The following is a 115343-nucleotide window of genomic DNA, read 5'->3' on the forward strand; positions in this document are numbered from 1 at the left end:
CCGAGACCTGGGACGGGTACACGGTGTTCCAGGCCAAGCACAAGGACCGGTTGGAGGCCAAGCCGGCCGACAACGCTGCATGGCTGTGGACCCAGGTCCGCAAGGAGTTGGATGCCTGGGGCAACCCCGGGTCCGATCGTGACCCGGTGCCGAACTATCTGGTGATCGTGACCAATGTGCCGTTGACTCCCACACCGGGGTCCGGCGGGTTCGACACGGTGAACGCCTCCATCCAGACCTACCTGGACCTTCTGGCCGACGGCACCCGTGATGCCAATGATCGCGCTACCGCCGCCCGCAAGCGCAGACAACGGCGGATGAGCCGGCTACGCGCATGGCGGATCTGGGACGGTAACCAGGTCGATGGGCTGATCACCAAGCATCAGAGTGTGCGGCGGGCTTTCGGCGCGTTCCTGACAGTCCCCGACGTGTTCGCGCACCTGGCCGAGTTCACCGACAAACTCCCGCTCCACGAGCTGGAGGGCGGACTGCGTCGCCACGCTCGGGCGGCGTTGATCGGTGATCGGTCGATCTACTTCGACGAGGCCGGTTCCGGTGGCGGTGAGGGCACCCCCATCGACCAGGTCGCGATCGACCTGCCGATCACGATCGGCCCAGGGGGTGAGCGCCGTACCGTCTTCGGGCACATCCTCGACCGCGCAGACCAGGTCCTCAAACCGCGCATGAGCTCGTGCGAGGGCCCGAAGCATGTGGTGGTGGCCGGTAGCGCGGGCAACGGCAAGACCACGATGTCGCGGTTTCTGGTGCAGGCCTACCGGGCTGCGCTGCTCGACGGCGCCACCGACCTGGGTCCCGAGCACGAGAGGGTCATCACCGCGACAGAGCGCGCGCTGCGTGATCTGGGCCGCGACGGGCTGCCGAGGTTCCGGCGCTGGCCCATGCGGATCGATCTCGCCGAATACGCCGAGGAGAAAGGGCTCAGCGAGGACTCGACCCTGCTGCGATGGATCGCCCACAAGGTGTCCGAGCGCTCCAACGTCGGCACCGTCACCCCCAGTGCGCTGGATTCGTGGATGAAGCAGTGGCCGTGGTTGCTGGTGCTCGACGGTCTCGACGAGGTCACCGAGCCACGTATCCGCAAGCGCCTCATCCGGCAGATCACCGAATTCGTCAGCGAAGCCGAAGGCGACAACTGCGACCTGCTGGTGGTGGTCACCACACGCCCCACCGGTTATGTGGAGAACATCGCGCCCACACAGTTCGAACGCATCGACCTGGCCCGCCTCGACATCGACGAAGCCCTCCGGTACGGAATCCACACGACCAAGGTCCGTCTCAAGGACGATGACGAGAAGATCGAACGCATCGCCAAACAGTTGCGTCGCGCCGCCGACGACGAGTCGCTGCGCCATCTGATGCAGACCCCGCTGCAGGTGTTGATCATGACGATCATCGTCGAGGGAGCCGGGCAGCTGGCACCGGACCGCTACAGCCTGTTCTGGGGCTACTACGACACCGTGTTCAAACGCGAACGGCTCAAGCAGACCACGCTCGCGCTGCTGCTGCAGGAGCATGCCTCCACCATTCTGACCCTGCACCAGCGTGTCGGGTTCGAGTTGCAGGTCCGCAGCGAGTCCGACGGTTCGATGGCGTTGATGCGGCCCGAGGAACTCCGCGCTGTCGCCTGGCAGGTGCTCCACGACAGTGGCTTCCGCCCCTCCGATGTCGACGCCGATCTGCTGGAGCGGATCGTGACGGCCGCGACCGACCGGCTGGTGCTGCTCACGCCGATGTCGCGTGGGCAAGACGGTCTGGGCTTCGATGTGCGGTCGCTGCAGGAACTGATGGCGGCACGATTCCTGACCACCGGCCCCCTCGACCAGGTCATCGCCCGCCTCGAGGTGACCGCGGCCAACCCGCACTGGCGCAACACCTGGATCTTCGCCGCGGGCCACCAATTCGCCGAGCCACAACCCCACCAGCACGAGGCGATCGTCGCACTGGTCGAACGGATCGATCGAGACGCCGCCTACCGGCTCGGCCGGATCTGCCCGATCGCTCCCGGCCTGGCGTTGGACCTCATCGACGACGGCATGGCCCGATCCCACCCCAAATTCCACAACCGGCTGCTGACCGTCGCGTTCGGTATCTTCGGCATACCGCGCCTGCCCGACCCGCTCGCCGTGGCCAGGGTCTTGGTCCGCGCAGCCGCCGCCAACGACGACGTACGCACCGTGATCGCCGACGCGCTGCGCGACGGTCTCAGCGGCACATCACTCGTGCGTGAGACTACTCTGGCCGTACAGGACCAGATCGCAGCCGCCACCAAGGAATCGGCCTCCACCCACAACGTCCAAGGGTTGGCCGCCGTCCGCGGCCGGCCCGTCCGAAAATCACTGGAATCGACCCGCGATCAGGCCTGGCAGCAGTACCGCCAAACGCTGGCCGACCTCGCCGACTCCCTGCCACACAACGATGTGGTCCAACGAGCCGACCTCGCGATCCGCACCATCGCACAGTCCGGCTCCAACGGCGTCGACATCTCACCGGTGATCGAGGCGTTGTGCGATTCCGACACCGCCGAACTGCTCGAGATGGCCCTGGAGAACCTTCTCGGCCACGAACCGGAACTGATGGCGCTACTGGCGAACTTCGTGCTGCCGATGATCCATCGCGGGCCGGTCGCCGAACTCATCCGCCCCACATCCTGAACAGCCCGCAACACGAACGTCAGCGCCGCGCGCAGGCGTGCGCGCTGCGCAACGCCCAGCCCGTCGACCCGGTAGAAGCGCGCCCACCGGGTGGGAATGGCCCGTGCCGTCGGATCAGCGGCGGCGCGGGCGTGTCTCGCGGATCGGTGTGCACTTGCGCCTGACCGTGCTGGTGTCGTATCGGCCGGTGGCCGCGATCACTGAATCGTGGAGGTGTAGCCCCAGCGCTCGGCAAGCCAGCTCGGCTCGACCCGTTCGAGTTCGGCCGACACCGCCGACAACGGCGACCACCCGTTGGGGCGAGCCGTCGCGGCCACCGACTCCCCCAGCGCCAGCATCAGCTTGCTCGGCGGCCACCAGCTCGGCGGCATTGCGGCGCCCCACCGTCTGGAACCTGCTCACCACCGGCGAGCACCGGCACGAAACCGGCGCCACACGCGAGCGGTGAATCCCTGCCCGGCGACATCGCGGAAGCAGATGCATTGCCGGGATGGTTTCGGGGAAGATGGGCGGTCGCATCCCGCGCGTCCGGGTCCCGGTCTGCCCGCGGCGGTACCCGCGGAAGATCGAAGCGGCGCACGGGCCCTTCGGTTCTGCGGGGTCTCAGTGAAGTCGCCGTGGCGGGCGGGCCTGCGGCGGTAGGCTTTTCGTGGAGTGTCAGGACGCGCACGCGCTCCACCTGTTCTCGCCCGAGTCACCTCGCCCACGCCGGATCGGTGACGCCGGAGGGCGCAAGGTCCTGCCCGGGGCCCGCGTTGGCTGGTTCGTGTCCGCATGCTTGCGTCACACGGCCCGGGTGGCGTGGGTGCCTGAGCCGGGAATTCAGGACGAGACATGCCGAAGAACAGCAGCGCCCGGCGCCGCCGCCGCGCCCGCCACATCGCCACCACCGAAGGTGTGCCCTACCGCGAGGCGTTGCGGCGCGGCGAGCAACGCGCCACCCACGCGAGGGAAATCGCGCGCAGGAGTGCGGTGGTGCGGCCGGAGAAGATCACCGTCGACGGGATCGAGAAATATCCGCGCCCCGCCGACGCCGAACACCCCGACCCCACCGGCTTGGCCGACCCCACCGTGGTCGACGTCCTCGCCGCCGCCGAGGCAGTCCTGCCCGGCGTTCAGGTGCTGGCCTGTGCGGTGTTGACCCCGGCCACGGTCGTCGTGCCCGACTACGAAGCCACCCGCACCAGCCACGACGAGATCGCACAGCGGATCCGGGCCACTGTCGGGCAAGCGCTCGAGGACCTGCAGCGGGTGCGTGGTGACGCCGCGTCCTGCCGCATCGACTGGCGCACCGTCGCCGTCGCCTTCTACCACGTGGAGGTGAAACTCCGCGGCCTCGAACGCCTCACCGGCGGCCGTCTGCGCGAGCAACTGGACGAGGTGGTGGAAGCGGCGGCGGTGCTGTCGATGACCGCCGAAGCCGCCCACACCCGCGGATGCCGGCTCGGCGCCCACCGGTGCCGCCACCTCGCCACCGCCTACACCCCGTGTCAGGGGGAGGTGCGGGTGCGGCTGCGCATCTACGACGACACCACCACCGTCACCGTGCCCGGCTGCGTGCGGCACGCGGCCGAACACCTCGTCGACCACGACTACGACATCGAGGAGGGCCTGGTCGAGATCGAGGCCATGGGCGGCACCACCCGCGACCTCGATGCCATCTACGACCTCACCGAACAGATCCGCCACGAACGCGCCCACCTCCACCACCAACGCGCCCGCAACGTCTCGGGAAGCTGGGACCTGCCTCAACCACCCTGGCATCACGGGCAAGACCCCGACTGACACACCATCACTCAGCACACGCCCCGGCAGCTAACTCTCCGCTAAATGGGTCGTATGGTGTAGCCGCCCCGGCGTCGGTTCGTCGGGGCGCTCGATGTGAAGGAGTGTCCATGTTGCGCATGCTCGGATCCGCCACGGCGCATTCGGTGCCGCTGTCCGTGCTCACCGCGGCCGCCGCTGTCGTCCTGACCGGCTGCGGCGAGAGCGAGTCCACGGCGACCTCGCCCGGTAGCGGGGCGGCCGGAGACGGCAAGCCGTCGGTGGAGTTGGTGGCTTCCGGGTTCGGGCAGTCGGGCAACTACGCGCAGGGTGTCGTTGTGGTCACCACCGACAGCGAGGCATCCGTCGGCGAGCATGTCACCGCGTCGGTAAACTTCCTCGACTCCGCCGGGGCGATCATCAAGACCGAAAGCCAGGTCGAGTCCTTCTCCTGGATCGGTCAGCAACTGGTCCTGCCGGTGTGGTTGGACCTGTCGTCCACTCCGGGGGTGGGCGTGGCCGCGATCGAGCCGTCGGTGGCGATCAGCGAGTACGGCTTCCCCAAGGAGACTCGGCAGCCGTTGCCGTCGGTGGAATCGGAGTCGATCGGCCAAGTCCAATTCCAGGGCACCGTCGCATCCTTCACCTTCACCAACCCGACCAGCGAGGACTTGCCCTCACCGCGAGTCGGGGTCGCCTGCTACGACACTGCGGGCGCCATCATCGGCGGCGGATACGACTACCCCGACCTCGCCCCCGCCGGCAAAGCCATTCGGATCGACGCCAGCGTGAAGACCTCCGGCGATCCGGCCAGGTGCACGGCATTCCCGAACTACGGCTGATCTCCCAGCCACAGCGTCCAGTCCCCGCTGCCACCCGGGCCTCGATCGGCGACGGTGGCCCACCCGGAATACAGGGCCCACAAAGATCGCCGGGGACCGGCGCGACGAGCTCACCGCGCATGCATCCGGGCGGCACCGAGAAAGGGTTCCGGTGCCGCCCCGAGCACCGGGTGCGGTCAGGGCCGCGAGCCACCGTGCGGCCGCAGACCGCGGGATGCCGAGGACGGTGTTGAGCAGGCCGCACGCCGATCGCAGTGACGCGGGCGGCCACCGCGAACGGTTGGTGGTCGGTCACCTCCAGGACGAAGGCGGCGACATTCAGTACCGCCGCCGCAGCGTCGAGAAGCCGCTGGCGTGGCGGGGTCGGCTGCGACGCATGAGCGTCGGCAGTGGCTGGGCGGCCAGCTTGTCCCGGTACTGCCGGTACTGCCGGTAGCTCAGGTTGAGCTGGCCGATGGTGGCGGCCAGTGGACACCCCACGCGGTTGTCTGGTCTCCGGTCTGGGCGCCTTACCGGAGGTCACTCCTAGAGTGATGACACGACCCGAACCCCGGCGTATCGGCCGCTGAGGGCCACAGGTTTCAGGCGGTGCGGCGGGGTGGGATGGAGGCCAGGGCGCGCATGGCGTCGGCGCGTGAGATGGGCTGGTCGTCGGACAGGGCGGCCAGTTCGATAGCAGCCCAGTCCCGTAGGAGTTCCGACCAGGTGACGCCGCGGGCTTCGGCTTCGGCGCGGATTCGTCGATCCAGTTCCAGCGGCATGCGCAGGGACCGGACCACCATCACCTCTTCAGCGTCGGTTTCGGTCAGCACGGGCGGTGCTTCGGCTGCGGGTACGTCTTCCCAGACCAGGTCCGGGTTGTCCATGAGGGCTTCGACCTGGTCGGGTGTCGGTACCGGGTAGTGCTGCTGTTCGGTCATCGGCGGGTCTCCTCCCACTGCTGAAACTCGGCCAACTCGACCGCGGTCATGTCCCGCGCCGAGGCGATATGCCACTGCCAGGCCGACACCTGGTAGACGCCCACTTTCAACGCTCTACCGGAGTTCGTGCGGCCCCATATGGTCAGGATGGACGCGCCGGTGCTGTCACGGCCGCGGCGCGGCCAACGTGGACGTTTCCCGGTCAGCACCTGCATCACCTCCCACGGCTCGATGCCGCGCAGACGATCCAGAGCCCATTCCGGCCAGTCGTAACCCACACCACGCATAATACGCGCGTCATACGCACTCGTCGTGCATGGGAGGCCACCTCACAGTCCGGGGCGCGGGCAGTGCCTACGGGCTAGAGGCCCGCGGCGCGGAGCTGGCGGCGGGCTTCAGGTGGAACCGGGGGCGCCCGCCACGGGTGGTGGCGAGCTGCTGGTCGGGTGTGGTCATCGGTTCGTGCTGATCCGCGCAACGGTGTGGTCGAACGAGCCGACCGGACGATCCGCACCATCGCACAATCCGGCTCCAACGGTGTCGACGTCTCACCGGTGATCGAGGCGTTGTGCGGTTCCGATACCGCCGAACTGCTCGAACTGGCCCTGGAGAACCTCATCGGCCACGAACCGGAACTGACGGCGCTACTGGCGAACTTCGTGCTGCCGGTGACCCAGCGCGGGCCGGTCGCCGAACTCATCCGCCCCGCGTCCTGAACAGGCCAGCGACACGGCGTTGACACCGCTGCGTCGCCGCATGGAGGACATACGGCCGATCGCCGTGTAGGAACCACTCCCCTTTCGTGTCGCCGAGCGTGTGGCCGGCTGGATTGAGTGCTGAGCCTTGCAAACATTCTGGTTTGCATACAGCAAGGGCGGGAGTTCGCGTAGTCGTCTGCCAACTAATCATGCACGCCGTGCCCGGTCGTCGAGGGTGTGCCATCCGGCCCGACGAAATTGGTGGGTGGCCAGGCCTGCATGAGCACCCATACGAGGCGTGTCATTGACCTATAGTGGGGAGGTCTCGACTTCTGCGCGCCAGCCCCTCGCTGAGTACGGCAATCGTGTGCATGCTTTACCCATACTGCCGGAAGATTCACGACAGCTAATTGTGATGAGGTGAAGTTCTGCGATGCAACATATCCTGTCTGCGGACGGATCATTGTTCACTGTCGAAGGAGCCTCCTTTGACAATATATGGACGCCTGTTGCTTTCGGCGGCTTCGTGGCGGGAACAGTGATCGCCGTTATATTCGGTTACCTTGCCCACAAGCTATCAACTGAGGACAGGAAGACGATCGACGTCTACCCTTTCATAGCTGGCGGGGCACTGCTGGGCGTCGCGACGGTATGCCTGTTTGCGACCATGCGGGCAGATATCCACTGGGACGATGTCGGAATACACAAAGCGGCGTACTGCGGATCGGTCGTCAATTCTGCAGAAGTGGGATATCAGAATCCTAAATCCTCCACAGACGTGATGGTAGGCGATGCTTTGAATAGTATCTGCCACGAAGCGAAGGATGAGAATAAGAAGAATGCAATGATAACCGGCATAGTAGGGGCCGTTCTCCTAGCGGTGACAGCATACCAGTACAGGAGAGTCGTCATCCGGGGCAACAATGAGTCGAACTGATGCTGTCATGTCGGCGCCGAAGCGTCTGCGCCTCAAGCGGCTGGACCGCCGCCGAACCGGTCTGGTCGGAGGTAAAGTCGTCGAGACCGCCCAGAGGGATGTCGGCGCGGTCTCGACGGCTCCGGCGACTAGCCCTTCCCGTATCCAGCGGCCAGCACACGTTCGGCCGCGGCTTGGGAGCTCATCCGCCGCGTCGTGTACTCTCACCGCGACCCGATCGTGCGCTGATCCTCTTTCCGCGCGATCCACGCGTCGGGGTCGATCACCTGCGCTAACGCCAGTACATCGTCGTCACTCATGCTGTTTCTCCCTTGTCTCGTCCGACAGGCCGCGTGCCCGGAGCCGCCGTCCGATCCAGCGAAGAGACCGCCGACTGATCCGGCGGCCGCGGACGAGTGCTCGCAACGTGTGAAGACACTGTAGGCGTTCAGTTTTCGGTGTAGGTGAGGACGCCGACCAGGCCGACGACATATCGCCTACTCCCCCACCGGCTCGGCACGGCCTCGAGCGGCACCGCCTCGGCGCCGGATTCGAGGCGTCGGCGGGAAACACGCGACGCTTCGGGGTCAGGGCATTCCGGTGCGGCCGGGTGGCGGCACCACAGGCATCGGTTCGGTGACCGTCCATTCCAGCAACCGTGCTGATTGCCGTTGGTAGTGAGCACGTTTCGCCGACTTCCGCCGCTCGTAGAGCTCCTGCCCGGGGAGACCCCAAACTTCGACATAGGTCGGTGGAGTTTCGTCGGTCAGGATGAAATCGGGGAACACCGCCGAGGTCACCTCGTCGGTGACATCGGCGTCGTAGACCAGGGGTTTGACGAAGCTGCGTCCGGCGGCGATCAACGCATCCGCCATCCGAGCCTCATAGGACGAATCAGCCGGGATGTAGGTGGTGTTGGTCAGCATCACCGCCGCATCCACCGCCCGCGCGAACCCGCCCGGACTGCGCTCGACGTAGAACAGCATGATCCGGCGCCCACCCGCACGGGCGGCGGCCTCCGACATCGCGTTGCGGTAGGAGCGACGCAGCCGCGCATCGAGCCTGTCACTGACGAACACCTGCCGTCCAGGGCTCTGCTGCGCCAGCTGATACCGCCACCCGGTCTTGCGGGCCTCGTGCACCGCTTTGAGCTCACCGAGGATGAACCCCCGCCGAATCCGATCCGGGTGGTCGGGGCGCAGCGAGTCCATGAATGCATCGAACGATGCCAGGTTCGCCTGCGCCCGGTCCGGCCGATACGGCGGCACCACATACACCACCGACCGCGCTGGTTGCCCGTTGATCGTGGTCCCCTCGAGCGCAGACGCCATCGCGGCCGTGACATGCCGCCAACCGCGGCTACGCGTGCTCGCAGTCCAGGACGCCAAACCGGCTGTTTCCCAGCAGTAGTGGACCAGCCCCAGCAGCCCGAGGGAGCGGCGTCCCAGCCCCGGGTAGGTCGCCGCGTCCACCCGCTCCCCGTGCTCGCCCGGTTGGCTGACCAGTGGGGCCGCGAACCGGATCGACGTCCCGGTCTCGGTTTCGGTGATCGCCGACGCGCACCTGCCGCGTCCGCTCATCTGCGGGTCGATCCTGAAGAACGCGCACTCCGGATGGTGGGCGGGACCACCGCCTGGCCAGCAGGCAAGAAAATGGCGCCCCGCTTGCGTGGAGCGGGTCACCAACGCCAACCCCGGCTGCCGACACAAACACCGCGCCGATTTGTTCGCCCGGGCGTCGGCCAGCAACCGCACGTGCCCGTCTGGGTCGGCACGCACCTCGCTCAGCCGCACCGTCTTCCCGTCCAACCGCACCCAATCGACGTACTCGGCCACGACATCCTCTCCCCCCAGGCGGCCGCCGCGAACACGCACCGCCCTGCCTCCCACGGTAGCGCCGGGCGGCGACATCTCACCCGAGATCCAGCGGCCTCGTCGGGTACGGGCGGTCGCGCACGCACCTCCGGTAGCCCACGGGTGGGTGCGCATCCGTCGGGATGGCATCGAGAGTGGCTCTCGGCGCCGCCCCGAGAAGCGGACGCGGCTATTGGCCGCGGGTTCGACCATCAGCCGCTCGCCACGGCCGCTCGCGCCATCGCGGCGGGCTGCGGTTGCTCAGCGCCGTCGTCGCGAGCCCACCGCGAATACCCGGAAGGAACTGCCCCCACGCGACAGCGGGCCGGAAAGGGTGTCCCGGCCCGTCGTCGCGTGTCGCGCTGCTATGTCACACGCCGACCGGCAGCTCGGACTCGGCGAGGTCGGTCAGGATGGCCGTGGCCGTGGCCATCTTCTCTTCGCGGCCCTCCACGCCGAAGTAGGTCATCACCTCGTTGTTGGACTTGACGTAGCCGGAAGCGGCCGCGACGAGGACAGCCGTCAAGGCCTGCGGCGTGATAGGGCGCACGTCGGTCGCGCCGCGGCTGGAGCCACTGGTAGGCAGCGGCCGGATCGACTCGATGTGTGGCTGATTGTGGACCGCAGCCGAGCACAGCCGGTAAGCGAAGATGCCGTAGTCGGAGTTGTTGCTGCCGCCGAACAGAGTGTTGACCAGGTCGGTCTCGCTCGGCATCGCATCGCCGAAGTGGTGCGGCAGACGCGACCGGCTCCCGCCCTGCATCGTGACGGAGAACTCGTGCTGCTGTGCGGTGGTGTGCAAGTCCTGGATCCAGGTCTCCACCTTGGCGAGTTCGGTCGCGTCCGAGTCGATGCTCGGGGCCTGGATCAGCCGAAGCTGCGCGAGGTGGGAGACGAGCACGACGTTCATCACGCGACAGATCCGTTCGCGGACCTCGATGTCGGAGTTGAGCAGGTAATAGGTATAGCTGCTCGCCGACATGGTGATCCGGGCGAGGCTGAGCACGCTGTAGGCGATGCCGGGCGCGGAAATCGCGAGCGCGAGGGTGCGCAGATGATCGGTGGCGCGGTCCATGAAGCCCTGGACATGCATGTGCAGGGTGTCCACCGGCTGCTGGGTCCACGGCCCAACGAAGTGGTGCTGGGCGTGTCCGTCCTTGCGCGCCAGGCTGCCGGGCTTGTAAGGCTTGCGCAAGCCCAGCTCGCTCACGGTGAACATGTCCGCGAGCGAGTCCAGCTGCCCGACCATCCGCTGCAAGGCAGCGTCGTTGATGTCGTTCAAATTCGGCATCTTTTGTGTCCCACGCCCGTCGGCTGCCCCGGTGGGCGACCAACGTCTCGATCGCCGGACCGTGAACCACAGGACGTACCCGACACCAGGTTCGGCGCGCCACGTCCTACCGGGTGTCGTAGCATCAGGGTGTCCTACCACAGACAAACCCGAGGCTCATGTCCTGGAGCGCACGCTCCGGCGTGAGCCTCGGCGTTCTTCCAGTGTGTGCGACCGCATCTGCTATCGCACTCGAAAATCATAGATGTAGTGGCGGACAAGTCCTGGCAACACAATAAGTTGTGTAGCGCAGTGGTTCAGCCCCGCGCTCACCGAACGAGCTGGCGCTGAGGGCTGCTGAAGGACCGATCCGATCACCTGCGGCTTGCGCAGACGGTCGCCCGATGCTCAGTCACGCAACCGCCAATCAGCGCCTGGCGAAATGATCATGCCACCCGCGCTTTCGGTGCCTCCCCGAGAAGCGAGTGCAGTCAGGGCCGCGGGCCGTCGTGCGGCGGGAGACCGCGGGTGTCGAGGACGGTGTTGAGCAGCCGCACACCGAGCGCGGTGGCGCGGGCGGCCACCGCGAGTGGCTGGTGGTCGGCCAGGTCCAGCGCCTGCCCAGCATCGACTGTGTGCGGCGACCACCTTCTCCGCCGAGCGGACCAGTCCATGCCACAGATGCCAGCGGTCGCTGACCTGCATCGAGCTGGGCAGGGCCCGGCGGATGGCTTCGGCGTAGGTGGGGTGATCCATCGCGGACAACGATCTCGATACCGGGCCGGTCACGCAACCACGCCTCGAGGGTCTCGGTCTTCCGGTCACCGAGGACGTCGATTCGCTCGTGGGTGACCGCATCGATCAGGACTGTGCCGTAGCGGTGGCTGCGACGCAGCGCGAAGTCGTCCACGCTCACCACACGAGGAACCGGTCGGACCGGAAGCGGGATTCGTAGCAGCATGCGCACCGCAGTGTGGCGGGACATCGTCACGGGCAGTGCGGCCAGCAGCCGGACCGCAGCCCGCCCTGCCAACTCCCGGGTCACCGCCTGCACCTGGTTGGTCAGCCGGATGGTGCGTCGCTGGTAGCGTGCGAGCACACCGGGGACCTGCTCACGGAACGTCTTGCAGCACCATGGTGTGGCGCAGGTGAGCCGCCGGACCCGCACCCCGACGACGACCAGGCGGCCGTCGATCGGCAGGTCCGCAACCCTCCGATAGTGATAGCTGTGGACCCTCACCGACCCGGCCCCACACCGCGGGCATCCGGCCGGGCCAGGAGCCGTCCGAGCCGACACCACAATCCGCCCGCCCTCATCTGCTACGCCTTCGACGACCAGCGGCGATAGCCCCGAAAACATGAGTCCAGCAGCATCATTCACCTCGACCACCGAGGTATCGTGCCGTCACCCCCGCATACCCCACCACCGGAAGTGAGACAGAGCCGTTAATTGGACACTCCCCGCCGTGCCGGCAGCATGACGGCATTCACCCGACACGTGTGCCGGAGTACTTGCCTCGTTCGCATTAATGCGACTAAAGTGCGATTTGCGCCCTCCTGCTTTGGGAGGTCTTCCCGGGTTGTGGGGTCATTGACCAATATCCGATCCGGATGAGGCGCTGTAGTGCTCGCTGAGTTCCCGTGGATTGGCATAGAGATGGCGTACGCCGTCTGCTGCCTCTCAGGGGACGGAAGCGACTACGCCCATCCGGATATGCGTGGTCAGCTTCCTATGGACGCCCAGTCGGCGTCCACCGCCTACACGGCGGTGTATGCGGACTGGCCTGCGAGCAACGCCCACACGCGAAATGGAGTGACCACATTGGGTGTTGAGTACTCGGGTTCGCGCATCGAGATCGGTGCGGACACGCAGTTTGAGAGCGGCGACGGCATCCCGTTCCACGACAGGGAGCCAAGAAGCTCAAGCGCGAGTGCGCTCTTCGGTGGCCTCTACAACCGCGCCACCGCCAAACCTCCGGCTCGCCGCATACTGGCACCGATCTTCGACTTCCCTGTCGACCTTGACCTACCTGGCAGCGCCACCGAACTGCACTGCACGTCGAGCACTGTCGACGAGCGCGGCCGAGTATCAGCGGGACGCCTTCTGCCACACCTCAATTGGGTCCCTGGCCAGCGCTGCGCATTCGCGATACACGAGCGCTCAGTGATCAAAGTCTCCACATCACACAAAGGTCGCTCCATCAAGGTCGGCGGACATATTCACCTCCCTCGCAGCATCCGAAACCACTGCCGAATTAGCTCCGGCGACCGTGTGCTGCTGGCTGCCTCATCGGCACACGCACACCTCGTCGTCTATCCGCCGCACACCCTGTCAGCGATCCTCACCAACCACCGCCCCGAACTCTGGAGCCTTACGCGATGACCAGCCCCGAAGCCGCCGAGGAACTCGCGCAGGCACTCTCCGCGGTCGGTCTCACGGTCATCCGCATGGGCTCGACACAAGCACCGCCCGCCATACCGACCTTCAGCGAATACATCGCCAAAGCGTCAACCGCGGCAACGCCAGTCCAACGCGAGTCCTACCGCACGTACTGGAGAGTCACCGAACAGGCCTGGGCCGCTCGACGCCTCAACGAGGTGACCCCCATCGAGATCAGCGGCCTGATGAACGACCACAAACAACGAGCGGTCAGGCGGTCCAACTGGCGCGAGGGCTGCGGAGCCGCCAGAAACCTGCTCCACGCCATTCGATGCCTCTACAGCTACGCCGAACAGGATGGTCTCATCCGACCATCAGCCAACCCTGCACGCAAAGTCAAGATGCCGCGCCGACTCGAGAGTCCACGGCATGCGCTCACCCCTGAGCAGATCAGCGACCTCGGACGCGTTGCCTGCGAGACCGGCGACGACGTCGAGCTTGATGCGCTCATCGTACGTCTACACATCGAAACCGCATGCCGCCGTGGCGCAGTACTGCGATTGAGCATCAACGACCTGAGCACCGACGACAGCACTGTCCGCCTCCACCACAAAGGAGACGTGATCACCTGGCATCCCATCACCCCCATGCTGATGCGTCGGCTTCACAAACACTTCGAGCACCGAGGCGGCACATCCGCCGAAGCCGGCGACCAGGTATTGCGCACTCGCAGGGGCAACCCGATCGGCGACCGACGCTACGACAATCTTCACGAACGTTTCCACACCTACCTCCCATGGGCGGCAGCCAAACAAGTGACATCCCACTGGCTGCGTCACACGACCTTGACCTTTGTGGAACGGGAGTTCGGAGAGGCGGTTGCGCGTCGCTACGCCGCCCACCGCGATCCAGGAACGACAGCGACCCCGACATACACGAAAGCATCACTTCCGGAGTGCGCCCTCGCCCTCGAGGCAGTCACGGGGCAACCGCATCCACTCGCCCGCAGGGATGTCTGGAATGCCGCCGGATCCCTGGAATGATGGCGACATGGAGAGGAGGGTATGGTGAGCGCATGCACACGAAAAATGTTGCAGTTCATGGTAATTCGGGTGTCCAAGTCCCCCTCCGGACACAAGAACTGCGCATATCCGCATCAGATCCGGTGTCCGGACGCTGTCCTGACATCCATTTTTTTCTCCGGTCGTCGCGACCTGCGGTTTTTCCTCCGAAATCGGACTCGCCTGCCTGCCCCCCGGCAACAGGCTCGGTGGTGGCGACCGATCCCTGCCCCGGATTCCCGGTGGCGCCATAGTCCTTACGCGGCATAAGATCTCGCCGTCTACGAACATCTCCGTACACCGGGGGAACCAGTTGGATTCGCACATCGTCCGACGGATGCTCACGGCCCTGTGCGCCGCGGCCGTCCTGACCGCCTGTACCGGCACATCCGAGGACCCCGAGACCGGCCCGCCTCCGCTGCAGCCGGGCCAGGTGCCCGCACTCGTCCCGGTCGCCTATCCCGACGCACCCCGCGAACTCGACACGACCGAGAAGCTGATGATGTACGAGCCCGGCCCGTACGCGGGAGAGGCCTTCGACCAGGAGGCGGTCCTCGACCGGGTACGCGTCATGGCGCCCGAGAGTGCGAAGGAGTGGCAGCAGGCGATCCTGTCCCAGATCCACGGCGACTACGCCGAGGCGGTGCGCGGGACCATCGAGTTCGACGCGAGCGTCGGCGAGATCGCGCCCGGCCCGGAGGACGAGGTGTCCGGCGAGCAGGAGGCGGTCGGCACCAACCACTTCGCCCTGGTCCTCGATGCCAGCGGGTCCATGGCCGAGACATCGGAGTCGGGAACCCGGCTCGACGAGGCGAAGCACGCCCTCGCGAACTTCGTCGACGACCTTCCCGACAACGCGACGGTGAGTCTGCGTGTCTACGGCCACCGCGGCGCCGACGACGAGGCGGGCAAGGCGGAATCGTGCGCGGCCACCGAGGTCGTCTACAGCGACAAGGCCGACTCCGCGCGATTCGCCGCCGCGCTGGCCCCGATCCAGCCTGTCGGCTGGACTCCGCTGGCCTCCTCGATCACCGCCGTGGCCACCGATATTCCGGCGAACGCCACCGACAGCATCGCCTACATCGTCACCGACGGCCTCGAGACCTGCGACGGCGACCCCGTGCGCGCCGCGGAGGAACTCGCCGTGACCGGGGTGCGGCCGATCGTGAACGTGATCGGCTTCCATGTCGGCGACGCCGATCGCACCGCACTCGAGGCCATCGCCCGGGCGGGCAACGGTACCTACACCGCGGCATCCGATGCCGGGGCACTCGACGATCATCTCGAGGCGGAGTACCGGCGGCTGATGGACGCCTGGTCCCGATGGCAGCGCGCCGAACTGGACCGGATCAGCGCCGAGGGGCGGGAGAACATGGATGAGGCCACCGCGCTCGGCCGGACCATCATGGACACCGCCGTGCAGGAGCGCGGCCACGCCGCGACGGTGTTCGACGCCCTGCACGAGGCGGGCGACGTCGACCGCGAGACCAAGGACGCCCTGTGGTCGTTCTTCTACGACCGCGAATCCACGCTCTGGAGTTACGGTTACACCACTCAGACGTTCAACTGGGGCAACGCCTACGCCGAGCAGACTACGAACTGGAGCGAGGTCTACGCGACCGGAACCAGCCGGTGGTCGGAGTACTACTCCAAGAGCCTCAACTGAGATCAGGCACGCCGGCGGGCCCCCGACCACGAAGATCGGGGGTCCGCATCCGGCACGCCGCTCACGCCGCACCGTTCACCACGCGGCGCACACGCTCACGACATCACATCGCCGGGCTCTCGTGAGCAGAGAGGTATTGGTCTGCCGCGGTCACGGCGCGGCGACGGTGTAGTGCTCGACGAAGAATCCCTTCCAGGGCTCGGGCGACAGACCCGGGCAGTCGAGCACACAGGTCCGGGACTGGGGTGTCACTCGCAAGGTGCAGGTCTTCATGGGCTGCCGGCAGTCGTAGAGGAAGAAGTCGGTCGCCCCTGGGGCGGCGGCTGGTGCGTCGTCGAATCCGGTGGCGACGACGACGTGCGAGCTGAGGACCGAGGTGGCGTCGACCAGCCCGAACGCTGTCGGTCTGCCGGCTCGCAGTGCCGTGGTCGCCGCGGTGATCTGGTGCGTCAGTTCGGTGCTCGTCCAGAAGCTGTCGGGTTTGAGGAATTGCAGCGCGTTGTGTGTGTCGGCCGGGATGGGGAGCACCGCGACCGGGATCGGTAGTCCCAGGAGCGGGATGGCCAGCGGCGTGAACGGCGGGACCACGCGCAATCCGAGCGAGGCGATGTGCCGCTCGAGGATCTGCCGATACAGCGGTGTGCTCGTAGGCGGCAGGCCGCCCACGGCGGCGAAGTCGTCGGTCGGGATCGGTTTGCCGGCGTGGAAGTAGTCGAGCGCGGCCCACGACATCCCTCCGCACAGTCCGTTGAGCGTCGGCGGGTTGATGATGTTGCCGGGGATCGTGATCGGCGTGACGAAGCTGTTGGCGAATCGGAATCCGTTGTTGTCGGCGGTGAACGCGGTGAATTCGAGGGTCATGATCGTCTCCTTTCGAGTCGGCGCGGTGCGGCGTCAGAGGGGTGAGGTGAAGCTTGCCGGTGTCGTTCACGGCCAGGCTTCCGACGGGCGCACGATGTCGAAGGCCAGGCCGCTGGAGCTCTCGCCGCGGCCGGGATTCTTCTCGCGCCGGGTCCAGGTGTGCCAGGTGCCGTCGAACCAGCGCGCCAGCACGGGCCTGCGGACGACGACCGCGCCTTCGCGTGGCACCTCCTCCTCGTGCACCCAGGTCTCGGAGGTCAACAGCCGCCCCAGCGGCTTCGACGTCACGCCCGGCTGTGCGAGTTCGACGAGTGCGAACCGGATCGAGGCGGGCGAGAGTGCGTGCGGGACGAGCGGGAGCCAGTAGTCGGGGACGATGGTCTGCACGGCGTAGGAGCCCGTCGGGTTCGCTGGGGGCGGGGTGGGTTTGGTGCGTTCCCAGGATGCGCTGCGGTCGATCTGTTGGCCGCGGGCGCCGGTTACGGATCGTTCGATCGCCCACGCCGAGTTGGCGAGTTCGTCGCGGGCCAGCGACACCACTTCGGCGGGTTCGCCGACGGCGCCGCGTTCGGAGGGCATCATCAACAGGCCGTCGTCGGTTCCGTTGACGGTGAACAGGTTCCAGTGCTCGTCTGCTGATCCGGCACGCTCGACGACGTGCCTGCCACCGAAGGTGTCGGTGACGATGAGCGTGTCGAGGGTGGTCAGCGATCCGGTGGGCACCTCGACCGGCACCATGAACCAGTCGTTGCCGTAGACGGTACTGAACCCGATCAGCAGCAGACGCCCGGTGTCGAGGGTGCCGACCTCGGCCGAGCCGAAATCGATCTGCGCGTCTTCCATCTCCCAGAATCGGTCCGCCGGGATGCCGCCGAAGCGGACGGTCGAGGCCAGTGCCTCGTGGCGGAAGACGAACGGGTCCGCGGCGGCTGCCGGTTGGGCTGCGCTGTCACGATCGACGGTGAACCAGTCGAGGCCGTCGCCGAGGTACTCGTCGGCGTGGAAGACGTGCTCGCCGATCGAGAAGTCCGCGCGGTGCTCGAAGCGGTGCGGGTCGAAGGTGTCAGGGGCGTCCACCGGCAGGATCTCGTGCCACCACGCCAGCCACGCCGCGCCGACCTCGTCCAGTCCGGCGACCCGGAGTCCGGCGCCGGACAGGTCGTCGGCGAGCCGGGCGGCGTCGGGGACTCTGCGCTCGAGCACGGTCACCACGTCGGTGATCGGATCCTGGTCGGCGGGGAATCCGTACTCGGCGAGCACGGTCGGCAGCCTCGCGGTGAGTCCGGCCTCGTCGAGTAGGCGCACGAAGTGCACGCCGCCTTCGACCCGTAGGCGACGGTCCGGTTCGGTGGCGTCCTCGGATTCGATCAACGCGTCGAGGGGTCCCGATGCGGAGGTGTAGGGCACCCAGTGCCCGTCGATGTCGAGTTCGTCGGCCGGGCCGGCCGGGCGCCACGCGCTGATCGGGACGCTGTGGCCGGCCAGTTCGACCAGCACGGGTGAGGCGGCGTCCTGGGCCGCGAACTCGCCGAGTTGCCACTGGCGGGTCAACGACCATGCCGGATCGTGGATCCGGGCCGACAGGCCGGTCTGGACCTCGTTGGTCCGCGGCAGGGGTTCCACGCGGAAGGTGTCGTCGCCGCGGAAGAGGAAGTTGCCGAGAATATCGTGGGTTCGCCGCATGATCTCACTCCGCCAGTTCGAGCCAGAAGTCGCGCAATATCGAATGGGGTCCGGTGAACACCGGGGGCCGCACGACGGGCAGGATGTCGTCGAGCAGCGGTAGGTCGCCGAGGTCGACCGCGCGCAGTTTGGCCAGTTCCAGGGTGTCGCGCACCACCATGGCGAGTACGTCGGCAGTCCAGCCGCGTCCGGGGTCCGGCGGCACCGCGAGCAGTATCGCCTGGGGCGCCTTGGCGTCGGGCCGGTCGAAGTGGAACGACACACCGGTCAGCTCGGACTCCACGGGAACGGCGTCCGGGCCGGATTTGGTGGACGACAGGCCGTAGGAGCCGGGGAGCACTTCGACCCACTCGTCGAACACGATCCCGGCGACGCGTCCGTTGTCGGGCACCGGGAACGGCCGATGGGCCACGAGATGTTCCCGCGCCGCGGGTCGTTCGGTGGGTGCGAAGGGCGCCCCGATCCACGGCCCACCGGTGGGGAATTGTGTGACCGACAGCGGGCACGGGCGCCCGGATCGGGCGCCGGCCAGCATGAGGGTCTCGTGCCAGGCGCAGGTGACCGGACGGATGGTGGCGAAGCGACGGGTCCAGTCCGCGATCGCGGATTCGCGGACACCGGGTGGGCCGGGCGGGATCGTGGCGGCGTCGAGCAGGGTGGCGATAGGCAGGCCGGTGCCGAGGAAGTCGCCGAGCGCCAGGGTGACCGCACCGAGCCAGCCCGCATCGTCGGTTCGGGCGACGGCTCGGGCTAGCCGTTGCGGGTCGGCGTCGATGCCCAGTGCCATCCGGTTCTGCGCCGAGGTGACGGTAGCGACGAAGGCGCTCAGTCGTCCGCGCGCTTCGGCCATGTCCGGGGCGGGGTTGTCGGTGCTCTCCCCGGTCAGGTGCGCGAGTGTCAGCGCCCGAGCGCCGGCGAGCAACCGCTGCACGCGCCGGGTGATCTCGCGCAGTTCGAGCCAGTCGCCGTCGTAGTCGATCGTGTCGGCGTCGAACCCGGCGAGTTGCGCGACCCGGAGGTCGAGTCGGCGGTGGGTGTCGGTCGCAGCGTCCAGCGCGAAACCCAAAGCACTGAACTCCAGGTCGTCGGCGGTGAAGGTGAACGTCGTCGCACTACCGGCCGGGCGGGCGGACAGCCGCCAGGTGGCTGCCGGTCCGAGGACTGCGGCGACCCAGGCGTCGACGCGTGGTTCGAGGTCGGCGAAGGCGTCGCGTGCCCAGCCCGCGGGCAGTGCCGGGTCGGCGGGCAGGATCGCCGCGGCCCGGTGGGTGATGGCGTTGCCCCGGTGCGGAGTGCGCAGGACGTCGAAGCGGTCCGGTACGTCGGTTCCGCGGCCGAGAGTGTCCGCGGCGATACCCGCGCGCATCGGGTTGCCGCCTACCAGTTGGTGCACGCTTTCAGCCAGCAGGAGATCGCCGACGGCGTCGAGTGCGTCGACGAGGTCGTCGAGCATGGGACGCGCCCGCTCGTCCGGGATCGCCAGGCCGGCTGCGGCGCGGGCGAGGGCCATGCCGTCGACGACGTTGGCCGGGGCGATCGCTTCGGCGCTGCGTCCCCACAGCTCGGAATTCTCCTGCCCGTCGGCGGGCTCGGGGACGACCGGCGTGGGGAAGGTCCGGCGGTAGAAGTCCTTCAGCGGGTCGAGGCCGGCGTCGCGGAGTGCGCGCTCGAAGCGGTAGCCCAGCAGCGCGCCCAGGTTCTGGCCGCGCCGGACCCCGGCGAGCAGCCATCGCGCTGTGCGGGCCCGTCGTGAGGTCAGGTCGACGGCCAGTGCGCCGCCGCGATCGTGGGCCAGGAAGCCCGAGCGCAGCACCGCGGCGGTCGCGGCGTGGTGTTGTGAGGGGGCGTGGATGTAGCCGTCGCTGACGGTGTGTGTGGACGGGTTGCGGTGCAGGTTCTCGACCCACCCGTACCCGCCGATCCGGACGCCGGTCACGCCCGCCGCACGGGTGTCGGCGAGTCGTCTGGTGGCCAGCGAGGTCGCCCAGGCGTCCCAGCGGTGCGAGTAGACGTCGAGAATTTCCATCAACAGTGGCAGGTACCGGTCGGCGGGGAGTTGTTCCAGCGCCGCCAAGGCGGCCAGCACGGCGGGTGCACCGGCCCGTTTGCCGCGGGCATGGTCGCGTTTGGTGGCCAGGTCCTGCGGTGGCGTGTCGGGAAAGGACACCTTCTGGATGATGAGGTCGTCGATCAGTCCCGGGATGTCGAGCGCGTCGCGCAACGGTTCGCCGGCCTCGTCGAACAGGTCGGTGCGTGGATTGTCCTTCGAGGTCGTCGCGGGGATGAAGTCTTCCTCGCCGGAGGTGCCGAACAGGTCGGGTTCGCGCTGGTTCTGTTCACCGTGCAGGACCGGGATCGGCCAGTTCTGGTCGTAGGCGGTGAGGCGCTGCTCGAATTCGGCGTCGGTGATGCCTTCTTCGAGGACGGCGAGGGCGTCGGTGAGATGTCGACGGCTGCGACCGAAGAACTGCGGGTAGCTCGCGGCGTTGGGGGTCAGGCGTCGAGCGACTTCGGAGAAGTCGGCCGGGGTGCTGTCGGAGGTCCATGCCAGGTGGCTGATCAGTGGTGTCGGCATCGACCAGCGCAGGCCGGAGCGGAAGTCGATGCCGCCGAGGGAGAGCACCGGTCCCGGTGCGCGGCGGGTGAGCTCGAGTCCGTCGAGGGTCTCGGTCATCTTGTCGAATTTCTCCAGTGCTCCGGCGGGTGAGAGCACCCGGCGGATGACGAGGTTGTTCGACACGGGCAGTCGGGTCATGACGTCGACGGCGAGCCGGTCGGCGGGTCGGCCGTCGGTCACCCGCGGGATCCATCCCGAGATGAGCGCGGCCCGCCAGTGATCACGCAGCCGCAGCAGCCACGGCGCCAGCAGCGCGTCGGCGGTGTCGTGGCGGTGGGATCGCCATTCGTCGACGGTGGACACCGGCAGGATGCCGTACGGTTGGCGCCCGACCCGCAGGGTCGGCAGCGGTCCGCGGCTGCGCACGTGGTCGACCAGGTGATCGCGGATCCTGATCCAGGTCTGCCCGCTCGGTTGCGTGAATTCGGTGTCGAGGGTGCCGAGTGCGTCGGTGGCGGCACGAACGAATCCGAAGGCCAACGCGTCCCAGCTCAGCAGCGACAGTCCGGCGACCGCGCCGTCGGAGTCGGTGGTGCCGCCGTCGCAGTCGGCCAGGAATTCGGCGCCGTCGAGACCGAGGGAGGTGACCGTCCTGGCGGCGTCGGTGCCTTCCCGCAGCGACGTGACGTCGGCGCGGGGGGCGTGTGCGGAGGGTCGCGCCGACCACGAGGTCCGGGTCTCGGGGGTGTTGTTGGTGGGGGTGCCCGCGCTGAGGAATCCGAGTCCGGCGCCGAACGCATGGCCCCGCAGGGTGTTGCGCAGTCGTGTCGCCGCTTCTGCGGGTGCGTGTTCGCTGACGCCTACGACGAACAGTTCGTCGAGATGGTCGATCCCCTCCGGCAGGGTCAGGGTGATGCCCATGCCGGCGACGACGGCGGCGGGGAAGTCGACGGCCCAGGCTGCGTGGTCGTGGTCGGCGGCGGCTTCGTCGGCCTCGAGCAGTCCCAACGGCAGCGGATCGGGGATGTCGGTGCCGGTGCTGTCCACGACGAGCGCGCCGTCGACGAATCCGAGGAACCGCCATCGGGACGGCATGGTCGTCACCTGGGGTGCCCGACGTTGCCGAGGATCACGCAAGTCCGGCTCCGGCATGCCGGGGCGGGTACGGCGGGTCGCCCAGGCGGCTCGCTGTGGGCTCAGAGTGGTCAGCAGGTCCTGCCATGCGCGGTCGCCGGGGTCGGCCCAGTAGGTGCGCGCCAGTTCGCGTTCGTCGGCAGTGAGTTCGGGGGCGAAGGCATCGATGTGGATGTCGTCGGGATAGACGCGTACCTGGATGGTCCGCTCGGCGATGCCGTTGGCGGCGGCGATCAATGCCGCGGCGGCGGGGTCACCGTAGGCGGCGGTGGCGATGGACTCGAGGGTGTCGCCGGGCGCGACGGTGTGTGTGCGGGTGATCGGGCGGGGGTGCGGCTCGCGCGCGGGGATCACCAGCACCTGCCCGATCTGGATGAGATGGGGGTTCACCAGGCCGTTGGCTCGGGCGATCAGCGGGAAGAGGGCGGCATCACCGTAGAACCGCAGGGCCAGCGCCGACAGTGTGTCTCCGGCGACGACGGTGTGATGCTGTACGGGTGTCTCGGGTTCGGGCAGCACGAGCACTTGGCCGGTCCGGATGTCGTCGGGGAGGAATTTCGTTTCGATGCGGACCGGCAGCAGGGCGATCGGGTCGACGGCTGTGGGCGCGATCTCGGGGACGACGAGCACTGTGCCGACGGGGATGCGGGTCGGGTCGTCGATCCGATTGGCGTCGGCGATCAGCGGCCACAGGTCGGCGTTGTCGTAGAAGCGCTGGGCGAGCTCGGACAAGGTCTCGTTCGGACGCATGGTGTGGGTGCGTGTCGGTGCCGCGGCTCGCGCCGGAATGGTGAGGACGTGTCCCACCTGGAGTGAGCGGGGGTCGACGACTCCGTTGGCTTGGGCGATCAGCGGCCACAGGTCGGCGTTGCCGTAGAAGCGCCGGGCGAGCTCGGACAAGGTCTCGTTCGGACGGACAGTGTGGGTGCGGGCTGGTGGCCGGCCGGCTTCGGGGATGACGATTTCCGTGCCGACGGGAATGCGGGTGGGGTCTTGGATCTGGTTGGCTCGGGCGATCAGCGGCCAGAGCTCGCCGTTGCCGTAGTAGTGCTGCGCGAGTTCGAACAACGTCTCGTCGGGGCGCATAGTGTGTCGCTGTCGTGGGAACAGAGGTGTGCCTGCGTCGAGCGAGGCCGCGAGTTCGGCGGTCGTGGCTTCGAGCTGGGTGCGCAGTTCCCGCGCCCGCACACGCCGTGCGGTTTGGGCAGCTTCGGCGTCGCGCAGGATGTCTTGTGCGCTGTTCCCGTGCGGGACGTTGGTCGGGTTCGAGGCCGCCCACTGCCGAGTCCGGTGCAGGGACGCTTCCTTGTCGTCGATTTCGGCCAGTACGGTGCCGTAGTGCAGCCGGATACGGTCGGCGCCGCGCCGCAAGGCGAACACCCGCGCCGGATCCGCGGTCGGTGGGTGCGGGGGCGGTACGAGGTCGGGGATGGTCAGCAGCTGGCCGACGACGATGAAGTCCGGGTCCGGGAGGCCGTTGGCTCGCGCGATGACCGGGAACAGGTCGGCGTCGCCGTAGAAGCGCAGGGCCAACGCCGACAGCGTGTCGTCGGGCTCGACCCGGTAGTGCGTGGGCATCATCGGCTCCTTGCTGGTGCGGTCACTGGGGTGGGGTGCCGATCATGCGCAGCGGTGAGAAGGCCAGCTGGAACGGCCGTTGGAAGGCGATGCGCGCCATGTCGGCGGCGTCGGATCCCCATTTCGCGAAGTGGGCCTCGTGCAGGGGCATCGGACGCGGCGGTTGCGGATTCGGCGACGGGGTGGGCGGCGCGGCGCCGCGCTGCTCGGGAACGACGAACCCCCGGCCGTCGGTGGGTACGTCGTCCCAGGTGAGGTCGGCCCATTCATCGAACGGCGGCGAGTCCGGTGTCTTCACATCGAAGCCGAACTGGGTGCCGCGCATCGGCTCGCGCAGCACGAACAGCCAGCGCTCTCGGATGGCGTCCTGGGCGTCGAGATCGAAGCAGTACAGGCTTGTTCGTTCGTCCACGGCCAGAGCGAAGTTGGGTTCTTTCCATTCACCACCCGCATCGGGTACACGCCCGTCGAGCGTCGCTTTGACGGCGAGCACGCTCGTGCCGGGGTACCGCTGCAACACCTCGGCGCGGACCAGCAGCACCAGGCGGTCCTTGCCGCTGTTCGCGTCGTGGTCGCCCAGTTTCACCTCGGAAGCCCAGCGGGCGATCTCTCCGTACTCGGGCTGGGACAGATCTCGGCCCGGCCAGAACCGTGCGAACGGGGTGCCCGCTTCGTCGGTCGGGAATTCGCGCCAGCGCAGTTCGCGGTTGAATTCCTGGTTCAGTCCGACCAGCAGCGCCTCCACGAACGCCGAATTCGTTTCCAGCAGTGTGGTGCTGTTCTGCGGGAACAGCGAGATACCTGGCAGGGTCCACTCCGGCCACCGCTGGAGCAGTTCGGCGCCGATCGGGAAGAGGAACCGCGGGTGCTCCATGATCGGGCGGAACGGGCGACGATCGGCGGCGCTGCGGGCGGAGACCGCGGGCGAGCTGATCGCTGTCCGCATCGCCTCCACCAACTGCCCGACCGGTTCGAGGCTTGTGCGCACGGTCGTGGCGAGCGACTCGAGCGTTCGGGCGCCGGTGAACGGGATCGGGGTGACGGCGCCGATGTCCTCGCCGTTGATCGAGCGACGCAGACCGCGCAACGCGACCGGTGCGGGAGCGAACACCAGCGCGCCGATCATCTCCTGGCCCATGTTCGTCGTCAGTGATTCGAACTGCTGGGCGACGCCGGCGCCGACGAAACCACTACGGTCGGCGAAGAGTGTGTGCTGTCCGGCGAGCAGCCCGGCCATCGTCTCCCCCGCGTAGCGTGCCGCGGGATCGTTGACGACCTGAGTAGCCCGTTCGTCGGCGCTCGCGCCTGCCAGGGTGGCTGTCGGTGGCTCGGCTTCGGTGCGCTCGAAGTACTCACGCAGCGCCGGCGTCGACGGCTGTCGAGCCGCCATCTCCCCCGCCGCGCGCGTGGCTCGCCGGGCCAGGGCGCCGCCGCCGCGGGTGAGCCGCGCGAACGCGGTGGAAGCAAGCCCGTCCGGCGCGGCGGATTGTGCGAGCACGGTGGCCAGCGAGGTGTCGGCGAACATCCGGTCGTTGTCGCGCAGCGGGTCGGCCAGTTGAGTGAGCGCGGCGTCGGTCAGGCGGTTCGTGTGCCGGTCCTGGGCCGTGGCGCCGGCAACGGCCGCCAGTTCGGTCGCTGCGAGCAGCGCGTTGGCGTCGTTGATCGCGCCGACCTGCTCCCAGGCCCGCGCCATCAGGAATTCCTGCTCGAGCTGGATGTATCGCGCGCCGAGCGCGGCCGGGATCCGGAACTGGACCTGCTGGTTCAACGCGGCCATCCAGCCGCTGGCCGGCACGGTCTGCATACCGGTGTGGTGGCTGCCGTAGAGCGGGGGTGCGACGGCCTTCTCGTCCCGGTCGGGCGCCTGGTTTCCACGGCGGGCGGCCGGTGCGTCGAGCTGTTCGACGAGCTCGGCGCGAAAGACCTCCCTGGCGTTCATGTCGGTCCACCGCTCGTCGTCGGTCTGGGTCCTCGGCAACCGCAACGCGCCCTGGATGTCGACGGTGACCACCTCGCCGGCGCCGGCGAGGACGTCCTGGTGCGGCCACGGGTTGCGCACGTCGATCCGGCGCGACCCGAAGCCCGGCAGCGAATTCCCCTGCACCGGCTCGATCTTGCGGGCGAGATCTTCGAAGGATCCTTTCGCGCCGGTGTGGAACCGCCAGGAGTAGTAGACCGGCAGGACAGCGCCTCGGCCCGCGCTCCAGGCGTCGCTCGCGGCGTCGGGTGCGTGCCCGTCGCCGCCGAGCCCGGCCGCGCGCCCCCCGATGGTCGCGGGCACCACACAGGCCAGCCAGCCCCGGTTCGGCGTGAGTTCGCGCGGGCAGATCAGCCGGGAGATCACGGCGTCGACGCCGGTGCGCAGGTCGGCTTCGATCACGGGCACCGGCGGCTGTGCGTCGTCGACGCGGGCCTCGATGTGCGCCCACGCCCAGGAATGTCGCAGATCCGGCAGTGCCGCGGCGGGTGCGTCGATCACGGGCAGGGGCCCGGTGCCGGGAACGAACCGGATCTCGTCCTCGCGCAGGACGATCAGCACCAGCCAGGGTCGTCGCTGTGGTCCTGCGGGCGTGGTGATCTCGGTGCCCGGCAGGCTGAACATCCACGGCAGGGCGCCGTCGGCGAATTCGATCGAGGCGAAATTGCCGGCGGTGCCGTGGGGGCAGCCGGCAGGCGGTTCGACTCGGGTGACCATGGCCTGGTCGAAGCCGAGGGTGTCGCCCGGGCCGAGCAGTTGCAGGTCCGGCCCGTCGAGTGTGCCCAGGTCTTCCTTGTCCTGGCCGGTGATGGCGCGAACGACCCGCACCCTCGGCGTGAATGCGGGCCTGCCGGACTGCGCGCGTCCGGCCGCGGCGGCCGCGCCGATCGCGACCGAGGAGACGAAGAATCGGCGGCTCATCGGTTCACCACCATCGGCCGGGCGGTGTCGGCCTGGACAGCACGCCATCGATCGAGCCGTTCGGCGGTGGTGACCGGGCGCGACCATGTCTCGAGTGCGAACCGGGCCTTGCCGATGAGCCGGATACGCTTGGGTCGGTTGTTCTGGGGGAACCAGTTCTCGTCGACCTCGTAGTCGGTCTCGTAGGTGTCGTCGGCCAGGCGGGGCGTGCCGATGTCGAGGTCGGTTTCGGTGAGCGCGTAGCCGCTCGGATGCCGCTCGAACGCAGGAGCGGTGAGTTGGTGTTCCTCGGTCATGGCGAAGAATTCGCCGGGGACGAACAGGTTCTCCGTCGGCCTGTTCAGGTCTGCTCGGTTGTTCGGCTCGAGCTCCACCTCGGTGAAGGTCCACTCCTGCTCGGGGATGGTGACCCGGTGGAACCGCGCGATCTTGCGCTGCAACGGCACGACGGTCTGGTCGAGGGTCAGCGTCGAATCCGGTTGCGCCACTGTGCCCTCGGCGAGGGCGGTGGCGGCTTCGTCGGTGTAGCGGATCGAGGCCCGTTGCGCTGTGCGTTCGATCGTCCACGACTCTCGGCGGACGATGACCTGGCGCAGATTCTCGAGGATGTCGTCGGCGCGTGGTGTGAGGGCGGGCTTGTCGCCCCAGCGGACGTCGAAGTCCAGTGATACGTCCCAGAACAGCACCGAGATACTGCCGGTGCCGAAGGCGTGCCATTCACCGGGGCCTTCCAGCGTGAAGTCGAGTCCGACGCCGGCCAGTCGGCGTCCGAACGCCAGAACCGCGACCCCGGCATGGACGTGCACGGAGAAGAACAGCACGGGATCCCACACCAGCAGCGCGTCCAACCCCAGATTGCCTTCGACCCCGCAGCCGGCGATGGTGGCATCGAGTTGGAGTTTCGCTCCGAACTGCAACGAGTTGGAGGTCAACGCCAGATAGGACTCCGCCCGCAACCGCAGGAATCCGCCGCCCAGATTCATCCCGAGTCGCTGCAGCTGCGGGACGCCGGCCGGACGTTGGTAGCGGGGATGGAAACCGCCTGCCGACAGCACGAACACCGGGTCGCCGCCACCGCGGAAGAGCACGTAGATCTGGCCGGTGAGCGGATAGCCCACGATCCAGGAGCCGTTCAAGGAGACGAGGAAGTCCACCATCGGAACGCCGGGGTCGATCCGCCCGAAGACGCCGGCCTGCAACAGGATCAGGGGCGCGGCCGGATCGGGTACGGCTACGACGACGCGGCCGAGCACGACGGCGCGCGCGGACCCCGGCAGGTCGAGGACGACCGCGACGGCCAGCGTCACGATCCGCCCACCCCAGTTGATCCGCACCATCGGACCGATGACGAACCTGCCGCGCGCCACCGGGAAACAGGAGTCCAGCGAACGGGTGATCTCATCGGCCCGCGCGACGACGTCGTTGCCCGGGAACAGCACGCGATCGGCGTTGCCTTCGGCGACCAGACCGCGCAACCGGTCGATGTCGATACGTCGATTGACGCCGACGATCCCGCCGACTCCGTCCAGGGCGAACCCGAAGCCGAGTTGGATGCCCGGATAGGGCAGTTGCAGACCGAGCAACACCACGAACGACAGCGGTTCGAAGGTCAGCACGCCGAGCGCCTTGACCCCGACGATGCCGAGGTCGATGTCGAGCACACCGCGATAACCATCGGCGTCGCCGAGCAGTGCGCCACCACCGGACACCGGGGGAAGTGCCAGCGATACGCCGATATCGGAGGGCATCTTCGCTTCCAACTGCGGGCCTACGCCGATGCCGTCGACACCGATGTCGATCGGTATCGAGACGCCGAGGCCGCCCAGGAGCAAGGCGATCGGCATTCCCGGCGGCTGCGCGAGGACGGTGAGGCTGGGCAGCAGGGCGAGTCTGCCCTCGACCATCCCGATCCCGATCGCGACGCCGCGCGTCGACACCCCGGGAAGCTCCAACTGCAACGGCAGGTCGACCCGAATGCCGCCGTCGGCGAACCGAATTCCGTTCGATCGGTCGGCGCGCACGGTCAGCGGAGCGTTCGTCGGTCCCATCGACGCGCCTTTCTTCGCACCGAGCAGCCCGGCGAGCACAGGCGGAAGCACGGCGGCGGTGAAGGCGTGCAGGGCGACCTCGACGGTGAACGGGCTGCCCGGGCCCACGCGGAGGCGGGTCTCGATACGTGCGGCCGACGCTCCCGGCCCCTCGGCGGCTCCCATCGTCACGCGCTGTTTGCGCAGCACATCGAGCGAGGCGGTGCCGCCGTTCGCCGGAGGTGCCGGATCGCCGCGGGGCACGGTGGCCGTCCACAGCGTTTGCGCGGCGACGGTGAGGGTCGCATCCCACTCCGCGGTGGAGGTCAGCGATACGGTCACGTCCGTCCCGGCCGTCACGACCACGTCGAGGGTCGGCCCCGGTGTGAACGCGAGCACCGCCCGGCCGCTGGGATGGGTCACGACCAGCGCGAGCCCGTGCGGGGCACCCTGCCCCTGCCGCCATCCGTGCACCCGCAATTCCGGTGGAAGGACCGGGACGATGTCGTGCAGCAGGTCGAGCAGCGCGCCACCCTGCGGCAGATCGGGCAGCTGCTCGAGCAGCTTGTCCTGCAACGCGGGCTCGGTCTCACCCGCGAGTGGCTGTAGCGCGCTCACCGCCGAAGCCACGGACGTGAGCTCGTCGTCGACCAGGTTCCACAGCATCGGGGCGACGGTGTCGAGCAGTTCACGCGGGTTCATGCCCTACCTCCGATCATCGATGGAATCGACGGTAGGGAGAGGTGCCCGGGTGGTCGCGAGTAGTCGACTACCCGAAGGGACCGGCAACTACGCGCAACCTCATTCGGCAATGGACGCCCCGGCCGTCACAAAGTGGGCTCGACTTGTTTCGCCGGGCATCATGATCGAATCCCACCTGCCGGAGTCGGGCAGTACTCCACGATCCGCGGGAGACGGGTATCACGATCGCTTCGAAACACAGCGCCACGAGATCCCTCGGATCGGCCCGAATCCCGGGCCGATCCGAGGTCGGGTGCTCAGCGCTTGGTCTCGTACCTGGTCAGGACCACGCCGTCACCGAACGTCCGGGTCTCCACGAGGGTCAGGTTCACCCAGGTGTCCAGGGCCGCGAAGAACGGTGTGCCGCCACCCACCAGGACTGGATGGGTGACGATGGCGTACTCGTCGATCAGCCCGGCCCGCATGGCCACCGCGGCGAGTGTGGCGCCGCCGATATCCATGGGGCCGCCGTCCTCGGCCTTCAGCCGGGCGATCTCGGTGACCGCGTCGCCGGTGACCAGGCGGTTATTCCAGTCGACCGTGCTGATAGTCGAGGAGAACACCACTTTCGGCATGTCCCGCCAGCGGTGGGCGTACTCGATCTGTGCCGGTGTGGCGCCGGGCTGCTGGTCGGCGGTCGGCCAGTGGGAGCTCATCGTCTCCCACAGTTTGCGCCCGTACAGCGCCGTGCCTGTCGCGCTCACCCGGTCCGACCACCACTGGAACAGCTCGTCGTTCGGTTCACTCCAGCCGAGGTCGTCGCCGGTCGCGGCGATGTAGCCGTCCACGCTCAGGTTCATGCCGAACGTCAGTTTCCGCATAGTGCCAGCCTCCCGTGAGTCGGTACTCGATGTACAGACCAGCACGGCACGGAAAAATCCTCGGTCAGGAGTTTCCGGAGGTCAGCGGCGGTCGAGCCCGGACAGCCGCCAGGCCAGCCGGTTCCGCACTGCCGGAACCTTGCCCGCCAGCGCCATGACGGTGTTGCGCATCGGCCGGACGCGCGCTGACGCGGTGGCGAGGTCGGTGAGCCGGCCGGCGAGGGAGACCACGGCTTCGGCAGCGCGGCGCCGGGCGTCGGCATAGTCGTCGAGCAGGGTTTCCGGTTCGCCGGCCAGCACACGGGACAGGGTTGTCGCGGCCGTGACGGCGTCCTCGATGCCAAGGTTCATACCTTGACCACCTGCCGGTGAGTGCACATGGCCGGCATCGCCGGCCAGCAGGACCCGGCCGTGACGGAAGACGTCGGCGATGCGGTGATGGACTCGGAAGCGCGAACCCCACACCACTTCCTCGACCACAGCCGGGCGAGTTCGGGGGCCGCGTTCGTCCAGCAGCCGCTGCACGAACGCGATATCCGGGTTGTGCGGCGCTTCGTCGACGGTGGCCACGATCCGGTATCTGCCGTCGGGCAGCGGCGCGACCACGACGAGCCCAGCCGGTGAGAAATACAGGATGACCTCGTCGGTGGGCACGCCACCGGTGAGGCGTACATCGGCGAGGGTGAACGATTCGGCGTAGCTGCCACCGGTGAACCGGATCCCGGACTGTTCGCGCGCCAGGCTGTGCATCCCGTCCGCGGCCAGCAGATAGCGAGCGCGGATCGGTTCGCCTTCGGACAGGGTGGCGGTCACCGTGTCCGGGTCCTGGGCTATCCCGGTGACCGTGGCCGGGCGGGTCACCTTCCCACCGAGCTCGGTGAGCCGATCCAGCAGGAATTTCTCGGTCTCGGCCTGGGAGATCATCAGCGTGTAGGGGTAGGCGGTGGGCAGTGCGCTGAACGGCACCGCCATCAGCAGCCGATCCCGGTCGCGGATCGTGAACGTCGGCGTGTGCACACCCCTGGCGACCAGAGCGGGAACCACGCCGTACGGCTCCAGTATTTCCAGGGTGCGCGGATGCACCACCGCCGCGCGAGAGGTGTTGGCTCCTTCTGCCTGCCGGTCCACGATCACCACCTCGTGACCGAGCTGTTCCAGCACGACCGCGGCGGTGAGCCCGACAGGGCCGGCTCCGACGATCAGCACATCTGCGATGGGGTTCTTCACGACGATTCCTCCAGGTGAACGCTTGTTGTCATTTCAGTCGGACGGCGGGCTGCCGATGTCAGCCCCTGTGGTCGGCACAACAGGTGAGTAGGTGCGGTGCCGTCGGCGAGCACACGCATCCTTACGGCGCAGTGGCTCGTTGATGCAGCACCGCAACGGATTTCGGGCGACCTGGCTCCGGCCTTCCAGTGGGCGGTGGCCCACCGGCACCGTCAGCCGCCGGTCTGGACCCGGCGGAAAAAGGCGATCTGGTCGGCGACGACGGTGTCCCGGAAGGTCTGGTCGGTGTAGAAGGAGAAATGGGTGCCGGGGTACACCCGTAACTCGCCGTGCGGCGCGGCGTCGGCCAGTGCGCGACTCGTCTCCACCGGCGTCTCGTGATCCTCGGCGGCAGCACAGACAAGCAATGGACACGACAGTCGTGCGGCAGATTCCGTGGGACGGTAGCGCATCATCGCCAGCAGAGCGCGGGGAGCGACGACGTTGCGCCACAGCGTTTTCTCTCCCCCGGTGAGCGTCTGAATGTGACGCTCCGCTTCCGGCGTCGCGGTCACGGCGACCTCCCCTGGCCGACCGACCATCGGAATGTAGTACGGGCGCATGCCCACCGCGCCACGCAGCCGGTCCCAGAGGATCGCGCCGAGCACCTTCACGGTGTCCCAGGCCGTCCTTCCTTCAACCCGCTTCGGGAAGCCGTTGAACGGGATCTGCGCCACCACGGCACCTATGCGCGGGTCGTCGGCCGCGACGACCACAACGTGGGCTCCACCGAACGAGTTACCCCACAACAGGATTCGATCGGCGTCGATGCGTGAATGATCGCGGGCGAATGCGACAGCGGCGCGAATATCGGCGAGCTGACCGGCGATCCCGGGCACCTGCCGCGGTTCGCCGGCGCTCTCGCCGAAGCTACGGTAATCGAACACCAATGCCGCGAAGCCCGCGGCGGCGAAGCGCTCGGCATAGTCGAACAGCCGGTCCATCGTTCCACTGAAACCATGGCAGAGCACCACACACGGCACCCGACCGGAGCCGGCGGGCAGAAAGAGGCGTCCGGAGCATCGGACGCCGGCGACGTCGAACGAGATTTCGGTACGCATAATTTCGGTACGCATAGAAGCCATCCCTGCGGCATAGACTGACTGTCGGTAAGTACAGTAGCGGACTTTTCTACCGTAGGTAAGTGATTGAATGACACCTGAGCGCATACTGGCGGCCGCGCGCGTCCTGTTCGCCACCCGCGGCTATCGAGCCACCTCCATGCAGGCCATCGCCGACGCGGTGGGCGTCACCAAAGCCGCCCTCTACTACCACTTCGATTCCAAGGACGCGATCCTGCACCAGCTCACGCTGCCGCTGCTGGACGAACTGGATGCGGTGCTGGCCGAGGCGGAGTCCGCACCGAGCGTCGAGGAGGTCCGGTGGCGGGCGATCGAAGGCTATGTCGACGTGCACCTGCGCCACCGGCACACCCTGACCATGCTGGTCAGAGATATGACCCTGCTCGTCCAAGCGCCGGTGGCCGACCGTTTCCGCGCCGCGATCGCCTTGGCGAACGAGCTGGTGGCGGGCCCTGGGAGCGGGATCGAGCAGCGGGTGCGGGCCTCCCAGGTGGTCGCGGGCCTGGCCGACCCCGTTGTCCTGTTCCGCGACGAACCGGTCGATCGGCTGCGGCAAATGATCCTGGACGGAGCTCGGGCACTACTGGGTGAACCCATCGTGCCCAGGTCGACCGGCCGCCCCAGGGGCCGCAAGGGAGGACGCCCCGCGAAACTCACCGTCGAGCAGATCCAGCAGGCGCGCTCGATGCACGCCGACGGCGACGACGCCGAGGACATCGCTGCCCGATTCGGTGTCTCGCGGGCGACCGTCTATCGACTTCTCAAAAACTAATGATTATGAGATTTGATTATGAGATTCCCCCTCGAGAGACCACGGTGTCGACCTCGGACGGAGCCGAGCGGTATCGCGAGCCGCCCGCCTGCTGCTGATCATCAGGACTCAGCGAAGGAATGCGGCCATCGGGGGGATGGCTTGCGCGGGGCAGTCCTCATGGACGGTGTGGCCGCAGTTCGGTAGGACGGTGGCCGTGGCGTTCGGGATGCGCGCCGCCAAGCCGTCGGCTTGCGATGCGGGCAACCAGGTGTCCGCGCCACCCCACAGGACGAGTGTGGGGGCGGTGACCCGGCCCAGTCCCGCGTCGGTGAGTCGATAGTCCAGGTTCCGCCACAGCGACAGGAAACCCGCGCGATTGGCCGGCCGGGAGAACGGCTCGTAGAACTCGTCGATCACCTCTTCGGTGACCAGATGTTTGTTGTGGAAGGTGCTGCGGATGTTGTCGGCGTAGAAGGAGCGGGTGGTCAGGGCGGTCGCCAGCTCACCCAGCGCCGGTGTGGTGAACAACGGTGTGGCAGGGGCCTTTTCGGCGTCGAGCCCGGGTGAGTCGAGTAGGACCAGACGCTCGACGCGGTCGGGGTGCTGTTCAGCGAAGAACAGGCTCCAAGCACCACCCCACGAGTGGCCGACAAGGGCGGTGCGCTGTATGCCGACGGCGTCGAGGAAGGTGGCGATGGCCTGCGACATCGCGGGCAGGTCGTAGGCGAAATCGCCGCGGTGCAGTTCGGTGAATCCCTGACTGGGCAGATCGACGGCATAGACGGTGTGTTCGGCAGCCAATGCCGGGATCACGTCTCGCCAGGAGAAGCCCCACAGCCCGCCGCCGGCGACCAGCACGACCGGTGATCCGTTCCCGGTTCGGGTGTAGTGGAAACGGGCGAGGTCGGTGTCGACGTATCGCGCCTCCACTCGGGACAAGTACCGCGACTGATCGGTCGGTGGTTGCCCGTGCGCCACGGGGGCGAGGAGGGCGGCCATTGCGGCGACCAGTGCAGAGGCGGTAGCGGCGAGCCGCCCGAGCGCCGATTTCGAGGTCATGACAGAACTTTCTGGTCGGTGGAGACTGTGCCTCTGAGACGCCCCGGCGCCGACCGTTGTGACGTGATGTGGGGTAGGTCACAACGATGCCGTGTGACGATTGCCCTCCATGGCACCTGAAACGCTCTACTTCACAGCACCGACCAGTCGGATCGAATCGCATCGTCGGTACTGCATCACGTTATGCCGCAGCGGTTTTGATTCCATCGAGCGGATTCCGCAAATCCGTGGACACCACACCCTGTCACCCCCGACACTAGAGCCAACTGCTATCAAAGGGGTGACTCACGTGGTCGGAACACACACGGTGATGGCCGGGGAAACGCTGCCTATGTTGGCATTACGCTTCCTCGGAGACGCCGAGCTATACCGGCTCATAGCTACTGCCGGCGGGATCACCGAACCCGACGATGTCGGCGCGGGACAACGGCTCATCATCCCCGGCTACAGGAAGTACGAGGTCGTCGCAGGAGAGACGTTGTCGGAGCTGGCGACGCGCTACTACGGAGACGCCTCCTTCGCCCGGTTCATCGCCGCCGCCAGCGGCATCACCGAACCCGACACCGTCGCCGCGGGGCAGCAGCTCATCGTTCCCGATCTCATGCGGTACGAGACTCTCGCGGGAGACACGTTGTCGGGGCTGGCGACCCGCTACTACGGAGACGCCTCCCTCGCTCCGCTCATCGCCGACGCCAACCGCATCGTCGAACCCGCAGCAGGTCGGATCCTGGCGATATTCCTCGGACGAAGCGACGGGTTCGGTCTGTCGATCGTGGATCGCAACGAGGACGACCCGCGCATGTGGTACTACCGATTCCGGACCGATGCAATCGGCTGGAATCCCGGTGTCAACGTCCTGCTACCCGATGATTATCACACCAGCGGACACACCTATCCCGTCCTCTATCTGTTCCACGGCGGCGGTGACCAGGATTTCCGCACCTTCGACTCTCTGGGCATCCGCGAATGGACCGCCGGAAAGCCGATCATCGTCGTCATGCCCGATGGCGGCCGAGCGGGCTGGTATTCCAACCCGACCGGCTCCTTCGTGGGTCCGCGCAATTGGGAGACATTCCATATCGCCCAGCTTCTCCCGTGGATCGAAGCGAACTTCCGAGCCTATGCCGAGTACGACGGTCGCGCGGTCGCCGGGTTCTCGATGGGCGGCTTCGGCGCGCTGAAGTACACGGCCAAGTTTCACGGTCAATTCGCCTCGGTCAGCAGCCATTCCGGCCCGGCGAGTCTGCGTCGCGACTTCGGCCTCGTCGTGCATTGGGCGAATCTGACCTCGGCGGCGCTGGAGCTGGGCGGCGCCACGGTCTATGGGGCACCGTTCTGGAACCAGGCCAGGGTCAGCGCGGACAACCCGATCGAACGGATCGACAGCTACCACGACAAGCGGATATTCCTCGTCGCCGGCACCAGCCCGGATCCGATCTACTGGTTCGACAGTGCGAACGAAACCCAGGTGCTGGCCGGCCAGCGGGAATTTCGTCGACGCCTCACCGATGCCGGTATCCCGCACGAGGCGCACGAGGTGCCCGGTGGTCACGTATTCCGGCCCGAACTCTTCGCTGTCGACCTGGAAGGAATCATCGCCCGCCTGCGAGCCGCGGCACCCGTGTGACGCCCGCGCGGAACTACCTGGCCAGCGGACTGTAGAACACCAAGCCGTTGCCCTTGTTGTCGAAGACCACGGCACGGCGTTCGTGCGCGTCGTCGTAGGGGCCCTTGACGATGCCGCCACCGGCGGCTTCGATCGCCTTCGCCGCGGCGTCGACGTCGGCGGTCTTGATACCGACGACAACCTGGCCGGGGATGGGATGGTCGACCGCGGTCGCGAGGGCAAGGGTGATCGGACCGCCGTCGAGAGCGGCGAAGTGGGCGCCGTCGCGGAACTTCAGCGGCATTCCCAGGGTTTCACTGTAGAACCGGATCGATTCATCCAGGTCGTCGGTCGACAGGATGATCATCTTGACTTCGTGCTCGCTCATGGAACCTCCTGTAGTCGAAGCATCGACAGATCGGATTTGCATCGCGCTCTCGGGCGATCGTAGCGACGACCGTTCGCCGCCGGAATACTCGAGCCGCACGCCGGGCGCCGTCGACACGATTCGATAGCTGAGACCCGGCCGGATAGGACTCAAGTCCTCGATTCGAATGACTCAGGTCCCTGCAGTGACTATCGGATTGCTCTGGATTCGATTGAATAGTCCTTGTTCTGAACAAAATTCGCGGTCGCTGCGGTAAGCGTCACCCGCCGCCGCGACGGCCCCCTGTCATCGTTGCCCTACGATTGCCATGTGCTTACCTATGCAAAGAATGTCGCGGATCAACAGGGTGCGCCGATCGATGCCGGCGGCCCGACCTTGGGGCCGACCGAACTGTTCTTCTCCACCACCGACCGACGTGGTGTGATCGGCCTGGGGAACTCCGTCTTCACTCGTGTATCGGGTTATGCGCTCGAGGAACTGACCGGACAGCCGCACAACATCGTCCGCCACCGCGATATGCCTGCCGGAATGTTCCGGCTGATGTGGGATCGGCTTGCCGAGGGCAGGCCGGTCGGGGCGTTCGTCAGGAACCAGGCCAGAAACGGAGCGGCGTATTGGGTATTCGCGGCGATGAGCCCCGTACCCGGCGGCTACGTCTCGGTTCGTCTCGCACCGTGCAGCCAGTACTTCGGTCTCGCCGAGAAGATCTACGCGCAGGCGCGAATCGCGGAGCAGGAATCGAGTGGGGCCGGGAGCGATCGCCGCGGTGTTGCCGCGAGTGGCGCACGCGGACTGGAGGAAGCGCTACACCGGTACGGATTTCCATCGTACGACGAGTTCATGTACGAAACGCTGCCGGCGGAGATCACTGCCCGTGGCAACCTGGTTTCGGCCACGTCGCTGCGGCCGTATGCCTCGGGCCCCATCGCTGCCGTGCTCGCGGGCACCGCGCTGGTGGATGAGCGGCTCGAGCAGATGGTCGGGCGATTGGGCGAATACCAGGAGTTGTGCGACCGGCTCATGACCGCCGCGGCGCAGGTCACCGACATCACCCGCCGCATCGATCGGTCCGTTGCCGCGGCCAGGGACGCCTCCGCGGGGGTCGCCGACGAACACCCGGGATTGCTCAATATCGCCCAGGTGATGGGCGAACCCATGCGCGAAGCGGCCGCCACGTTACACACATTGCGATCCGAACTGGACCGACTGCGTGCGGCGGTGACGCAGCTGCGGTTCCGAATCTCGCTGGCCTCCTTGTACAACAGTATGGTGGCGGCCTTCGCAGCCGAAGTAGTCGACAGCACGGCCCCCGCGCACACGCTGAAGGCCGTGCCTCTGTTGTGCGACACAACCGCCGGCGGGCTGTCCGGCATGGCCGACCAGATGCACGAGGTGAATGCGCAACTGTCGACGGTCGCGCGACTGTCCGAGCGGGCGAGTACGGCGCTGGACCGCTTCCGGCGCTTCCTCGGTCAGTGGCGTCTGCGCGTCCTGCGGCACAAGGCCGGACCGGTGATCGGTGCGAAACTCGCTCCGATCGACGAGGAGATCGCCGTGAGCTGGGAATGGAAGGAACTCCTCAACAGCCTCGGAGGGGAATTCCTCGCCAGCACGATAACGTTCGATTTCGTGGCACTCGATGCGCAGCTCGCGGCAATCGCATCGGCCGCTGCCCAGTGCGTTCCGGACTGACCGACCGCGTCCATCCGGCCCGTCGTCGCCCTGGGCCGTTGGTCCAGTCGATGCCGCCGTCGCGGTCGTTGACGTAGCCGTCCAGGGACACGGTGAACCCCGTAGATCAGTTTCCTCATAACCGGGTAGACCTGCTACCCGCTCGAAACTCATGGCTGCTCAGCGGACCTCGTCAGCAGGTGGCAGGCGCGGGCTCGCCGCGAACCCGGCCCTCGAGCCACGTCAGCATCGCGGGAGCGCCGACCACCGCCGCGGACAAATGGTCGAACGAGGGGACCAGCTCCGTCTGCAATCGCACCCCGGCCGCGCACCACCGGCGGTTGGTGTTGTCGATGGCGTTGATCGGAATCAGCGGGTCGGTCGGCGAATGCCATTCGAATATCGGGATTTCCGGAGCGCCGCCGTAGAGTTCCACGCTGTTCTCCGCCGCCACGGCCCAGGCATCGGGCTGCTCGAAGACACCGGGCCCCGTGGCGAGCGCGTGTGCGTTGCCACCGGCGCCGATGGCGATGATGTCGTTGGTGCAGCTGTTGGCCATCGCGTCACGCATCGCGAGACCACGCTGATTGAGGTTCGCACTGACCCGCATCCGGTCCGGGTATTCCCGCTCGAGGCCGATGACCGTCGCCATTGCCAGCCCGAAAGCCGGGTGGGGATTGTCGCCCAGCCCCTTCGCCATCGACACCAAGTTGAGCGGGGCTCCGCCGATGGCCGCGCCCGCGAGCCGCAACTCAGGTGCGTAGGACGGCTGCAGTGCGGCCGCCCACGCCGTCGGGAGGCCGCCACCGGAGTATCCGGCCAGTACCGTCGGGCTGTCCGCGACGGCGAGTTCGGGCAGCTGCTTCATCGCCCGGACGCCGTCCAACGTGATCTGGCCACCCAAACGCCCTGCTCCGAGGGCGAACTGCGGTCCGAGGTGATCCGGCAGCGCCACACTCCATCCGCGCTGCAGCATCATGCCCAACGCCGGCAGGATGATCGATAGATTCATGTCGGCGCTGTAGAGCTGCGGTGTGATCGCGCAGCCGGTGCCGAGCGAATTCATGAAATGCTGATACGACAGCAGCGGCGCGCCGGGGCGATGGCCCGCGGGAGTGGCGACAGTGGTGGTCGCCGCGATCGGCGCGCCATGGGAATTGGTGGAACGGAACTTGACCAGCCGGACCGTGGCGCCGGGGAAGAAGACCGATGGTGGCAGGACCCGCACGTCGAGCACGTCACCCGGTCGGTGCGCCGCCAGATCGGCAGGGGCGGCGTAGAACGGGTCGGGACTCGGGAGCGGATAAATCGGTTCGGTGGTAGCCGGTGTCGCCATTAGCAGAGTGCATGCCATACCGCCGAGTGCACCCATAAAACGACGAAAGGGACGAGTCACGATCTCGACCTCCAGGAGGGGTAGTTCGCCGCATTGCCGATTCACAGCCGGAACAGATCGCTTCGGAGAGCAAAGCTAGCACGTCGGGCAAGGTGGACCGCATCGAACAAAAGGCGCGTTTACGTGGAAAGGCGGGAGATCCCGAGCGCGACACCCCGCCGCCTGCGGTGTGCTGATGCAGCCGAACTCGGGCCCGAGCGTCGCGTCCACGCCATTCCCACCCCGCGCCGGCCGACAGCGCCCGGCGCTTATCTCGAAACCGAATTGTTACGTTGCCCGGCCGGTCCCCCGAACGTCGCGCCACCGATTCCTGTGATGTAGATCGCTGTCGGCGTCTCCTGACAACGCCGGACCCGGCGGCGTAGGCTCACCACAGCTCAGATAACGAACTACATTGCCACACAGCGCTATTCACGTACTTCACGCATTCCGTGGATAGAACTGTCGCACGCCTTGGGTGGTGCACACCGCAACAATCACGTGCGCGAGAGCTGCCGGCAATTCGAGTCACCCCGCAAGGAGTTCTCCGGTGCCGACCCCTCCGTCCTCCCGCGCGGTGATCGGCCGCCGCGGACTGCTCACCGCGGCGGCGCTGCTCGCCCTGTCCGGCTGCGGGTCATCGGACAACCGATCCGACGCCGCGAACCCACCGCACTGGGACTACGACGCGGAGGGCCCCGACCACTGGGCCGAGATCGACGGCCGCTACGCCGTGTGCGGACGCGGCACCGAACAGTCTCCGATCGACCTCGCCGATCACACCCCGGTCGACACGACCGAGCACGTCGACATCACCTACGGTCCCGTCCCCGCGCTCGAACTCGTCAATACCGGACACACCGTGCAGGCGAACCTGCCTGCGGGCAGCGGGCATCGAATCGCCATCGGCGGGCGCGAGTTCGCCCTGTCCCAGTTCCATTTCCATGCGCCGAGCGAACACACCGTCGACGGCGTCGGCGCGGATATGGAACTGCACATGGTCCACGGTGACGCCACGGGCGGGCTCGCCGTTCTCGCCGTGCTGCTGGTCGTGGGGCAGCGCTCGCCGTTCACCTCGGTACTGGCCGATCTGCCGCTCACGGGCGACAAACGCACCCTCGACACGGTGGATCTGCGCACCTTTCTGCCCGGTGATCTCACTCAGTTCCGGTACACGGGCTCACTCACCACTCCCCCGTGCACCGAAGGCGTCGCTTGGACGGTGCTGCGCGACCCGGTCACGGTCGGCGCCGACGAAGTCGACCGGTTTCGAGCGCTTTTTCCGCACAACAACCGCCCCGCCCAGCCACGGAACGGACGCCCGGTCGCCCTGGCGGGTGGCTGAGCGGTCACCGCCGCTGCGTCACGGCCGAGGCATCCGGCTCACGGCCTGAACCGCCCCCGCTACGAGCTAGAGCGGCCCGAGTCCTGACGTCGCGCAGGCTCCCGCGCGTCAGTGCGCTGCTTTCCCGGTGAGGATCTCACGTGCCATGTCGGCCAGCTGCGACGGGCGCTGAGCGAGGTCGTCGATGTCGGCCTCCTGGTCGCCCATGGCTCCCGCGCGGAACCGTGCCGCGATCCCCTCGGCGATCGCGGCGAGCTTCCACAGCGCGAACGCGTGGTGGTAGACCAGATCATCGAGATCTCGGCCGGTGTGGTCGGCGTAGCGGGTGAGCACGGTGTCGGCGTCGAGGAATCCGTCGGCCGGATCGGGCGCCCAGCCGAACGCCTCGGCCGAAGTCCAGGCGGCGGCCAGCCATCCGACGTCGGCCATGACGTCGCCGACGGTCCACAGCTCCCAGTCGAGGACGGCTCGCACCTGCCCGTCGGCATCGATCAGCAGGTTGCCCGGACGGAAGTCGCCGTGCACCAGGCCTGTCCAGCGCTCGGCGGGAACTCGCCGGGAGAGGAGTTCGTGGACTTCCCACACCGGTCCGGTGGTGATGCCGCCGGCGGTGAGCTGGCGGTTCCATCGCTTCAATTGCCGCTCGAGGTAGCTGCCCGGTCTACGCAGGGCGGCCAGGGCTCCGCCGGTCGTGTCGACGGCGTGAATCGCGACGAGGGTGTCCACGATCCGCTCGGACGCCGGGGCTCGATTCGGACGCGCGACCATCGCCACGGTCTCCGCGCTGTCGAGGACGTGGCCGTCGACGTGGGTCATGACGTAGAAGTCGGCGCCGGTCACCGTGTGGTCGGTGCAGCAGCCGACGACCGGCGGCACCGGCACCGCGCTGTCGGCGAGGATATCGAGGATCCGCCATTCCCGTACGACATCGTGTGCCGACGCGAGCAGGTGCCCTGTCGGCGGGCGGCGCAGCACCCAGCGGCTGCCCGCCGCGTCCCGCACCCGGTACGTCAGGTTGGATCGTCCGCCGGTGACCAGATCGAATCGCAACGGCGGCAACACATCCGGAATGTTCTCGGTGAACCAACGGGTCAGAGCCCGCTCGTCGATACCGGCAGGCCCTACCGGCGACCGGTCGTCCGAACCGGTCTTCATCGCTTCAATTCCGCGCGCGCGATCGAGCGCAGGTGGACCTCGTCGGGTCCGTCGGCGATGCGCAGGGTGCGCGCCCCCGCCCAGAGCATCGGCAGCGGCGTGTCCGGCCCCACCCCGGCCCCACCGTGCACCTGGATCGCGGTGTCGAGTATCGCGCACACCGCGCGCGGCACGGCGACCTTGATCGCCGCGATCTTCGTGCGAGCGGCCCGGGCACCGTGGTTGTCGATCAGCCACGCGGTCTCGAGCACCAGCAGCCGTGCCTGCTCCACGGAGATCCGGGATTCGGCCAGCCACTGCTGAACCACGCCTCGGCTCGACAGCGGCGCGCCGAACGCGACTCGCTCCTTGGCGCGGGTGCGCATCAACGCGATCGCCCGTTCGGCCATCCCGATCGCGCGCATGCAGTGATGGATGCGCCCGGGCCCGAGCCTGGCCTGCGCCATCGCGAAGCCCGCGCCTTCCTCGCCGAGCAGATTGCTCACCGGCACGCGGACGTCCCGGAACACGATCTCGCCGTGGCCCTGCCGCTCCGCGTAGCCGAAGACAGTCAGATCGCGCACCACTTCCACGCCGGGGGTGCCGATGGGAACCAGCACGAACGACTGCCTGCGGCTCGGCGCCGCTTCCGGGTTCGTCACGCCCATCACGATCAGCACTTCGCAGCGCGGGTCCAGTGCTCCGGTGGTCCACCACTTGCGTCCGTTGATCACATAGTGCTCGCCGTCGCGGACGATCGACGTGGCGATATTGGTGGCGTCGCTGCTGGCCACGTCTGGCTCCGTCATCGCGAAGGCGCTGCGGATCTGTCCGGCCAGCAACGGGTTCAGCCACCGTGTGCGCTGGTCGGGGGTGGCGAACAGGTGCAGCAGCTCCATATTGCCGGTGTCGGGGGCGCTGCAGTTGAGCGCCTCGGGCAGCAGGTCCGGATACCACCCGCTGCGTTCGGCCAGCGGCGCGTAGTCGAGCAACGACAACCCGTGGGCGGGTTCGGTGGAGGCGGGCAGGAACAGATTCCACAGCCCTCGCTCGCGCGCGGCTTCCTTGAGCTCTTCCACGATCGGCGGCACACCGTGCGGATCGCCCTGTTCGGCGAGTGCGCGCCGCTGCTCGAGATAGACCGGTTCGGCGGGGCCGACGCGCTCGTCGACGAAGCGGTTCAGGAGGTCGAGATAGTGCTGAGCCTGGTCGGACGGTGCGAAGTCCATGGCAACCCCTCATCGCGGGTAGTGGTGTGCGACATGAATCGAACTCGATTTCCCATTCGTATCAGACCGCGGCGTGCGAGGAGGATCGCCCGGCGCGCGGAGGGGCCCAGCCCTTGCGCAAGCTACTGAGAGAAGTAGACTGACAATCTCTCATCAACTCAGGAGGAGCTGTGGCGCAGCAAGGGGCAGCCGAACCGATCGGCGCGACTCCCCGTCGGGAGTTCTTGGCCGGCCCGGGCGCCCTGCTGGGCGGGCCCGCGAACGTGATCATGCAGCTGAGCAATGCCGCTGTGGGGCGCGGGGTGGTGGAGAGCACCGTGGAAAGCGGGCGGTTCGACCGGCACCCGCGGAAACGCGGCCGCACCACGCTGACCTACCTGGCGGTGGCCATGTGGGGAACCGACGACGAACGTGAGGCCTACCGCGAGGCGACCAACCGCTCGCACCGGCACGTTCGGTCGGGCCCCGACAGCCCGGTGAAGTACAACGCTTTCGATCCGAAGCTGCAATTGTGGGTCGCCGCTTGCATTTACCGCGGGACCGTCGATTCGCTGACTTATCTCTACGGTCCCCTCGAGCCCGCTCTCGCCGACGAGTTGTACCGCGAGTCCGCCAGATTCGGCACGACGTTGCAGATGCCCCCGCAGTTGTGGCCTGCCGGCCGGGCCGCGTTCGCCGACTACTGGGAGTCGGCGGTGTCGGAGATCTCGATCGACAGCGAAGTCAAGGCCTACCTACTCGATCAGGTGGTCGACCTCGGCCCCTACAGCCGAGCGCAACAGTTGGCCTTCCGGCGGATCAACCGCTTCTTCACCGCCGGTTTCCTGCCGCAGCGCTTTCGCGACCAACTGGGGCTCGACTGGGGGCCGCGCAGGCAGCGCGCTTTCGAAGCGGTCATGCGCGCTATCGGCACGGTGGTGCGAGCCGGACCCGAGCGGTGGCGTCGCTACCCGCTGGACAAACACCTGGCGGATATGCGGAGGCGGCGCGCGCTGGGCAAGCCGCTGGTCTGAACCCGATACTGCGATTCCTTCTCCGAGGCTCGCGCTGTCCTCCCCGGCTGCCTCGGGGTCGGAAGTGCTGACGTCTTCCAAGTGGCAGGAATACGGCGGAAAACAGCCGTAGAAATTTAGCTTGACACCCGTGTAAGGCTGGGGCTAGCTTCAAGTGGCCTTGATCACAACCAAGATCAGGCCGCCGGAATCGCTCGAGCTGTGATGCGGCGTCGAATAGGTAGATCGACGTGGGGTCCGGTGTTCACGCCCGGACTCGACCGGCCTGGAAAGGCATTCGGAATGGGTATCAGAACCGGTCGAATCGCCGCTGCGGCATTGGCTGCGGCTTGCGTGCTTTCCGTTGTTTCGTGTAGTGACGACAGCAGTTCCGAGGGCGGGGAATCGTCCATCGCGCCGGGGGTCGTGGCGAGCGGCGAACCGATCAAGGTGGGGTTGTTCAATCCGTCGAAGGGCCCGGCTACTCAGGCGGGTGTGACCACGGGCAAGAACGCCGCGATCGAGTACATCAACAACCAGATCGGCGGCATCGGCGGCCGCCCGATCGACGTCGTCGACTGCGGGATCGACAACACCTCACCGGAATCGACCATTTCCTGCGCCAACCAGTTCGTGCAGGCAGGGGTGGTCGCGGCCATCGACGGCTACAATGCCGAATCCTCGGCCGCCATGCCGATTCTGACCTCGGCGGGAATCCCGCTGATCGGCCAGATCCCGTTCAACACCGCCACCGGCGCGGTCACCGAGAACCGGGTGTTCTTCGGCCCGCCGCCCGCGGCTTTCCTGGTCGGATTCCTGCAGTCGCTCAAGCAGGCCGGTAAGAATTCGCTGACCCTGGTCAATTCCGACCTGCCCCAGGCCCATCAGGTGTTCGACCAGCTTCTCGCCCCGTTGGGGCAGCAGCTCGGCATCGACGTCAAGAGTGCCTACTACCCGCCGGCCTCCCCGAACTTCACCGCGCTGGCCTCCACCATCGCCGACGGCAATCCCGCCGCGGGTGGTCTGATGACCTCGCCCAACGACAACACCTGCAACAAGCTCGCCCAGGCATTGAAGTCGGTGAAGTACACGGGCACGATCTTCCTCGCCGCCTGCACCGAATTCGTCGACGTGCTCGGTCCGCAAGCCGTCGGTTCGCAGGCCTATTCGTCGGTGTGGCTGCCGTCCGCGGTCGACGCCGCTCCCGAGCCCGCGAAATCCAATCTGACGATCGCCGAGCAATTCATCGACAATGCCGGCGGGACCGCGGGCTTCTACGCCTACGGAACCTTCGCGACCTTCGTCGATTTCGCGCAGTCACTCACCGCGAACCCGCCTGCCGAATTCACCGGACCCGCGATCCTGGCCACGCTCAAAGGACTCACCGACTACCAGAGTTTCCTCGGTCCGAAGCTGAGCTGCGGTAAGGCGACCAGCCCGAACTGCACCACGGACATGTTGCTGTTCGAGGTCACCGCGGACAAGAAACAGGCGCCGGTGACCGGTGGTTTCATCACGCCGAGCCCCGAAGTCCTGAAACTCATCCCGGGCGCGGCGTAGCCGACTCGAGTCACCGTGGGGGCGGGCCGTTCGGACTCGAGCGGCCCGCCCTTCACGACCTCGGTCCATTTCAGAGAAATCGGGATCACATGGCCCAGTTCTTGCAGTTCGTCTTCCTAGGTCTGTCGACCGGCGCGGTATACGCGGTTTTGGCCTCCTCGCTGGTCGGCGTGCACGCCGCGACGGGAATCATCAATTTCGCACAGGGCGCTTTCGCGCTGTGGGCGGTCTATGTCGTGGCCGCGCTGCGCACCGACGGCACCTTCGTCCTGCCCATCGGCAGTGTCTCCTTCGGCAGTGCGGACCTGCCGACACCGATGGTGGCGGCCGCGGCGCTCGGTGTCGCCTCGGCGGCGGCTTGGGCGCTGCTCGCGCATCTGCTGGTGTTCCGGCCGTTGCGTCACGCGCCGGTGCTGGCCCAAGTGGTGGCCTCGGTCGGGCTCATGCTCTTCATCCAGGCCCTGGTCGGGTTGCGGTTCGACACCGAAAACCTCTTCGCCGCACCGATTCTGCCGGAGAGCACCGTCACCGTTGCGGGTGCGATGGTCAATGTCTCGGATCTGATCCTGGCAGGCGTCGCGATCGCGGTCGCGCTCGGACTGCGCGCCTACTTCACCCTCACCACCGCCGGGATCGCGACCCGCGCGGGGTCCGAGGACGAACTCGCCGCACGGCTGACCGGCTACTCCCCCGACCGTCTCGCCGCGATCGTGTGGGTGATGACCGGCGCCGCCAGCGGGCTCATCGGCGTCCTCGCCGCCTACACCATCGGCCTCAACGAGACGAGCTACACCTTCTACGTGATCCCCGCGCTGGCCGCGGCACTGGTCGGGCGACTCGCTTCGTTCGGAGTGGCCTGCGCCGCCGGGCTGGTGCTCGGATCGTTCCAGGCGGTCATCCTGTGGGCCGACACCAAGGACTTCTGGCCGAACTGGGCCCAGGCCGGGCTCGGCGACGCGGTGCCCTTCGTGATCGTGATCATCGCGTTGTTCCTGCTCGGCGGCCGGATTCCGGCGCGCGGCTCGCTCGGATCGGTGAAGATGCCCGCCGTCACGATCCCCCGGGTCCGGGTGGTGCCGACGGTGGCGGGCGTCGCGATCGCTGTCGCGGCCATCGTCGCGACCACGGGCACCTGGCGGTTCGGCGTCGTCACCTCGATCATCCTGTCGCTGATCGCGCTGTCGCTGGTGCTGCTCACCGGCTACCTCGGTCAGATCTCCCTGGCCAGTATGGCTTTCGCGGGCACCGCCGGATTCGCGCTGTCGAAGCTGGCCGACAACTGGCACGTGCCGTTCCCGCTCGGCATGATCGCGGCGGCGTTGGTCGCCACCGCGCTCGGCATCATGGTCGGCGTGCCCGCGCTGCGCATCCGCGGCGCGCAACTGGCGGTGGTGACCTTGGCGGCCGCCCTGGCCATCCAGAGTTTCGTGTTCAACAATCCGTCGCTGACCCCGGCGCAGGGCAATCTCATCGCAGACCCCACTCTCTTCGGGGTAGACCTCGGCGTCCGCGAAGGCACCGACCTGGTCACCCTGCGTTTCGCGCTGATGGTGCTGGTGGTGGTCGCGATCTGCACGCTCGCGGTGATGCGGATCATGGGTGGCGCCACCGGGCGGGCGATGCTGGCGGTGCGTTCCAACGAGCGGGCCGCGGCGTCGGTCGGCATCGACGTCGCGGCGACGAAACTGCTCGGCTTCGCCCTCTCGGCCTTCCTCGCCGGCATCGGCGGCTGCCTCATCGGCTACAGCCGCGGGCAGCTCTCCGCGGGGTCGTTCACGGTGATGATCGGCCTGACGGTGCTGGCGATGACCTACGTCGGCGGCATCACCTCCGTCTCGGGCGCGTTCATCGCGGGCACCGCGGGCCCGCTCGGCGTCGGCTACGTATTCCTCAACCAGACACTCGAACTCGGCGAGTACTACGAGCTCATCGCCGCGGGCGTGCTGCTGCTGATGGCCGTGCTCAACCCGGTCGGCGTGGCAGGCGCGATGACCGAGGCGAAACACCACCTGAAGGCGGCGCTGGCCCGCCGCTCAGGCCGAAAGCCCATCGCCGAACCGGTGCCGGGCGCGAAGGAGAAGGCAGCGGCGCATGTCTGAGCCCACGACCCTGTTGCGGACCGAGCGGCTGTCGGTGCACTACGGAGGCGTCCGCGCGAACTCCGACATCGACATCACCGTCGGCGCCGGTGAGATCGTCGGCCTGATCGGGCCGAACGGCGCGGGCAAGACCACCTTCGTCGACGCGGTCACCGGCTTCACCGCTTCGACCGGGCAAGTCACCCTCGAAGGCCGCGCGCTCGACCGGCTCGGACCGCATCGCCGCCGCCGCGCCGGACTGGCCAGAACGTGGCAGGCCGGAGAACTGTTCGGCGACCTGACGGTGGAGCAGAACCTCGCCGTCGCCCTGCAACCCACCGGTGTGCGCTCGCTGCTGACCGATATCCTCGGACGGTCGAGGCCACCGCGCGAGACCATCGACGCCGCATTGGAGCTGGCGGGCGTGCCCGGTGTCGGCGACCGCCGCCCCGGCGAACTCACGCTCGGCCAGCAGAAACTCGTCGGCGTCGCCCGCGCCCTCGTCGGCGGCTCCCGCGTGGTGCTGCTCGACGAACCCGCCGCGGGGCTCGACACCCACGAAAGTGTCGAGTTCGGGCAGCATCTGCGCCGGGTCGCGGCCTCGGGCATCGGCGTACTGCTCATCGACCACGACATGCAACTGGTGCTCGACATCTGTGCCCGCCTGTATGTCCTGGATTTCGGCGTCGTCATCGCCGGCGGCGAACCGGCTCTGATCCGGGAGGATGCCCGCGTGATCGCCGCCTACCTCGGCACAGCCACACACAGCACCGCCACACACAGCACCGCCGCCCACGGCGATGACGCGCAACCACTGGCGACGGCCGCCCGACCGGCAGGAGACAACGAGTGAGCACCACCGCCGAGACCCGCCCGGCACCGTCGCAGGCGGCGCCCGCCCTGGGCATCGACGGTCTTACCGTCGGCTACGGCGGCGTACCCGCCGTGCGCGATCTGCACGCTCGAGTCCGGCCGGGCGAGATCCTGGCACTGCTGGGCCCGAACGGCGCGGGAAAAACCACCACCCTGCTGGCGTCCGTCGGTGCGCTGCCGATCATTTCCGGCACCGTCACCGCTCTCGGCGAACCCCTGGACCGGCGGGTGGAACGCAACGCGCGCCGCGGCGTGATCCTGGTGCCCGACAGCCGCGGGGTGTTCCACCGTCTCTCGGTCGAGGACAACTTGCGCCTGGCCCGCCGCAAGAACAGCCCCACCATGGACGATGTGCTCGACTACTTCCCGAAGCTGCGCACACTGCGCGCCCGCCGCTGCGGCACGCTCTCCGGCGGCGAACAACAGATGCTCGCCCTGGCGAAAGCTCTGTTGTGCGCGCCGAAGATCCTGCTGATCGACGAACTCAGCCTCGGCCTGTCCCCCATCGCGGTGGAGGAGCTGCTACCTCGGTTGCGCGAGATCGCCGACGACCAGCACATGGCCGTGGTGCTGGTCGAACAGCACATCGAACTGGCACTGTCGATCGCCGATTCGGCAATGGTTCTCCACCACGGTCGGGCCGCGCTGACCGGTTCCGCGGCCGAGCTGCGGCAGCGCCGGGACAAGGTGGAGGCGGCGTACTTCGGTAACCTCGAGGGCACCGCGGGAGGTCCGTCCGAGAACTGACACTCGAGATCCCACCTTCGAGGCCACCCATGGGTGGCACCACGCCGAGGCTGGACCATGCCGACGCAACGAAGGGGAGGAACATGACCGGAACCGGGCAGCGGGATCGGCGCAAGGCCGCGTCCACGCGCAGAAGTACACGCAACCGCCCGACCGATAACCAACTGCTCGACGCGGCATGTGCGGTGATGGCGGAGATGGGCGTCGACCGCGCCACCATGGACATCATCGCCCGCCGGGCCGACACCTCACGAGTGACGCTCTACGCCCATTTCGGCTCCCGCGACGCGCTCGTCCACGCCGTGATCGAACGCGAACTCGACAAACTCACGACCTGGATGTTCGAGATCTACGATCAGGGCGAGACGATGCACTACGGGCAGCGCGCCCGGTACTCGATCGAGTCGTTGTTCGACTACGCGCGCCGCCACCCCCGCGGATTCCGCGTCCTGCTCGACAACCGCTACGCCGACACCCATCCCGGACGACGGCTGTCGGCTGCCCTCGAACCCCGCATCGCCGAAGAACTGCGCGCCAACTACGCCGAACGCGGAACTCCCATCGGCAGCGGCGCCGACACTCTCGCCACCATGCTGCTGGGCATCAGCCTCGATGTCGCCTACCGGGCGGTCATCGTCGACGGCTCGGACATCGACGCGGCGTGCGATCTCGCCGTCACCGCCTCGCTGGCGGTCCTACGCGCGGTCGCCCCCGACCAGTTGCGCGCCCTCGACAGCACCCACACGCGGAATCTGTGAAACCCGTTGTCCGGGAGTCGGTGAACCGCGCCATCCCCGGCCCATACGCGAGCCGCAGTGCGTTCACGGGGTGGTAGACCGCCTGCCAGGCCGCGCAATTCGAGAGTGGGAGGCGGCCCGCAACGAGTTCGGCGCGCGAACTCTCAGTGCACCGACGCGCTGTCCTTCTTCCTCGGAATCCAGTGCATGATCAGGACGACGACCGCGCCGAGGGCGAGACCGACCAGTGCGGAGGCCACCGTCCCCGACGTCCACGACAGCAGGCCGCCGACGCCACCGTGCGCCAGGTCGCCGAACCAGTGCTCGAGATCGTGCAGGCGGTCGACCGGCCAATGGAACCCGGCCTCGCCGACATTGATGATCAAGATGTGGCCGCCCACCCACAGCATCGCGGCGATTCCCACCGTGGTGAGCACCGACATCACCTTGGGCATGGCCGCCACGAGTCCACGACCGACGCGCCTGCTGATCGATGCCTGACGCCGAGCCAGCGACAGGCCCACGTCGTCCATCTTCACGATCAGGGCGACGACGCCGTAGACCAGCGCGGTGATCAGGAGGGCGACGACGATCAGCACTCCCAGACGGGTGAGGAAGGGCTCGTCCTCGACCGAGGACAGGGAGATCACCATGATCTCCGCCGAGAGGATCAGATCGGTGCGGATCGCGCCGGAGATCATGGACTTCTCGAATTCGGGACCGGCCTGTGCGGCGGGGACTTCCTCGTCGTGATGGCCGCCTGCCAGCGCTTCGTAGACCTTCTCGGCGCCTTCGTAGCAGAGGAACAGGCCACCGGCGATGAGCAGGTACGGCAACGCCTGAGGGAGGAACTGACTCAGGATCATCGCGACGGGCAGGATGATCAGCAGCTTGTTGCGGATCGAACCGACCGCGATCTTGCGGATGATCGGCAGTTCCCGATCCGGGGTGAAGCCATGGACGTAGCGGGGGGTGACAGCGGTGTCGTCGACCACCACACCCGCTGCCTTGACGCTGGCCTTGCCCGCTGCCGCGCCGATGTCGTCGATCGACGCCGCGGCTGCTTTCGCGAGTACCGCGACGTCGTCCAACAGGGCGACGAGACCACCAGCCACCAGAACCTCCAACAATCCGAATGTGCGGGAGCCGCCCCAGCGTGTGGGGTCGGCACCCGAACGGTACCGAATCGTCGGCGTGCTGCGGCGGTACCCGTCCTGGTCGACCGGGACGAGGGTCGCGGCCTGAACAACTCGTCGGCCTACGCCGGCCTGGCGCCGACGCTACCCGGGCGTCGCGCACACGACGTCGGGGTGCGTCGGAGGTGTGTCAGGAAGGTGTGTCAGGGAAGGCGCGTCAGCTGCCGGGCAAAGCCGAACAGACGGCTGCCGAGCTTGATGACGGGAAGACCGAGCGGAATCAGGAGAATCGTCGCGCACAACACCCCGCCGAGGATCCACACAACGGCCGCGAGCAATCCGACTACCGCTCCGAGCACAGCCGTCACAATTCCCACCACGAAATTGAGCAAACCCTGTATCGCTCGCATGACAACCCTTTCCGTCTGCCATTATGCGCTCTTTCCATCCGATGCGCCTCAGCATCGACGCGGCAACCGAAGTACTGTGGGACATACGGGGTCATCGCCTGTCCCCCGGATCGGAATCGCCCAATTCGCAGACGACAGGAGAGTCATGTCCGAATTCAAGTACTCGGTGGATGGTCTGCACTGTCAGGGTTGCGCAGGGACGGTCGAGAAAGCGATATCGGCTCTCCCTGATGTCGGTCACGTGACCATCGACCTCGATATCAAGGGCCTGTCCACGGTGACGATCGACGCCGGTCACGATCCCGGGGCCGGCGAGATCCAGCGTGCGCTGCACGACGCGGGCAACTTCACCCTGGTGTGAGCTGACCGGTCCCCTCCCGGCACGCACTTTCCAATGATCGCCCGTCATAACGCCCGGCGGGCGGTTCGGTCGTGATGCGGCGTGGCAGAGTTCGCACTTTGCGAGGACACTGAGGGCACATATCCAATCCGTCCCCAGGAGTACACGCGATGGCAACCAACGGGCCTTTCGGCATCGATCCGGAGGATTTCGAACGCGCATTGCGTGAGGCGGGAACCGAGTTGCGCGACCTGATCGGAAAAGCCGGTGGCTACCTGGATCGGGTGGACAACGCGAGCGTGGGTTCGCTGGCCTCGCTGCTCGGGCAGTTCGTCCAGCCGGAACGGCCACGTCCGCCGAAACCCGAGGGCGAGACCGCCGGTGAGACCGGCAGCGGGGTATGGGCGATCTACAGTATCGACGACACCGGTGAGGCCAGGGTCGACCAGGTCTTTCCGAGTGAGCTGGAAGCCTTGCGCGCGCATCGCGACAACACCGATGCCCGCCGCCGAGTGCGTTTCCTGCCGTACGGGGTTCCGGCGAGCGTGTTGGACGCGCCCTGAGGGCGGTAACTCGCACCCGAGGCCGTGGCGGGCGAAATGCTCGCCACCCCATGAGCGCCGTAGTCCCGCCCGGATCTGGGCGTGCATGAGACGGACGCGGATCGTGCACCCCGAGGCGAGACCGGTCATTTCGATCCGAACCGGCGCGGTGGACCGGCGCGGGGCGGGTAACCAGCGGGCATGGACATGCCGACCGTCGGAGTCGAAGAAGAGTTCCTGCTCGTCGATCCGAACACCGGCGCTCCCGTCGCGGGAAACGAGGCGGTGGCGCGGACCGCGCGGGAGAGGGGGTTGGACCTGCAGTTGGAGCTCACCCGATGTCAGGTGGAGACCAGCACCGACGTGCATTCGAGCATCGTCGACCTGCTCGGGCAGTTGCGCGCGCGGCGATGGCTGGTCTCGCAGTGCGCGGAGGCGAACAATGCTCGATTGCTGGCGGTGGCGGTGCCCCCGACCGTGCCCGAGGACTTCCCGGTGACCGACACCCCGCGCTATCAGTCCATCGCCGAGAACTTCGGCATGATCGCGCACGAACAGGGCCTGTGCGGCTGCCATGTCCATGTCTCGGTACCGGACCGGGAGACGGCGGTGCGGGTGAGCGACCACCTGCGCCCCTGGCTGCCGACCTTCCTGGCACTGACCGCCAACTCCGCGATCTACCGCGCAGCCGACACCGGATACTCCAGCTGGCGCAGCATCCTGTGGCGGCGCTGGCCCAGCGCGGGCCCGCCGCCGCGATACGGCTCAGCCGACGCCTACGACGCCATGGTGCGGATGATGCTCAGCAGCGGCATCGCCCTCGACGAGAAGATGGTCTATTGGGACGTGCGGCCCTCCATCACCTATCCGACGGTGGAGGTCCGGGTCAGTGATGTGCCCGCCATGGTCGAGGAGACCGCGCTGCTCGCGGCGCTGGTGCGGGCGCTCGTGCACACCGCCCGCCGCGCTCTCGCCGACGGCCGGACAGCGCCGGACGTACCGGCGGAGGTACTGCGCGCGGCGTACTGGAAGGCAGCGCGCAGCGGGATGGACGGCGACGCGGTCGCACCGGCGGACGGCCGGGTGCTGCCCGCACGTGACCTGCTCGGCGAACTGCTCGACACGGTCGACCCGGCGCTCACCGAACTGGGCGACCGGGAGTTCGTCGCCGAGGCGCTGGATTCGCTGCTGCCCCGCGGCAACGGAGCAGCGCGGCAGCGGCGGGTCTTCGAACCCGAGCACGATGTGGCGGCCGTGATCACCGAACTCGCGGCGGCCACCACCGACAGTTGCGCTCCCCCGCCGGAATCCGTCGGTGCCGCGGGCGAAGGAACGCGCTGACGACCGGCTATGGAATTCGCCGACGTGCTGGACAGCGGCTCTCGGACTCCGGTCTGAGGACTTTCGCCCCTGCCGGTGCTCCCGGCGGGCTCGCCAGACTGGTGGCGGATCGATAGCTCCCTCCGACGAACCGAGGACAGCATGATTCCTGGCGACAGCGAGATCATCGACCGCACCGGCTTGAACCGGCTGGTGGAGGTGCTCGCTGAGCTGGGATACCGGGTCATCGGGCCGCAACTCCGGGACGGGGCGATCGTCTTGGACGAGCTGGCCTCGGGTGCGCAACTGCCCGACGGATGGGGCGTGGAGGCCGAACCCGGCCGGTATCGGGTGCGCCGTCGTGACGACCGAGCGGTCTTCGCGCATTCGGCCGGGCCGGGTTCCTGGAAGACCTTCCTGCACCCGCCGCGCCGTAAGATCGCCGGCCTCACCGCCGACCTGGTCGACGAGCACGCGGCCGGTCCGGCCTACGAGCGAACAGCCGATCCGGCCTACGAGCGAACAACCGATCCGGCCGACGAGGCGCCGAAACCCTATGCGTTCCTGGGAGTGCGCGGATGCGATCTCACCGCGATCTCGGTCCTCGGCCGGGTACTCGACGGGGCGGCTCTCCCGGCCGCTCCCCCCGCCCGCCGCCGCGGCCTGTTCGTCGTCGCGGTGAACTGCACCGAGCCCGGCGGCGTGTGCTTCTGCGCGTCCATGGGCACCGGGCCGTCGGTGTCACCGGGCTACGACCTCGCCCTGACCGAGCAGGTGGACGAGGACGGGCACCGGTTCGTCGTCGATGTGGGCAGCGACGACGGCGCCCGCGTTCTCACCGAGGTCGCGCCGCGGGCCCCGGCGACTGCCGCGCAAGTCGACGCGGCACGCACGCAGGTCTCGGCGGCCGCGGACCGCATGGGCCGCGCCATGCCCGAGATCGACCTGCGCGCGCTGCTGCGCGATTCCCGCGAGTCACCCCACTGGCAGGAGGTGGCGAGCCGCTGCCTGACCTGCGGCAACTGCACGATGGTGTGTCCGACCTGCTTCTGCACCTCGGTCACCGACGTCACCGACGTGACCGGCGAGCACGCCGAACGCTGGGAACACTGGGCGTCGTGTTTCGAACTGGACTTCTCCTACCTGCACGGCGGCAGCGTGCGGCAGTCGGGCGAAAGCCGGTATCGGCAATGGATCACCCACAAGCTGAGCACCTGGTACGACCAGTTCGGCACCTCGGGGTGCGTGGGATGCGGGCGGTGCATCGCGTGGTGCCCGGCCGCGATCGATCTGACCGAGGAAGTCGCCAGCCTCGCGGCACTGTCCGGCGAAGTCACCGACGATGCCCTCCGTTGACGAGCTGGCCGCCTTCCCCCGGCTGGCGTCGCTGAGCCGGGCGAACCTGGCGGTACTCGCCGCGATCGGGAGAGAGGTGTCCTTCCCGGCCGGGCAGCGAGTTCTCGTGGAGGGACAACCGGCCGACAGGTGCTGGCTGATCCGCACCGGACGGATACTGCTGGACGCGCGGGTGCCCGGCCGGGGCGATGTGGTGATCCAATCCCTCGGTAGCGGCGACCTGCTGGGCTGGTCCTGGCTGGTGCCGCCGCAACAGTGGCATTTCGGCGCGCGGGCGGCCGAACGTGTCGAGGCCGTCGAATTCGACGCCGCCCGGCTGCTCGACGCCGCGCGCACGGACCCCGAATTCGGATTCGCCCTGACCTCGATGCTCTTCGCGGCGCTGCTGGATCGGCTGCAGGCCACGCGTGCCCGGCTGCTCGATCTCTACCGCAATCCCGGCGAGGACGACTTCTCCCCCGAGCACAGCCACCGAACCGGCCGGGAAGGAACCCGATCGTGAGCGCCGAGACCATGCTCAGGTACCGGGTCACCGGCCGCGCGCCGCAGACAGCCGACACCACCACACTGGTGCTCGAGCCCCTCGAGCGCGCCGCGCCGCGATTCCGAGCCGGCCAGTTCATGATGCTCTACAGCTTCGGGGTGGGCGAAGTCGCGATCTCGATCAGCGGAAACCCCGCCGTCGATGGCACGATTCTGGAACACACCATTCGCGCTGTCGGTGCGGTGAGCCGTGCCCTGGCCGATACGCCGATCGGCGGTGTGATCGGTGTGCGCGGCCCCTTCGGCATCGGGTGGGATGTGGAATCGGCGACGGGTCGCGATCTGGTGATCATCGGCGGCGGAGTCGGCCTTGCTCCGTTGCGCTCGGTGGTGCTCGCTGTGCTCGCGGCCCGCGACGCCTATCGCCGCGTCATCGTGCTCACCGGCGCCAGGACCCCGGCCGACATCCTCTTCCGGCGCGACCAGGACCGTTGGGAATTCGCCGAACACATCGAATTGCACCGCACCGTCGACCATCCCACCTCGGACTGGACCGGGTCGGTGGGGTTCGTCACCGACCCGATCGACCAGCTGGAACTGGATCCGGGCAACAGCACGGCGTTCCTGTGCGGGCCGGAGCCGATGATGCGCTTCTGCGCACAGGCGTTGCTGCGCCGGGGAGTCGCCGCGACCGACATCCGGGTCTCCGTGGAGCGTAACATGCAGTGCGGTATCGGTCGTTGTGGTCACTGCCAGCTCGGCCCTCTGCTGCTCTGCCGAGACGGCCCGGTCGTCGACTACGGCGTGGCCGGTCCCCTGCTGGCCGCACGGGAGCTGTGATGTCCACCCCGACACTGGCGGTGTGGAAGTTCACCTCCTGCGACGGCTGCCAGCTGACTCTCCTCGACTGTGAGGACGAGTTGCTGGCCCTGGCCGGCCGGATCCGGATCGCCCATTTTCTGGAGGCCTCCAGTGCGGTGGAGCCCGGACCCTACGACGTGTCGCTGGTGGAAGGCTCGGTCACCACACCGAAGGAGCGGCATCGGATCGTGGAGATCCGCAGGCAGTCCCGGCGACTGGTCGCGATCGGGGCGTGCGCCACGCACGGGGGGATACAGGCATTGCGCAACTTCGCCGACATCACCGAATTCACTTCCGTGGTCTACGCCGACCCGCAATACATCTCCACGCTCGCCACCTCCACCGCAATCTCCGAGCACGTCCCGGTGGACTTCGAGCTGCGCGGCTGCCCGATCGACCGTCGTCAGCTGCTGGACACCCTGACCGCCCTGCTCGCCGGTCGCGAGCCCGACATCCCGAACACCAGCGTGTGCACCGAATGCAAACGACGCGGAACCACCTGCATCATGGTCGCCGACGGAATTCCCTGTCTCGGCCCCGTCACCCAGGCCGGATGCGGCGCCCTGTGCCCGGCCTACCACCGCGGCTGCTACGGCTGCTTCGGGCCGATGGCGAAGCCGAACGTGCGCGCCCTGCTGCCCATTCTGCGCGTCAACGGCATGACGCCGGGCGAGATCGACCGGGTATTCACCACTTTCGCGGCTGCCGAGCCGGACTTCGCGGAAAGGGACCACGATGAGCCACCGGAGTAGGCAGCTGAAGGTCAGCTCGCTGGCGCGAGTGGAAGGCGAAGGCGCCCTTCGGATCACCGTCGACGGCACGACGGTCGAGCGCGCCGAACTGAACATCTACGAGCCGCCGCGCTTCTTCGAGGCCTTCCTGCGAGGTCGCGCCTACACCGAGCCACCGGACATCACCTCACGCATCTGCGGCATCTGCCCGGTGGCGTACCAGGTCAGCGCTTGCAACGCCATCGAGCAGGCGTGCGGGATCACACTGGATCCACCGCTGGCCGACCTGCGCAGGCTGCTGTACTGCGGCGAGTGGATATCGAGCCATTCACTGCACATCCATCTGCTGCACATCCCGGACTTCTACGGCTATCCCGACGCGATCGCTCTCGCCGCGCGGCATCGCGACCTCGTCGAGCAGGGCCTGGCGGTGAAGAAGGCGGGCAACAGCCTGATGGAACTCCTCGGCGGCCGGGCGATCCATCCCATCAACGTGCGGGTCGGCGGGTTCTATGCCGTTCCGGCGCGCGCCGAGCTGACCTCGCTCGCCGAACAGTTACGCCGCGCGCTCGACGACGCGATCGATACCGCACGCCGAGTCGCCGGCTTCGAATTCCCCGACGTGGAACTCGATCACCCGATGCTCGCCGCCGCCGAACCGCACCGATACGCCATCGAATCCGGGGACGTGCGCACCAGCACCGGACTCCGGTTCCCGGCAACGGAATTCCCGGCACATGTGGTCGAACGGCAGGTGCCGCATTCCACCGCGCTGCACGCGCTGCTCGACGGTGCGCCCTACCTCACCGGCCCGTTGGCCCGCTACACGCTGAACTCCCGGCAGCTCTCACCACTGGCCCGACAGATCGCCGCCGACATCGGTCTCGGTGACGAGTGCCGGAACCCGTTCCGCAGCATCCTGGTTCGCGCTGTCGAAGTCGTCTACGCCCTCGACGAGGCCCTGCGATTGATCGCGGGCTACGTCGTCCCGCCGCGTCCGGCGGTGCCCGCACCGCCGCGCGCCGGGGTCGGCCACGGCGTCAGTGAAGCGCCGCGGGGTCTGCTCTACCACCGTTACGGGATCGGCCCCGACGGCATCGTCGGCTCCGCGACGATCATTCCGCCGACATCGCAGAACCAGGCCGTGATCGAAGACGACTTGCGCAGGGCCGTCGCGGCCGGCCTGGACCTCGACGACGCCGCGCTCACCGCCCTGTGCGAACGCACGATCCGCAACTACGACCCCTGCATCTCCTGCTCGGCGCACTTCCTCGAGCTACAGATGACGCGCCGATGATCCGGCAACGCGCCGCCGTCGTCGCCGTGGGCAACGAGTACCGCAGCGACGACGGCATCGGCCCGAACGTGGCGCGCGAGATAGCCGAACTCGATCTGCCCGGTGTCGTGGTGTCGGTGTGCGACGGTGAACCCGCCGGTCTGCTGGACGCCTGGACCGACGCCGATCTCGCCGTCGTCATCGACGCGGTGCTGTGCGAGCCCTCCACGCCGGGCCGGATCTGGCGCACCACCGTCGACGCGCTGCCCGAGGGCACCTATCCCACGAGCTCGCACGCACTGGGCATCCCGGACGCGCTGCTGCTGGGACGCGCCCTCGACCGTGTGCCGCGCGAACTCGTCGTCCTCGCCGTCGAAGCGGCATCCCTGGACCTGGGCGTCGGGCTGTCCGCCCCGGTCGCCGCCGCTGTCCCGCAGGCGGTTCGGATGGTGCTCACCGAATTGCGTCGCCTCGACCGACCGGCATGAGCGAATCGGCGATGTCGGACCCTGTGAGGCCCGCGCCGACCACGATGACATCGGGTGCGAATGTACCGGTCAGGAACGGATCTCCCTGGTGTGGTGCTCGACGAGCAGGACGAACAAGTCGGCCCGACGGGCTCGCGCGGCGTCGGTGTCGGAGTCGATGAGGCATTGCACGCTCGTGCCGTCGTGCACGGCGACCAATGCGGGACCGAACCGCGCGGCGTCGATGACTTCGCGCCCCAATTGAGCGACAAGCTGCTCGAGCAGGGGCATCAGCGTCGCGAGGATGGCCTCCTCGCGCGCGGCGACCACCCGCTTGAGCGCCGGGTTGCGCAGGGAATGGGCGGTGAATTCGGCCGTGAGGCGGTACCACTTGTCGTCGACGGGAATCGTCTCGAGCACCTGTTCGACGATGTCGCGGATCGAATCGACCCGCGAGTGCACGCGACCGGCCAGCAGTGCTTCGACGTCGGCGAGCATCTGCGCCGAGCGCTGTTCCCACACCGCCAGGAACAGCTCGTCCAACGCCGCGAAGTTGGAGTAGAAGGCCCCCTTGGTGAACCCGGCTCGTTCGCACACCTGATCCACCGTGCTGCTGCCGAAGCCGCGCTCGGCGAAGACCTCGAGCGCGGCGTCGATCAGTCGCCGACGGGTCTCTCGGCGGCGGCGACTGATCGGTGGGGTCATCTCGGCCATGGGAATACTCTAGGTATTCGGTACTTTCGAATATCACATGGTTCCCCGCTCCCACCGGCGGGCTACCGGCCGCTGCGGGCCCGTGTCACCAGCGTGGATTTCCGCCGACCGGAATGTTGACGTAGCTCGGCGCCTGCGGGTCGAGCTGGAGGTGTTGAGGCGCGAGCTCGCTGTCGACCAGAGTCGGCCCGGACGGAACAGCACGGGGGAAGTTGCTCGCGAACACGTCGATGCGCAACCGGTGCCCCGGCTTCAGAATCGCATCGGTGGCACGCATGCTGATGTCGAGCGCGGTCGGCTGACCGGGCACGACCGGGAGGCGGTCTTCGATCGCGAGCGTCGGGTACGGGTCGGTGTAATCGCCGTTGGCGGATCGGGTCGACTTGCCTTCATCGATCATGCGTATCGAGGAGACGAGCTGACCTGAGGTGATCGCCGTCGACGTGCCGTCAGGGGCGACATCGTTCACCGTGGCGGTCCAGAATCCGTCGGTCGTGTCGTGAACCGTGTTCAGATGCAGCGCGATCGGACCCGAGATCGTCGTCGGCGCATCGACCGGCGGACTGGTGAAAGTCAGCGCGCTGGTTTCGGCCACCCTGCTGTCTTTGGCACAGATATCGAACACCGAGGTGATGCCGGCAGTGATCTGCGCCGAGTCCCGCGAGCACACCGTGGCAAGCCCCGGGGTGACGGTGAGTCGCCTGCTCTCCGTGGGCGGCTCGGCGGTCAAGCTGCCGTCGTGGGCGACGGGGAAGCTGGTCGTACCGCTCGGCGCTGCGGAAAGGTAGAGGCGCCGATGGACGGCATCGGGTCGAGGGAAGGTGTCGACACTGGTCCAGCCTCCGCCTTGCTGGAACAAGGTGATGGGGTCGTATCGGTCGATACCGTTGTCGATGCCCTTGAGCCACCTGTCGAACCACGCGCGTTGCAGGACATCGAGGCGGGGTGGTGTACCGGGCTCGCCGTGACGTCCGAGCGGAGTGATGTGGTAGCCGTTGCCCATCATCAACTTCTTCTTGTCCGAGGACAGCGGAATCTGCTCGAACGCCTTGATCTCGGAGTAGGCGAACAGATCGAACCAGCTGCCCACCATGAAGGTCGGCACCTCGACGTTGTCGACGCCGCTGCCCAGCCAGGCTTTGTGTCTGTCGCTGCTCGACTGCCAGACGTTCTGCGTGGACGCAGGCATCAATTCCCATGTGGCACTGAAGAAGTAGCCGATCAGGGCATCCGCCATGGTGAAGGGGCTGCTCACGCGATCCTCGAGCCATTTCCAGTCGAACGACCCGGTCAGCATCGATACGATGTCGGGCAACGCCTTCGTCGTATTGACGAAGGTGATCCAGGGGACGAGGAAGCCCACGCCGAACCCGCCACCGGTGTTGATGATGTCATGGGACAGATCATTGCCCGCGTCGACCGGGAAGATCGCTTTCAGCGCCTTCGCCCCTTTCTGGGCGGCGTGCAGCTGGTTGATCGCACAGTACGACGCGCCGGTCATGCCGACATCGCCGGTCGACCACGGCTGACTTCCCGCCCAGTCGACGATCTCGGCGGCATCGAGTTGCTCACGTTCGCCGAGCACATCCCACACCCCCTGGGAGAACCCTGTACCCCGCGCGTCCACCACCGCGACCGAGTAGCCGCTCTGGATCAGCTTGCGGTCGACGCCGGCGAAGATGCGCCCGACACCTGCGGGGATGTTCTGGGCCATATCCGACAGCCCGCCCATCCCGACCGCCGAGAAGTCGGCCAGCTTCAGCAACCGGTTGAGAGCGTCGTAGAGGGCCGGCGTCGCGATCGCGGAGTCGATCAGCATCTGAAACAGCTTGGTGTAAGGCGTGATGTTGACGATCGTGGGCGTCTTCTCGGCGATCGGCCCACGCGCATCCGCAGGGTGGTAGACGTTCGCCTTCAACACGGTGCCGTCACTCATGGTGAGCGGTACATCCCACTCGATGTGCACATCGGGGTACTTCGGTGGTGCTTCGTAGTCGGACAGCCAGCGGGCGCCGTCGGCGCCGCCGTCCGGGGCCGCGGCGGCCGGCATCCATGTCGGCGCGACGACCATCGTCGCAAACAGCGTGACGATCGATACCGCCAACGACCGACGCCGAAGGGTCCTCTTCATTCATCTCCCCGATCGGGTATCGCACATTCGTCAGCGAATGCGACCTCGGCCACCATACCCAACGGATACGATTTGGTATCCAAATGGGGGCAGGATCAACGGCGAACTGCCCCGAGGGCCGGTGCCCGTTTCCGATAGCTGTCAGGATGCTTCCGTGTCAGAGTTCTCGCACAGTCCGTGCCCCCTCACCCGGCGCCCCCTCACCCGGCGCACACTTCTCGGCGCCGCGATCGGCGCCGGTCTCGTCGCAACAGCGGGGAGGTCCGTCGCAGATCCGGACGAGCGCATGATCGCCGCGCGCACCCGCTTCTTCGGCGCGGCCAACGTCGACCCGGTGACCGGCGCGGTGCGCAGCGATCGGGCGATCCTGTCCTGGTTCGGATGCACGAGTTTCGCCGCGGCGCTGGGTGGGACCGTTGTCCTGCTCGATGCCTGGGTTCCCCGGGGCGCCCACAGTGGATACGTCCCGACCACCGTGGCACAGGTAGGCGAGCTGCGCCCCGAAGCGATCTTCATCGGGCACGGGCACTTCGACCACGCAGCTGACGCGGGCGCTCTGGCACAGGCCTCCGGCGCGGTGCTGTTCGGCACGGCCGAGCACTGTTCCCAGGCGCAGCGCCAGGTCGAGGCGTCGACCTTGCGCACTGTGACCTTCGGTGACGCGCGGTCGGCACTCGGCGAGACCTATCGCCATACGGTCGGATCGGTCGAGGTGACGGCCGTCCGGCATGTGCACTCGGGACCGAAACCCCCGGACCGCAGCGCCGACGGTTCCGCGCCGTTCTTCCCTGTGCCGGACATTCGTGACTCGATCGCGAACCCGCCGCAGCTGTGTGATCTCATCGCACTCGGGTCCGCGCTGTCCGACCAGGAAGGCGGCAGCCTGCTCTATCAATTCCGGGTGGGTGGATTCACCCTCACCTGGAACGACTCCGCCGGACCACTCGCGGAAGCCGGACCGCAGGTGTATGACGTGCTGAGGGCGCTGCCCGCCAGCGATGTGCACCTCGGTGCCATCCAGGGTTTCAACCAGCCGCTCAACGGTCTGCGCGACATCCGCCAGTACATCGAGGCGATCAGGCCCGCGGTGTTCGTGCCCAGCCATCACGACAACTGGCTTCCGGGCTTCACCGCGCGTGGTGACACCTATCAGGCCACATTGCACGGCGAACTGGAACGCATCCCCGCCGAGCGGCGCCCGACATTGCGTTTCCTCTCCGATCCCGGTGACTACATCCGACCGGATGCCCTGACGTTCACTCTCTGAGCGACAGGCCCGGCTTCAGGTCGGGGGCGACGAAACGTGGTGGCGTGGAGCCCGGCCGGAGTAGCCTTCTGTCCAGGTGCGCCGGGAAGTCTGGTCGGCAATGCGTATTCGTCGACTTGGAAAGGCTTTCCGATGTCAGTCACTGCGGCGTTGTCCGCGCGCGCCATCGATTCCGGCGCGCCTGTCTCGCTCGAGGGTTTGAGCAAGCGGTTCGGTCGTACCGTCGCCGTCGACGACCTCACGTTGAGCGTCGATCGCGGCGAGGTGTTCGGCTTCCTCGGCCCCAACGGTGCGGGCAAATCGACCACCATCCGGTTGCTTCTGGGGTTGATCCGGCCCACGTCGGGTGTGGCGAGGGTGTTCGGGGAGAAAGCGGCGGATGTCCGCGCCGCGCATCGGCACTTGGCCTATGTGCCTGCCGATGTGGCGCTGTGGCCGTCGTTGACCGGTGCGGAGATCCTCGAGTTGCTGGCCCGGGTGGGCCCCGGTGTCGATGAGGCTTATCGTGCCGAGCTGGTGGAGCGGTTCGCGCTGGATCCGGACAAGCCGGGCCGGACCTATTCCACCGGCAACCGGCAGAAGGTCGCGTTGGTCGCCGCCTTCGCCACTCGCGCCCCGCTGCTGGTATTGGACGAGCCGACCAGTGGTCTGGATCCGCTGATGGAACAGCAGTTCCGTCGGTGTGTCACCGAGGCGCGGGAACGCGGGCAGACGGTCTTCTTGAGCTCGCATCAGCTCGGCGAGGTGGAGGCGCTGTGTGATCGGGTCGCGATCCTGCGCAACGGCAGGCTCGTCGAGATCGCGACGATGGCCGATCTGCGTCGACTGCATCGCACGGTTGTGGAGGTTTCCTACGAGGGCCAGGCGCCGACAGTGGACGGCGTGGACGGCGTGATGGCCGTGGAATCGGCCGATGAGGGCCGGTTGCGCTTCACGCTGTCCGGGCCCCCCGCGCCGGCGCTGCGAGCCCTCGCCGCGGCGCAGGTGACAGCGTTGTCGCTACGAGAGCCCACCCTGGAGGAGATCTTCCTCGACTACTACGGCGAGGCCGCCCGATGACCGCCCTCGCCACCGGCACGGTCGGCGCCGCCGAACCCGGGCGGGCACTGGCCGGGCTCGCCTTCCGCCAGATCCGCCGCGGGGCCGCGGTGGTCGCTGTCGCCGCCACCGGTATCTCGACCCTGGTCGCCGCGCAGTATCAGACGACCTTCGCGGATACGCTCGACTCCGGGGCGCTGCGCGCTCTCGCGGAGAACCCGGCGGTGCGCATACTGTTCGGCGCTCCGCTCGCCCTCGACGATCCCGGCGGGTTCACCGTGTGGCGCACCGGCACCCCGGTGCTGGTGCTCTGCGGCGTGTGGGCACTGCTGGCCGCTACTCGGCTCACCCGCGGGCAGGAGGATGCCGGGTACTGGGATCTGCTGCTCGGCGGGCGGACACGCATACTGGATCTGGTCTCGCGTGCCGCGGCGATGATGACCTCGGCCGCCGTGCTCATCGCCACGGGAGTGGGTGCCGGCCTGGTCGTGGCAGGCACCGACCCGACCGGGGCACTGCTGCACACCCTGTGTGTGTTCGCCACGACCATGGCATTCGCCGGTGTGGGATTGCTCGCCGCGCAGGTGTTTCCGTCTCGGGCGGCGGCCGCCGGACTCGCCGCAGCCGCTCTCGGGGTGTCGTTGTTGCTGCGGATGCTCGCCGACGGTGTGACAGCGCTCGCCTGGACTTCCTGGCTCACCCCCTTCGGGCTTTCCGCCCGCACCGCCCCCTATGCGGACAACCGGATCGAGCCTGTGCTCGTGCTGGCCGTCCTGGCCGCCGCTCCGACCGCCGCCGCGCTACTGCTCGCCCGTCGCCGCGACCTCGGCGGCGCCCTGATCATGCTGCCCGAAGCACGGCCGGCCCGCACCCGGCTGCTGGGCTCGCTGCACGGTTTCGCCGCCCGGCGCGCACTCGCGCCGACGATGGGCTGGGCGGCGGGAATCGGCGCCTACTTCCTGCTGCTGGGCGCGCTGATCGCCTCGATCCTGGAGTTCTTCGACAAGAATCCGCGTTTCGCCGAACTCGCGGGGACAGCCGGGTTCGCCGGTCTCGGTACGGTTTCCGGGTTCGCGGCCGCGATGTTCGCCCTGCTGGCCATCCCTGTCGGGCTCTACGCGGCCATCCGGATCTCGGCCGTGGCCGCCGACGAGAGAGCGCGACGCTGGAACCTTCTGCACTCCCTGCCGCTGTCGCGATACCGGTGGGCCGGAACGGAGACAGCTGTCACGGCAGCGGGGGTCGCGATCCTGCTGGCCGTCGCGGCGGTGTCGATGTGGTTCGGTGCGGTGATCACCGGCGCGCCGCTGGGGTTCGGCCAGGCGCTGGCGGGCGCGTTCAACGTCGCCCCCGTCGTCCTGCTCGGCCTCGGCGCCGCGGTGGCGGCATTGGGCTGGTATCCCACCGCTGTCGGCGCCATCGGCGCTGTGCCCGTGGCAGGCGGATTCATGCTGGACGTCATCGTGCAGAGCATCCACGCGCCGGCTTGGCTGTCGGAGATTTCTCCGTTCGCCCACCTGGCCGCGGTGCCCGACACCGCGCCGGACTGGGTCGCGAGTGGTGTGCTCACGGCCCTCGCCGCCGCCATGATCGCGATCGGCTTGTTCGGGTGCGCGCGCCGGGATCTCGACGGCTGACCGCCGAACGCGGGAGCCGGTGTACCTCCGGCCCGGCTCCCACGCGCGAGGTCAGGGATGCTCGGCGGCGTATCGCTCGCGCCATCGATCGATCAACGGGACCAGCTCGTCGACCATGAAGGCGTAGAAGTCCTGCATCTCGTGCAGACGGCGAGCGGTGACGGTGTCCGGGCCGGTGGCGTCGATGCCTTCGCGCGCCGCGTCGCGCATGGTGGCCAGCATCGTGTTCTGCTGCGACATGAGGGCAGCCCACGCCCCGGCCCGGAAACGATAGTGATCGCGGCGGCTGCCCGGTGCGGGCACGCGTTCGATTAAGCCGACCGGCATGAGGTGTTTGATGGCGGTCGACACCGCCCCGGAGCTGATCGACAACTCCGCGCACAGGTCGGCCGCGGTCATGGTTTCCTGCTCGGTGTAGAGCAGGGCCGTCAGCACCCGAGCGGTCGAACGTTGCATTCCGCCGCCCGCCGACAAGGTCAGGGCCAGCTTCTCCGCGGATTCTCGCAATCGCTCATTGGTTCCCACGCACCGAAGGTATCAGACCTGCGAATCTTCAAAGTATTTGCAAATCTCTGAAAGTTCGATACGTTCAGATGCATGGTGAACGCAATCGAGGTGAACCAGCTCACGAAGACCTACGGCTCGTCCCGGGGGCTCGTCGAGCTGACCCTGTCCGTCCAACGAGGAGAGGTCTTCGGATTTCTCGGCCCCAACGGCGCCGGGAAATCCACGACGATCCGGCTGTTGCTGGACCTCATCCGCCCGACCAGCGGCACGGCCCGGGTCCTCGACCTCGACCCTCGTGCCGACGCCGTCCGGTTGCATGCCCGGATCGGCTATCTCGCCGGTGATTTCGTCGCGCCCGCACGCCAGCGGGTGGGATCGGCGCTGCGGTTCCTCGCCGCGTTGCGTGGCGGCGCGGGCTCCGATCGCATCGATGCCCTGTGCGACCGGCTGGAGCTGGATCAGGACAAGCAGATCTCGGCCCTGTCGAAGGGGAACCGGCAGAAGGTCGGGCTGGTGCAGGCGTTCATGCACGAACCCGAGCTGCTGATCCTCGACGAGCCCACATCGGGATTGGACCCGCTGGCCCAGCAGGTGTTCCTCGACATGGTGTCCGAGGCCGCGGCCGCCGGCCGGACGGTGTTCATGTCCAGTCACATCATGAGCGAGGTCGAAGCGGTCGCCGATCGGGTCGCGATCATCCGCGAGGGCCGTCTGGTCGCCCTCGACACCGTCGCCGGCTTGCGCGCCGACGCCCGACGGGATGTCGAGGTCAGCTTCACCCGCCCCGTCGAGGCGGCGGAATTCGCCGGCCTGGCGGGGGTCGGCGAGGTACGGATCGAGGGCTCGACCCTGCGCTGCCAGGTGACCGGCAGCCCGGACGCCTTGCTGCGCGCCCTGGCCGGGCATCACGTCGTCGGTCTGCTCGTCACCGAACCCGCGTTGGAAGACCTGTTCCACAGCTATTACACCGGAGAAGCCGATGCTGCCTGACATCTACACCCGAACCCTGATCGACAACCGCCGCCTTCTGCTGGCGTGGTCGGTCGGCACCGCGGCGGTCGGACTGCTCTATGCCGCGTTCTATCCGCAGGTGTCCGAAGGCGGCATGGCCGAAGCCGTGCAGAACTACCCCGAAGCGATGCGCGAAGCCTTGCGGATGAACGACGTCGACTCGGCGGCGGGATATCTCGGTTCGACGGTGTTCGGTCTCCTGCTGCCCCTGCTGGTGATGGCGTTCGGAGTCACCTTCGGCGCCCGCGCTGTCGCAGGCGACGAGGAGAGCGGCTACCTGGACCTGCTGCTCGCGCATCCGGTGGGCCGCGTTCGGCTGGCGGTGCAGCGATTCGCCGCCCTGGTCACCGGCGCTGTGGTCATCGCGGCCTTGGTCTTGCTCGGCATGGTGGCCCTGCGTCCCGCGGCGGACCTCGAATCGATCGGCATCGCGGAATTCGCCGCTCAATGCGCGCATCTGGCGCTGCTGGGGGTCACCTTCGGCGCGCTGGGCATCGGCCTGGGCGCCGCGCTCGGCAAACGCGGCCAGGCCCTGGCGATCGCGGTCGGCATCGGGGTGCTCACCTATGTCGCGGGCAACCTCGCCGGTGTCATCGGCGCCGACTGGCTGAAATACCTCTCGCCTTTCCACTACTACATCGGCGGCGAACCGCTGCGCCACGGAATGCAGTGGGCCGACGCCGGGGTCCTCGTCGTGGTGTCGGCCGTCCTGGCGGCTGCCGGGTTCCTGCGCTTCAACCGGCGCGACCTGCGCTCCTGACACCGGGTCCTGGGGTGCGCGGCCGCTTCCGGCGACCGCGGACCCTCGCGTTCGCCGCGATGGATTCAGGTGAGGTCGGTGAAATGCTCCACGTCGGCGACGCGGCCCGACACGATGAGCACGTCACCCGCTTCGACGACGGTATCCGGGGTCGCATAGGTGAAGTCCGCGTCGTGATGTTTGATCGCGACCACAGTGATGTCGAACTGCCGGCGCAAGCCGCTGGCGGTGAGGGTTCTGCCGACGCTGGCTCGGGGTGCGATGGTCTTGGCCATGGCGTAGTCGGCGTCGAACTCGATGTAGTCGATCATCCCCCCGGTGACCAGATGCGCCACGCGTTCGCCCATATCGTGTTCGGGCAGCACGACATGGTGGGCGCCGACCCGTTCCAGGATCTGGCCGTGGCGGCGGCTGGTCGCTTTCGCCCAGATCTTCGGAATCCGGAAGTCGGCCAGCAGCGAAGTGGTCAGGATGCTGGCCTCGATATTGCTGCCGATGCCGACGACCGCGTGCGGATAGTCCGGCACTCCCAACTGTTCGAGAGCCTCCATGTCGGTGGTGTCGGCGACCGCGACATGGGTCAGCTCATCGGAATACTGCTGCACCAGTGTCGGATTCGAGTCGAGGGCGAGCACTTCCGACCCGTGGGCGACCAGTTCCCGAGCCAGCGCGCCGCCGAAGCGGCCCAGGCCGACCACGACGACACGGGTGCCCCGTTTGCGTACGGCTCTACCCGACAATGGGGCGCTCCTCGGGCAGTTCGTAGCGGCGTCCGCGGTCGCGCAAGGCCAACGCGGTGGCCAGGGTTATCGGACCCAACCGGCCCATGAACATCAACACGATCAACACGATAAGCCCCGAATCGGGGATGTCCGCGGTGATACCCGTCGACAACCCCACCGTGCCGAACGCGGACACCACCTCGAACAGCACCGCGTCCAGAGTCATGCCGGTGATCGCCAGCAGCAGGAGCGTCCCGATCACCACCGCGCCACCGCCGAGCAACACCACCGTGATCGCCTGACGCTGTACCGGGGCGGCCAGCCTGCGCCCCATGACGTGGACCGTCGGCTCCCCGCGGATCTCGGCGATGATCACGAACGCGAGCAGAGCGAACGTGGTCACCTTGATCCCGCCCGCGGTACCCGCGCTGCCGCCGCCGACGAACATCAGCACATCGTTGACCAACAACGTCGCCGAATGCATGGACCCGACATCCACCGAATTGAACCCCGCGGTACGGGGGCTGAGCCCGTGGAAACCGCCGACCAGGAGCTTGTGCGCCGTGCCCAGCGGCCCCAGCGTGTCCGGGTTGGTCCACTCGAAGGTCGTCACCGCGACCACCCCGACCAGGCTCAACAGGGCATAGGCGATCAGGGTGATCCTGGTGTGCAGCGACCACCGCCGCCACCGGAACTCACGCACCTGTTGCCGCCGCAGCGACCGGGTGACCTCGAAGATCACCGGGAATCCGAGCCCGCCGATCACCAGCGCCAGCGAAATCGGCACGATGATCCAAGGGTCGGTGGCAAAGCCGATCAGGCTGTCCTGATACAGGGCGAATCCGGCGTTGTTGAACGCAGAAATCGCGTGGAACACGCCCAGATAGACAGCTCGCGCGACGGACTCGCCGTAACCCGTCATGAATCGCGCGGTGAGCGCCACAGCGACGATCGCCTCCACCAGCAGACTCATGCGAATCACGCCGACCACGACCCGGCGGCTCTCCCCCAACCGCACGGTCTTGGTCTCGGTCTGGGCGATGAGCTGCATGCGCAGCCCCATCCGCCGCGCCACGAGCAAGCCGAACAACGACGCCAGCGTCATGATTCCGAGCCCGCCGATCTGGATCAATCCCAGGATCACCAGCTCGCCGAACAACGACCAGTGGCTCTCGGTATCCACGACGACCAAGCCGGTCACGCACACCGCTGATACTGCGGTGAACAACGCGGTGATCGGGTCGGTTGCCGTCCTGCTCTCCGTGGCGATCGGCAGCAGCAGCAGAATCGTGCCGACCAGGGTGGCTGCCCCGAATCCGAAGACCACCAGCCGGGCCGGGTGCCGCGGTTGGGTCAGCCAACCGGTCAGCCCGCGCCATCTGTGAACGATCGCCATCGTGGACACGCACCGACACTACGTTCCGGAACCACCACTCCCGCATCGCCGCCGCCGGTTGGTAGCGACTCCGGAGAAGTATCCTGTTCCCGGCCCGCCTGTGCCTGCGTGGGAGGCCCGCACCGGCTACCCGCTGGAAATCTGCTTCGCCGGAGGGCGATGCGCTGGACTCGATGTCTGCGGCCGGGGCCGCGGACGGCAGTGACGGAGGAGGTTGCCGAGGTGGCGGATGCCGACGACGAAGCAGTCCCGCGCCGGTTTCCCGCGCGGGTCTACGGCACGGGCGTCGAGCCGGACGCCCGCTTCAGCCTGGCCAACGAGCGGACCTATCTGGCATGGATACGCACGTCGCTGGCGCTCATGGCCGCGGGGGTGGCATTGCAGGTGTTCGGAGTCGGTGACCGTTCCACACCCAGTGTGGCGGCCTCGGCTCTACTGACAGGATCGGCGGTCGTGTTGCCGATCCTGGCATGGACGGGGTGGGCGCGCACCGAACGCAGTCTGCGTCGGTCGGCGCCGCTGCCTGCTCCGCACATCGCGGTACCGCTGTCGTTGGTCCTGGCCGTAGCGGCGGGCTTGGTCTGCTGGTCGATGCTGATATGACCCCCGCTGATATGCCCCCGCGTCCATGACTCCGGGCGAAGGTGATGCCCCGGCGCCGCCGTCCGACGGTGGCTTACAGGTGGAGCGAACCACGCTCGCGTGGTATCGCACCGCCTGCTCGCTGATGATCTTCGAGTTGGTGGGAGTGCGCATCACCGCCGAGTTACGCGAGACCGCTTCGACCGTCCTGCTCATGGTGCTCACCGTGCCCACACTGGTGCTGATCGTGACAGGTGTGCCCCGCTCGGCGACATCCGGTCATCGCCTCGCGGTGGGCCGGAACGGGGTGACCTACGTGCGCTCCCCCGACGGCAGGCGATCACTGCTGCTGTCGCTGCTCGTCGCGACCCTCGGGGTCATGTGTCTTCTGGCGGTTCTGCTCGGTGGCCCGGGGAACCCGCTCGACGCGACCGTCATGGTCGACTGAGCGGCGTGGTCTCGCTCGGGCCCTGGCGGTACCGCGACACGGTGAGGCGCTGCTCGCGGTCGTTCCATTCCGGGATGGGCAGCGGGAACCAGGAGCTGCCATCCAGCCACACCTGGCCCAGCAACGGGACCGGCTGCCGCACACCTTGGCGTTCGCGGTGTTTCCGCACTTCGCGATGGATGTCGCGATGACAACCATGCTCGTCGCCGCGCTCTAGCGTCGCCTACCGGGGGCAATCGGTATCGATCACAAGCCCGAGCAATTGGGGGCACCGGACTGCCGAACTCCCTGCCGCAGAAGCTGTTCGGCGATTGCGAGGCGCGGCGGCAACGGTGAGGATGGCGGGATGTGTTCTGCCCAAGTCGCTTTGCGTGAACTGCCCCGCCTACGCACCCGTCACCTCGGCATGCTCGGCGGGCTGCTGCGGCCGGGCACACATTCCTCGCCGTTGCTCGAGCTCGGGGAACGGTTCGTCGTCTCGCCACCCGCCTTCCCGACCATGCTGGTCACCCACCAGCCCGACGACGTGCGCGCGCTGTTCGCCGATCACGAGAACTTCTCCGTCGGGCAGGTGCTGAGCCGGTTCTCCAGTCACGACGTGATGTTCGGCGAACAGACGCTGATCTTCCTCGACGGCGAGGAACACCGCCGCGAGCGCAAACTCTTCTCACCGCCTTTTCAGCACAAGGCGCTGCAGTCCTACGAGGACCTCATGGTGGGGGTGGTCGAGCGCGCGATTCCGACCTGGCCGGTGGACGAGCCGTTCGCGTTCCTGCGCGCCGGGTACGGGATGGCGCTCGACATCCTGCTCGGCGTCGTCTTCGGCGACGTCGAGCACGAGCGGATGGCGCGGCTGCGCCGAGCCGTGCGTGCCTGGTTCGACGAGATCGAGAGCCGTGGATTCCTCACCGTCACTCTGCTGACCCCGTTCCTCGGCGGCTACACCCTGCCCTATCCCCCGCTGACCCGTCGCCGGGACCAGGTCGACGCCGTCATCGTGGAGGAGATCACCGCTCGCCGCGCGACCCCGGGTGAGCACCGCGCCGATCTGTTGTCCCGATACGTGGGCACCGGCCTCGATCAGCACGACGACGCCGCGCTGGCCCGCAACATGCGCGGCGTGCTGCTCGGCGCCTACGAGACCACCGCCATCACCCTCGGCTGGGTGGCGACCATGCTGGCCGCGCACCCCGAGGCCATGGCCGAGGTGGACGCCGCGGCCGACGCGGGCGATCGTGACCGGCTGGACGCCTACCTCGACGCGGTGGTCGCCGAGACGATGCGCCTGCGGCCCGTCTCGCCGTTCACCGGGCGCCGCGCCTTGCGCGACACCGTCGTCAACGGCATCGCCGTTCCGAAGGGCGCGATCGTCATCGTGCCGATCCTGCTCATCCACGAAGCACCGTGGTACTACGCCGACCCGCTCACCTTCCGGCCGGAACGCTTCCTCGGCGAACGCCCCGGCGGCTACACCTGGCTGACCTTCGGCGCGGGGGCGCACCGGTGTCTGGGGGCCCAGTTCGCGCTCGCCGAAGCCAGGATCCTGTTCCGCACCCTGTTCGAGCAGCGGCGCATCGAGACCGTCCCCGGTCCGATCGAGCCACCGCGGCGCTACCACACCGGCCTCAGCCCCGCCTACGACGCGCGAATCACGATGCGCGAGCGCTGACATCGCCTGTCCTCATCCGAGCAAGCAGCGGCGCCTGTTTCGACACCCACGCGCCGGGTATCTGCGCTAACGATCGGCACCCCACGGATGAGAAGGCACCATGGCTTACAGCAACACCTCGACATCGTCCACGGCGGGCCGGATCGCGCAGCATCCCACGTTCGAGCGATTCGCCCGGGCCGGCTTCGTGATGTCCGGCATCGTCCACCTGATCATCGCCTACATCGCCTTGCGCGTCGCCTTCGGCGGCGGCGGTACCGCCGATCAATCCGGCGCCATGGCGCAGATCGCCGCGGCGCCCTTCGGCAAGGTCGTGCTGTGGGTCGCGGTGGTGGCCTTCGTGCTCATGGCGCTGTGGCAGCTGGCCGAGGCGATATTCGGCAGCGCATCCAAGCCCGACGAGACGGACAAGAAGAAAGAGGCGTTCCGGCGGGTCAAGGCGCTGGCAGTGGCCGTGGTCTACGCCGCGCTGGCGCTCATGGCGTTCACCTTCGCCCGTGGCGGCGGCAAGTCCAGCAGCGGTGACAGCCAGAGTCTGACCGCCCGGCTCATGCAGAACACCGCGGGCACTGCCGTGCTCGTGGTCGGCGGACTGGTGATCATCGCGGTCGGCGGCTACTACGTGCACAAGGGTGTCACCGGCCGATTCATGGAGGACCTGGACACGAACACCACCAACATCCGCCGCCTGGGCACCGCGGGTCATATCGCGAAGGGGGCGGCCATCGGCGCGATCGGCGTGCTGGTGATTCTCGCGGTCACCAGCTCTGCGCCCGACAAGGCCGCTGGGCTCGACGGCGCACTCAAGACCCTCGGCGCCCAGCCCTATGGGGTCGTCCTGCTGGTGATCGCCGCGCTCGGCATCGCCGCCTTCGGCCTGTTCAGCTTCGTCCAGGCCAAGCACGCCAAAATGTAGGCAGCGCGCTCCGATTCGGCGATCTGTGTCCGGGGTCGCGCGCGTGTGGGCGGCCGGATACTCACTCGACGACCCGGTGATCCAACTGCTCACCGCCGCTTTCGTGCCCGCGTTGTCGCCCTCGGCGGTGCGGTCAGCGCAGAGCGGTGATGAGTTCGCCCACGGTATGCGCGGATTCGAGAGGGTGACGCAGGCGGCCGTGGGCGTGGACGGTGTAGGTGTTGCGGCGGCCGTTCTTGACGCGGGTGAGGTAGCCGTCGTCGATGAGGTCGGCGATGATGGCCTGCACGGCGCGTTCGGTGATGCCGACGGCCTGGGCGAGTTCACGCATGGTCAGCTCGCCGTCGCGCGAGAGGCACAGCAGCACGTGGGCGTGGTTGGTGAGGAAAGTCCAGGTCCGTGCCGGTGCCGGCTGCGCGTCCCCGGTGGAGCGGTCGGCGGGGGTGGCCGTGGCGTCGGAGGGCATACTCGCACGATAGACCATCGTCATTTCCGGTATCCACCTTCGGATGTCGTCGCGAAGTGTGTGTCGGAACCCTCGGCCGGGAGTACGCGGGTCCGCGTCAGGCTGGCGGCGACGGCGACGGCGAGGATGACGACGACCACGGCCAGGGAGGCGGTGGTGGGGATCTTGTAGATCTCGAGCAGCAGCATCTTGACACCGACCCACACCAGCACGATCGCCAAACCCAGCTTCAGATAGATGAAGCGGTGCATCAGGTCGGCGAGCATGAAGTACATCGCGCGCAGGCCCAGGATGGCGAAAGCGTTGGAGGTGAACACCAGGAACGGTTCGCTGGTGACGGCGAAGATGGCGGGGATGGAGTCCACCGCGAAGACGATGTCGGTGGTCTCGACCAGCACCAGCACCGCCAGCAACGGCGTGGCCAGCCTGCGACCGTGCTCTCGGACCCAGAACTTCTGACCGCGCAAGCCGTCGGTCATCGGCACCAGGCGCCGGAACCCGCGTAGCACCAGGGATTTCGCCGGGTCGATGGTGTCGTCGCTGTGGCGGGCCATCTTGATGCCGGTGGCCACCAGGAACGCGCCGAAGACATAGAGGATCCAGGCGAAACTCGCGATCAGGATCGATCCGGCGGCGATGAACGCCCCGCGGAAGACCAGCGCGCCCAGCACGCCGTAGAACAGCACCCGGTGCTGGTATTCGCGCGGCACGGCGAAGTAGCCGAAGATGACCGCGAAGACGAACACGTTGTCCACCGCCAGGGATTTCTCGATCACGTACCCGGCGTAGTACTGGGCGGCGAATTCCCCACCCCACCGCCACCAGATCAGCCCGCCGAAGCCGACCGCCAGGGCGACCCATAGCGCCGACCAGACCGCGGCCTCGCGCACGCCGACCACATGGGCTTTGCGGTGGGCGAACAAGTCCACCGCCAGCATCGCCATGATGACCCCCAGTACCGCGGGCCACATCCACAACGGAACCGACACGATCGGGGTCCTTTCGCTCCGGGAGCGGTTCGGCGGCGCGAAAAAGTGAACGAATTCGGCTCACGCGCCGACATACCCATCAAAGGGAATCTTGCTTCGCGATCTATAATTCACGAACTACACTTCCGTTGTCAAGGTTCGCGAAGTCGGCTTCCCTATCGAAGGCGCACGGACGGTACAGGTCGTCGGCGATCGTTGCTCACCGTCGAGGAGATATGGGTGCTGCTGGGCCCTGGCCGCGCCGCGCTGCCGACGACGGCGACGACCGGGGTTCCCTAGCTGGTCGGCGTGCTGGATCCTTGCCCCACCTTGATGCCGACAAGGCAGGTGTCGTCATCGGTGTTGGCATCGCTCTGGTCGAGCAGATGGTCCACGAGATCGTCCAGATTCCCCTGGAACCGGGCCGACTGGTCGAGCATCCGGTCCACGCATTCGTCGATGTCGAGGTCGCGGCGTTCGACGAGTCCGTCGGTGTACAGCAGCAGGACGTCGTCCGCCTCGAGTTGGAGTTCGGCTTCCTGATAACTCGTCTCGGCCACGGCGCCCAGGAGGATTCCCGGGATCTCGGGCAGGGCGGCGGCCTCGCCGTCGCGAATCAGCACCGGCGGCAGGTGGCCGGCTCGCGCCCAGCGCAGGACGCGAGTCTGCGGGTCGTAGAGGCCGCAGACGGCGGTGGCGTAGATGTCGTCGGTGAGGTAGTGGGTGACGTGGTTGAGCCAGGTCAGCATCTGCCCGGGGCCTGCGCCGGTGGTGGCCAGGCCGCGAAGGGCGTTGCGCAACACGACCATTCCGGTGGCGGCTTTGATGCCGTGACCGGTGATGTCGCCGACGGAGACCAAGATCTGCTTGGAGGGCAGCACGATCGCGTCGTACCAGTCGCCGCCGACGAGTGCGTCCTGCTCGGTGGGCTGGTAGCGGACCGCGATCTGGAGTCCGAACGCCTCGATCGAGGGCTGCGCGGCGGGCATGATCGCCTGCTGCAGCTGACGCGCGAGCCTGCTGTGCTCGGCGGCCTGCTCCTCGGTGTGCACCAGACGGTCCTGGGTGGCCGAGAGCGCGACCTCGGTCCAATGCTGTGCGGAGATGTCCTGGTAGGCGCCGCGCAGCGCCATCAGGTGACCGGCGGTGTCGACGACCGGTTCGGCGATGATGCGGATGTGGCGGGTGTCGCCGTTCGGCCGGATGATGCGGAACGCCGCCGAGGCCGAACGGCGGTAACGCAACAGTGTCCGCAGAAGTCGCTGGACCGCGTCGGTGTCGTCGTCGTGGACGTGGGCGGGCAGTTGTGCCAGCGGGATCGGGTCGTCGGACGGGGTGAGTCCGTACAGGGCGTAGAGCTGGCTGCTCCAGGTGATCTCGCCGGTGGCGGCATTCTCCTCGAACCCGCCGACGCGGCCGAGCCGCTGAGCGTGCTGCAGCAGCGCCGCGAGCCGGGCGGTCTCGTCCTCCACCCGCCACACCACGAGCAGGGTGTCGCCGTGGCGGCTGATGCTCAGAGCGGCCGAGACGGTCAACGGCACCTGGTCGACCAGCTCGGTCAGCACCATCCGGTCGGCGCGGTAGGTCTCACCGGTGGCGAAGACGTGCTCGATGCGTTCGAACAGTTGCCCCTCGGCGGCGGCCATCGGGTAGGCCTCGAGCAGCAGTGCGCCGTTGACCATGCCCTGCGGGCGGCCGGCGGGATCGACGAAGCTCCGGTTGACATGGTGGATGCGGAAATCGGCGAGTTCGCCGTCGCCGCCGAAGTGGGGCAGCAACACCAGCGCGGAGTCGAACAAGCCGTCGGACAGCCGGACGAGGTCGGCGAGGTGGGACCGGTCCGGTAGTACCACCGTCGGCAGGTCGGCTTCGAGCGTGTGCGCGCACAGCTCGGCCAGCGCCTCGAGCTGCTTGCGCACCTGGGGCGGTTGCGGCGAAAGCGGCTGCGGCCAGCACACTTCCAGCACGCCGATCAGCCTGCCGCCCGCGCTGGCGGGGATCGCCGCCCGGCCACCGTCGCGGTCACCGATCGAGGGCAGTCCCGACCGGCCCAGATGCTCGATCCACTGCGTCTGACGCGCGTCCAGCGCCTGACGCGCCGGGGTGAGGACGCCGGGAGGCACATACCGCCACCGCTCCGCCTCGTGCAGGTCGATGCCGGCGAATCCGGCCAGCGTCAACGAGGCGTCGCTACCCACCGACCAGATCGCGAGCGCGGTCGCGCCCAGTGGAGCGAGAGCGTTCTCTAGCACCGATTGCGCGACCCGCTGCGGATCACCGGTCGCCAGCAGCCCGCTCTCGGCGGTGCGCAGCCGCACGGCGGCCGAGGATTCCTCCGGTGTGGCGGTGCGCATGAGGAATTCTTCGACGGTGGCGCTGACCTTGTCCTGCGCGGCCTGGTTGACCAGATCGGCGGCCAGTTCCAGCGCGGTGACCCCGGCGCGCTCGGCCAGCGCGTCCAGCTGACGCGCCGCCTCGGTGGGTCCGCAGCGCAACCGCTCGACCAGCACGCCCTTGGCCATCTCGATCAATGCCCGGCCGTCCGCGGCCGCCTGGGCCTGGGCGATCTCGGCACGCAACCGCTCCACCGTGGCGGCCAACCGGGTGACGGCAGGCTGGGTGAGAGCAGGCTGGTCGGCCTGATGGGCACCCGCAGCGACCGCCGGCGCCGGGCCGGGGGTGCCGGGTGACTCGAGTCCTGTCATCACGCCCCCAGCCAGTGCTGGATGCAGGCGATCAGCGCGTCGGCGTCCACCGGTTTGGTGACGTAGTCGTTCGCGCCGGAGGCGATGCTCTTCTCCCGATCGCCGAGCATGGCCTTGGCGGTCACGGCGATGATCGGCAGGTCCACGTACTCGGGCATCTCGCGGATCTTCGCGGTCGCGGTGTAGCCGTCCATCTCCGGCATCATCACGTCCATCAGCACCAGGTCCGTCTCGGGGTGGGCGAGCAGGGTGTCGATGCCCTCGCGCCCGTTCTCGGCGTGCAGCACGGTGATGCCCTGCAGCTCCAGAATGCTGCTGAGCGCGAACAGGTTACGGGCGTCGTCGTCGACGATCAGCACCGTGCGTCCCGCGAGTCTGCCGTCCGGGTGCACCGGCGCCGTGGCGGGCGCCTCCTCCCCGCGGACAAGGGGCAGTACGTCGCCGGGCGCCTCCGCGGCGACGTGCAGGGCGATGCGTTCGCGCAGTTCGTCCAGGCTCGACAGCAACTCCAGTGGCTGACGCGAGGTGCGCTCCTGCAGCAGGCGCTCCTGCTCGGCACCGAGCCTGCGATTGTTGTGCGCGAGCACCGGCACGGTGCTCGACGCCGCGTCCCCGTCCATCGTCTCGAGCAGCCGCAGCGCGGCGTCGTCGGGCATGTCCAGCTCGAGCACCACGCAGTGGAACACCTCGGTCGCCATCGCCGCGGCGGCCTCTTCCACGCCGACCGCGGTGACGATCTGCACCGGGCCGCGCGGGTCGTGGCTGTCCGCCAGGTCGCCCACCGCGCTCTGCGCGACCAGGGACAGCAGTCCCTGCGGGCGCTCCTCCACGACCAGCAGCCTGCGCAGCTGTTGGGGCGCGGCCGGAGCGGGCGTGCGTTCGACGGTGACGGCGGCCTGTCCTGAGTCCGTACGCTCCTGCGGAGGCGCGTCCTGGAAGTCCGGCCGGGCCACCGGCAGGTACAGCGTGAAGGTGCTGCCCTTGCCGGGCGAGCTCTGGGCGGTGATGGCGCCGCCGAGCAGATAGGCGATCTCCCGGCTGATCGACAGGCCCAGGCCGGTTCCCCCGTACTTGCGACTGGTGGTGCCGTCGGCCTGCTGGAACGCGCCGAAGATCGATTCGAGCTGATGTTCGGCGATACCGATGCCGGTGTCGATCACCCGGAAAGCGACGACCGGGCCGTGCCTGCGGGCGGCGGCGGGCAGTTCGTCGGCCGTCGCCGGTTCGATGCGCAGCTCCACCGACCCGGCCTCGGTGAACTTCACCGCGTTGGACAACAGGTTGCCCAGCACCTGCCGCAACCGGGAGTCGTCGGTGAGCAGGTCCAGCGGCAGACCGGCGGAGGTGACGACCCGGAACCCGAGGTTCTTCTGCGTGGTCATCGGCCGGAAGGTGGCCTCCACGTAGTCCAGCAGCTTGCGCAGCGGCACCGACTCGGGGCTGATGTCCATCTTGCCCGCCTCGACCTTGGACAGGTCGAGGATGTCGTTGATCAGCTGCAGCAGGTCCGAACCCGCCGAATGGATGATTCCCGCGTACTCGACCTGCTTGGGGGTCAGGTTGCGGGTCGGGTTCTGCGCCAGCAACTGCGCGAGGATCAACAGGCTGTTCAACGGGGTGCGCAGCTCGTGGCTCATGTTGGCCAGGAACTCCGACTTGTATTTCGAGGCCAGCGCCAGCTCCTGGGCGCGGGTCTCGAGTTCCTGGCGGGCGTGCTCGATCTCGAGGTTCTTGGCTTCGATGTCGCGGTTCTGCGTGGCCAGCAGCGCCGCCTTCTCCTCCAGTTCGGCGTTGGAGCGCTGCAGCTCGTCCTGCTGCACCTGCAGTTCCTCCGAGCGGGCCTGCAATTCGGAGGTCAGGCGCTGCGACTCCACCAGCAGTTCGTCGGTGCGGGCGTTGGCGATGATGGTGTTGACGTTGACACCCACGGTCTCCATCAGCTGGTCGAGGAAGTCGCGGTGGATGCGGGTGAAGCGGTGCAGGGAGGCCAGCTCGATCACCCCGAGTACCTGGTCTTCCACCACGATCGGCAGCAGGAGCAGGTTGACCGGCGCGGTGCGGCCCAGACCGGAGGAGATGGCGAGGTAGTCGCCGGGGACGTCGTCCACGCCGATGGTGCGGCGGCTGCGCGCGGCCTGCCCGACCAGCGACTGGCCGTAGGCGAACCGGACCTCCTGGCCCGGTTCCCGCGGGCTGCCGTAGGAGCTGATCAGGATCAGCTCGGGTTGTTCGGTGGTCTCGTCGGACAGGTAGAACGCACCGAACTGCGCGGAGACCAGTGGCGCGAGTTCGTCCATGATCAGCTCGGCCACCACGTGCAGATCCCGCTGCCCCTGCATGAGACCGGAGATGCGGGCCAGGTTCGTCTTCAGCCAGTCCTGGTCCTGATTGGCCATGGTGGTCTCGCGCAGCGACTCCACCATCGAGTTGATGTTGTCCTTGAGTTCGGCGACCTCGCCGGAGGCCTCCACGGTGATCGACCGGGTCAGGTCGCCCTCGGCGACGGCGCTGGTGACCTCGGCGATCGCACGGACCTGACGGGTCAGGTTGCCCGCGAGCTCGTTGACGTTCTCGGTCAGCCGCTTCCACGTGCCCGAGACGCCCTCGACCTCGGCCTGGCCGCCCAGCCTGCCTTCCGAACCCACCTCCCTGGCCACGCGGGTGACCTCGGCGGCGAACGCGGACAGCTGATCGACCATCGTGTTGATCGTGGTCTTCAGCGCCAGGATCTCCCCGCGCGCGTCGACGTCGATCTTGCGGGTCAGATCGCCCTGAGCGACCGCGGTGGTGACCTGGGCGATGTTGCGCACCTGATTGGTCAGGTTGTTGGCCATGGAATTGACGTTGTCGGTGAGGTCTTTCCACGTGCCCGCGACGTTCGGCACGCGCGCCTGACCGCCGAGCATGCCCTCGGTGCCGACCTCACGGGCCACCCGGGTCACCTCGTCGGCGAACGCGGACAGCGTGTCGACCATCGTGTTGATGACCCCGGCCAGCGCCGCGACCTCGCCCTTGGCTTCCACGGTGATCTTCTGGCTCAGATCACCGCGCGCGACCGCGGTGGCGACCTGAGCGATCGACCGCACCTGGCCGGTCAGGTTGGAAGCCATCACATTGACGTTGTCGGTGAGGTCCTTCCAGGTGCCCGAGACCCCGCGCACGGTCGCCTGACCGCCGAGATTGCCCTCGGTGCCGACCTCGCGGGCCACCCGGGTGACCTCGTCGGCGAAGGAGGACAGCTGGTCGACCATCGTGTTGATGGTCTCTTTCAGCTCGAGGATCTCCCCGCGCGCGTCCACGCGGATCTTCTGGGTCAGGTCGCCGCGTGCGACGGCGGTGGTGACCTGGGCGATGGACCGCACCTGCGCGGTCAGGTTGTCGGCCATGACGTTGACCGACTCGGTGAGGTCCTTCCAGGTGCCCGAGACACCCTGCACATCGGCCTGGCCGCCCAGCCTGCCTTCGGTGCCGACCTCGCGGGAGACGCGGGTCACCTCGTCGGCGAAGGAAGAGAGCTGGTCGACCATCGTGTTGATGGTGTTCTTGAGTTCCAGGATTTCGCCGCGCGCGTCGACGGTGATGTTCTGGGTGAGGTCGCCGCGTGCGACGGCGGTGGCGACCTGGGCGATGGACCGCACCTGCGCGGTCAGGTTGCCTGCCATGAAGTTCACCGAGTCGGTCAGATCGCGCCAGGTGCCCGAGACACCCTGCACGTCCGCCTGCCCGCCGAGGATGCCTTCGGTGCCGACTTCGCGGGAGACGCGGGTGACCTCGTCGGCGAAGGAGGACAGCTGGTCGACCATCGTGTTGATGGTCTCTTTCAGCTCGAGGATCTCCCCGCGCGCGTCCACGGTGATCTTCTGCGACAGGTCGCCGCTGGCCACCGCGGTCGCGACTTGGGCGATGTCGCGGACCTGACTTGTCAGGTTGCCCGCCATCGCGTTCACCGAGTCCGTGAGGTCCTTCCAGGTGCCGGACACTTCGGGCACCTCGGCTTGCCCGCCGAGCTGTCCCTCCGTGCCGACCTCCCGGGCGACCCGAGTGACCTCGGAGGTGAACAGCGACAGCTGATCGACCATGCCGTTGAACACGGTCGCGATCTCGCCCAGCAACCCGTCGGCGTCGGTCGGCAGCCTGGTCCCGAAATCGCCGTCCCGAACCGCCGTGAGTCCGGCCAGGAGCTGGTGCAATTCGACCTGGCCGGTGGCCTCGGCCTGCTCCGATGCGGTGCGCACGGCTGCCGCCGCTGTATCCGTCATGACCGTCCTCATATCGTGATCGGCTCGGACCGGACGCGCGCGGAACCGAGCGGGAACGCCGGGGCCGGCTGCCGTGCGCTCGACAGCCGGCCGGCTGGTGGCGGCTGGTCCCCCGGCAACTCTACGTCCCCCTCGTTCCAGGCGATGCAGATGCCGGATCGAGGTATGCCGATACTCGTCCGCCGTCTCGGGGGCGGCGTCGGAGCGGGCGAGATCGGGCGCGCCTGCTGAACAGGCATGGGTGGGTAGGCGGCGTGCTCGAACGACGTGGGTGGCTGTCAGGCGACTCGGGTGCCGACGGCGACGAGGGTGGTGGCGTCGAAGTGGGTGGTCGAGGAAGAGGCGAGTGTGTCGAGGTAGATCTGCCGGACGGCGCGGATCCGGTCGGCGTCGAGGTCGGCGAGTGCGCCGACGAAGCCCGATCCGGTGACGAGGAGCCAGGCGAGTTCGGGAGTGACGGGCAGGTGCAGGGGGTGTTCGTCGACGGTGACCTCGCGCAATCCCTGGTCGGTCAGCCACGTGCGGTATTCCTCGGCCCGGTTGATGTCGTCGAGGAGGCGGGCAGGCCTCGGCGGTGTGGGCGTGCCGGTGACCTCGGCGACGGCGTCGCGCAACGCACGGCCGGGGACTTCCATCGCGCCGCGACGCCAGATGGTGAGCCCGACGCGGCCGCCGGGCCGCGCTCGGCTGATGAGATGGCGGGTTCCTGCGGTCATATCGGGAAAGAAGAAGATTCCCAGCACGGCGTGGACGATGTCGTAGCCGTGGCCGGGCCAGGTGGTGGCGTCGGCGAGATGGGCGTGTATCTGAGGCAGGTCGGCGGCGTTCCTGCCGAGTTCGGCGAGCAGGGGTGCGGACAGATCGATGGCGTCGAGGTGCCCGCCGGGGCCGATGAGGCGGGCCGCGGGGATCGCCGAGGCGCCGGTGCCACAGCAGGCGTCGAGGACGCGGTCGCCGGGCGCGGGTGCGGTGGCGGCGACGGTCGCGGCTCCGATGGGGTCCCAGAGGTGAGCCGCGAGGCGCTGGAAGTCGCTGCCTGCGGTGTCGAAGGCACGGAGCTGACGGTCGTCCACGGACATGGCTCGATGATATCCATCCGGACTATGCAAATGGAAATCATTATCGTTATGATCCGTGCGGCCTTCAGCCACTTCGCACTTCGATGAGGGATGTCAACTATGTCGATCACCAGGACCGTCGCCACAGCTCTGGGCGCGGCCACGCTCTTCACCGCCATGACAGCCGGTCATGCCACGGCACAGGCGACTCCACCCGGCGGCGTGGGGTTTCACGCCGAAACCACCGAGACGGCCACCATCGTGTCCATCGACAGCGGCACGATGAGTGTCGAGGACGGCGTCTTCACGATCGCGGCCGAGGACGGCACCGTCCTCGCAGGAACCGAATTGTCCTTCCGTGTCGATGATTTCGTATTTCCCATCGCGGCCCGGATCGCCGAACGCACCGCCACTCTGACGCCGCAGTTCGATCTCGCGCACGCGAAATACCAGCCGGTCGCCCTCCCCTTCGAGGACAAGGCTCCCTGGAAGAACGAGTACGACCGTGAACAGGCCGCCTGGAGCCGGATGACCAGCACCATCTCCATGGGTGCGACCGTCGGCACGCTGGTCGGCGGCCTCGGTGGTGCGGCGGTGGGCTGCGTGCTCGGCGGGATCGCGGGAGCGACGGTCGCGTCGGCGGCCATCGTCGGATTGTTCGGCGCCTTCGTCCCGGCCGCGGCCGTGGGCTGCGTGGGCGGAATCCTCGCGATCGGGGCCCTGGGCACGGTGGCCGGACAGTTGCTGGTGACCGCGCCGGTCGCGATCATGGCCGCCGCGCAGTACTTCACCACCATCACCTCCCCCGCGCCCGCTCCGGCCAAGTAGTCCACCCGATGCCCGGCGGTCGTCGACCGCCGGGCATTCGAAAGGCCCACTGCGCGAAGCCTTTCGCATTCGAACGCCTTTCGCATTTTAACGAGAACGATTATCATTTGCACGCCTACGTGATGTCGAGGAGGCCGCATGGGGCATCTACTCATGGTGGAGAGCTGGGTCGGGTCGATGAGCACTCTGCTGCCACGCGGAATTCACCGCCGAGACCACAGGTTCACCTTCCTGACCAGGGATCTCGGTCACTACCTGAGGTCAGCGAACGCGGCCGGTCATCCGCTGCTGGGCGCCGCGAACATCGTCTCCGCCGAAACCAACGACGAAGCCGCGCTGCTTCCTTTCGTGCGCGGGCTCCACGAGGCGCTGCGGTTCGACGGTGTGCTGTCCTCGTGTGACTACTACCTGCCGACGGTCGCGGCCATCGCCGCCGACCTCGGGCTTCCCGGACCGAGCCGGTCCGCGGTCGCCGCCGCGTGCAGCAAAGCGGCGACCCGCCGGATCTGCGCAGCCGCGGGTGTTCCCGGCCCCGAGTTCGCGGTCGCGGACCAGTGGAGCGAGATCGCCGCCGCGGCGGACCGGATCGGATATCCGGTGGTCGTCAAACCGGTCGACCTGTGCGGCGGAATGTTCGTCCGCCTGGTCGACAACGCCGATCAACTGGCCGCCGCCGTGGCAGCGATCGCGGGGTTCCCGGTGAACGCGCGTGGGCAGCTGCGGGCGCCGGAGGTGCTGATCGAGCAGTATGTGCACGGTCCGGAATACAGTGTCGAGACCGTGACGTGGGCCGGTCACACCTCGGTCGTCGGCATCACCGACAAGCGGGTGGTCGGCTCGGGGTGCTTCATCGAGGCCGGGCACATGTTCCCGGCGGCGCTCGAGCCCGATCAGGCCGAAAGTATCGGCGATCTCGCGCGATCCGCGATCGAGGCGCTGGGCCTGGACGGCACGGTGGCGCACATCGAGATCAAATCGACCACCGCGGGTCCGCGTCTGATCGAAGTCAACCCCCGGCCCGCGGGCAACCGGATCACCGAACTGGTGCGCCGAGTCACCGGCATCGACCTCCCCGCGGTCCACGCGGATCTGGCGGCAGGCCGCCGACCCGAGCTGGACACGCGCGATACCGGAATCGGCAGTGCCGCCATCGCTTTCCTGGTGCCGGACCGAGCGGGCGAACTCGAGCGCATCGACGGCAGCGACGGGTGGTCCGGCGCCGGGCACGTCGTCGAGCATCAGCTGGCCGAGGCGGGAAAGCTCGTGCGGGCGGCCGACAACAACAACGAGTACCTCGGCCACGTGATGGTCGTCGATCCGGCGCCGGATGCCGCGGGGACGATCGCGCAGAAGCTGATCGAGAACCTGCACGTGTCCTATCGCGACACCGGCGAACTCGCATGATGCCGACGCAGCGGCCGACCGCCGCAGAGCGACCGGCCACCGTGGCAGAGCTCGTCGACCTGGTCCGCGCCCGCGCGCTGGGCCCCGCACCCGGTGTGCTGACCGTCGCCACCGCCTTCTCGACCGTCTACGGCACCAAGCACGCCGGTCGCTCCCACGGCTACCACAACGAGATACTCAGCCTCCGTGTCGGTTCCGTGGTCGGCTCGTGCGGACTCGAGGGGCCGCAGCGCCGCGATCTGTCCGGTGTCCTGGACGACTGCGTGGGCGCGAGCGTCGGCGACCTGCTCGATCATCCCGTCCCCGCCGTCCGCATCGCGGCACTCGACGCCTATCTCATGCACGTCCATCCGCACCCGCGAGCAGCCGGGGCCTCCGGCAGGCCGGTGATCGTCGACGGGCCGTCCTCGCTGGCCAAATCGCAGCGCCGCGCGCGAGCGGTCGTCGATCTGCTGCCGGCCGGCAAGGTCGGCACAGTCCTGGTGGTCGGTGTCGTCAATTCTCTTCTGGCCCAGCTACGTCGGCGTGGCCTGTCCTACATCGCCTGCGACAACGCGGGTGGAACCACCGAATGGGGCGAGAACATCGTGACATCGACCACCGCTGTCACCGACGAGTACGACGCGATGCTGGTCACCGGGATGACGCTGGTGAACGGCAGCTTCGACGCCCTGCTCCAGGACGCGGGCAGACGAGGGATTCCCCTGGTGATGTTCGCGCAGAGCGGCAGCGCGGTCTTGCCGTGGTTCCTCGGCGAGCGGGCCGTCACCGCGGTCTCCGCCGAGCCGTACCCGTTCTTCTCCCTCGACGGCAACCCGAGCACGCTTTTCCACTACCGGAACGGGGATCGGCGATGACCGCGGTCGAGCCCCACGGCGGGCGCGACGGACTGCTCCGCCTCATCGGCGGCACGCCACTGACCCTGGTGCCCGCGAACGCGACGGGGGACGCGCACTACTGGGCGAAGATCGAATCGGCGGGCGTGGGCGGGATGAAAGCCCGTGCCGCGACGGCGATGCTGACCGCGGCGGCGGACCGCGGCGAACTGCTGCCCGGCGCGGCGATCGTCGAATCCACCAGCGGCACGCTCGGTATCGGATTGGCATTGGCGGGAAAGGCGCTGGGGCATCCGGTGATCCTGGTCGTCGATTGTGAGCTCGAACCCGAGATGCGGGCATTGTTCGATCTCTACGGCGTCGAGCTCGAGATCGTCGATCACCCGCATCCGCAGGGCGGATGGCAACGCGCTCGCCTGGATCGGCTCGCCGACATCCTCGCCGCGACGCCGAACGCCTATTGGCCGGATCAGTACAGCAATCCCGACAACGCGTCGGGCTATACCGCGATGGCGCGCGAGATCCTCGGCCAGGCCGAACCGATGGACGTGCTCGTCACCACCGTCGGGTCGGGCGGGCACTGCGCGGGCCTGACCCGGCACTTGCGGGAACACTGGCCGCAGCTGCGCGTGGTCGGCGTGGACTCGGTCGGTTCGCGGATCTTCGGCCAACCGGCGAGGACCCGGATCATGCGCGGCCTGGGTAGCAGCATTCTGCCGCGCAACGTCGTCTATTCCGACTACGACGAGGTGCACTGGGTCGGCCCCGTGGAAGCCGTCGCCGCCTGCCGGACGCTCGCCGCGCGGACCTGCCTGGCGGGCGGATGGAGCACCGGCGCCGCGGCGCTGGTGGCGGGGTGGATCGCGAGCCGCGAGCCGGGAACGCGCGTGCTCACTGTCTTCCCCGACGGACCGCACCGCTACCTGAGCACCATCTACGACGACGCCTGGTGCGCGGCGCGCGGTCTGCTCGCCGATCCACGCACCGAGCCCACCGAACTGACCAGACCCGACGAACGCGAAGTCGAAGGATGGGGTCGTTGTCCGGTCGTCCGCGATCCCGCGACCCCGGAGGTGCTGCTGTGAGACTGGACTGGCACAGCACCCGGATCGAACTGACCGAGCCGCTGCGTATCTCGCGGGCGACCATCGCCGCCCGCGATGCCGTCTGGGTGAGCCTGACTCATCAGCAGGCCCAGGGCTGGGGCGAGGTCGTCACCAGCCCGCGCCTGGGAATCACCCTCGACTCCATCGACCGTGCGCTGCGTCGAGCGGCCGAATGGGTCGCCACGGACGCTGATCCACGGCGCCTGCGCGATCGCCTGCCCGAACTGCGCGCGGCACTGTCCGGCGCGCTGCCGGTGGTCGCGGCCGTCGACGCGGCACTGCACGACTGCCTTGCGGTGCGCGCGGGGCAGCCGCTGTACTCCTATCTCGGCATGCCCGAATGGGATCGGGTGCCGACCGCCTACACACTGGGCATCCTGCCCGCCGACATCGCGGTGATCACCGCGCGTGAACGGGTGGCGGCGGGCTTCACGGTGCTCAAGCTCAAACTGGGCTCCGCCGACACCGCCGAGGACGTCGCGAGGGTGCGCGCAGTACACGAGGCCGTGCCCGGCGCCGCGTTGATCCTCGATCCCAACGGCGCGTGGGACGCCGACACCGCCGTGCGGGTGATCACCGAACTCGCCGGATGCCATGTGGTCGCCGTCGAACAACCGGTGCCCGCGGGAGGTCTCGACGCGCTCGACGCGGTCGCCACCGCTGTCTCGGTGCCGGTGATCGCCGATGAGGATGCCGCCTCGGTCGAAGACCTGGCCGCCTTGCCCGCGGCGGTGGCAGGCATCAATATCAAGCTGGCCGAATGCGGCGGCCTGCACGCGGCCGCCACCATGATCGAGTGGGCCCGACATGCCGGCGTCGAGGTCATGCTCGGCTGCCAGGCATCGACGTCACTGGGTATCGCTCCGGCCGCGCACCTGAGCGGAGCGGCCCGCTGGGTCGACCTGGACGGGCATCTGCTCATCGCCGATGATCCCTGGCGCGGGCTCGCGGGGGCGGACGGCATCCTGCGCCGCCCTGCCGGGGCAGGTATCGGAGTCACGCGATGTGGTGCGGCATGAGCGTCGTGCGGCTGTTCCGAACCTTTCCCTTGTCGGTGCGCCTGCTGCTGATCAACCAGCTGGCGGGCAATGTCGGCTTCTACATGCTCATCCCGTTCCTCGCCGACTATCTGCTCGACGATCTGGCGCTGTCGGCGGCCGTGGTCGGCGTGATCCTCGGCGCCCGTAATCTCAGTCAGCAGGGGCTGTTCCTGGTGGGTGGGATGGCCGCCGATCGGCTCGGCGCCCGGCGGGTGATCATCGTGGGCGCCGCGATCCGCGCGACGGGGTTCGCCCTGTTCGCCGTCGGCGGGTCGGTGGCGGTGGTCCTGCTCGCCTCGATTCTCACCGGATTCGCCGGGGCGCTGTTCAATCCGGCGGTCCGCGCGTATATCGCCCGTGACAGCGACGACCGCGCCGCGGACGCGTTCGCCCTGTTCAACATCTTCGGCAATGTCGGATCGGCGGCAGGCCCGATCGTCGGCACCGTGCTGATCTCCCTGGGCTTCGAACTGACCGCGATCGTCGCGGCGGGGGTGTTCCTGGCACTGACCCTCGCCCAGCTGGCGCTGCTACCGCATCGTGCGGCGACCCCGAACGGCAACAATGTTCTCGGCGACCTCACCGCGCTGCTCGGCCACCGGGTGTTCTGGGCTTTCGCCATCGCGCTCATGGGGATGTTCGCCCTACAGAGCCAGATCTATTTCATCCTGACTCTGCAAGCCCAGGATGCCGCGGGCGAGGACTTCTCGGCAATCGCGGTGGCGGCGCTGTTCCTCACCGAGACCGTCACCATCCTGGTCCTCCAGGTGCGGATCACCAGCGCCCTCGGTGCCCGGGCGCGCGGTCCGGTCATGGCCGTCGGCATGACGGTGATGGGCGGCGCGTTCCTCGTTCCTCCGGCAGCGGCGCGCGTCATCGACGCGGTCACCGACCAGCCCGTCCCCGCTTACCTGGCGGTCGCGCCGGTCGCTCTCGCGGCGGCGATCCTGGCGGTCGGCATCATGACCGTCGCGCCGTTCGTCAACGAGCTCATCCCCCGTTTCGGCGGTCCGAATCTGACCGGAACCTATTACGGCGCCTTCTATCTCGTTGCCGGTGTCTTCACGGTGACGCTGACCTCGCTGGTGGGTGCCGCGGTCGACCGCCTCGGCGGGCCGCTGGGCTGGTGGCCCGCCCTGCTCTGCGCCGGAACGGGATTCGCCTCGGCGGTCGCGGTAGCGGCGATGCACCGGTACGGCGCGCTGCCCGCGACCAGCAGCGATCCCGACCGGCCCGCCCCCGCCTCGACCGTCCTCGTGAAAGGTGATTCCGACGATGCCACCGACCAGCGCTGACCCGACGCTCGTCAGCGAGAATCTACTGACCGACAATCCCGCGCTGTACGAACAGACATTCCCGGACAGCGGCGAACGCAACGCGCGCTTCGTCCACGATCTGGTGACCGAATTCTCCGATCCGGCGATGGCGGCGGGAACCACCGAAGCGATTCCCGGCGCGCGCTTGCTCGATGTGGGCGCGGGCACCGGCCGAGACGCCGCCCGGCTGGCCCACCTCGGCTACCGGGTCAGCGGTATCGACATCTCCGCCCGGATGGTCGCCTACGCCCGCGCGAAATACCCGGGGCTGGACATCCGGGTCGGTGACGCGCGTGCGGTGACGGTCGCCGAACCGGTCGACGTCGTGACCTGCCTGGGCAGCACCTTGCTGCACCTGCACCACAGCGAAGACATCCTCGCGGCCCTCACCCGCTTCGCTTCCTGTCTGCGCGCGGGCGGTCTGCTGGTGCTGGAGATGCGCAACGCCGCGTTCCTGCTCACCGACCGAGGCCGGCGGGAACTGCTCGACCACGAATCGGTGCGCCGGGTCGAGTGGGAAGGGGTCGAGTACACCTCGCGTACCTCGCTGTCGATCGATCTGCCCGCGCAACTGCTGCGTCGCCGCCGTGTCTGGACCTGGGACGGCTGTGTCGAGCCGGTCACCCAGGACACCGCATGGCGATTGCTGTTCCCCCGAGAACTGCGGCATCTGCTGTGCCTGGCCGGGTTCGACGTCGTGGCCCTGTTCGACCGCCCGGGCCCGCTCACCGAGCCCGCCTGGCCGGGGGACGGTGTGCTCGGCGAAGAACTCGACGACGACCGCCTGCACGTCGTGGCGCGCCGCCGTGCCGACACCGTTACGGCTGTCCGGTGAACGAGACGCCAAAGCGGGAGGTGCATCGATGATCACCGTCGAGGACATCGAGTTCGGCTACGGCGGTGAGATCGTGCTGTCCGGCATCGGGTTGACAGCCGAACAGGGCAGCGTTCTGGGACTCATCGGGCCCAACGGCTCGGGCAAGTCGACCCTGCTGCGATTGATCTACCGGGCGCTGCGGCCGCACGGCGGCACCATCACCATCGACGACACACCGGTCGCCGCGCTGCGTGGCCGGGACATGGCCGCACGCCTCGCCGTCGTGACCCAGGAATCGGCGAGCGACACACCGATCACCGTCGCCGAGATGGTGTTGCTCGGACGGTCACCGTGGGCGGGTGCGTTCCAAGGGTATTCGCACGCCGACCGAGTCGCGGCTGCGGCAGCCATGCGCCGGGTCGGGATCCGCGAACTCGCCGGACGCACCTATGCGTCACTGTCGGGCGGTGAACGCCAGCGCGTCCTCATCGCCCGCGCGCTGGCTCAGCAGGCCGATCACATCCTGCTGGACGAACCCACCAATCACCTCGACGTCCGCTATCAACACGAACTGCTCGGGCTCGTCCGGGAACTCGGGGTCACCACCGTGGTGGTCCTGCACGATCTGAATCTGGCCGCCCGCTACTGCGACCGCCTCGTCCTGCTCGACAAAGGGCGTATCGCCGCGGCGGGGCCGGTGGCCGATGTCCTCACCGCCGAGGTGCTCGAACCCGTCTATCACGTCACCGTGCAGCGCTCGGCGGCCTTCGGCTCCCTGCAGTTGCTCTTCGGCCCGCGCCCGCACGCCGCCGAAGACGCGCGCGAGCGGCTCCGCGAGAGCGCGCCCGACAGCGCATCCCCCGACACCGAAGAGGCATTCACACCGTGACCACCACGCTCGCAACGCCGCCGGTCGATGATCTCGATCACGCCGAGAAGCGGTGGACCACGATGGCCTGGATCGCCGGATTCACGCTGGCGCTGGCGGTGACGATCGTCGTCGCGACCGGATCGGGCCCGGTGTCGGTTCCGCCGTCGACGGTCGCCAGAATCGTCGGCCATCACCTGCTGGGGTGGCCCGGCGTGGTCGACTGGACCCGCGCCGAGGACTCGATCGTGTGGCAGGTGCGCACCCCGCGCGTGCTGCTCGGCGCGAGCGTCGGCGCCGCCCTGGCGGTCAGCGGGGTGGTCCTGCAGACCATCATCCGCAACGCGCTGGCCGATCCGCATATCCTCGGCGTCACCTCGGGGGCCTCGACCGGCGCCGCCGTCTGCCTGCTGTTCGGCTCGACGGTCTCGGCCTCCGCCGCCGCGCTCACCTCGAGTGCGTTCCTGGGGGCGATGATCGCCACCGCGCTGCTGTTCGTCGTCGCACGGATCAACGGCCGGATGACCTCCCTGCGACTCCTGCTGGGCGGGGTCACCATCGGCTACATCTTCTCCGCGGCGACCAGTTTTCTCATCTTCGCCTCGGACTCGCCCGAGGGAGCCCGCGCGGTGCTGTTCTGGCTGCTCGGCTCCTTGAGTTCGGCGGCATGGTCCTCGGTCGCCGTCACGACCACCGTGGTCTTCGCGTTCCTCGGCGCGTTGTTCGTGATGGGAACGCGGTTCGACGCCTTGTCCGTCGGTGACGACACCGCCCTGACGCTCGGCTTCTCCCCTGTCCGGCTGCGGGTCGGCGCGTTGGGCATCGTCGCCCTCGGCGTCGGCGCGGTGGTCGCGGTCTCGGGGGCGATCGGATTCGTCGGGCTGATCATCCCGCATGTGGCCAGGTTGTGCGTCGGCAGCACGCACCGCAAGCTCATCCCCGTTTCCGCGCTCATCGGCGCGATCTTCCTCGTCGCCGCGGATGTGGTCGCGCGCACGGCTTTCGCCCCGCGCGAACTACCGCTGGGCATCGTCACCGCGGTGGTCGGCGCACCACTGCTCCTCGTCCTGATCCGCCGTATGCGCGGCGTCGATGCGTGAACACCCGTCAGAAAAGGAAATCGACACAGTGAAACCCATATTCGCCCGACGCATCCGGCGATTGGCCGTGCTACCCGCCACCCTCGTGGTGGCAGCGGGCCTGACCGCGTGCGGCGAAACGTCCTCCGAGAGCGCGCAACCCACCACCGGCGGCTTCCCGCTGACCATCTCGAGTTGCGGCCGCGAGGTCACCTTCGACGCGCCGCCGCAACGGGTCGTCACCGTCGGCTCGATCGCCGCGCCGATGATCGCCGCGGCGGGCGCGGGTGACCGCGTGATCACCCGGACCTTCGAGACCGCGCCCTTCCCCGGCAAGTACGCCGACCAGCTCGCCCACGCCGAAGTGGTCGCTCCGACTGCGGATCTGGCTCGTGAAGAGATCATCGCCCGCACACCCGACGCGGTGGTGAGCTTCGAAGGCGCCGCGGTGACCGCCGACGATCTGGCCGCCGTCGGGATACCGCTCATCGTGACCCGCGGCTACTGCCAGAACGCCGCGGGTTCCTTCGACGACATCTTCGCCGACATCGAGCTGTACGGAAAGCTGTTCGGCACCGAGCCTGCCGCGACCGCGGAGGTCGAGGCGTTGCGCGCACGAGTCGCGTCCGTCGCGGACACGACGAGCGCGGTCGCGCAACCACGTCCTGCCGCGGCGCTGATCTTGTCGCGCGACGGGAGCACCCTCAATGCCTACGGCGGCACCAGCACCGTCGATACCCAGATGCGGATGCTCGGCCTGAGCAACATCTTCGGCGATGTCGACAAGCGCAGTTTCGGCGCCAACACCGAGACCCTCATCCAGCGCGACCCGGAAGTGGTGATCTTGCTGACCCAGGGCGACCAGACACCCGAATCAGCGCGTCAGGCATTGCGCAGCCGTCCCGAGCTCGCCGACGTCGAGGCCATCCGGGCCGACCGGATCATCGCCGTCCCGTTCGGCTACACCGGACCGGGGCCGGTCGCGGTCGAGGGGCTGGAAGTGCTCGCGAACGAACTGGCAGGACTGCGATGAGCACCCCTACCTTGACGACCACCGGCTACGCCATCCGCGAAGCCCGCGCCGAGGACATGCCGGGCGCACGGCGCATCATGCTCGACACCTTCTACAACGTGCTCGGCTGCGGCTACATGCCCGAACACCACGACGACGTCATCCATCCCGAACGGGTGTATCTGGACCACCCGAATCAACGACTGTGGGTGGCGGTCCGCGATGACGAAGTGGTCGCCACGACGGCCGTCCAAGCGCGCGGACCGCGCACTCCCCCGCATCCGGGATGGCTGGCCGAGCAGTTCCCCGACGGCGTCACCGCCCAGTTGTTCCGCGTCTACGTCGCGCCCGAGCATCAGCGCCGCGGCCTGGCGAGCCGGCTCGTCGAGCACGCCGTCGCGTTCGTGAAGGCCAACCCCGCACTGGATCGGCTGTACCTCCACACCGACGCGAAATCGCCGGGCGCACTGGAGTTCTGGCAGACCTTCGGCACCGTCGTCCACGACGCCCGACGACCGGGAGCCAGGTTCCAGACCGTGCATCTGACGATTCCGCTGAACTGAGCGCAGTACCGCAGGGGTACCGCCGCGAATACACCATCGCGCCGACCAGTGGTTGATAGTCGAGTTCGCTACAACTATCAACCACTGGGTGGGATCACACCGGGCAACCACCCGAGAAGGGCAGCGGCGGGGCGGCGAAGGTGTCGAGGGCTACCCTGCGGTGCGAGCGGACCAGCTTCTCGTATCGGAGGCGGTTGTAGGCCAACGGCGCCAGCAGCAGCCGATCGGGCAGGATCTTCCACGCGGTCTGCAGAACCCGGACGTAGACGGCGAATTCGAGGTCGTGCCTGCGGGTGAGTTCGAAGCCGGTCATGCGCCGCACGCCCGGGTGCATGGCCTGGGCCGAGCACACCTGGATGATGTGGCCGATCAGGGGGCGGATCAGCATCCACAGCGGCAGCAGCAGGACGCGGGCGGCCGGCGGGATGCCCAGTGTCGGCAGCGGCAGCCGGGTCAGCGCGGCGTACTTCTCCCGCAAGAAGGGATTGGCGGCCAGCTCGTGCTCGACCATGTGGTCGTAGTACTCGGTGGCAGAGGCCAGATCGGCCGGTAGCTTGCCTGCCTGGGAGGGCAGTTCCAGGTGGGCGAAGGTCTCGCGCACCATCTGATAGGCGGCTTCCCTCTCCTCCGGGCGCAACTCGATGCCGGTGCAGAAGGTGAAGGTGTTCAGCGGCACGAACATTCCGCTGACGCCGATCCATATCCAGGTCTTCGGGTCGAGCGCGCTGTAGCGGACGTCCTCGTACGCGCCCTTGCCGCGGCCGTGGACGTCGCGGTGGCGTTCCTTGAGCCACTCGGCCTCGGCCTTGCGGTCGACCGGGTCCGCCCACAGCGCGAGAATCCCGGACGCGCCGCTGCGGACTCCGCGATCGGCGAAGTTGGCGGCGAAACGCCCGCTGCGGTCCACCGCGGCGGCGACGGGAACGAGTGCGACCTGGTCGAACGCCGATCCCGCGAAGACGCCGGCGAGCACGCTCGCGGTGTGCTTGCGGAAGGCGGTCAGCACCTCCGGCCGTACGCGAGGAGATGCGGCCGCGGCTTCGAAAGCGGTCGGCGCGGTGGCGGACTCGGAGACGGATTCGGAAACAACGGGCAACGCTGCGTTCGTTGTCATGGCGCACATCCCTGAACGGCGAGTGATAGTTTAATAGTGTTTAGACTATCATTCCGACATGTCGGAGGCGAGACCCGCCTGGGCGCGCCTCCCGCGGCGAGACGGGCGGTGCGCAGTGTCGACACGGATGACCCGTCGGCTCGCCGGTAGGCTCACGGCGATGACGGCGCACCGTGAGGACCGGGCCGCCGAGCAGGCCGCGGATACCAGCGGCGGTCTGCCTTCCTCGGCCGGGTCGCTCTCTCCTTCCTTCGACATCGACGGCACGGTCGCCGAATTCCTCGCCGCGACGGCGGATTCCTGGGCCGATCTCACGGCCATGGACTCCCGTTCACGACGCATCGTCGACGCCGCACGCGACTGCTTCGCCGAGGTCGGGTTCGAGGAGACCACCATGGTCCGCATCGCCGAACTCGCCGGAGTGGGCGTCGCGACGGTGTACCGGCGCTTCGGCACCAAATCGGCGCTCGTGCGCTACGCCCTCATGGCCGAATCACAGCGGGTCGGCATGGTCATGGCCGAGGCGGTGCGCCGGTCGGCGGGGCCGGTGAGCGCGCTGGCGGAGATGTTCGCGGCCTTCGTCGGCGAGGCGAACTCGCCCCGTCTGCTCACCCGTAGCCTTCGTGTGTCCTCCGCGGCCGACCAGCTCACCAGCTTCGTCACCGGGGACGAGTTCATCGCCCAGGGGCGCGGCGTGGTGGCCCGTTTCCTCTCGCACTGGCAGCGGTGCGGCGAGCTGGGAGATTTCGAGACCGAGGTGGTCGCCGAACTGTTCGTCCGGCTGACCATGTCGTTCATCTCCAACCCGCGCGGGGTGCTGCCGCTGGACGACGCCGCGGCGGCGAAACAGTTCGCCCGTCGCTTCCTGGCGCCGCTGCTGTTCCCCCACCCGGGTGCGCGTCCCGCGAACGCCGAGTAGCCGTTCGATACTCACCGAGTTGTCAGCTGTGCGACCAGCCAGTCGCGGGCCAGCTCGGCGACCTGCTCCAGCGCGCCGGGCTCGCCGAACAGATGAGTGGCGCCGGGCACCACCTCTACCGTGACCTCGCACGGCATCGTGCGCGCCGCTTCTCGGTTGAGGTCGAGCACCTCGTGGTCGTGGCCGCCGACGATGAGCAGTGTCGGCGAACGCACGGCCGTCAAGGCCGACCCGGCCAGGTCCGGTCGGCCCCCACGTGACACGACCGCGGCGATCGACACCTCGGAGGAAGTCGCGGCGCGCAAGGCGGCTCCCGCTCCCGTGCTCGCGCCGAAATAGACGACGCGGAGCCCGGCTGTTTCGGGTCTTGTGGTCAGCCAGCGCGTCGCCTCGACCAGTCGCCGCGCGAGCAGGTCGATGTCGAACACATTGGCGCGAACGACCTCTTCGCCGGGTGTGAGCAGGTCGAGGAGCAAGGTGGCCAGGCCGGCTCGTTGCAGAACTTCGGCCACGAATCGGTTCCGGGGGCTGTGGCGGCCGCTTCCGCTGCCGTGGGCGAACACCACCACGGCGATCGCGTCGCCGGGAACAGTGAGACGACCCTCTACCCAGCCTTCGCCGACCGGTATGCGGACGTCTTGATCGAACATGGCGGATCGTCCTCACTCGTCGCGGGCACTTCGGCACTCTTCGAACGGCCTCGAGAACCTCCTTCCGCCCGAGTGTGGCCCCGCACCCGGCGCTGCGGAAGGTCCGACCGTCGCCCGCGAGGGAGCCGTTGGTCCTCGTGCTCCGTCCGACCAGGCGTGCGGCGTCCCGGCGAGCTGTGACGTTGGTCTGTCCAGCACGGGCACCATGCCTCTCCCGAGGCCTGTTCGAGGGGCGCACGCTCGATGTCGAGCGTGCGCCTTACAACCCGGTACGAACGAGGAGGAATCCGTGAACGCACGCAGTCCCCAGCTCCATTCCCGGTCCCCATTTCCCGCGCTGACCTCATGGTTCGCCGGTTTGCCCGCCGTCGATGCCATGCGTCCGTTCTTCGACGGACACCCGATACGGATGGAGGTGGACGAGAAGGACGACGAATTCGTCGTGCGCGCCGAGATGCCCGGCGTGGACCCGGACGAAGATGTCTCGGTCACCGTCCGTGAAGGCATGCTCACCATCCGAGCCGAACGGACCGAGCAGCGCGAGACCAACGGACGCTCCGAATTCGAATACGGTTCCTTCTCGCGCACCATCGCTCTTCCGACGGGCGCTCGGGAGGACGACATCACCGCCGCGTACGACAAGGGCATTCTCACCATCACCGTTCCCGTGGCGGAATCCAGCGAGCCCGCTGGGAAGAAGGTCCCCATCTCCTCGGGTCGCTGACGCCTACACCTGCTTCGGCCGCACCTTGTAGGCGGCCGATCGCAGTTCCCGCTGCTTCATCTTCTGGATGCTCCGGTGGTGCTTGCGGGCGTGATAGGCGATCGGGAAGTACGTCAGCCGCTCGGGCAGCACCCGGTAGGCCAGCCGGATCCCCGCGTAGATCCGCTCGAGCGTGCGCTGTTCCTCCTGACTCCACCGCACCCCGATCATGGCGCGCAGCCGCGGGTCGAGCAGGCCGATGATGGACAGGTAGGTGAACCGCAGCACCGGCCTGGCCAGTGTGCGGGCCACCTGGCGAGCGGGGAACGGCAACGCCCGCAATTGTTCGCTGTCGCCCTCGCGCATCATCGCGAACTCCTCGCGCATGGCGTCGTCGGCGCGCAGCACCTCGCTGACCATGCGTTCGTAGTATGCGTCGAACTCCGCGCGGGTCTGCGGATAGCCCTTCATCGGCACCTGCAGGATCTTGGCGATGCGGATGTTGTCGGCAAGCAACTCGTCGAGTTCGCCTGCGGTGAACTCGCGGCCGATGAGCAGCCGACCCGCCTTGGCGGTGGTGATGTAGGCGGTGGCGATCACCCACTGATAGGCCTCGGGATTGAGTGCGCCGATGCGCTTGCCCTCCGAGCCGCGCATGGTCAGCGGCTCGTGCAGCGACCGGAGCCGGCGTCCTTCCTGCACTGCTTCCAGCCCGCCGTAGGTCCAGCGCAGCACGGAGTCGACCGAGCGGATGGCGCGGCCGCCCGGGTCGGTCCGCGCGGCCGAGTATCGGTCGGTGACCTCACGGATCACCGGATGCATGCCCTGCATGGCGAACGCGGCGCCCTCGAGGAGGAGGTAGGTCCAGTGGCCGACCATCTCGGCCGTCAGGGAGTCGGGTGCGACGAGTTCGACGGGCTCGGCGTCCTCGCCTATCCAGACCCGCGGTGCGGGCGCGGTGGTACGGGAGTTGTGGGCGGCGCGTGGGATCTGGGGTAGCGACTGGTCGGCGGCTGTGGTCACGGTAGTTCTCCTGTGGATGGGTCAGCGAGGCGCGGCAGGCGCCTCGGTGGTCGGAACGGGCAGGTCGGGGGCGACGCCGCCGACATCGGTGATGGTCCAGTCCGCGGCGCGGTCGAGCGTGACGGTGTAGGCGGCCGTGGCCACCACGCCTTCCGGGGTCTGCCTGCTGCGGGAGTTCATGTCGACGAAGACCTGCACCACGTGGAGGTCGCCGTCACGGCTCATCACCTTCGCGGCCAGCGGCTTCGCGGTGGCGGAGTACTCCATCTGGGTGAGCCACGGGCCGACCACGTCCGCGGCGGCGGTGAGCTTCGCCGCGAGCTGTTCGGTGACACCGGATGTCAGTGCTTCGCGCCAGGCGTCGACCTGGCCGGCCTCCACCCTCGACACACCGAGGGCGTAGTCGGTGGCCACCCGCTCGGCGGCGGTGTCGGTGTCGAGTCCGGCGCGCAGGGCAGCGAGTTCGTCGGCGGCGTCGCCGGTGCGCCAGACGGTGGCGGCCGCGACGATCAGCGAGACAGCCGCGACGAGGAGCGCGGCGATCGTGATTCGCGGCAGACCGCGGAGCGCGGAGCGTTCCGGCCGGCTCCACCATCGCCTGGTCGCGGCCGTCGATGCGTCGGTCACGCGCGCCTTCGCCCCGGTCTTCCGGCGGGCGCTCGGCCGCGTCTGCGGATCTCGCCCGTCCGGCCCGGCCTCTCGATCGCCCGAGTCGTGCTGTCCGGCCTCGGGCGATTCCGCCGGGGCGGCGTCGGTTTCCTCGGGCCGGCTCGCCGCGCCCAGCGCCGTCGTCACGTCGAGCTCGCTCGCGAAGCTCGCCTCCGGCTCGGCCGGCCCCGCCTCGGGCGCCGGGTCTTTCGTTGTCGCGGTCCTGGCGTCGGTGCTGCTCATCGTTGTCCTTCCTCGGCGGGTGGCTGGAGCACGATCCGGAGCCGGTCGCCGGGCAGGGCGGCGAGGGCTCGGTCGAGCAGGGTGGCCATGTCGATGGCGCCGAGCGCGGGGCCGACGGCGGTGGTGACCGGGCGCAGGGCGACACCGAGCGCGCCGAGTTCGGGGCTGAGCCTGCTCAGGAAGTCGACGAAGCGTTGCTGTTCCTCGCGCCACGAGCCGAGCACTTCCCGGCCCCGCAGCAGGGCCGATCCCTCGAACAGGTACTCGTAGGACACGCCGAGGGTGGCGCCGAAGGCGTCCAGTTGCGGGGGCGCCGAGGTCAGCGTGGGTTTCACCCAGTCGACGTCGGGCAGCAGCAGCATCAGGTTGCGCAGCACGACCTCGAGTGCGGGTTGGTGCCTGGCCAGCGTCATGGCGAGCACGTCGGCGGCGCGGGCGAGCGCGGGCGCGGTGGCGGCGGCGTGCTCCACGGCCTGGGTGAAGGTGTCGACCAGATCGGCCAAGGTGGCGCTGTCGCTCTGGCTCAACAGCGTCGACGAGGCGGCGAGCAGCTCCGGGATCGAGGTGGGCGCGGTGACGAGGCCGGTGATCTCGTCACCGTCGGCGAGGTAGCGGCCGCCGACGTCGGCGGCGGGCAGGAAGGCGAACACCGGCTCGCCGAGTGCGGACAGGTTCTCCACCGCCATGGCCGAATCGGCGGGGACGCGGTGAACGGAGTTGTAGGACAGCCGGACACGCACCCCGCCGCGGACGCTGTCGACCCCGTCCACCGCGCCGATGTCGACGCCCCGGTACACGACGTCGGCACCGGCGCGCAGGCCCGCCGCGTGGTCCATGTGCACGGTGACGTGGTTGCGGCGTTCGGTGGGGTCGAGCCGCAGCACCCCGAAGGCGAGATAGCCCGCGCCGAGTGCGGTGACCAGGGCGAGTACGAGCACCGAGTAGCCGGCGGGGATACGGGTCACGGCAGCACTCCGATCAGCCGTAGCAGGATCAGTGCGTCGACCTCGCCGCTCGGGCTCCCGGTCAGCCCGATTCTGCGCACGTCGACGGCGGGGGCGCCGAGGAACGGGACCACCTTGCCGTTGACGAGATCCGACAACGCGGCGCCGTTGCCGATCCAGGTGGTCGCCTCCGGTGCGGGTTCGCGCAGCAGCGTCGCGGTTTTCTCCAGCGCTTCGTTGATGTGCGGCAGGCGTGGGATGAGCCAGTCCAGTCCGTTGGTGAGGGTGTTGACGTCGATGACCACATCGAGTACCGCGGTCATGAACTGCGGCACCCGGCCCAGGCGCAACCGGGCGGTCTCGGAGAACAGGAAACCGACCTCTTCGCGCATGGCGGCCAGCCGTGCGCTCACCTGATCGGTCGCGGCGAGCATGCGATCGAGGTCGGGCAGGTGTTCGACAGTGGTGGCCAGGTCGGCCCCGAGCCGGGCGGCCAGCTCCCTGGTCTCCACGGGATCTTCGGGCAGCGCCGCGACCAGTTCCTCGAGGGCGTCCTGGGTGCGCAGCGCGCTGCCGCCGTTGACGAAGGCCGCGACGCGTTCCATGATCTGCTCGACCTGCGGACCGGTGTCGGTGTGGCTCAGCGGGATTCGGTCGCCGTCGGTCAACGTGGCGGTGGCAGTGCCGGTGGTGGGCGGCAGCAGAGCGATGTAGATGTCGCCGAGCACGGTGGTCTGGCGCAGTTCGGCGCGGGTGCCGAGCGGTAGGCGTACCTCGGCGCGGATGTCGAGGTCGGCCAGTGCGGCGTGTGGGCCGAGCCGGATCGAGTCCACCGCGCCCACCTCGGCGCCGTTGCTGCGCACCCGCGCGCCCGCGGGCAGGCTCAGCAGGGAATCGAACTCGACCACGATCCGGTAGTGCTCGCCGCCCACCCCGGTGCCGGGCAGGGTGTGATCGCTCGGATCGAACCCACAGCCGGCCATCGGCGCCAGCAGCGCAGGCGCCGCCGCGAGCAGGGTCCATCGTGCCCATCGTCGTGTCATCGCCGTCCTCCCGCACTCGCCAGAACGGCCACCGGCAGGGGCAACCGGGCCGCGTTCGCGCCGAGCGTCCGGCACAGGGCGGGATCGGCGCCCACACACTGCGCGGGCGGCCGGTAGTCGAGCGCCAACCCGTCGCCGCCCTCGACCATGTTCTGCAACATGGTGATCACGCCGGGAACGGTGGCCAGCAGCTCTCGAGAGTTCTCGGCGTCGACCCGGGCGAGGGTGACGACCGGAATGGACTGCTCCAGCGCGTCCATCAGGTAGGGGAAATGGTGGTTGAAGGCGCGATCGAGCGGGCCGAGCGCGGTGGCGAGTTTGCCGACGAGTGTCTTGACGATCAACAGCGTGCTCTCGAGCAGTTCCAGCCCGGGACCGAAGGTGAGCAGAGAAGTCTTGATATCGGTCCACCGATCGGTCGCGAAGGTGCTCAACTCGGCGGAATTGTCCAGCAGCGCACCGAGTTCGGCGGCGAAGGCATCCGGCGCGGAGATCAGCTGCGCCACCGCGCGCAACTGCCTGTCGAGTTCTGGCCCGAGCCCGGCCAATTCGCGGTCGGCGCCGTCGAGCAGGGCGCTGAGTGGAGCCGAGCCGTCGGCGGCGGGGCGGGTGAGCTCGTCGGCGATCCGGGAGAAGGAGCCGAGGGCGTCGGAGACGCTGACCGGGGTCCGGGTCCGATCGCGTGGCAGGCACCGGTCCGGGGGCAGTTCGGCGTCGCCGGGCACGTCCGCGTCCACCAGTTCAACGCGCCTGTCGGTGAGCAGCGAGGTGTTGACCACCACCGCCCTCGTCCGGTCCGACAGCGGCCGGTCGCCGATCGACATCTCGACTCGCACACGGTCGCCGTCGGGCACGATCGCGCGAACCCGCCCGACGGCTATCCCGCGAATGGTGACCGGTGCGTCGTCGTAGAGGCCGAAGGTGGTGTCGAACTCCGCGCACAGCGTGCGGACCGGTCCTCGGTCGCCCCGGGTCACCGCCGCCGCGGTCGCCACCACCGCCACGAGCACGACGACGATCAGCAGTGCGGGCAGGGCGCGCCTGCGGATCGCCGCCGGGTCCGCTGTCGTCCGGGCTCTCGCTGTCCAGGTCATCGCCTCAGCACCCCGATCCCGGAACCGGCAGGCAGACGTCGGGGCGCCGCACCGTCAATCCGCTCTGGTCGACCAGCGCCCGTCCTTCCGGACCGGCCAACGCCGCGAGCGACTGGAGCGTGTGGCGGAATTCGGCGAGCACCGCGTCCGCCGAGGCGAGCAGTTCGCGTCCGGTGTCGGCGCTCTGCTCGAGCGGGAAGAACAACGGCTCCAGGCTCTCCTGGTAGGGACCGGCGAGGAAGTCGAACAGCAGGCCGACCACGGCGGTGATCTTGTCGGCGAAGATCTCCACCTCGTCGCGGGCCGCGACGATCTGTGGACCGAGCACGGCGTAGGCGCGCACGATCTCGGTGGTGAGCGCCTCGTTGCGGCGGGCGGTGGCGAGGTATTCGTTGGACAGCTCGAGCAGGCCGTGCACCTGATCGCGCTGCTCGGCCATCGCCTCGACCACGACGCCCAGCGAGGACACCGCCTCGCGCACCGTGCCGGGGGCGTCGGTGACCGCGGCGGCGGCCGCCTCGAGCGTGGTACGCAGCGAACCGGTGTCGACCTGACCGGCGATCTCGGTCGTCTGCTCGACCAGATCGGAGATCACGTACGGCAACCGTGCGCGCTCGGCGGGAATCGGGTCACGCAGCGGCTCGGCCCCGGCGGGCAGCACCGCCAGATACAGTCCGCCCACGGGGGTGAGCATGCGGACATCGACGGAGGTCCGGTCGCCGAGGTGCTGACCGGAGTCCACGGCGAAGGTGACTTCCACGGTGCGCGAACCCAATTCGACGGCGGTGACCCGCCCCACCGGCACGCCCGCGATGCGGACCTCGTCACCGGGGTCGAGCCCGCCGGTCTCGGGCAGCAGCAGACGGTAGGGCGAGCTGTTCGGCGGATGTGCGTAGAGCAGCCCGACCGCGCCGAAGGCGACGGCGAGCACGACGACGCTCACCAGCGCCCACACCAGCTCCACCCGGGTCGCGACCTCCTCGCCGCCCAGCGACAGCGATCGGCGGCCGATGCCGGTCCGTGATGGCGTGCCGGTCCGTGATGGCTTCATCGCCTGCCTCCCTCGCACACGGTCAGCTGCCTGCCCTGCAGCAGCACGGCCGCGTTCACCGGTGGGGCGAAGGTGCCGTCGGCGCAGTGACGGTCGGGCTCCGATCTGGGAACGAGGGCGTTGAGCGCGGCCAGCAGACCGGGCAGCGCCGACAGCGACCGCACCGCCGCGGTGGTGTCGGGCAGTGCTTGCCGGAGGCGTTCGGTCAGCGCGTCGGAGCTGTCCCTGGCGCCGAGCATGAGCCTGCTCAGCGCTTCGGTGGTCCGGACGATCTCGCTCATCTCCACCGAGCCCTTTTGCATGAGGTTCAGGAACTCCTCCATGCGACTGGCGACCGGCATGAAGATGGAGTGGAACACCCGCAAGATGTTCTCCAGGTTCTCCGAACGGCCGCGCAGCCGCTGCGACAGGCTGTCCAGATTCGCCACCACGACGGTGATCACGGCGCTGCGGTCCTCGGCGTAGGAGGCCAGCGCGCCGAGATCGCGCAGCAGCGGCGCCAGATCGTCGCCGTTGCCTTCGATCATGGCGACCAGGCTCTGGGCGAACCGGTTGTACACCTGCGGGTCCGCCTCGCGCAGCAGCGGTCGCAGGCCGTTGAAGACGGTGGTGATGTCGAAGGAATCGATGGTGTCGCGGACCGGTTCGCGGGGATCGTGCGGCGGTCCGGCGGTATCGGCGGGCAGCACGGCCAGATAGCGCTGGCCGGTGAGGTTCTGGAAGCGGACGGCGAGCTGGTCGCCCACGCGCAGACGGTGTTCGGTGCGCAGAGTGAAGCGGACCTCGGCCCGATGATCGGCGGTCAGGGTGATGCCGGTGACCTTGCCGACCTGCACGCCGCGCACCCGGACGTCGGCGTCGTCCCGCAATCCGAACACGTCGCCGAATTCGGCTCGATAGCTGTAGGTTTCACCGCCGACGGGGCGGGTGATGGCCTGCACCACCAGGAGCACGATCGCGATCACCACGCCGAGCAACACCAGCAGGCGCGCCGCGGCGGCACGGGGAGTTCTCATCGCGGCCCGCCTCCCGTCGCCCGTAGCGGCACCGCGAAGGCGGGCATCGCGTCGATCAGCACCTCCACCTCGAGTACGACTCCGTCGCCGTGCTGCCGCAACGCGCCGTCCAGCCCCGCGGTGAGTGCGCCGACCTGGGCCGGGGTGACCCCGCGCATCGCCTGGTTCAGGGGAATGAGCGTGTCCAGCAGCATGTCCACCAGGTCGGCGGTCGGACCGAGCGCGCCGACGAGCTGACCGGCGAAGGCGAACACCAGATTCGAGACCTCGGAGATGGTGTCGGAGGCCTGCAGGATGCGCGTGTCCTCGTCGAGCTCCTCGACGGAGGCGAGCGCGGTGAGGATGCTCAGCGCCGAGGGGGTGAACGCGGCGCCGCCCTCGGCCACATCGGCCAGGTCCGGGATGGCCTCCCCCAGCGGCACCGTCTGCGTACGCTGCCAGGTCCGGGCCAGCAACAGTGCCGAGCCGAGCAGCGGCGCGCCTGCCTCGGTGAGCGCGGCCGCGTCTTCCAGCGAGGCCGCCAGCCGCGGGGTCAGCACGTCGGCGACCGCGCGCCCGGACTCGCGCAGAATGCGGGTGACGGTGTAGTTGTCGACCCGGTCACCCACATCGAGCACGGCGCCCTCGGCGATCGGGGCGCCGCCCGGCATGGGCACCAGTTCCAGCGCGGTCGCGCCGAACAGGTTCGACGAGACGAAACGCGTCCGCATCGCCGTGCTCAATTCCGCCAGCCGTGGCGCCTCGATACTCACCCGTACCCGCCGGCGGTCCACCCCGACGGAGTCGACTCCGACGACCGCCCCGACCGTGCGTCCGCGCAACCGGACCGCGGTGTCCACGCCCACACCGTCACCGAGACTCGCAGCGACGAGGTCGAATTCGACTTCACCGGTCCTGGCGGGCTCCACCGAGCGCCACGCGGCGGCAAGGGCGAGGCTCAGCACGGCCAGCAGCACCATCCCGCGCCACCGCAGCCCGGCCCGGCCCGGTCCGCGTTCGGAGAATTGCCTCGCTCTGCTCATGGATTGCTCACCCCGCGAATCCGATGTCGGTGTCGATGCCCCACATGGCGATCGTCAGCACCATGTCGGCCGACGCGATCGCGACCAGGCTCGCCCGGATCGCTCGTCCGGAGGCCACGCCAACGCCCTCCGGCCCGCCGGTGGCGTAGAAGCCCTGATAGGCGTGGATGCAGGTGACGAGGAGGACGAACACGATCACCTTGACCAGCGAGTAGATCAGATCGCGCGGCTCGACGAACATCTGGAAGTAGTGGTCGAACGCGCCGACGGCCTGGCCGTGCACGACCGTGACGGTCAGCCGGGTGGTCAGGAATCCGAGCGCGAGGGCGATCAGATAGCTCGGCACGACGGTGAGCACCGCGGCCAGCACGCGGGTGGACACCACATACGGGATGGGATCGACGGCTTGGGCCTCGAGTGCGTCGATCTCCTCGGAGATGCGCATGGCGCCGATCTCGGCGGTCATCCGGCAGCCCGCCTGTGCGGCGAAGCCGACCGCGGCGATCAGCGGGGCCAGCTCCCGCGGATTGGCCAGTGCCGACATGGCCCCGGCCAACGGCCCCATCCCGAGGGTGTCCAGGGCCGTGATGCCGACCAGGCCGATCATCGCCCCGGCGACAACGCCCATGACGACCAGCACCGGCGCCACCCCGCCGCCGACGATCATCGAGCGCCCGTTGCCCCAGGCCAGATCGGTGAACACCGTCACGACCTGCTTGCGGTAGCGGCGCAGCGCCCAGCCGGTGCCAAGAAGGGCGGCGATGCCGAATCGCAGCTGAAAGCCCAATTCCTCCAACGGATCCCAGGCTCGGTGCCACCGCGTCGTCCAGCGCAGCCCGGCGGGCCGGTAGGCGGAGGGACGGGTGGTCCACTGACTCCCGACGGCCATCACAGGACTCCGATCGGGACGAACAGCAAGACGATCTGGGTGATGATCAGGTTCACCAGCAGGCAGGCCAGCAACCCCAGCACCACCGCGGCGTTCACACAGTCGGCCACGCCCTTGGGGCCGCCCCGCGCCTGCAGCCCGCGCTGACTGGCGATCACCGCGACCAGGTAGCCGAAGATCGCCGACTTGCCGAGGCAGATCGCCAGATCCGTGACACTGGCGAAGCTGCCGAACGACAGCCAGTACGAGCCCGGCGCGACCCCTTGACCGATCGAGGCGACGAAGAAGCTGGCCAGAATGCTCATCAGGATGACCAGCACCGCCAGCATCGGCGCCACCACCGTCATGGCCAGCACTCGGGGGGCGACGAGCCTGCGGTGCGGGTCGATGCCCATGGTGCGCAGCGCGTCGATCTCCTCGCGGATCGTGCGCGCCCCGAGATCGGAGGCGATCGCCGACGCGCCCGCGCCGCCCACCAGCAGCGCCGCCGCCAGCGGAGCGATCTGCTGCATCACGCCCATGCCGCCGACCGCGCCCGCCATGGAACCCGCTCCCACGTTCTCGGTGAGGCTCCCTACCTGTACCGCGATCACCACGCCCATGGGCAGCGAGATGAGGATCGCGGGCAGCAGCGAGACCGAGGCGAAGAACCATGCCTGCACGAGCGCTTCGCGGAACGGGAAGCGCCCGGTGGCCAGATCGGTGACCATGAGAACGGTCGCACGCGCTCCCAAGCGCACGGTGCGTCCGAATGTGGCTGCGGCCGAGACGATTCCGTCCCGAACCGCGGTTGCCTGCCCCGGCCGCGCCTGCGTTGCGCCGTCTTCCGTCGCGCTGTCCGGGTGCCGTCTCGCGCCCGCCACGTGCTCCATCGTCACGTCCACTCCTCGAGCACCATCCGGTCTCGGCGCCCGCACGACAGTGGCCGGCGGCAGCCGATGGACAGAAACGCGGATTGATAGGTGCTTGGGTATAAATCTATCAATCTCTCGGAGAATGCGGAGGAACTTGACAAAGAATGATCGATGTCGGCCACGCCGGGAATCATGCGAGTGATCGTGCTGAACTGGCCGGTGCGCAACCGCGGGCAGGGGTGCGTCCATTCCCGCTCTCCGTCGTCTGTCCAGGTGTCTGTCCCCTACACCTCGAGGAGCCACCATGACCAGGCCCGACGAATTCGAATCCCCGGCGACGCATCGAACGGATACGTCACCCCAGGCTGCCGCGCCGACGTGTTGCAGTGCCGAACGGCAGAGCACGTGCTGCGATCACAGCGAAAAGGCGACGTGCTGTGGTTCGGTGGCGACGGCCGCGGGCGGGTGCGGCTGCCAGTAGTCCTCCCCCGGCATGGTGCGGTGCGAGCCCCTCGAGGCTCGCACCGCACCTTCGTCTGGCCGTGGTGGCGTGCGGATGCCCTCGGCCGTACGTGGCTGGGTCTATCGGGTCGGATGGTCCGATGGTGACGTCGCCCCGCAGGCGCAGGCTCCGCCGCGGGGTTGGTACTCGTGCACGTGTCCGAGGCGATCCCGGCTCATTCGGCAGCAGGCGTGCAATTGCGCCCGGAGGGCGGCGCGGCCACGTTGGACGCGAGATTTCATTCCCGATACCGAGATGCCCGCTTCACCGGCGGCCGCGGCATGGGTGCGGGCGTCGAGGTCGACCATCTTCACCGCGGCAGCCTGCTCGGCGGGCAACGCGGAGAGCATCGGAACCAGGCACGCGGCGAGCTCCTTCTCCGCCGCCGTGTCGGTGTCCGGCTCACCGTCGCCCGCGGACGGATGGTCCGGGACAGCGTCGACGGCCAGTTCGCGCCGGTGGGGCGCGGACCGGTAGTAGTCGGTGATCGCGTTGCGGGTGATGGCATACATCCAGCCCAGCACCCGGTCCTGATCACGCAGATCGTCCAGGCTCTCGACCATGCGCAGGAACACCTTGGACAGGATGTCCTCGGCGTCCTCCGGCCGCGACACCCGGCGAGCAATGAACGCTCGCAGGTCACTGGAAAAGCGGCGCCAGAGATGGTCGACATCACTGTGGCCGGGGGTTGCCGTGGTTGCCGTTGCCTCGCTCATGATCCTGTTCCTCTCCGTCTCCAGTTTCCTCGCCCGGCGACACGATGGCGAGGCTCTGGTTCTCGTCACAGGTACCGACGAGGGCGCCCGCGAGGGGACGCATGCTGCGTCCGAATCCGGGGTGTCACGTCTGTACGGGTGTCGATGTCGATTCCGGAGTTTCCCGATTCGCCCGCCGTCGAGCGCGGAGAGGAGGTGTGATCATGCTGACCACACACCTGTTGTCGGATTCGACCAGTGAAGAGGTCGATCTGATCGTGGCCGAGGAACTGCAGCTCCTCGACACCGCTGTCTGAGCACCGTCGATGCCCCCATCGGGCCGATCCGCCGAAGTAACAACCATACCGGCGGCGTGCCCGGTCCCCCACGAACAGCCTGCGATCAACCAACGGCCCCGCCCTTCGCTCGAGGCGAAGGGCGGGGCCGGTTGCTGCGCTGTTCAGCGGCCGCGCGCCGGCCGAACCAGGCGGGTGAGTACCGGCACAGCGGCGACCGCGGCCCACAGTCCGATCGCCGCGACCAGAGCCGCGGCGGTGTCCGCGGCGGTGGCGGTGCCGAGCACATGCCCGCGCAGAGCGTCGATGGCGTGCGCGACCGGATTCGCCGTGGCCACGGCCTGCATCCAGCCGGGCGTGGTTTCGATCGGCGCGAACGCGCTCGAGACGAACATCAGCGGCATCATCACCATCATTCCGGCGAACTGAACCACGTCCGGGCGACGCAGCCGGTCTCCGATCAATCCGAACAGCGCACTCATCGCCCCGGCGAGCACCACCAGCACCACGACCGCCGCGACGGCATCGACGGCAGTGCCGTGGAATTCGAATCCCAGCAGTACCGCGGCGATTCCGAGCAGTGCGGCGCGGGCGAGGGTGAAGACCGCTTCGTTGACAGTGCGAGCCATTCCGGGCAACATCGCCCGCATCGGCAGGGCCGCGAACCGGTCGTGCAGGCCGTTGGTGTGATCGATCGCGGCGGAGACGCCCGCGTTGGTGCCTGCCATCACGGTGGAGACGGCGAGCATGGCCGGGGTGAGGAAGTCGATGTAGCTGACCCCGGCCGGGAAATCGGGTCCGGCGGTGACGCTGCGGAACACCTGGCTGAACAGCACGAGCATCGCCATCGGCATGGTCAGCGAGAACATCAGCAGTTGCGGGACGCGGGCGCTGGTACGCAGGTTCCGGGCGGTCAGGGCGGCGAGCTGGTCTGCGATCGGGAAACGCCCGATCGCGGTTGTGGTGTGGGTCATCGGTGGACTCCTGCCGTGTGGGCGAGGTGAGTGAAGACGTCATCGAGGCTCGGGGAGGTCACATCCAGGTCGACGACCTCGATGCCGCCTCGGTGGAGATCGGCGACCAGCGCGGTCGCCGTGGTGGCGTCGTCGACGGTCACCGACACCCGCACCCGCGTGCCGTCGACTCGTTCGGTGTCCGAGGTGAACGGCAGATCCGCGAGCTGGCGGGAGGGCACGGTGGCGTGCACGACCTTGCCGCCGAGGATTCGTTTCAGCTCGGTGGGGGTGCCGCGGGCCGCGACCCGGCCGCGGTTCAGGACGACGATGTGGTCGGCGAGCCGGTCGGCTTCCTCGAGGTACTGGGTGGTGAGCACGACGGTGGTACCTGCGGCGGTGAGTTCGTCGACGACGTCCCACAGTCCGGCGCGGGCGAGGGGATCCAGACCGGTGGTCGGCTCGTCGAGAAAGAGCACCGACGGGTCACCGACCAGGCCGGCGGCCAGGTCGACGCGGCGGCGGGAACCGCCGGACAGCTCGCCGACCCGCCGGGCCGCGTACTCGTGCAACCCGAGCCGGTCGATCAGCGCGTCGGCACGTGGTCCGGCTGTGCGGCGCAACCCGGCCAGGCGACCGACCAGCTCCAGATTCTCACGGGCAGTCAGGAACTCGTCGAGCCCGGCATATTGACCGGTCACCCCGATCCGGCGGCGAACCGCACCGGCGTCGGCGGCCACGTCGAGGCCGTCGATCTCCACGCGGCCGATGGTCGGCCGCACCAGGGTGGTGAGGGCTCGGATCAGGGTGGTCTTGCCTGCGCCGTTGTGGCCGAGCACCCCGAGCGTCGTCCCCGCGGCGGCTTCCAGATCGACACCGTCGAGCGCCCACGTTCTGCCATAGGCGACGTGCAGATCTTCGACCACGACGGCCGGGGCGGTCATCGCGCACCCCCGGCATGGTGGGCGAGGTGGTCGGACAAATGGATGGTCATCGGAGGGTTCCTCTCGGAAGAGCCGTGCTCACATCCGGGTGGATGAGAGTCCGCTTCCTCAGACGAACCGGCTCCGAGAAGGACGCACCGGTGATCAGGTGATGCCTAGACCCTGCCGAATCGGCGTTCGTACGACAGCCGTTCTTCGTCGCGGCGTCGGAGCTCGTCCTGGTTGGCGAGTTCCGGATCGAGACCGTGCTTGACCAGGCGATGCCTGCGGTAGACGTTGAGCAGCGCGACCGTGAAGTAGACGTGCGGCAGGTACAGCAGCGCCATCATGGACAACTGCATCCACAGCGGTCCGGGGAGCAGCAGGAACAGACACAGCGGCGGGATCACCGGCAGCAGGAAGCGCAGCAGGTAGCGGCGTACCGCTCCGGGGCCGGTGAGGTCGGCGACCACCCAGTCCGTCATGGCGGGCGGCAGAGTCGCGCCGCAGATGTAGCGGACCTGTTGCACAAAGGTCGGTGTCGTTCGCGCGTGCATTGCCTGCTCCCTTCGGCCTCCCCCGGTTCGGCTCGGACCGGCGGAGGGTAGCTCACCTCTTCTAGTTGCACGATAACGCATCGTGCAATAATAGTTAACGCACGATCTAATTGGCGCGGCGGGCGCCCCGGCGGGTCGCACGATCCGGGTGCCGACCACAATCGGAACGTCTGATCGACATTTCTCGAGGAGGTGCGTATGGGCAGCGCGATCGATGATCCGCTGCGACTGGAGCGGCAGGTGTGCTTCGCGCTGGCGGTGGCCAACCGCGCCGTGCTGTCGGTCTATCGGCCACTGCTCGAGCCGATGAAACTCACCCATCCGCAGTATCTGGTGATGCTCACGCTGTGGGGTGACGCTCCGCTCTCGGTCAAGGAGATCGGCGAACTGCTGCAACTGGATTCGCCGACGCTGTCGCCACTGCTCAAACGTCTCGAAGCGCTGGACTACATCACCCGCACCCGCGATCCCCGTGACGAGCGCAACCTCGTCATCGATCTCACCCCCACCGGAAGGGCGCTACGGGTCGAAGCGGAGAAGATCCCGCCCGCGGTGGTCGAGAAGCTGGGCGTCGGTCTCGACGAACTCGAAGAACTGCACAGCGTGCTGACTCGGGTGAACCGGGCCGCCCGCCGATGATCGCATCGACGGACGGCGCCCGGCGATCGGTGATCAGTCGTCGGCGACCAGCACGCGGACGTCGATATTGCCGCGGGTGGCGTTCGAGTACGGGCACACCTGATGGGCTTGGTCGGCCAAGCTCTGGGCCTGTTCGCGCGAGACGTGGGGCAACGTGACCTCCAGGGTCACCTGCAGTCCGAAACCGCCCGTGTCGGTGGCGCCGATGCCGACCGAGGCGCCGACCGAGGAATCGTCGACGTTCGCCTTCGCCTGGCGGGCGACCAGGCGCAGCGCGGAGTGGAAGCAGGCGGCGTAGCCCGCGGCGAACAGCTGCTCGGGATTGGCACCCTCGCCGCTGCCGCCCATCCGCTTGGGCACGGCCAGGCCGAGATCGATCCGGCCGTCGTCGGAGCGGACGCGGCCGTCGCGGCCGTCGCCGGTGGCGAGCGCTTCGGTGGTGTAGAGAACGTTCATGATCGGTTCCTTCCCGATTCGATGCGGGCGTCCATCGCCCGTCTCATGCGTGCCAGCGTGTCGCGCAGCGCGATCGCTTCCTCGAGCTCGAGCCCGGCGGCTTCGAAGATTTCCTCGGGAAGGCTGCATGCCCGCTCGCGCAATGCGCTTCCGCGTTCGGTGAGCCGAACCTCCACGCGACGCTCGTCGGTGGCCGAGCGGGATCGTTCCACCAGTCCGGTGGCCTCCAGCCGCTTCAGCAGCGGGGAGAGCGTGCCCGAGTCCAAGGCCAGCTCCTCCCCCAGGTCGCGCACCGTGCGACCGTCGCGCTCCCACAGGGTGAGCATCACCAGGTACTGCGGGTATGTGATGCCCATCTCGTCCAGCTTGGGCCGGTAGATCGCGGTCATGGCGCGAGATGCGGAGTACAGCTGGAAACACAGCTGCTGATCGAGCGTCGACAGTTCGGCCATGACCGAACTGTAGCGCAAAATTCAGTTGTGCACAATAGAGTTGCTGGCAATGAAAATGTCGGCCGTCAGTCCTCTTCTAGTCGCCTGAGCAACTCGTGCAGAGTGTCGGCGGTGGTGGCCGCCGCCGTCGTGAACGGTTCCAGCACCACGGCGACTCCCGCCTCGCGCAGCAGACCGGCGTCGCGCAGGGTGTGCGCGGTCAGCACGACCGGGCCGGCATAGCCGTGATGGCGCAGGTTGTGCAGCAACGCCAGATTGGTGCTCACCACCGGAATGGCACTCACGACACAGCGGGTGCGCGCCAGGGGCAGGGCGTTGAGCAGGTCGACGTCCTCGGCGCTCCCGAATACCGCCGTCACCCCGTCGGGAACCGTGGTCGCGATCCGATGTGGATCGAAATCGACCACCAGGACGCGGATTCCCCGTAGGTTCAGCCGCTCTGCCAGATGGCGGCCGAATCGGCCGAGGCCGTACAGGATCACATCGGTGTCGGTATCGGGGTCGGGTTCGGCCGCTACCGAGCCGCGGGTGCGGTCCAAGATCGCGAACCGAGGCTCGAGCCGGTCGCGAATCCAGCGGGAGTACATGATCAGATACGTCGAACCGGTGATCGTGATCAACCCGACGACCGTGATCAGGCTGACCGTCGCGCTGTCGATATGCCCGAGCCCGAGGCCGAGCGCCGCGAGGATCAACGAGAACTCCGATATCTGGGCCATCGTCAAGCCGGTGGGGAGGCCGACTCTCGTCGGATACCGCAGTGCGGACATGGTGACCAGAATGATGAGCGGTTTGGCCAGAAGCACGAACAACGAGAGCACGACAGCTTCGGCGATCTGCTCGATCACGTTGTCGAACTGGAGGCGGGCGCCCAGGTCGACGAAGAAGAAGAGAAGCAGGAAGTCGCGCAGGCTCACCATGCGGGCGCCGAGTGCGTCGCGGTACGGGGTGGAGGCCAGCGAGACACCGGCCAGAAATGCGCCGACCTCGGTGCCGAACCCGAGCCATTCGCTGACTGCGGCGACCGAGGCGGCATACGCGACGCCGAAGAGTACGAGCAGTTCCTGCGATCGCGCCACATGTTCGAGCAGCCAGGGCAGCACGAAACGCATGAGGAAGCCGGTTCCGGCCAGCAGTCCGACGCCCTTGCCGAGGATGACGGCGACACCGAGCAGCGAATTGCCGTCCGCGGGCTGCGCGAAAGCGGTGAGCGTGATCATCACCAGGACGACGGCCAAGTCTTGGACGATCAGGATGCCGACCGCGACCCGGCCGTGCAACTGATCCAGCTCGTGTTTGTCCGAAAGCAGTTTGACGACGATGATCGTCGAGGAGAAGGCGAGAGCGACTCCGACGTACAGGGCGGTGACCGAGCTCATCCCGAAGGCCAGGGCGATCAGATATCCGGCCATCGCGGTCAAGGCGATCTGCACGAGACCGGTGACAAGCGCCACCCGGCCCGTGCTGCGGATCAGATGCAAATCCAGCCGGAGACCGACGAGGAAGAGCAGGATCGCGATTCCCATACGCGAGAGCAGTTCGATCGTGTCGTCGGCCTGAACCCAGCCGGTTCCCAGCGGCCCGACCAGGATTCCGACACCGATGAAGGAGACGATCAGCGGCTGCCGCAGCCGCACGGCCATCGATCCGGCTGCGACAGCTATCGCCAGCACGGCCGCGATGATCGGAAAAGCATGTAACTCCACGATTGCCTTCCAGTGCTACCGATGACCCGATGCAGTGCACAGGCTACGCGGGCCGCACAGGTCAGGGATGCAGCGGCCGCAGCCGTGGAGTGACCCGGCGGCGGGCGATGCGCCAGCCGGCGGCGGTTCTTTCGAGGATGTCGTGGTAGACGACGCTGGCGCACGTGCCCTCGGCATACACCACCAGCCCTTTGGACATCGCTGTGACAACGTCGCCTTCCGCGCCCGTGAGAACCACATTGGTGACGTGGTGGCCGACCGGGTTGCTGTCGCCGAGTTCGCGTGCCAGAGCTGCCAGTGCCACATGTCCGCGCACGATGCCTGCGTCGAAGGCGGTGAGGTCGTAGATGACGTCGTCGGTGAAGACTTCACCGAAGCGGTCGAAAGCGCCTGCGTCGCTCAGATGCCCATGCAAGCCGATCACCTGCTGGATCGCCAGTTGGTCTGCTGTCGAGACACTCATGTCCTCAGTGTGTACGACGGCAGATGTGACGAGGGGATGCCGGGCGACACGAGGCGCTCACGGCACCAGGACGGCGGCGCCGTCGAAGCGGCCGTGGGCGAGATCGCCCAGCGCTCTGTCGGCGGTGTCGAGGTGGTAGCGGTGGGTTCGCACCTGCAAGCGGTGCTGCTCGGCGAAGGCGAGGAACTCGCGGGCCTGTGCGCG

At 68.2% G+C, this 115343-nt stretch carries 102 protein-coding genes and 3 pseudogenes (1 of these 105 running past the window's edge); 50 read left to right on the top strand and 55 right to left on the bottom strand.

The genetic code is table 11. The features are described 5' to 3' along the window. Positions 1–2672, top strand: a 2672-nt coding sequence (locus NS3_RS29500) for an NACHT domain-containing protein (RefSeq protein ID WP_218018210.1), incomplete at its 5' end; no start/stop codon positions are given. Positions 2673–2869: 197 nt separating this feature from the next. Here NS3_RS29500 and NS3_RS28995 read toward each other — a convergent pair. Continuing rightward, positions 2870–3043 carry a hypothetical protein gene (locus NS3_RS28995; protein ID WP_157101254.1) on the bottom strand — a complete coding sequence of 58 codons (174 nt, stop codon included), beginning with the start codon at positions 3041–3043 and terminating at the stop codon, positions 2870–2872. A gap of 463 nt (positions 3044–3506) precedes the next feature. Here NS3_RS28995 and NS3_RS09520 point away from each other — a divergent pair, with 463 nt between their 5' ends. Then, the gene (locus NS3_RS09520; RefSeq protein ID WP_067856957.1) at positions 3507–4457 is read left to right on the top strand and encodes a hypothetical protein; all 951 of its coding nucleotides are present in this window, start codon (positions 3507–3509) and stop codon (positions 4455–4457) included. Between the two features lie 110 nt (positions 4458–4567). After that, entirely contained in the window at positions 4568–5278 is a 711-nt protein-coding gene (locus NS3_RS09525; RefSeq protein WP_067856959.1) for a hypothetical protein, read from the top strand. Between the two features lie 318 nt (positions 5279–5596). On the opposite strand, the gene NS3_RS29000 is transcribed toward NS3_RS09525, so the two are convergent. The 3 genes from NS3_RS29000 to NS3_RS09535 all read right to left on the bottom strand — a co-directional run bounded on the left by NS3_RS29000 (position 5597) and on the right by NS3_RS09535 (position 6476). Further along, entirely contained in the window at positions 5597–5758 is a 162-nt protein-coding gene (locus NS3_RS29000) for a hypothetical protein (protein WP_157101255.1), read from the bottom strand. Positions 5759–5859: 101 nt separating this feature from the next. Beyond that, a complete protein-coding gene (locus NS3_RS09530; protein WP_067856961.1) occupies positions 5860–6198 on the bottom strand; it encodes a hypothetical protein in 339 nt (112 codons plus the stop codon). Beyond that, complete coding sequence (locus NS3_RS09535) at positions 6195–6476, bottom strand: hypothetical protein (RefSeq protein ID WP_067857555.1); 282 nt, start codon at positions 6474–6476, stop codon at positions 6195–6197. The genes NS3_RS09530 and NS3_RS09535 overlap by 4 nt, the downstream gene beginning before the upstream one ends. A gap of 204 nt (positions 6477–6680) precedes the next feature. Here NS3_RS09535 and NS3_RS09540 point away from each other — a divergent pair, with 204 nt between their 5' ends. Together NS3_RS09540 and NS3_RS29005 are read left to right on the top strand one after the other, a co-directional pair. Next, complete coding sequence (locus NS3_RS09540) at positions 6681–6914, top strand: hypothetical protein (protein WP_067856964.1); 234 nt, start codon at positions 6681–6683, stop codon at positions 6912–6914. A 415-nt stretch (positions 6915–7329) separates the two neighbouring features. Next, positions 7330–7833, top strand: coding sequence for a hypothetical protein (locus NS3_RS29005; protein WP_157101256.1), 504 nt, complete (start codon positions 7330–7332; stop codon positions 7831–7833). 566 nt (positions 7834–8399) lie between these two features. On the opposite strand, the gene NS3_RS09545 is transcribed toward NS3_RS29005, so the two are convergent. The 4 genes and pseudogenes from NS3_RS09545 to NS3_RS28375 all read right to left on the bottom strand — a co-directional run. Then, entirely contained in the window at positions 8400–9647 is a 1248-nt protein-coding gene (locus NS3_RS09545) for a DUF1173 family protein (RefSeq protein WP_218018211.1), read from the bottom strand. A gap of 388 nt (positions 9648–10035) precedes the next feature. Next, positions 10036–10956 (bottom strand): hypothetical protein, encoded by a 921-nt coding sequence (locus tag NS3_RS09550; RefSeq protein WP_067856970.1) that lies wholly within the window; start codon positions 10954–10956, stop codon positions 10036–10038. 470 nt (positions 10957–11426) lie between these two features. Then, positions 11427–11609: a hypothetical protein gene (locus NS3_RS30000; RefSeq protein WP_067856973.1), complete on the bottom strand. Its 183-nt coding sequence runs from the start codon at positions 11607–11609 to the stop codon at positions 11427–11429. Continuing rightward, positions 11554–12295: pseudogene (locus tag NS3_RS28375) on the bottom strand (ISL3 family transposase); the annotation flags it as partial. The gene NS3_RS30000 and the pseudogene NS3_RS28375, both read right to left, overlap by 56 nt. Positions 12296–12559: 264 nt before the next feature. Between NS3_RS28375 and NS3_RS29010 the strand changes: the two are divergent. From NS3_RS29010 to NS3_RS09565, 3 genes are all read left to right on the top strand, one after another. Then, positions 12560–13318: a hypothetical protein gene (locus tag NS3_RS29010; protein WP_157101257.1), complete on the top strand. Its 759-nt coding sequence runs from the start codon at positions 12560–12562 to the stop codon at positions 13316–13318. Next, a complete protein-coding gene (locus tag NS3_RS09560; RefSeq protein WP_067856976.1) occupies positions 13315–14358 on the top strand; it encodes a tyrosine-type recombinase/integrase in 1044 nt (347 codons plus the stop codon). Before NS3_RS29010 ends, NS3_RS09560 begins: the two co-directional genes overlap by 4 nt. A gap of 355 nt (positions 14359–14713) precedes the next feature. Then, a complete protein-coding gene (locus tag NS3_RS09565) occupies positions 14714–16042 on the top strand; it encodes a VWA domain-containing protein (protein WP_157101258.1) in 1329 nt (442 codons plus the stop codon). 150 nt (positions 16043–16192) lie between these two features. Here NS3_RS09565 and NS3_RS09570 read toward each other — a convergent pair whose 3' ends face one another. The 8 genes from NS3_RS09570 to NS3_RS09605 form a co-directional block, all read right to left on the bottom strand. Further along, positions 16193–16903: a hypothetical protein gene (locus NS3_RS09570; RefSeq protein ID WP_067856983.1), complete on the bottom strand. Its 711-nt coding sequence runs from the start codon at positions 16901–16903 to the stop codon at positions 16193–16195. Positions 16904–16969: 66 nt separating this feature from the next. Then, positions 16970–18586 (bottom strand): hypothetical protein, encoded by a 1617-nt coding sequence (locus NS3_RS09575; RefSeq protein WP_067856986.1) that lies wholly within the window; start codon positions 18584–18586, stop codon positions 16970–16972. Positions 18587–18590: 4 nt separating this feature from the next. Continuing rightward, complete coding sequence (locus NS3_RS09580) at positions 18591–23855, bottom strand: LysM peptidoglycan-binding domain-containing protein (RefSeq protein WP_157101259.1); 5265 nt, start codon at positions 23853–23855, stop codon at positions 18591–18593. Between the two features lie 22 nt (positions 23856–23877). After that, on the bottom strand, positions 23878–26754 hold the full coding sequence (locus NS3_RS09585; protein WP_067856993.1) for a hypothetical protein: 2877 nt from the start codon (positions 26752–26754) through the stop codon (positions 23878–23880). Then, the gene (locus NS3_RS09590) at positions 26751–29483 is read right to left on the bottom strand and encodes a DUF6603 domain-containing protein (protein ID WP_067856999.1); all 2733 of its coding nucleotides are present in this window, start codon (positions 29481–29483) and stop codon (positions 26751–26753) included. Before NS3_RS09590 ends, NS3_RS09585 begins: the two co-directional genes overlap by 4 nt. A 296-nt stretch (positions 29484–29779) precedes the next feature. Continuing rightward, a complete protein-coding gene (locus tag NS3_RS09595) occupies positions 29780–30343 on the bottom strand; it encodes a dihydrofolate reductase family protein (RefSeq protein WP_067857007.1) in 564 nt (187 codons plus the stop codon). A gap of 81 nt (positions 30344–30424) precedes the next feature. Next, positions 30425–31570: an FAD-dependent oxidoreductase gene (locus tag NS3_RS09600; RefSeq protein ID WP_067857010.1), complete on the bottom strand. Its 1146-nt coding sequence runs from the start codon at positions 31568–31570 to the stop codon at positions 30425–30427. A 212-nt stretch (positions 31571–31782) separates the two neighbouring features. Further along, positions 31783–32694, bottom strand: coding sequence for an alpha/beta hydrolase (locus tag NS3_RS09605; RefSeq protein WP_307609641.1), 912 nt, complete (start codon positions 32692–32694; stop codon positions 31783–31785). A gap of 67 nt (positions 32695–32761) precedes the next feature. Here NS3_RS09605 and NS3_RS09610 point away from each other — a divergent pair, with 67 nt between their 5' ends. After that, positions 32762–33463 (top strand): TetR family transcriptional regulator, encoded by a 702-nt coding sequence (locus NS3_RS09610; RefSeq protein ID WP_067857016.1) that lies wholly within the window; start codon positions 32762–32764, stop codon positions 33461–33463. Positions 33464–33571: 108 nt separating this feature from the next. On the opposite strand, the gene NS3_RS09615 is transcribed toward NS3_RS09610, so the two are convergent. Next, the gene (locus NS3_RS09615; RefSeq protein ID WP_084495250.1) at positions 33572–34504 is read right to left on the bottom strand and encodes an alpha/beta fold hydrolase; all 933 of its coding nucleotides are present in this window, start codon (positions 34502–34504) and stop codon (positions 33572–33574) included. 289 nt (positions 34505–34793) lie between these two features. Between NS3_RS09615 and NS3_RS09620 the strand changes: the two genes are divergently transcribed. Beyond that, a complete protein-coding gene (locus NS3_RS09620) occupies positions 34794–36131 on the top strand; it encodes an alpha/beta hydrolase-fold protein (RefSeq protein ID WP_067857021.1) in 1338 nt (445 codons plus the stop codon). A gap of 13 nt (positions 36132–36144) precedes the next feature. On the opposite strand, the gene NS3_RS09625 is transcribed toward NS3_RS09620, so the two are convergent. Beyond that, on the bottom strand, positions 36145–36498 hold the full coding sequence (locus NS3_RS09625; protein ID WP_067857023.1) for a VOC family protein: 354 nt from the start codon (positions 36496–36498) through the stop codon (positions 36145–36147). Between the two features lie 309 nt (positions 36499–36807). Here NS3_RS09625 and NS3_RS09630 point away from each other — a divergent pair, with 309 nt between their 5' ends. Then, positions 36808–38190, top strand: coding sequence for a PAS domain S-box protein (locus NS3_RS09630; protein ID WP_218018212.1), 1383 nt, complete (start codon positions 36808–36810; stop codon positions 38188–38190). 37 nt (positions 38191–38227) lie between these two features. Here the strand turns inward: NS3_RS09630 and NS3_RS30425 are convergent. Continuing rightward, positions 38228–38309: pseudogene (locus NS3_RS30425) on the bottom strand (dihydrofolate reductase family protein); the annotation flags it as partial. Between the two features lie 53 nt (positions 38310–38362). Further along, on the bottom strand, positions 38363–39541 hold the full coding sequence (locus NS3_RS09635; RefSeq protein ID WP_067857028.1) for a lipase family protein: 1179 nt from the start codon (positions 39539–39541) through the stop codon (positions 38363–38365). Between the two features lie 553 nt (positions 39542–40094). Here NS3_RS09635 and NS3_RS09640 point away from each other — a divergent pair. After that, entirely contained in the window at positions 40095–40889 is a 795-nt protein-coding gene (locus tag NS3_RS09640) for a carbonic anhydrase (RefSeq protein WP_067857031.1), read from the top strand. A 108-nt stretch (positions 40890–40997) separates the two neighbouring features. On the opposite strand, the gene NS3_RS09645 is transcribed toward NS3_RS09640, so the two are convergent. Together NS3_RS09645 and NS3_RS09650 are read right to left on the bottom strand one after the other, a co-directional pair. Continuing rightward, the gene (locus NS3_RS09645) at positions 40998–42044 is read right to left on the bottom strand and encodes a phosphotransferase family protein (protein WP_067857034.1); all 1047 of its coding nucleotides are present in this window, start codon (positions 42042–42044) and stop codon (positions 40998–41000) included. Further along, positions 42041–43252, bottom strand: coding sequence for an acyl-CoA dehydrogenase family protein (locus tag NS3_RS09650; protein WP_067857037.1), 1212 nt, complete (start codon positions 43250–43252; stop codon positions 42041–42043). The genes NS3_RS09645 and NS3_RS09650 overlap by 4 nt, the downstream gene beginning before the upstream one ends. Before the next feature lie 197 nt (positions 43253–43449). Between NS3_RS09650 and NS3_RS09655 the strand changes: the two genes are divergently transcribed. From NS3_RS09655 to NS3_RS09680, 6 genes are all read left to right on the top strand, one after another. Then, positions 43450–44265, top strand: coding sequence for an oxygenase MpaB family protein (locus NS3_RS09655; RefSeq protein ID WP_067857558.1), 816 nt, complete (start codon positions 43450–43452; stop codon positions 44263–44265). A gap of 282 nt (positions 44266–44547) precedes the next feature. Further along, on the top strand, positions 44548–45804 hold the full coding sequence (locus tag NS3_RS09660) for an ABC transporter substrate-binding protein (RefSeq protein ID WP_174550450.1): 1257 nt from the start codon (positions 44548–44550) through the stop codon (positions 45802–45804). Positions 45805–45893: 89 nt separating this feature from the next. Next, positions 45894–47903, top strand: a complete 2010-nt coding sequence (locus tag NS3_RS09665; RefSeq protein WP_067857039.1) for an ABC transporter permease — start codon at positions 45894–45896, stop codon at positions 47901–47903. Beyond that, entirely contained in the window at positions 47896–48735 is an 840-nt protein-coding gene (locus tag NS3_RS09670; protein WP_084495254.1) for an ABC transporter ATP-binding protein, read from the top strand. Before NS3_RS09665 ends, NS3_RS09670 begins: the two co-directional genes overlap by 8 nt. Then, positions 48732–49502, top strand: coding sequence for an ABC transporter ATP-binding protein (locus NS3_RS09675; RefSeq protein WP_067857040.1), 771 nt, complete (start codon positions 48732–48734; stop codon positions 49500–49502). The genes NS3_RS09670 and NS3_RS09675 overlap by 4 nt, the downstream gene beginning before the upstream one ends. Positions 49503–49585: 83 nt before the next feature. After that, a complete protein-coding gene (locus NS3_RS09680; RefSeq protein ID WP_067857042.1) occupies positions 49586–50260 on the top strand; it encodes a TetR/AcrR family transcriptional regulator in 675 nt (224 codons plus the stop codon). 143 nt (positions 50261–50403) lie between these two features. Here the strand turns inward: NS3_RS09680 and NS3_RS09685 are convergent, their stop codons facing one another. Together NS3_RS09685 and NS3_RS09690 are read right to left on the bottom strand one after the other, a co-directional pair. Next, the gene (locus NS3_RS09685; RefSeq protein WP_067857563.1) at positions 50404–51354 is read right to left on the bottom strand and encodes a DUF808 domain-containing protein; all 951 of its coding nucleotides are present in this window, start codon (positions 51352–51354) and stop codon (positions 50404–50406) included. Between the two features lie 224 nt (positions 51355–51578). After that, positions 51579–51785 (bottom strand): hypothetical protein, encoded by a 207-nt coding sequence (locus tag NS3_RS09690; RefSeq protein ID WP_067857045.1) that lies wholly within the window; start codon positions 51783–51785, stop codon positions 51579–51581. 145 nt (positions 51786–51930) lie between these two features. Here NS3_RS09690 and NS3_RS29505 point away from each other — a divergent pair, with 145 nt between their 5' ends. The 9 genes from NS3_RS29505 to NS3_RS09730 all read left to right on the top strand — a co-directional run bounded on the left by NS3_RS29505 (position 51931) and on the right by NS3_RS09730 (position 59182). After that, on the top strand, positions 51931–52146 hold the full coding sequence (locus NS3_RS29505) for a heavy-metal-associated domain-containing protein (RefSeq protein WP_169811624.1): 216 nt from the start codon (positions 51931–51933) through the stop codon (positions 52144–52146). A gap of 149 nt (positions 52147–52295) precedes the next feature. Beyond that, a complete protein-coding gene (locus tag NS3_RS09695; RefSeq protein ID WP_067857048.1) occupies positions 52296–52688 on the top strand; it encodes an Rv0313 family protein in 393 nt (130 codons plus the stop codon). A 180-nt stretch (positions 52689–52868) separates the two neighbouring features. Beyond that, positions 52869–54008, top strand: coding sequence for a glutamate--cysteine ligase 2 (locus tag NS3_RS09700; protein ID WP_067857051.1), 1140 nt, complete (start codon positions 52869–52871; stop codon positions 54006–54008). 141 nt (positions 54009–54149) lie between these two features. Next, the gene (locus NS3_RS09705; RefSeq protein ID WP_067857053.1) at positions 54150–55343 is read left to right on the top strand and encodes a 4Fe-4S dicluster domain-containing protein; all 1194 of its coding nucleotides are present in this window, start codon (positions 54150–54152) and stop codon (positions 55341–55343) included. Then, complete coding sequence (locus tag NS3_RS09710; protein WP_067857055.1) at positions 55330–55845, top strand: Crp/Fnr family transcriptional regulator; 516 nt, start codon at positions 55330–55332, stop codon at positions 55843–55845. Before NS3_RS09705 ends, NS3_RS09710 begins: the two co-directional genes overlap by 14 nt. A gap of 11 nt (positions 55846–55856) precedes the next feature. Further along, positions 55857–56666, top strand: coding sequence for an FAD/NAD(P)-binding protein (locus NS3_RS09715; RefSeq protein WP_067857566.1), 810 nt, complete (start codon positions 55857–55859; stop codon positions 56664–56666). Continuing rightward, entirely contained in the window at positions 56666–57439 is a 774-nt protein-coding gene (locus NS3_RS09720; RefSeq protein ID WP_067857057.1) for an NADH-quinone oxidoreductase subunit B family protein, read from the top strand. The genes NS3_RS09715 and NS3_RS09720 overlap by 1 nt, the downstream gene beginning before the upstream one ends. After that, a complete protein-coding gene (locus NS3_RS09725) occupies positions 57423–58715 on the top strand; it encodes a Ni/Fe hydrogenase subunit alpha (RefSeq protein ID WP_067857060.1) in 1293 nt (430 codons plus the stop codon). The genes NS3_RS09720 and NS3_RS09725 overlap by 17 nt, the downstream gene beginning before the upstream one ends. Then, positions 58712–59182 carry a hydrogenase maturation protease gene (locus tag NS3_RS09730; RefSeq protein WP_067857062.1) on the top strand — a complete coding sequence of 157 codons (471 nt, stop codon included), beginning with the start codon at positions 58712–58714 and terminating at the stop codon, positions 59180–59182. Before NS3_RS09725 ends, NS3_RS09730 begins: the two co-directional genes overlap by 4 nt. Before the next feature lie 69 nt (positions 59183–59251). Here the strand turns inward: NS3_RS09730 and NS3_RS09735 are convergent, their stop codons facing one another. Both NS3_RS09735 and NS3_RS09740 read right to left on the bottom strand, forming a co-directional pair. Next, a complete protein-coding gene (locus NS3_RS09735; RefSeq protein WP_067857063.1) occupies positions 59252–59875 on the bottom strand; it encodes a TetR/AcrR family transcriptional regulator in 624 nt (207 codons plus the stop codon). An 85-nt stretch (positions 59876–59960) separates the two neighbouring features. Next, positions 59961–62006 carry a CocE/NonD family hydrolase gene (locus NS3_RS09740; protein ID WP_067857065.1) on the bottom strand — a complete coding sequence of 682 codons (2046 nt, stop codon included), beginning with the start codon at positions 62004–62006 and terminating at the stop codon, positions 59961–59963. Positions 62007–62160: 154 nt separating this feature from the next. Here NS3_RS09740 and NS3_RS09745 point away from each other — a divergent pair, with 154 nt between their 5' ends. The 3 genes from NS3_RS09745 to NS3_RS09755 all read left to right on the top strand — a co-directional run bounded on the left by NS3_RS09745 (position 62161) and on the right by NS3_RS09755 (position 65948). Continuing rightward, on the top strand, positions 62161–63273 hold the full coding sequence (locus NS3_RS09745; RefSeq protein WP_245649541.1) for an MBL fold metallo-hydrolase: 1113 nt from the start codon (positions 62161–62163) through the stop codon (positions 63271–63273). 132 nt (positions 63274–63405) lie between these two features. After that, positions 63406–64332, top strand: coding sequence for an ABC transporter ATP-binding protein (locus NS3_RS09750; RefSeq protein ID WP_067857068.1), 927 nt, complete (start codon positions 63406–63408; stop codon positions 64330–64332). Continuing rightward, positions 64329–65948 carry an efflux permease Rv1217c-related protein gene (locus NS3_RS09755; RefSeq protein WP_067857071.1) on the top strand — a complete coding sequence of 540 codons (1620 nt, stop codon included), beginning with the start codon at positions 64329–64331 and terminating at the stop codon, positions 65946–65948. The genes NS3_RS09750 and NS3_RS09755 overlap by 4 nt, the downstream gene beginning before the upstream one ends. A 51-nt stretch (positions 65949–65999) precedes the next feature. On the opposite strand, the gene NS3_RS09760 is transcribed toward NS3_RS09755, so the two are convergent. After that, the gene (locus NS3_RS09760) at positions 66000–66404 is read right to left on the bottom strand and encodes a GbsR/MarR family transcriptional regulator (RefSeq protein WP_084495322.1); all 405 of its coding nucleotides are present in this window, start codon (positions 66402–66404) and stop codon (positions 66000–66002) included. Between the two features lie 141 nt (positions 66405–66545). Here NS3_RS09760 and NS3_RS09765 point away from each other — a divergent pair, with 141 nt between their 5' ends. Continuing rightward, positions 66546–67445 carry an ABC transporter ATP-binding protein gene (locus tag NS3_RS09765; RefSeq protein WP_067857074.1) on the top strand — a complete coding sequence of 300 codons (900 nt, stop codon included), beginning with the start codon at positions 66546–66548 and terminating at the stop codon, positions 67443–67445. Beyond that, positions 67435–68226, top strand: a complete 792-nt coding sequence (locus NS3_RS09770) for a DUF2705 family protein (RefSeq protein ID WP_067857077.1) — start codon at positions 67435–67437, stop codon at positions 68224–68226. Before NS3_RS09765 ends, NS3_RS09770 begins: the two co-directional genes overlap by 11 nt. 65 nt (positions 68227–68291) lie before the next feature. Here NS3_RS09770 and NS3_RS09775 read toward each other — a convergent pair whose 3' ends face one another. Together NS3_RS09775 and NS3_RS09780 are read right to left on the bottom strand one after the other, a co-directional pair. Continuing rightward, on the bottom strand, positions 68292–68966 hold the full coding sequence (locus tag NS3_RS09775) for a potassium channel family protein (RefSeq protein ID WP_067857080.1): 675 nt from the start codon (positions 68964–68966) through the stop codon (positions 68292–68294). After that, complete coding sequence (locus tag NS3_RS09780; RefSeq protein ID WP_067857082.1) at positions 68956–70344, bottom strand: TrkH family potassium uptake protein; 1389 nt, start codon at positions 70342–70344, stop codon at positions 68956–68958. The genes NS3_RS09775 and NS3_RS09780 overlap by 11 nt, the downstream gene beginning before the upstream one ends. Before the next feature lie 201 nt (positions 70345–70545). On the opposite strand from NS3_RS09780, the gene NS3_RS09785 reads away from it, so the two are divergent. The 4 genes from NS3_RS09785 to NS3_RS09800 all read left to right on the top strand — a co-directional run bounded on the left by NS3_RS09785 (position 70546) and on the right by NS3_RS09800 (position 73959). Then, a complete protein-coding gene (locus NS3_RS09785) occupies positions 70546–70947 on the top strand; it encodes a YidH family protein (RefSeq protein WP_245649542.1) in 402 nt (133 codons plus the stop codon). 79 nt (positions 70948–71026) lie between these two features. Beyond that, complete coding sequence (locus tag NS3_RS09790) at positions 71027–71374, top strand: DUF202 domain-containing protein (protein ID WP_067857084.1); 348 nt, start codon at positions 71027–71029, stop codon at positions 71372–71374. A gap of 346 nt (positions 71375–71720) precedes the next feature. Next, positions 71721–73043, top strand: a complete 1323-nt coding sequence (locus tag NS3_RS09795; RefSeq protein ID WP_067857087.1) for a cytochrome P450 — start codon at positions 71721–71723, stop codon at positions 73041–73043. 100 nt (positions 73044–73143) lie between these two features. Further along, the gene (locus NS3_RS09800; protein ID WP_067857090.1) at positions 73144–73959 is read left to right on the top strand and encodes a DUF1206 domain-containing protein; all 816 of its coding nucleotides are present in this window, start codon (positions 73144–73146) and stop codon (positions 73957–73959) included. A 133-nt stretch (positions 73960–74092) separates the two neighbouring features. On the opposite strand, the gene NS3_RS09805 is transcribed toward NS3_RS09800, so the two are convergent. The 5 genes from NS3_RS09805 to NS3_RS09825 all read right to left on the bottom strand — a co-directional run bounded on the left by NS3_RS09805 (position 74093) and on the right by NS3_RS09825 (position 83436). Further along, positions 74093–74443, bottom strand: a complete 351-nt coding sequence (locus NS3_RS09805) for a helix-turn-helix transcriptional regulator (RefSeq protein ID WP_157101274.1) — start codon at positions 74441–74443, stop codon at positions 74093–74095. A gap of 2 nt (positions 74444–74445) precedes the next feature. Beyond that, positions 74446–75414: a TerC family protein gene (locus NS3_RS09810; protein WP_281205283.1), complete on the bottom strand. Its 969-nt coding sequence runs from the start codon at positions 75412–75414 to the stop codon at positions 74446–74448. A 275-nt stretch (positions 75415–75689) separates the two neighbouring features. Then, positions 75690–78098 (bottom strand): SpoIIE family protein phosphatase, encoded by a 2409-nt coding sequence (locus tag NS3_RS09815; protein WP_067857094.1) that lies wholly within the window; start codon positions 78096–78098, stop codon positions 75690–75692. Beyond that, positions 78098–82357, bottom strand: coding sequence for a HAMP domain-containing protein (locus NS3_RS09820; protein ID WP_067857096.1), 4260 nt, complete (start codon positions 82355–82357; stop codon positions 78098–78100). The genes NS3_RS09815 and NS3_RS09820 overlap by 1 nt, the downstream gene beginning before the upstream one ends. A gap of 278 nt (positions 82358–82635) precedes the next feature. Beyond that, positions 82636–83436 (bottom strand): class I SAM-dependent methyltransferase, encoded by an 801-nt coding sequence (locus NS3_RS09825; RefSeq protein ID WP_067857097.1) that lies wholly within the window; start codon positions 83434–83436, stop codon positions 82636–82638. A gap of 99 nt (positions 83437–83535) precedes the next feature. Here NS3_RS09825 and NS3_RS09830 point away from each other — a divergent pair, with 99 nt between their 5' ends. The 11 genes from NS3_RS09830 (at position 83536) to NS3_RS09880 (ending at position 94284) form a co-directional block, all read left to right on the top strand. Further along, entirely contained in the window at positions 83536–84243 is a 708-nt protein-coding gene (locus NS3_RS09830; protein ID WP_067857100.1) for a DUF8020 domain-containing protein, read from the top strand. 138 nt (positions 84244–84381) lie between these two features. Continuing rightward, positions 84382–85647 (top strand): ATP-grasp domain-containing protein, encoded by a 1266-nt coding sequence (locus NS3_RS09835; RefSeq protein WP_084495264.1) that lies wholly within the window; start codon positions 84382–84384, stop codon positions 85645–85647. 41 nt (positions 85648–85688) lie between these two features. Next, positions 85689–86504, top strand: coding sequence for a Rossmann-like domain-containing protein (locus NS3_RS09840; protein WP_245649543.1), 816 nt, complete (start codon positions 85689–85691; stop codon positions 86502–86504). Then, positions 86501–87568, top strand: coding sequence for a PLP-dependent cysteine synthase family protein (locus NS3_RS09845; RefSeq protein WP_067857104.1), 1068 nt, complete (start codon positions 86501–86503; stop codon positions 87566–87568). Before NS3_RS09840 ends, NS3_RS09845 begins: the two co-directional genes overlap by 4 nt. Further along, positions 87565–88608, top strand: coding sequence for a dipeptide epimerase (locus tag NS3_RS09850; protein ID WP_067857107.1), 1044 nt, complete (start codon positions 87565–87567; stop codon positions 88606–88608). Before NS3_RS09845 ends, NS3_RS09850 begins: the two co-directional genes overlap by 4 nt. Then, positions 88605–89924 carry an MFS transporter gene (locus NS3_RS09855; RefSeq protein ID WP_067857110.1) on the top strand — a complete coding sequence of 440 codons (1320 nt, stop codon included), beginning with the start codon at positions 88605–88607 and terminating at the stop codon, positions 89922–89924. Before NS3_RS09850 ends, NS3_RS09855 begins: the two co-directional genes overlap by 4 nt. Continuing rightward, positions 89905–90780 carry a class I SAM-dependent methyltransferase gene (locus tag NS3_RS09860; RefSeq protein ID WP_067857117.1) on the top strand — a complete coding sequence of 292 codons (876 nt, stop codon included), beginning with the start codon at positions 89905–89907 and terminating at the stop codon, positions 90778–90780. The genes NS3_RS09855 and NS3_RS09860 overlap by 20 nt, the downstream gene beginning before the upstream one ends. A gap of 28 nt (positions 90781–90808) precedes the next feature. Beyond that, positions 90809–91651, top strand: a complete 843-nt coding sequence (locus NS3_RS09865; RefSeq protein WP_084495268.1) for an ABC transporter ATP-binding protein — start codon at positions 90809–90811, stop codon at positions 91649–91651. Continuing rightward, a complete protein-coding gene (locus NS3_RS09870; RefSeq protein WP_245649544.1) occupies positions 91648–92730 on the top strand; it encodes a FecCD family ABC transporter permease in 1083 nt (360 codons plus the stop codon). Before NS3_RS09865 ends, NS3_RS09870 begins: the two co-directional genes overlap by 4 nt. Positions 92731–92758: 28 nt before the next feature. Then, positions 92759–93742, top strand: a complete 984-nt coding sequence (locus NS3_RS09875) for an ABC transporter substrate-binding protein (RefSeq protein WP_067857120.1) — start codon at positions 92759–92761, stop codon at positions 93740–93742. Further along, positions 93739–94284 carry a GNAT family N-acetyltransferase gene (locus NS3_RS09880; RefSeq protein WP_067857123.1) on the top strand — a complete coding sequence of 182 codons (546 nt, stop codon included), beginning with the start codon at positions 93739–93741 and terminating at the stop codon, positions 94282–94284. The genes NS3_RS09875 and NS3_RS09880 overlap by 4 nt, the downstream gene beginning before the upstream one ends. A 94-nt stretch (positions 94285–94378) precedes the next feature. On the opposite strand, the gene NS3_RS09885 is transcribed toward NS3_RS09880, so the two are convergent. Further along, the gene (locus tag NS3_RS09885) at positions 94379–95398 is read right to left on the bottom strand and encodes an oxygenase MpaB family protein (RefSeq protein WP_084495272.1); all 1020 of its coding nucleotides are present in this window, start codon (positions 95396–95398) and stop codon (positions 94379–94381) included. Between the two features lie 160 nt (positions 95399–95558). Here NS3_RS09885 and NS3_RS09890 point away from each other — a divergent pair, with 160 nt between their 5' ends. Beyond that, complete coding sequence (locus NS3_RS09890) at positions 95559–96317, top strand: TetR/AcrR family transcriptional regulator (RefSeq protein WP_245649545.1); 759 nt, start codon at positions 95559–95561, stop codon at positions 96315–96317. An 11-nt stretch (positions 96318–96328) separates the two neighbouring features. On the opposite strand, the pseudogene NS3_RS09895 reads toward NS3_RS09890, so the two are convergent. Then, positions 96329–96961, bottom strand: a pseudogene (locus tag NS3_RS09895) (dienelactone hydrolase family protein); the annotation flags it as partial. 295 nt (positions 96962–97256) lie between these two features. Between NS3_RS09895 and NS3_RS09900 the strand changes: the two are divergent. Then, the gene (locus NS3_RS09900) at positions 97257–97691 is read left to right on the top strand and encodes an Hsp20/alpha crystallin family protein (RefSeq protein WP_067857132.1); all 435 of its coding nucleotides are present in this window, start codon (positions 97257–97259) and stop codon (positions 97689–97691) included. Positions 97692–97694: 3 nt separating this feature from the next. Here NS3_RS09900 and NS3_RS09905 read toward each other — a convergent pair whose 3' ends face one another. The 14 genes from NS3_RS09905 to NS3_RS09970 form a co-directional block, all read right to left on the bottom strand. Beyond that, on the bottom strand, positions 97695–98693 hold the full coding sequence (locus tag NS3_RS09905) for an oxygenase MpaB family protein (RefSeq protein WP_084495276.1): 999 nt from the start codon (positions 98691–98693) through the stop codon (positions 97695–97697). 21 nt (positions 98694–98714) lie between these two features. Further along, the gene (locus NS3_RS09910; RefSeq protein WP_067857137.1) at positions 98715–99584 is read right to left on the bottom strand and encodes a hypothetical protein; all 870 of its coding nucleotides are present in this window, start codon (positions 99582–99584) and stop codon (positions 98715–98717) included. Next, a complete protein-coding gene (locus NS3_RS09915; RefSeq protein ID WP_067857140.1) occupies positions 99581–100549 on the bottom strand; it encodes an MlaD family protein in 969 nt (322 codons plus the stop codon). Before NS3_RS09915 ends, NS3_RS09910 begins: the two co-directional genes overlap by 4 nt. Then, the gene (locus NS3_RS09920) at positions 100546–101571 is read right to left on the bottom strand and encodes an MlaD family protein (protein ID WP_067857143.1); all 1026 of its coding nucleotides are present in this window, start codon (positions 101569–101571) and stop codon (positions 100546–100548) included. Before NS3_RS09920 ends, NS3_RS09915 begins: the two co-directional genes overlap by 4 nt. After that, a complete protein-coding gene (locus tag NS3_RS09925; RefSeq protein WP_067857154.1) occupies positions 101568–102665 on the bottom strand; it encodes an MlaD family protein in 1098 nt (365 codons plus the stop codon). The genes NS3_RS09920 and NS3_RS09925 overlap by 4 nt, the downstream gene beginning before the upstream one ends. A 4-nt stretch (positions 102666–102669) precedes the next feature. Then, positions 102670–103716, bottom strand: a complete 1047-nt coding sequence (locus tag NS3_RS09930) for an MlaD family protein (protein ID WP_067857160.1) — start codon at positions 103714–103716, stop codon at positions 102670–102672. Next, entirely contained in the window at positions 103713–104732 is a 1020-nt protein-coding gene (locus NS3_RS09935) for an MlaD family protein (RefSeq protein ID WP_067857169.1), read from the bottom strand. The genes NS3_RS09930 and NS3_RS09935 overlap by 4 nt, the downstream gene beginning before the upstream one ends. Continuing rightward, positions 104729–105754 carry an Mce family protein gene (locus tag NS3_RS09940; RefSeq protein WP_067857172.1) on the bottom strand — a complete coding sequence of 342 codons (1026 nt, stop codon included), beginning with the start codon at positions 105752–105754 and terminating at the stop codon, positions 104729–104731. The genes NS3_RS09935 and NS3_RS09940 overlap by 4 nt, the downstream gene beginning before the upstream one ends. 7 nt (positions 105755–105761) lie before the next feature. After that, positions 105762–106643 carry an ABC transporter permease gene (locus NS3_RS09945; RefSeq protein WP_067857174.1) on the bottom strand — a complete coding sequence of 294 codons (882 nt, stop codon included), beginning with the start codon at positions 106641–106643 and terminating at the stop codon, positions 105762–105764. After that, positions 106643–107515, bottom strand: coding sequence for an MlaE family ABC transporter permease (locus tag NS3_RS09950; RefSeq protein WP_373865292.1), 873 nt, complete (start codon positions 107513–107515; stop codon positions 106643–106645). The genes NS3_RS09945 and NS3_RS09950 overlap by 1 nt, the downstream gene beginning before the upstream one ends. Before the next feature lie 564 nt (positions 107516–108079). Beyond that, complete coding sequence (locus tag NS3_RS09955) at positions 108080–108715, bottom strand: sigma-70 family RNA polymerase sigma factor (RefSeq protein ID WP_067857176.1); 636 nt, start codon at positions 108713–108715, stop codon at positions 108080–108082. Positions 108716–109154: 439 nt separating this feature from the next. Further along, on the bottom strand, positions 109155–109964 hold the full coding sequence (locus NS3_RS09960) for an ABC transporter permease (protein WP_067857179.1): 810 nt from the start codon (positions 109962–109964) through the stop codon (positions 109155–109157). Then, positions 109961–110887 carry an ABC transporter ATP-binding protein gene (locus NS3_RS09965; protein ID WP_067857182.1) on the bottom strand — a complete coding sequence of 309 codons (927 nt, stop codon included), beginning with the start codon at positions 110885–110887 and terminating at the stop codon, positions 109961–109963. Before NS3_RS09965 ends, NS3_RS09960 begins: the two co-directional genes overlap by 4 nt. A gap of 155 nt (positions 110888–111042) precedes the next feature. Continuing rightward, positions 111043–111423 (bottom strand): DUF5313 family protein, encoded by a 381-nt coding sequence (locus NS3_RS09970; RefSeq protein ID WP_067857185.1) that lies wholly within the window; start codon positions 111421–111423, stop codon positions 111043–111045. A gap of 198 nt (positions 111424–111621) precedes the next feature. Between NS3_RS09970 and NS3_RS09975 the strand changes: the two genes are divergently transcribed. Then, positions 111622–112062, top strand: a complete 441-nt coding sequence (locus NS3_RS09975) for a MarR family winged helix-turn-helix transcriptional regulator (protein ID WP_067857188.1) — start codon at positions 111622–111624, stop codon at positions 112060–112062. Positions 112063–112095: 33 nt separating this feature from the next. On the opposite strand, the gene NS3_RS09980 is transcribed toward NS3_RS09975, so the two are convergent. From NS3_RS09980 to NS3_RS10000, 5 genes are all read right to left on the bottom strand, one after another. Then, a complete protein-coding gene (locus NS3_RS09980) occupies positions 112096–112518 on the bottom strand; it encodes an organic hydroperoxide resistance protein (RefSeq protein ID WP_067857191.1) in 423 nt (140 codons plus the stop codon). Then, a complete protein-coding gene (locus tag NS3_RS09985; protein WP_067857193.1) occupies positions 112515–112970 on the bottom strand; it encodes a MarR family winged helix-turn-helix transcriptional regulator in 456 nt (151 codons plus the stop codon). Before NS3_RS09985 ends, NS3_RS09980 begins: the two co-directional genes overlap by 4 nt. 65 nt (positions 112971–113035) lie before the next feature. Continuing rightward, a complete protein-coding gene (locus NS3_RS09990; protein WP_067857201.1) occupies positions 113036–114676 on the bottom strand; it encodes a cation:proton antiporter in 1641 nt (546 codons plus the stop codon). Positions 114677–114737: 61 nt separating this feature from the next. After that, entirely contained in the window at positions 114738–115139 is a 402-nt protein-coding gene (locus NS3_RS09995; protein ID WP_067857204.1) for a nuclear transport factor 2 family protein, read from the bottom strand. 57 nt (positions 115140–115196) lie between these two features. Continuing rightward, positions 115197–115343 carry the 3' portion of a zinc-binding alcohol dehydrogenase family protein gene (locus tag NS3_RS10000; protein ID WP_218018217.1) on the bottom strand. The gene runs 843 nt beyond the window's last position, so only the last 147 of its 990 coding nucleotides appear in the window; the start codon falls outside the window, past its right edge — the gene reads right to left on this strand; its stop codon occupies positions 115197–115199.

This window comes from Nocardia shimofusensis NBRC 100134 (assembly GCF_001613125.1).
Classification (GTDB): Bacteria; Actinomycetota; Actinomycetes; order Mycobacteriales; family Mycobacteriaceae; genus Nocardia; species Nocardia shimofusensis.

Coding starts and splice junctions, on each gene's coding strand:
- NS3_RS28995 (WP_157101254.1), bottom strand. CDS start 3,043: ATGCCGCCGAGCTGGTGGCCGCCGAGCAAGCTGATGCTGGCGCTGGGG.
- NS3_RS09520 (WP_067856957.1), top strand. CDS start 3,507: ATGCCGAAGAACAGCAGCGCCCGGCGCCGCCGCCGCGCCCGCCACATC.
- NS3_RS09525 (WP_067856959.1), top strand. CDS start 4,568: ATGTTGCGCATGCTCGGATCCGCCACGGCGCATTCGGTGCCGCTGTCC.
- NS3_RS09530 (WP_067856961.1), bottom strand. CDS start 6,198: ATGACCGAACAGCAGCACTACCCGGTACCGACACCCGACCAGGTCGAA.
- NS3_RS29005 (WP_157101256.1), top strand. CDS start 7,330: ATGCAACATATCCTGTCTGCGGACGGATCATTGTTCACTGTCGAAGGA.
- NS3_RS09550 (WP_067856970.1), bottom strand. CDS start 10,956: ATGCCGAATTTGAACGACATCAACGACGCTGCCTTGCAGCGGATGGTC.
- NS3_RS30000 (WP_067856973.1), bottom strand. CDS start 11,609: ATGGACTGGTCCGCTCGGCGGAGAAGGTGGTCGCCGCACACAGTCGAT.
- NS3_RS09560 (WP_067856976.1), top strand. CDS start 13,315: ATGACCAGCCCCGAAGCCGCCGAGGAACTCGCGCAGGCACTCTCCGCG.
- NS3_RS09565 (WP_157101258.1), top strand. CDS start 14,714: ATGCTCACGGCCCTGTGCGCCGCGGCCGTCCTGACCGCCTGTACCGGC.
- NS3_RS09570 (WP_067856983.1), bottom strand. CDS start 16,903: ATGACCCTCGAATTCACCGCGTTCACCGCCGACAACAACGGATTCCGA.
- NS3_RS09575 (WP_067856986.1), bottom strand. CDS start 18,586: ATGCGGCGAACCCACGATATTCTCGGCAACTTCCTCTTCCGCGGCGAC.
- NS3_RS09580 (WP_157101259.1), bottom strand. CDS start 23,855: ATGCCCACGCACTACCGGGTCGAGCCCGACGACACGCTGTCGGCGTTG.
- NS3_RS09585 (WP_067856993.1), bottom strand. CDS start 26,754: ATGAGCCGCCGATTCTTCGTCTCCTCGGTCGCGATCGGCGCGGCCGCC.
- NS3_RS09590 (WP_067856999.1), bottom strand. CDS start 29,483: ATGAACCCGCGTGAACTGCTCGACACCGTCGCCCCGATGCTGTGGAAC.
- NS3_RS09595 (WP_067857007.1), bottom strand. CDS start 30,343: ATGCGGAAACTGACGTTCGGCATGAACCTGAGCGTGGACGGCTACATC.
- NS3_RS09605 (WP_307609641.1), bottom strand. CDS start 32,694: ATGGCTTCTATGCGTACCGAAATTATGCGTACCGAAATCTCGTTCGAC.
- NS3_RS09610 (WP_067857016.1), top strand. CDS start 32,762: ATGACACCTGAGCGCATACTGGCGGCCGCGCGCGTCCTGTTCGCCACC.
- NS3_RS09615 (WP_084495250.1), bottom strand. CDS start 34,504: ATGACCTCGAAATCGGCGCTCGGGCGGCTCGCCGCTACCGCCTCTGCA.
- NS3_RS09625 (WP_067857023.1), bottom strand. CDS start 36,498: ATGAGCGAGCACGAAGTCAAGATGATCATCCTGTCGACCGACGACCTG.
- NS3_RS09635 (WP_067857028.1), bottom strand. CDS start 39,541: ATGGGTGCACTCGGCGGTATGGCATGCACTCTGCTAATGGCGACACCG.
- NS3_RS09645 (WP_067857034.1), bottom strand. CDS start 42,044: ATGAAGACCGGTTCGGACGACCGGTCGCCGGTAGGGCCTGCCGGTATC.
- NS3_RS09650 (WP_067857037.1), bottom strand. CDS start 43,252: ATGGACTTCGCACCGTCCGACCAGGCTCAGCACTATCTCGACCTCCTG.
- NS3_RS09660 (WP_174550450.1), top strand. CDS start 44,548: ATGGGTATCAGAACCGGTCGAATCGCCGCTGCGGCATTGGCTGCGGCT.
- NS3_RS09665 (WP_067857039.1), top strand. CDS start 45,894: ATGGCCCAGTTCTTGCAGTTCGTCTTCCTAGGTCTGTCGACCGGCGCG.
- NS3_RS09670 (WP_084495254.1), top strand. CDS start 47,896: ATGTCTGAGCCCACGACCCTGTTGCGGACCGAGCGGCTGTCGGTGCAC.
- NS3_RS09680 (WP_067857042.1), top strand. CDS start 49,586: ATGACCGGAACCGGGCAGCGGGATCGGCGCAAGGCCGCGTCCACGCGC.
- NS3_RS09690 (WP_067857045.1), bottom strand. CDS start 51,785: ATGCGAGCGATACAGGGTTTGCTCAATTTCGTGGTGGGAATTGTGACG.
- NS3_RS29505 (WP_169811624.1), top strand. CDS start 51,931: ATGTCCGAATTCAAGTACTCGGTGGATGGTCTGCACTGTCAGGGTTGC.
- NS3_RS09695 (WP_067857048.1), top strand. CDS start 52,296: ATGGCAACCAACGGGCCTTTCGGCATCGATCCGGAGGATTTCGAACGC.
- NS3_RS09700 (WP_067857051.1), top strand. CDS start 52,869: ATGGACATGCCGACCGTCGGAGTCGAAGAAGAGTTCCTGCTCGTCGAT.
- NS3_RS09705 (WP_067857053.1), top strand. CDS start 54,150: ATGATTCCTGGCGACAGCGAGATCATCGACCGCACCGGCTTGAACCGG.
- NS3_RS09710 (WP_067857055.1), top strand. CDS start 55,330: ATGCCCTCCGTTGACGAGCTGGCCGCCTTCCCCCGGCTGGCGTCGCTG.
- NS3_RS09715 (WP_067857566.1), top strand. CDS start 55,857: ATGCTCAGGTACCGGGTCACCGGCCGCGCGCCGCAGACAGCCGACACC.
- NS3_RS09720 (WP_067857057.1), top strand. CDS start 56,666: ATGTCCACCCCGACACTGGCGGTGTGGAAGTTCACCTCCTGCGACGGC.
- NS3_RS09725 (WP_067857060.1), top strand. CDS start 57,423: ATGAGCCACCGGAGTAGGCAGCTGAAGGTCAGCTCGCTGGCGCGAGTG.
- NS3_RS09730 (WP_067857062.1), top strand. CDS start 58,712: ATGATCCGGCAACGCGCCGCCGTCGTCGCCGTGGGCAACGAGTACCGC.
- NS3_RS09735 (WP_067857063.1), bottom strand. CDS start 59,875: ATGGCCGAGATGACCCCACCGATCAGTCGCCGCCGCCGAGAGACCCGT.
- NS3_RS09740 (WP_067857065.1), bottom strand. CDS start 62,006: ATGAAGAGGACCCTTCGGCGTCGGTCGTTGGCGGTATCGATCGTCACG.
- NS3_RS09750 (WP_067857068.1), top strand. CDS start 63,406: ATGTCAGTCACTGCGGCGTTGTCCGCGCGCGCCATCGATTCCGGCGCG.
- NS3_RS09755 (WP_067857071.1), top strand. CDS start 64,329: ATGACCGCCCTCGCCACCGGCACGGTCGGCGCCGCCGAACCCGGGCGG.
- NS3_RS09760 (WP_084495322.1), bottom strand. CDS start 66,404: ATGCAACGTTCGACCGCTCGGGTGCTGACGGCCCTGCTCTACACCGAG.
- NS3_RS09765 (WP_067857074.1), top strand. CDS start 66,546: ATGGTGAACGCAATCGAGGTGAACCAGCTCACGAAGACCTACGGCTCG.
- NS3_RS09770 (WP_067857077.1), top strand. CDS start 67,435: ATGCTGCCTGACATCTACACCCGAACCCTGATCGACAACCGCCGCCTT.
- NS3_RS09780 (WP_067857082.1), bottom strand. CDS start 70,344: ATGGCGATCGTTCACAGATGGCGCGGGCTGACCGGTTGGCTGACCCAA.
- NS3_RS09795 (WP_067857087.1), top strand. CDS start 71,721: ATGTGTTCTGCCCAAGTCGCTTTGCGTGAACTGCCCCGCCTACGCACC.
- NS3_RS09800 (WP_067857090.1), top strand. CDS start 73,144: ATGGCTTACAGCAACACCTCGACATCGTCCACGGCGGGCCGGATCGCG.
- NS3_RS09805 (WP_157101274.1), bottom strand. CDS start 74,443: ATGGTCTATCGTGCGAGTATGCCCTCCGACGCCACGGCCACCCCCGCC.
- NS3_RS09815 (WP_067857094.1), bottom strand. CDS start 78,098: ATGACAGGACTCGAGTCACCCGGCACCCCCGGCCCGGCGCCGGCGGTC.
- NS3_RS09820 (WP_067857096.1), bottom strand. CDS start 82,357: ATGACGGATACAGCGGCGGCAGCCGTGCGCACCGCATCGGAGCAGGCC.
- NS3_RS09825 (WP_067857097.1), bottom strand. CDS start 83,436: ATGTCCGTGGACGACCGTCAGCTCCGTGCCTTCGACACCGCAGGCAGC.
- NS3_RS09830 (WP_067857100.1), top strand. CDS start 83,536: ATGTCGATCACCAGGACCGTCGCCACAGCTCTGGGCGCGGCCACGCTC.
- NS3_RS09835 (WP_084495264.1), top strand. CDS start 84,382: ATGGGGCATCTACTCATGGTGGAGAGCTGGGTCGGGTCGATGAGCACT.
- NS3_RS09845 (WP_067857104.1), top strand. CDS start 86,501: ATGACCGCGGTCGAGCCCCACGGCGGGCGCGACGGACTGCTCCGCCTC.
- NS3_RS09855 (WP_067857110.1), top strand. CDS start 88,605: ATGAGCGTCGTGCGGCTGTTCCGAACCTTTCCCTTGTCGGTGCGCCTG.
- NS3_RS09860 (WP_067857117.1), top strand. CDS start 89,905: ATGCCACCGACCAGCGCTGACCCGACGCTCGTCAGCGAGAATCTACTG.
- NS3_RS09865 (WP_084495268.1), top strand. CDS start 90,809: ATGATCACCGTCGAGGACATCGAGTTCGGCTACGGCGGTGAGATCGTG.
- NS3_RS09880 (WP_067857123.1), top strand. CDS start 93,739: ATGAGCACCCCTACCTTGACGACCACCGGCTACGCCATCCGCGAAGCC.
- NS3_RS09885 (WP_084495272.1), bottom strand. CDS start 95,398: ATGACAACGAACGCAGCGTTGCCCGTTGTTTCCGAATCCGTCTCCGAG.
- NS3_RS09890 (WP_245649545.1), top strand. CDS start 95,559: ATGACGGCGCACCGTGAGGACCGGGCCGCCGAGCAGGCCGCGGATACC.
- NS3_RS09910 (WP_067857137.1), bottom strand. CDS start 99,584: ATGAGCAGCACCGACGCCAGGACCGCGACAACGAAAGACCCGGCGCCC.
- NS3_RS09920 (WP_067857143.1), bottom strand. CDS start 101,571: ATGACACGACGATGGGCACGATGGACCCTGCTCGCGGCGGCGCCTGCG.
- NS3_RS09925 (WP_067857154.1), bottom strand. CDS start 102,665: ATGACCTGGACAGCGAGAGCCCGGACGACAGCGGACCCGGCGGCGATC.
- NS3_RS09930 (WP_067857160.1), bottom strand. CDS start 103,716: ATGAAGCCATCACGGACCGGCACGCCATCACGGACCGGCATCGGCCGC.
- NS3_RS09935 (WP_067857169.1), bottom strand. CDS start 104,732: ATGAGAACTCCCCGTGCCGCCGCGGCGCGCCTGCTGGTGTTGCTCGGC.
- NS3_RS09940 (WP_067857172.1), bottom strand. CDS start 105,754: ATGAGCAGAGCGAGGCAATTCTCCGAACGCGGACCGGGCCGGGCCGGG.
- NS3_RS09945 (WP_067857174.1), bottom strand. CDS start 106,643: ATGGCCGTCGGGAGTCAGTGGACCACCCGTCCCTCCGCCTACCGGCCC.
- NS3_RS09950 (WP_373865292.1), bottom strand. CDS start 107,515: ATGGAGCACGTGGCGGGCGCGAGACGGCACCCGGACAGCGCGACGGAA.
- NS3_RS09955 (WP_067857176.1), bottom strand. CDS start 108,715: ATGAGCGAGGCAACGGCAACCACGGCAACCCCCGGCCACAGTGATGTC.
- NS3_RS09960 (WP_067857179.1), bottom strand. CDS start 109,964: ATGACCCACACCACAACCGCGATCGGGCGTTTCCCGATCGCAGACCAG.
- NS3_RS09965 (WP_067857182.1), bottom strand. CDS start 110,887: ATGACCGCCCCGGCCGTCGTGGTCGAAGATCTGCACGTCGCCTATGGC.
- NS3_RS09970 (WP_067857185.1), bottom strand. CDS start 111,423: ATGCACGCGCGAACGACACCGACCTTTGTGCAACAGGTCCGCTACATC.
- NS3_RS09975 (WP_067857188.1), top strand. CDS start 111,622: ATGGGCAGCGCGATCGATGATCCGCTGCGACTGGAGCGGCAGGTGTGC.
- NS3_RS09980 (WP_067857191.1), bottom strand. CDS start 112,518: ATGAACGTTCTCTACACCACCGAAGCGCTCGCCACCGGCGACGGCCGC.
- NS3_RS09985 (WP_067857193.1), bottom strand. CDS start 112,970: ATGGCCGAACTGTCGACGCTCGATCAGCAGCTGTGTTTCCAGCTGTAC.
- NS3_RS09995 (WP_067857204.1), bottom strand. CDS start 115,139: ATGAGTGTCTCGACAGCAGACCAACTGGCGATCCAGCAGGTGATCGGC.